A 113016-nucleotide genomic window follows, 5' to 3' on the forward strand; every position below is an offset into this window, starting at 1 on the left:
GGCGTGGGACGCCTATCGCGCCCGCACCGGGCGCTGGATCGGGCCGGTGTAAGGGGACGCTTATCGCGCGTGCTAAGGGCGTCCCCGCGAAAGCGGGGACCTTTCACAGCGCGCCCCGGCGCCGGCGCAATGCGCCTGAGACCCCCGCTTTCGCGGGGGCGCCCGAGCCTCTCACATCGCGCAAACGCGAAACGGCCCGGACGCATGGCCCGGGCCGGTGTGAGGGGACGCTTATCGCGTATGCTAAGGGCGTCCCCGCGAAAGCGGGGACCTTTCACAGCGCGCCCCGGCGCCGGCGCAATGCGCCTGAGACCCCCGCTTTCGCGGGGGCGCCCGAGCCTCTCACGTCGCGCAAACGCAAAACGGCCCGGACGCATGGCCCGGGCCGTCTCAAACCGTCTGTGACGGGCGTTACGCCTGGATCTGAACGTCGACGCCCTTGGTCTGGAGCATCTCCATCAGCTCGCCGGTCTCGAACATCTCGCGGATGATGTCGCAGCCGCCGACGAATTCGCCCTTCACGTAGAGCTGGGGAATGGTCGGCCAGCTGGAGAAATCCTTGATCCCCTGGCGGACCTGATCGTCTTCCAGCACGTTGATCCCCTTGAAGGGGACGTTCAGGTGGTTCAACACCTGCACGACGGCGGCGGAGAAGCCGCACTGCGGAAAGACGGGCGTGCCCTTCATGAACAGCACGACGTCGCTGGCGTCGACGTCGTTCTGGATGCGCTCGCGGACCTGATCGTCCATGGTCTCAACTCCTATCCCATTACGATCGGCGGGCTGCGCCGCCGTCGGTTTTGTCGATTGGGGCGACTTTAACAGAGCGCCGCGCCGCCGTCAGTCCCTTGGCGCGTCACTCCTCGGGGACGGCCGTCTGCAAGGCCAGCGCATGCAGTTCGCCGCCCATGCGGCCCTGCAGCGCCTGATAGACCATTTGATGCTGCTGCACCCGGCTCTTTCCCTTGAACTCGGCCGATTTGACATAGGCCGCATAGTGATCGCCGTCGCCGCGCAAGTCGTTGATCACGACCTCGGCGTCGGGCATCGCCTCCTTGATGAAGCGCTCAATCTCGCTCGAACTCATCGGCATAAAACCGCTCTCCCTCCCGGTGCAGGCGGCCCTCAGGCTTCGCCCTGCATATAGCTCGGCAGCCATTCCTCGTGTGCGGCCGCCAAATCCGACACCGATATGGCGCCGAGGCCGCCCAGCTTCAACGCGTCGCCGCCAGTCTCGCCGAGGCGCGTCAGGCTCACGCCCTCCCGCGCGCACAGACTCTCCACCTCCGCGCCGTTGCGCGGATCGACGGCCAGAAGATAGCGCGCCTGATCTTCGCCGAACAGAAAGGCGTGCACAGGGACGTCCCCGGCCGCGCTCTCGACCTCGACGACGGCGCCGACCCGGCCGGCCGTCGCCATCTCCGCCAGCGCGACCGCCAGGCCGCCGTCCGACAGATCGTGACAGGCGGCGACCCAGCCCCGCCTGATCATCTGGCGCACGGCCTGACCGTTGACGCGCTCGGCCTCAAGATCGACCGGCGGCGGCGCGCCGTCCTCGACGCCCTCGATCTCGCGACGATAGATCGACTGGCCGAGCCAGCCGCTCGTCTCGCCGATCAGATACAGCGTGAGGCCGGCGCCCGGCAGCGCCAGCCCGACCGCCTTCGAGGCGTCGTCCAACAGTCCGACGCCGCCGATCACGGGGGTCGGCAGGATCGCCTCGCCGTTGGTCTCGTTGTAAAGCGAGACGTTGCCCGAGACGACCGGGAAGTCGAGCGCCGAGGCGGCCGCGCCCATGCCTTTCACGCAGCCGACAAACTGCCCCATGATGCGGGGGCGCTCCGGATTGCCGAAATTCATGTTGTTGGTGAGCGCGAGCGGCGTCGCTCCGGTCGCCGTGAGATTGCGCCAGGCCTCCGCAACCGCCTGACGGCCGCCGGCCTCCGGATCGGCCAGGCAATAGCGCGGCGTGCAGTCCGTCGTCACCGCCAGCGCCTTGACCGGCCCGCGTTTGGCGATCGGCTGATTTTCCGGCGGCAGGCGCACGACGCCGGCGTCCGCGCCGCCAGGCGGCTGCAGCGTCTCGCCGCGGATCAGATGGTCGTACTGCTCCCAGATCCAGCGGCGCGAGGCGAGGTCGGGGCAGCTGACGAGCTGTTTGACGACGGCGGCGTAGTCCGCCGGCGGGTCGACCTCGCGCGGCTCGATCACCGGGCGCGGCGGGGTCGGCTCCCAGGGGCGCTCGTACATCGGGGAGGCGTCGACCAGCGGGGCGACGGGGATTTCGGCCGCCGGCTCGCCGTGCCAGTAGAGCTGCAACGCGCCGCTGTCGGTCACCTGGCCGATGACGGCGAAATCGAGCTCCCACTTCTCGAAGATGGCGCGCGCCTCGTCCTCGCGGCCGGGCTTGAGGACCATGAGCATACGCTCCTGGCTTTCCGAGAGCATCAGCTCGTAGGGCGTCATCGCCTCCTCGCGCATCGGCACGCGCTCAAGGTCGAGGCGGATGCCGACCCCGCCCTTGTCCGCCATCTCCACCGAGGAGGAGGTCAGGCCGGCCGCGCCCATGTCCTGGATCGCGACGATCGCGTCGGTCGCCATCAGCTCGAGGCAGGCCTCCAGCAGCAGCTTCTCGGTGAACGGGTCCCCGACCTGGACGGTGGGGCGCTTCTCCTCGCTGTCTTCGGTGAATTCGGCCGAGGCCATGGTGGCGCCGTGGATGCCGTCGCGGCCCGTCTTGGAGCCGACATAAACCACCGGATTGCCGACGCCGGCTGCGGCCGAATAGAAGATCTTGTCGGCCTTGGCGACGCCGACGGTCATCGCGTTGACCAGGATGTTGCCGTTGTAGGCCTTGTGGAAGTTGACCTCCCCGCCCACGGTCGGCACCCCGATGCAGTTGCCGTAGCCGCCGATTCCCGAGACGACGCCCGAGACCAGATGGCGGGTCTTGGGATGGTCCGGCGCGCCGAAGCGCAGCGCGTTCAGACTGGCGATCGGGCGCGCGCCCATCGTGAAGACGTCGCGCAGGATGCCGCCGACGCCGGTCGCGGCGCCCTGATAGGGCTCGATGAAGCTCGGGTGATTGTGGCTTTCGATCTTGAAGACCGCAGCTTCGCCGTCGCCGATGTCGATCACGCCGGCGTTCTCGCCCGGCCCTTGAATCACTTGCGGTCCGGTCGTGGGCAGGGTCTTCAGCCACACCCGGCTCGATTTGTACGAGCAATGCTCCGACCACATGACCGAGAATATGCCGAGTTCCGTCAGGTTCGGCGCCCGGCCCAGGATGTCGAGCACCGTGCGGTACTCGTCCTCGGTCAGCCCGTGTTCGGCGACCAGCGCGTCGGTGATTTCGACCGGCGGAACGGCGGGCGGCGGGGCGGTCTCGACGACGCGGCTCATGGGCGGGTTATCCATCCTGCAAAGGCGGCGGAAAATCGCGGCTGTCCTACTCCGACTCGACGCTGAGGTCAAAACCTCCCGGCGCGCTGAAAATCCGCTGCGCAGGCGAACGCCTTTCACGGTTTGTTAAAGGCTGCTGATGTACTGGTCTCCCCATGACGCAACAGGCTCGCCCGCATCGCCTTAAGGTTCTGACCGCTCTGATCGGCGTGTCGGTCGTCGCGCTCGTCGCGCCGCCGCTTGCGGCGTCCGCGGGCGTCGGGCCGGAGGATCGCCGCGCGGTTCTGGTCTATTCGCCGTTCGCGCCCGAGGACGCCGGGTGGCGCGCGACGCTGGCGGCGGGCGGGCGGCCGATTGCGGCGCGGTTTGGCGGACGGCTGGTGCTGGCGGCCTACGGGTCGCCGGACGCGCGGTCCCGCTTTCGCGAGAGCGGCGCTCTCCTTCTGTTGGATGCGGCGTTGCTGGAGAGATGCGGGGCCTTCTAGCCGGGGCGCCGATGTGACGATTCTTGGGACGGGCGGACGTCGGACCGGCCAACGAGCCGGTTGCGACAATCAGGAGAGCAAAAGGATGGAGAATATTCGCGCGCTGCAGCGCAAATCCGAGGCGTTTCTGCGCCTCTTCCTGTTGGCGCACGTTCCGGCGACGGCGTTGTTCTGCTGGGCGATGGGCGTCGGCGTCATGACGCCCACGATCAGCGCCGGCGCGGTCGCGCTCGCCGGGGCCGGCGCGAGTTTCGCGCTTAAGGAGACCGCCGCCGGCCGCATCGCGCTGGGCGTCGCGCTGATGGGGTTGATCGCGACCCTGGTCTACGCGCTTTCCGGCCATCCCTGGCAGATCGACCTGCATATGTATTTCTTCGCCGGGCTGGCGATTCTGGCCGCATTGATCGACTGGCGGGTGATCGTGGCCGCGACGGTCGCGGTCGCCGTCCATCATCTGGGGCTGAACTTCATCCTACCGGCCGCGATCTTTCCGGAGGGGGCGGACTTCTTCCGGGTCGTGCTGCATGCGGTGATCGTGGTGTGCGAGGCGGGCGTGCTGATCTGGCTTCTGGCCACTGTCGTCGCGGCGGCTCAGCGGTCCGACGACGCCTCCGCCGAAGCGCAGGCCGCCCAGGCTGCGCGTGAGGCGGAAGAGCGCACACGCATCGCCGCCGAGGCGCAGACGCGCGAAGAGACCGCGCGTCACGCCGAAGCGGCGCGCAAGGCGGCGCTCGCCGACCTCGCGCGGACCTTCGAGGAGAGCGTCGGGCGCGTTGTCGCGGGCGTCGCCGAGTCCGCGGCGGAGCTAGAGAAGACCGCGGCGGTCCTGGCCGAGGCGACGGACAGCGCGACGCGCTCCTCCGTCGACGTCTCGGGCGGGGTCGACGAGGCGGCTCAGTCGATCGCGGCTGTCGCGAGCGCGACCGAAGAGCTCGCGGCCGCGATCGACGAGATCAGCGCGCAGGTCCAGGACAGCAATGCGATGGCCCGCAGCGCCGCCGACGAGAGCGCCGGCGCCGGCAAGACCGTCGAAGGGGTCGCGTCCGCCGCCGCCGAAATCGAAACGGTCCTGAACCTGATCAACGACATCGCAGAGCAGACCAATCTGCTCGCGCTCAATGCGACCATCGAAGCCGCGCGGGCCGGCGAGGCGGGCAAGGGCTTCGCCGTCGTCGCCAACGAAGTGAAAAGCCTGGCCGAACAGACCGGCAAGGCGACCGAGGAGACGTCGGAAAAAATCAAGGCGATGCAGGCCCGCTCGCAGAAGGCGGTCGATGCGATGCGCAACATCGCCGGCACGATCGGCCGGCTGAACGAAATCGCGGGCAGCATCTCAGCCGCGGTGGAGCAGCAGTCGGCGGCGACGCGCGAGATCTCCTCCAACGTCTCGCGTACGGAGCGGAGCACGACGGCCGCGGCCGGCTCGATGCAGGCCGTCCGTTCCGGCGCGGAAGAGGCGGGCCGGGTCTCGGATACGGTGCGCGCCGCCGCCGACTCGCTGTCTCAGCGCACGAAGAGCCTGACCGACGAGGTCGCCCGCTTCGTCGCCAGCGTCCGCGCGGACGGCTGAGGGGCGTCGCTTGGCCTAGAGCCTCCGCGCCCTTAGAACAGGCGACGTGATCCCGGGCGGCCGCTAAGTCGACCCGGGATCGCGCGCGCCGCCGTTTGGGAAAATCCGCCTTCTTCGCTGGTTCGGGCTCGACCCGGGCCAACCGGTGTTTAGCGACGCTCTGGCTTCGGTTGTCCCGGCTCTTGCGGTCGGGACGACGGGATCCGCGGGTCGATAAGGCATAGCCTCGCATTCGATGACAGGCGGGAGGCCATGCCTGAGACCCGCGCGCGTCCTCACACCAGCCGCAATGACTGCGCCAGCAGGATCACCCCGCCTAGCGCGACCACGCCCCAGGCGGTTCCCATGCCGACGGCCCGCATCGCCGACGGCCCGGTGGTGCGCGAGAGCGCCTGCGCGTGGGCGATGCGCCCGATGATGAGCGGCGCGCCTAAGAGGTGCGTCCACATGCCGAGGCCGTTCGCCTCCGCAAGCGCCATGATCACAAGCGCGAGGGGCACATTTTCGCAGAAATTCCCGTGGACGCGCACGGCCGCCGCCAGCTTGGGGTCGCCGCCGTCGCCGATGCCCGCCTTGGCCTTATAGCGCAATGGCGGAATGCGCACCGCTAGGATCACGAACAGCAGGGCCGACAGGCCGGCGTAGAGCGCGGTGACGGGGAAGGGCAGGGCGTCCATCGGTTGAAATCCTCCTCTCGCAGCGGGGCGCGTGCGTGTCAGTCTAGCGGAGTCGCGAGGCGACGGAAGGCCCCGCAACGGGGACGCCAAACGTGATACACTTTCGTTGCATATCATCGAAAAATATGTATCATGAATGCGCAGGTCAGATGATGGAGGACCGTGACCATGGCGGATTTGACGGTGCATGCGGCGCAGGACGCCGGGCGCGAGGAGGCGTTCCAGGCCCGCGTTGATCGCGAGGAGCGGGTGGAGCCGAAGGATTGGATGCCTGACGGCTACCGCAAGACGCTGGTCCGTCAGATCTCCCAGCATGCGCACTCCGAGGTCGTCGGCATGCTGCCGGAGGGCAATTGGGTCACCCGCGCCCCCAGCCTGCGCCGCAAGGCCGTGCTGCTGGCCAAAATCCAGGACGAAGCGGGCCACGCCCTGTACCTCTACAGCGCGGCCGAGACGCTGGGCGCCAGCCGCGACGAGATGGTCGAGGCGCTGCATGACGGGCGCGCCAAATATTCCTCGATTTTCAATTATCCGACGCTGACCTGGGCGGATATCGGCGCGATCGGCTGGCTGGTCGACGGGGCTGCGATCGTCAATCAGGTCTCGCTCTGCCGCTGCTCCTACGGACCCTACGCCCGCGCGATGGAGCGCATCTGCAAGGAGGAGAGCTTCCACCAGCGCCAGGGTTACGAGATCATGACCGTGCTGGCGCAAGGAACGGCCGAGCAGAAGAAGATGGCGCAAGAGGCGTTGAATCGCTGGTGGCAGCCGGCGTTGATGATGTTCGGCCCGCACGATTCCGACTCCGTCCACGGCAGCCGCAACATGGCCTGGAAGATCAAGCGCAAGAGCAACGATCATCTGCGCCAGCAGTTCATCGACATGACCGTGCCCCAGGCGGAGTATCTGGGCCTCGCCATTCCCGATCCCGACCTGAAATGGAATGAGGAGCGCGGCTCTTATGATTTCGGCCCGATCGACTGGGGCGAGTTTGAGCGCGTGTTGAAAGGCGGCGGCCCGGTGGGGCGCGAGCGCATCCGCGCCCGCCGCAAGGCCTGGGACGACGGCGCCTGGGTTCGCGAGGCCGCCATGGCCCACGCCGAGAAGCGCCGCGCGCGTAAGATGCAGGCGGCCGCCGAATAACGCTCCGCATCGCCTTCCAAGATCGAGGAGACGCCCGAGATGTCTGACAGAAAGGCCGAATGGCCGCTTTGGGAAGTGTTCGTGCGCAGCCGCCAGGGCTTGGCGCACAAGCATGTCGGCTCGCTGCACGCGCCGGACGCCGAGATGGCGATCCAGAACGCGCGCGACGTCTACACCCGCCGGCAGGAGGGGCAGAGCCTGTGGGTCGTGCGCTCGACCGACATCGTCGCCTCCTCGCCCGACGATAAGGGCGAGCTGTTCGATCCGGCGAACGACAAGGTCTATCGCCACCCGACCTTCTACGACGTCCCCGACGCCGTCGAGAACATGTGAGGCGCGGCGCGATGGCGGAGACCCTGACCATGACAGGCGAGGAGACCGCCCCGGCGGCGGCGGGCTTGAGCGCGGCGGATCGGACGGCCTATGTCGACTATCTGCTGCATCTGGGCGACGCGGGTCTGATCCTCGGCCACCGGTTGAGCGAATGGTGCGGCCACGGGCCGATCCTGGAGGAGGACATCGCGCTCACCAACATCGCCCTCGACCTGATCGGCCAGGCGCGGATGCTGCTGACCTACGCCGGGCGGGTCGAAGGCGCGGGGCGGGACGAAGATGCGCTCGCCTACCGGCGCGACGTGACCGACTTCCGCAATCCGCTGATCTGCGAGCAGCCGAACGGCGATTTCGCCATGACCGTGGCGCGCCAGTTTTTGGTCAGCGCCTGGGCGTATGAGCTCTTCTCCGCGCTTGAGCGCTCGGCCGACCCCGACCTCGCCGGGATCGCCGCCAAGTCGCTGAAAGAGGTCTCCTATCATCGCCGCCACGCCGGCGAATGGCTGATCCGGCTGGGCGACGGGACCGACGAGAGCAAGCGCCGCGCGCAGGACGCGCTCGACGATCTGTGGATCTTCACCGACGAGCTGTTCGAGCCCGAGGACGCCGATCGCCCGCTGATCGACGCGGGCCTCGTCGTCGATCCCGCGACGCTGCGCGCGCCCTGGGAGGCGATGGTCGATCGCGTGCTCGGCGAAGCGACCCTGGACAAGCCGGAGGCCGAATATCCCCGCAGGGGCGGCCGGCGCGGCGCCCATTCGGAATATCTCGGCTACATCCTGGCGGACCTGCAATTCCTGCAGCGCGCCTATCCGGACGCCCGATGGTGAGCGCGACCCAAGCGAGCCCGCCGCAGGACCGGGAAGCCGTCCTGACCCTGCTGGAGGAGGTGACGGACCCGGAAATCCCGGTGCTGACGCTGGGCGATCTGGGGGTCATCCGCGACGCGGCCGTCGACCCCGAGGGCGCGGTGACGGTCACCATCACGCCGACCTATTCCGGCTGCCCGGCGATGACGACGATGGAGATCGACATCCGAGACCGGCTGATGCGCGCCGGCGCGCGCGCGGTCACGGTCAAGACCGTGCTGTCGCCCGCTTGGACCACCGATTGGATGACGCCGTCCGGGCGCGAGAAGTTGGAGGCGTACGGGATCGCCCCGCCTGTCGGCAAGGCGGGCGGCCGCGCCAGCCTGTTCGGCGAGGACCCGACGGTTCGCTGCCCGCAATGCAAGTCGGAGGAGACCCAGAAGGTCTCCGAGTTCGGCTCCACCGCCTGCAAGGCGCACTATCGCTGCAAGAGCTGCGGCGAGCCCTTCGATTACTTCAAGTGCATCTGACGGCCTGCTCGAGGACCCGCCCATGTCCCAGACCTTCCACCCGCTGAAAGTCGCCGAGGTGCGGCGCGAGACGGACGAGGCCGTCTCGATCCGCTTTGAGCCGCCGGCGGACCTGCGCGAGGCCTTCGCCTATCAGCCCGGCCAGTATCTGACGCTCAAGACCAAGATCGGCGGCGAGGAGATCCGGCGCAATTACTCGATCTGCTCCGGCCTGGACGAAGGCGAGTTGCGCGTCGCAGTCAAGAAGGTGCCGGACGGCCTGTTCTCGGGCTACGCCAATGAGACGCTGGCCGCCGGCGACGTGATTGAGGTCATGGCGCCGGAGGGGCGCTTCACCAGCCCGCTTAAGGCCGATCAAAAGAAGCGCTATCTCCTAATCGCCGCGGGCAGCGGGATCACGCCGATCCTGTCCATCGCGCGCTCGGTGCTGGCGACGGAGCCGGAAAGCGAGGTCGCGCTGATCTACGGCAACCGCACCGTCAGTTCGATCCTTTTCAAGGAGCCGCTGGACGCGCTGAAGGACCGCTATCCCAGCCGCTTCAGCCTGTTCCACGTGCTCTCGCGCCAGCCGCAGGACGTGCCGCTGTTCAACGGGCGCATCGACCGGGAGAAGGTCGAGCAGTTTTTCGAACGCCTGATCGACCCGACCGCCCAGGACGAGATCTTCATCTGCGGGCCCTACCGCATGACCGAGACGGTGCAGGAGGTGCTGGCTGAAAAGGGCGTGCCCGCGGCCCGCGTTCATGTCGAGCTGTTCCTGACCGACAACGCGGCCGAGATCGAGGAGGCGCGCGCCAAGCGCGCCGAGGAGCTGGGCGCCGCGGCGGGCGAGGCCAAGCACGTCACGGTCATATTCGACGGCGTCGACACGCAGCTTGAGATCGCCCCGGACGGGTCGTCCATCCTGGATGCGGCGTTGGAGAAGCGCGGCGACATGCCGTTCAGCTGCAAGGGCGGCATGTGCTGCACTTGCCGCGCCAAGGTGGTCGAGGGCGAGGTCGCGATGGACGTCAACTACGCGCTGACGGAGGAGGAGGTCGAGTCCGGCTTCGTCCTGACCTGCCAGTCGCATCCGCTCTCGGAGCGCGTGGTGATCGATTACGATCAGCGGTGAGGGGCTGCGGTTCGACGCCGCAGCGCTGAGACGGCCGCCTCAGGCCCGGCCATGACGGGGCTTCTTTCGAACGGGTGAAAAAGGTCGTCGCCCCCGGGCGCGACCCGGGGAGTTCATGCGGCCCCGAGCCTCACCCCTTCGTCAGGCTCTCCACCACATTCTCGATGATCCGCATGCCGGCGGCCTTGCCCAGCGACATGATGCTTTCCGGGTGGAACTGCACGGCCGCGATCGGAAGCGACCCATGCTCGATCGCCATGACGACGCCCTCCTCGGTGACGGCGGTCACCTGATAGTCGCCAGGCAGCGTCTCCGGCTTGACGTGAAGCGAGTGATAGCGCCCGACGGTGAGTTCGTTGGCGAGCGTCGCGAAGCAACGCCCCGTCTTTTTAACCTGGATCCGCGAGGGCTTGCCGTGCATCGGGACCGCCAGCCGGTCGAGCCGAGCGCCCGCCTGCTCCGCCAACGCCTGCAGGCCGAGGCAGACGCCGAACATCGGCAGCTTGCGCGCCATCGCGCCCTCGATCGTGGCCGCGCACTGGAAGTCGCTCGGCGAGCCCGGGCCGGGGGACAGCACCACCAGATCCGGCCGCACGCGGTCGTAGACGCCCTCGTCGACCGGCGTGCGGACGGTCACGACCTCCGCGCCGGTCTGGCGGAAATAGTTGGCCAGCGTGTGGACGAAGCTGTCCTCGTGATCGACCAGCAGGATGCGCTTGCCGGCGCCGACCTTGCGCACCTCGGCGGACAGATCCGCCCCGTCGGAATTCCCGGGGGGCTTGAGCGCCGCGCGCAGCGCGGAGGCCTTGAGTTCGGTCTCCTTCTCTTCCTCGTCGGGGATCGAATCGTAGAGCAACGTCGCGCCGGCGCGCACCCGGGCGTAGCCGTCCTTGATGTGGATCGTGCGCAGCGTCAGGCCGGTGTTCATGTCGCCGTTGAAATGGGCCATGCCGACGGCGCCGCCGTACCAGGCGCGCGGGCTCTTCTCATGCGCCTCGATAAAGCGCATGGCCCACAGCTTCGGCGCGCCGGTGACCGTCACCGCCCAGGCGTGCGACAGGAAGGCGTCGAAGCCGTCCATCCCTTCGCGCAGCCGGCCCTCGATATGGTCGACCGTGTGGATCAGGCGCGAATACATCTCGATCTGACGCCGGCCGATCAGGCGGACCGAGCCCGGCTCGCACACCCGGCTCTTGTCGTTGCGGTCGACGTCGGAGCACATGGTGAGCTCCGCCTCGTCCTTCTTGGAATTCAGGAGTTTGAGGATCTGCTCCGAATCCTCGATCGCGTCCTCGCCGCGGCGGATGGTGCCGCTGATCGGGCAGGTCTCGACCCGCCGGCCGGTGACGCGCACGAACATCTCCGGGCTCGCCCCCACCAGGTACTCGCCGCGGCCCAGATTCATGAAGAATCCGTAGGGCGAGGGGTTGATCGCGCGCAGCCGGCGGAAGGTCGCGGCCGGGGGCTGCAGGCATTTTTCGTAGAACACCTGACCCGGCACGACTTCGAACAGATCCCCGGCGCGGAAGCTCTCCTTCGCGACGTCGACCAGGGCCGCGTACTCGCCGGGGGCGTGATCGCCCGCGCCGGGCGTCTCGTCGGCGGCCTGGAAGGGCGTCTCGGCGACGTCGCCGTCCAGATCGCCGGTGCGCGCGCCATCGCGCTCGAAGCTGTAGTGATAGCGCTGCGCGCTGACCGTGTAATGGTCGACCACGACCAGCTGGTCGGGCAGGAACAGCGCCATGTCGCGCTGGTCGTCGGCGCGCGGCAGCGTCAGGTCGATGGGGTCGAACTGGAAGCACAGATCGTAACCGAAGGCGCCGTAGAGGCCGAGGGCGGGGTCCGCGTCCGTGCGGAAAAGATCGACGATGGCCCGCAGGACGGAGAAGACCGTCGGCGCCTTCGAGCGCTCCTCCTCCGTATAGATCCGCGTCGGCTCGGCGACCGTCAGGTCGACTGTTCCGTCGGCCGCCCGCGACAGGGCGGCGATGTGGGCGTGACCCTCCAGCGCGTCCGCGATCCAGCCGGCCAGCAACCGGCCGCGGTCGTTCAACGGCTCAAGGCGCATCGCCCGCCCGCGGGACGAGATCATCAGCGGCGGATCGACGACGGCCGCGTCCCAGCGCGTGTAGCGTCCGGGATATTCGTAGTTCGAGGAAAACAGCGCCCCCGGGCGGCCGTCGAACCGCTCAATCACCCCGTCGATCGCGGTTTCGTAGGAGGCGGGCTCCGCCGTGCGCCGGATCGTGATCCCGCCCGCCGTCTCAACCGTGAAATCGCTCATCGCGGCCCTGCCTCATGCGCTTTAACCCCCGAGGGTCAGTACGCATTCGATGCGCGCGTTGCAAGGGATATGCGCCGCGGAAAAGACGCCTCGGGGGCCTCGTCCTTTCCGTCGCACTCCGCTAGCATGCGCCGTCGCCATCTGGATCGAAGGGAGTGACGTTGCATGACCGCCCGCAAGGAGTTCGCCACCGTCGCGCTGTGGGCGACCAATATGGCGCAGCCGCTGAACGGCATCGGCGCCTGGCTCGCCAAGGTGGAGGAGAAGTTGGCCGAGGCGAGGGCCGGCGGCGCCGATGTGCTGGTGCTGCCCGAATACGCGTCGGAACAATGGCTGAGCTATGCGCCCGCCGGGCTGAAGCCCACCGAAGAGGTCGCCTGGATGGCGGAGGAGGGCCGAAAAGCCCTGGAGGCGCTGCCGGCGCTGGTCGAGCGGTCGGGCGTCGCGTTGCTGGCCGGCAGCTTTCCGGTAGAAGCGCCCGGCCGCGATCCGGACGGCCCGCCGCACGTCAATCGCGCGCACCTGATCCTCCCCGACGGGCGCACCATCGCGCAGGACAAGCTGTGCCTTACCCCTGGCGAGAAGAGCGCGGACGCCTGGAACCTCAACACCGGCTCCAAGGTCGAGCTTGTGGAGTGGAACGGGCTGCGGATCGCCTCGCTGATCTGCCTTGACGTGGAACTGCCGGCGCTCGCCGCGAAGATCGCGCGCTCGGAGCCGGATCTCGACCTCTTGCTAGTGCCCTCGATGACGGAGAAGCAGTCCGGCTATTCGCGCGTCTTCGACTGCGCCAAGGCCCGGGCGGTCGAGTTGCAGACGGCCGTCTGCGCGGTCGGATGCATCGGATCAGTCGCGCCGGACGGCTCGCGGCCCAACTACTCGGGGGCCGCCGTCTTCACCCCGTGCGAGGCGGAGTTGGGCTTCGACGGCCGCTTCGCCGCCGTTCCCGGCGCCGCCGAGACGCAGGGAGACGGCCCGATGCTGATCGCCCGGGACGTGCCGGTCGGTATGATCCGCCAGATCCGCGAGGGCGGGCGCGCGGAGGTCTGGCCGGGGTCGTGGGACGCCGACGGCGTCGCGGTCGGCGGCTGACCCGGTCTGCGGCGCGGACGATGGCCAAACGTGCGCCCGGCGACAGGCTGACGCCGCTGGAGGCGCGGCGCGTCGCGCTCAGCCATATGGGCCTGCATAAGCGCCGGTCCGACGGGCCCGTCAGCCGCGCGCAGGTGCGCAAAGAGGCCCGATCGCTGGGCGTGCTGCAGATCGACAGCGTCAATGTGCTGCAGCGCGCGCATTTCCTGCCGCTCTTCTCGCGGCTCGGCGCCTACGACTTGCGTCATCTGGAGCGCGAGGCCTATGGCGGTCGGCGGCGCAGCCTGTTCGAATATTGGGGGCATGAGGCGGCGCTGCTGCCCGTCGAGCTGCAGCCCTGTTTCCGCTGGCGCATGGAAGACGCGGCCCGCGGCGAGGGAATCTACAACGGTCTCGCCCGCTTCGGCCGGGAGCGGAAGGCGGCGCTGGCCCGCGTGCTGGACGAAATTCGCGCCCGCGGGCCGCTCGCCGCCTCGGAATTGAACGCGGTCGACACTAAGGCCGCCGGCGCCTGGTGGGGGTGGAGCGAGGCGAAGAAGGCGACCGAATATCTCTTCTGGACCGGGGAGCTCACCACCGCCGACAGGCGCGCCGCCGGCTTCACGCGCGTCTACGACCTGCCCGAGCGCGTGCTGCCGGCGGCCGTCCTCGATGCGCCGACGCCCTCCCGCGAGGAGGCGCAGCGCACGCTGCTCGCCCGCGCGATCAAACTGCTGGGCGTCGCGACGGAGCCGGATCTGCGCGACGTCTACCGCCTGCCCGCGGCCGAGAGCAAGGCGCGGGTCGCGGAGATGGCGGAGGAGGGGACGCTGATCCCCGTCACGGTGAAGGGCTGGAAGGACCAGGCCTATATCGCGCCCGACGCCACGCGCCGGAAGCTGGAGGGCTGTACGCTCCTCGCCCCCTTCGATCCGGTCTGCTGGCTCCGGCCGCGGGCGGAGCGTCTGTTCGGCTTCCATTATCGGCTGGAGATCTACACGCCCGCCCATCAGCGTCGTTTCGGCTATTACGTGCTGCCCATCGCGCTGGACGACCGGTTGGTCGGTCGGCTCGACCTGAAGGCCGACCGGTCGGGCGGGCGCCTGCAGGTCCTCGGCGCCTTCGCGGAGGCCGGGGAGCCGCACGGTCCCCTGTGCGAGCGTCTGGCGCCCGTGCTGCGGGAGATGGCTTACTGGCTGGGGCTTGAGGACGTGCGTGCGGCCCGAAACGGGGATCTGGCGCGGGGGTTGGGCGCGGCGGTCTAGGGGCGGCGATTTTTGCGACCAATATTGTTGCAAGCGCGCATTTGGTACTCGGCAATAGCGTTCTAAAGGGCGCAGCCAGTTCAGAAACTCCTCAGCTGGGCCACGAACGCTTTTAGCAATGCACTTTTTGTGTGGTGTATTTCACTTAGGCGCGCTTAGATTGCGCTTCTTGTAGGCAAAAAACAGTAAGGCCGCATATGAAGTTCAAGAGTATCCCGCTAGCCGCATTATCGGTAAACTCAGCAAACGACCGGCATGGAGAAGTTGCCAGCGAAGACGCGGCAATTGAGTGGTTGCTCACGCGCAGGGCCAATCACATGCGCAACCTCGCCCGAGATATTGTCTCGGAAGGCGGTATATATGAACCACCTTTGGTACACGATGACGACGGTAAGTATGTAGTCTACGACGGCAATCGTCGTGTAACTTGCCTTAAACTTCTTGCATCTCCTCACAAAGCCCCTTCCCAGGATTGGGCAGACTTCTTCTCAGCACAACGTGCGGCATGGATTGGGAAGTTTCCTGAAAAGATCCAATGCCAGATCGAGCCCGATCGAGAGAAACTAGACGAAATTCTTTATCGTCGGCACACTGGCGGTCAAAGTGGAGTTGGTCAAAGTCAATGGGATCCTGAGGCAAAGGCCAATTTTGTAAAGCGTACTGGAAAGAGAAATAGAATTAATGTCGCGGAAGAGATTGAGAGGAAGCTCCGCGAGGGAGGGTGCTTGGCACCGACCGCTCGGCTTCCTCGATCTAACTTAAATAGACTGCTCTCTGCTGAGAACTTCCGAAATCGCGTGGGGGTTTCAGTTGTTAAGAATCACCTTCAGTATACGCACGATGAAAATATTGTTCTAAAGGGGCTTGCTCGAATCGCGAATGACTTGATTACTAAAAAAATTGTTCTTGATGACATATGGAGCAACACGGATAAGCGAAGTTATCTGGATGCACTTGAAAAGGAAGGACTTCTTCCGTCAGCAACCGACGCCCTCCCCAAAGCCAAGGATTTTAAGGGGGCTAAGCCGCAACCCAAGCCGTCAACCGAGAAGGGGCCGCAAACTACGCCGACCAAGCCAGAAGCGCGCCGCACCCTTATTCGGAACATAGACTATGGTTTGGTTCCGCAGCCTCACATTCAGCGTGCATTCGATATCTGGAACGAACTCCAGCACAGATTGAAGTTCGGAGAACATGATAATGGCATCGCTGTGCTTTTCCGTGTGATTTTGGAATTTGCTATTGAGAATTATATCGACCGGAAGAATCTCTCAAACGTGCATGCGAATGATAAGTTAAGCCTGAAGTTTAGGAAAGTATTAAATGACTTAGAAATAAACAAAACACTAGATAAAAAATATGTTCAACAGTTAAAAAAATTTGAGAAACAAGAGGCTTTGTTTTCTGCAAATACATTGCACGGCTACGTTCACCATAAGAATTTTTTTCCGTCAGATCATCACCTGAAGTCGATGTGGGATATGTTGGCCGATTTTGTCGTTGTGTGCTTAAAAGCCTGATGCTAATTTCTTCATGGTAAAGTTTTTTAAATTTTCAATATTAGCGCATAGTTATAAGCGCCGTCATGGAGCTGCCGAGTCTAGTGGCAAAGATATTGGTTTTTGGGCGATGCCTATGAGGCCTCTTCCGTCTTGAGGGAAGCCCCGTCTTTCCACCCCCGCCCCCCGCGCCGTAGCATGACGATGCGGAGATCAAGAAAACGGGGGAGACGACCATGAGCGAAACACCGGACGTGCTTATCCTGGGCGGCGGTATCGCGGGCGCGTCGCTGGGGGCGGAACTGGCGGCCGACGGCGCGGCCGTGACCGTCCTGGAGGCGGAGGATCAGCCGGGCTACCACGCCACCGGCCGCTCGGCCGCGCATTTCATCGAATGCTACGGCCCGCCGGCCGTGCGCGCCTTCAACCGGGCCACGCGGCCGTTCCTGGAGAGTCCGCCGGCCGACTTCGCCGCGCACGGGTTCCTGAAAGGACGCCCGCTGGTCTGGTTCGCCTATGAGACCGGGCGCGCCGCGCTCGAGGCGCTCACGGCGGCGGAGAGCTGCCTCTCCCCGCTGCCGGTCGAGGAGGCGGTGCGCCGCTGTCCGATCCTGAAGCCGGACGGGATCGTCGCTTGCTCGGTCGAGGAGACGGCGGCGGACATCGACGTGGCCGGGTTGCATCAGTCGTATCTGGCGAAGCTGAAGCGTCTCGGCGGGCGGGTCGTCGTGAAGGCCCGCGCGCAGGCCGTGCGGCGCGAGGGCGGCTGCTGGCGGGTGGAGACGCCGGCCGGCGCGTACGCGGCGCCGATCCTGGTCAACGCCGCCGGCGCCTGGGCGGGGGAGGTCGGGCGGATGGCCGGTCTGCCGCCGATCGCGCTCAACCCGCTGCGCCGCTCGGCCGCTCTGCTGCCGGCGCCGGCTTATGAGGGGTTCGAGGCTTGGCCGCTGATGGGCGACATCGGCGAGCGCTTTTATTTTAAGCCGGAGGCGGGGAAGCTCCTCGTCTCTCCCGCGGACGAGGTTCCGGTGGCGCCGCACGACGCCTATGTGGACGACATGGCGTTGGCCGAAGGTCTGCACCGCTTCGAAGAGGGCACGACCGTGACGGTCGAGCGGGTGGAGAGCAGCTGGGCGGGCCTGCGCACCTTCGCGAACGACCGCCAGCCGCTGGTGGGCTTCGATGAGGCCGAGGGCGGCGAGGGCTTCTTCTGGTACGCCGGCCAGGGCGGCTACGGCATTCAGACCTCCGTCGGGATGGCGTGGAACGCGGCCGCCCAACTGCAGGGAAGGCCGGTTCCGGAGCCGCTGGCGGGCCTCGGCCTCGACCGCGCGGCGCTGGATCCGCGGCGGCCCATGCCGACGGCGTTGGGGCATTAGGCGGCGCGGCGCGGTCCTTCACACCTCTGCCTCGGGAGAGGTCGGCCGCGCAAGCGCCCGGATGAGGGGGCTCGGGCTCATGCGTCGCGCATGCGCCCGGCGCGGCCCCTCACCCCAACCCCTCTCCCCGCGGGAGAGGGGCTAGCGGATCACCCCTCCGGCGCGCCGCCGTAGGTCGCGGTGAGTTCCGCGACGCGGTCCTCGTCGATCACCTTGAAAAGCGGCGGCGGCGCGGTGAAGGGGCGGCCGGGCTCCAGAACCGTCAGCTCGCCCTCGACGTCTTGGCCGGGCCAGGTCGGGGTCTCCCCCTCGGCCGGTCTGCAGCCCACGGCGTCCAGCATCTTTTCCGCGCTGCCCGGGATGACGGGCCAGGCCAGCACGGCGAAAAGGCGCGTCAGGTTCAGGCCCGTGCGGATGATGCAGGCGGCGCGGTCGCGGTCCTGCTTGATCTCGGTCCAGGGGGCGGCCGAGGCGAGGTAGTTGTTCCCGAGCGACCAGATTGCGCGCAAGCTGGCGAGCGCCTTGCGGAACTCGATCGCCTCCAACTGCTGGGTGTAATCGGCGATCAGCCCTTCCAGCTCGGTCGCCATCGCGCGCTCGGCCTCGGTCCAGTCGCCGCCGGCGGGGACCTCCGCGCCGAAGTTCTTCTCGCAGAACTTCATGGTGCGGTTGACGAAGTTGCCCAGCGTGTGGGCGAGGTCCTTGTTGCACTGCTCGGCGAAGCGATCGACGGTGAAGACGCTGTCCCCCGATTCCGGCGCGTTCGCCATCAGCCAATAGCGCCAATAGTCCGCGGGCTCCTCCTCCAGCGCTTGGTCGGTGAAGATGCCGCGCTTGGAGGAGGTGGAGAACTTGCCTCCGTAGTAGGTGAGCCAGTTGAAGCCCTTCAGCCGGTCGACCAGCTTCCAGGGCTCGCGGCTTCCGATCTCGGTCGCGGGGAAGCTGATGGTGTGGAAAGGGATGTTGTCCTTCGCCATGAACTGGACGTAGGAGACGTCGTTCCCTTCGGTCCACCAGGCCTTCCAGTCGCGGTTTTCCGGATCCTCCTCGCCCCAGGTCTTGGTGGTGGAGATGTAGGCGATCGGCGCGTCGAACCACACGTAGAAGACCTTGCCCTCGAAACCCGGCCGGTCGACCGGCACGCCCCAGCTCAGATCGCGGGTGATGCAGCGGTCGCGCACGCCCTCCTTGATCCACTTCTTGGCGATCGAGGTGACGAGATGCGGCCAGTCCGGATGGCGGTCGATCCATTCCTCCACTTCGCCGATCAGGGCGGACTGGCGCAGGAAGAGGTGTTTGGTCGCGCGGATTTCTATGTTCGTGCCCCCGGAGACCGCGGAACGCGGATTGATCAGATCCGTCGGGTCGAGCAATTTGGTGCAGTTCTCGCACTGGTCGCCGCGCGCGCGCTCGTAGCCGCAGTTCGGGCATTCCCCTTCGACGTAGCGGTCGGGCAGAAAGCGGCCGTCGTCGTTCGAGAAGACCTGATTGATCTCGCGCTCCTCGATGAAGCCGTGTTCGTCGAGTTTCCGGGCGAAATGCTGGGTCAGCTCGTGATTGTCGGGCGACGAGCTGCGGCCGAAATAATCGAAGGCGATGTGGAAGCGCTCGTAGATCGAGCGCTGGACCTCATACTGCTCGCGGCAGAAGTCGGCGACGTCCTGGCCGGCCTCGAGCGCGGCGAGCTCCGCCGGCGTGCCGTGCTCGTCGGTCGCGCAGATATAAAGCACCTCGTCGCCTGTCTGGCGCTTGAAGCGGGCGTAGACGTCCGCCGGCAGGATGCTGCCGACCAGATTGCCGAGATGCTTCACCCCGTTGATGTAGGGCAGCGCGCTGGTGATCAGGATCTTCATCGGACGGACGCTCTCATGAAAAGCCGCGAGGGACGCCGGAAGGCGCGCCGTGCTTTAGCAGATGGGGGGCGGAGCGCAAAGGGGCGCGTCGGGCTTCGAGTGGGGCCCGCCTTCGTGGGGCTCTCCGGCGAGCTCAGGCCCCCGGCACGTCGCCTTTAGGCCGCACGAGCCCCTCGAACCGCTCCATGGTGAAGGGAACGGTCCGCCCGGTGTCCCAGTCGAACAGCGAGCGCTCGACGGTCGAGAGCTTACCCATATAGACGTGCAGCGCCTCGGACGGGCCGTCGCCGGCGGCCGTGGGCGCGTGAATCCCGTCGGGGCCGAGCGAGAGGAGCTCGCCCGCCGGCGTCTCCCGGACGATCGGCTCGCCGAGCCCGCCGCCCTCTTTCGGCCGGCGGTAGAGCAGATTGCGCTCCACCCCGCTGTAGACGGCGATGTGGACGCTCACCCCGTGGTCGTGCGGCGGCAGGACCTGGTGGGGCTGGAAGCGGGTCATCCAGAGGGAGAGCGTCTCGTCCTCGTAGAAGTTCTCTTCGTCCGCCTCGACGTGGGCGAAGGCGGCCTTGATCGGGGCGGGGTCGCGCACGGTCTCCGCCAGCAGCTCGCGCACGGCTCGCGTCGGGTCGTCCGAAGCTGCGGCGGCCTTGGCGGCGGCGATGAAGGATTCTTTGGCGAACGGCATGAGGGAAGGGTAGCGAAGTGCGGCGGAGAGAGGCAAGGCCTGACCGCCTCCAGGCCGCCGCGCCGAGCGTCCGCGCGGTTGATTCGCCCCCCGGACTCGTGTTCTTAACCGACGCAAGCCCGTCTGCGACGATCTGAGGAGGCCCGCGCCGCATGTCCGAGACCAAGCCCGTCTACAAGCGCGTGCTCCTGAAACTCTCCGGCCAGGCGCTGGCCGGCGCGACGCAGAACGCGCTCAACCCCGACGCCATCGGGCATATCGTGCGCGAGATCTTGTCGGTCCGCGACCTTGGGATCGAGATCGCCATCGTCGTCGGCGGCGGCAACATCTTCCGCGGCAACGTCTCCAAGGAATGGCATATCGAGCGCGCGGAAGCCGACAACATGGGCATGCTGGCGACCGTGATTAACGGCATCATGCTGCGTGCGGCGATCAAGACCTCCTCCGACTACGAGGTCAGGGTCATGTCGGCTCTGCACACGCCGGAGGTGGCCGAGCCCTTCATCCGCCTGCGCGCCGACCGGCATCTCGACAAGGGCTCGATCGTGGTGCTGACGGCGGGCATCGGCCAGCCCTATCTGACCACCGACTACGCCTCCGTCCAACGGGCGATCGAGTTGCGCTGCGACGCCGTGCTCGCGGCCAAGAACGGCGTTAGCGGCGTCTTCAACGCCGACCCCAAGCAGGATCCGGAGGCGAAGCTCTACCGCTCCATCGGCCTTGGCGATGCGATCCGCCAGCAACTGGCCTTCATGGATCTGCCGGCGCTGGTGATGGCGCGCGACTACGCCAAGCCGATCCACGTCTTCGACTTCGACGAGCCGGGCTGCATGCGCCGGATCTGCCTGGGCGAACCGGCGGGCACCTATCTGGCGAAGGGCGCGAAGACCAAGGTCTACGAGGCGGACGACGGCGCGTAGGCGCGTTAGGCGACGTCGGCGCCGGCGGCGAGGCGCCGTTCGGCCCGCCAGGCCTCGCGCCCGATCCAGCCCCCGGCGATGACGCCGGGAATGACGCCCAGCGCGAGACCGATCGTCCGCACCTCCTCCCCCAGGCCAAACTGATAGGCGAGCGCCCAGTCGAGCGCGCCGAAGACCGCGCCGGTCTCGACCCCGACCAGCAGGGCGGCGGAGACGGCGGCGATCGCGCAGGAAAGCTTCGAAGTCATCGGGTCAGTCCATTCATGCAAGGGACCGGAAGCGGTCGGTCCCGCATATTCTCCCTCTGCGCCGGTCTTGCAAGCGGTCGTTCGAGGCGCAGGCGTCAGCCCCTGAGCGTGGCGATTTCCTCGCGCGCGTCGTTCAACTGATCGGTGGTCAGGATCAGGCGCCGACCGAGATCGCGCGTCATCTCGAAGGCGAAGTAGGGATCTTGGCGGGCCATCTCTGAAAACACCTCGCGCGAGAGGCGCAGCGCCGTCGTCTTCTCGACCGCGCGCACCGTGGCCGAGCGTTTGGCGTCGTTGAGCAGGGCCAACTCGCCCACCAGCTTGTTCGGACCCAACGGGAACAACACCTTCTCCGTCGGACCGTCGCCGACCAGCACGTCGGCCAGCCCGTCCAGGATGACGTAGGCGGCGTCGCCATCCTCCCCCTCGCGCATCAGAACCTCGCCGGGCTGATAGATCTTGCGTTCGCTCGTGAAGGCAAGAAACTTCAGGCGGGTCGGATCGAGATTGGCGAAAAGCGGGACCTGCCGCAGGGTCTGCGCCTCTGCGCCCAGCGCTTCGTCGGCGCCGTCGAGCGAGCCCTCCGCCGGCGCCGTCGCTTGCGGTTCGTCTTCCTGCTCCGGTCGCTCCCCGGCTTCGACCAGCCGGCCGTTGCGGATATCGAACACGTGATCGGGGGACAGACCGGGCGGCGGCGCGCCGGCGATCCAGATCCAGGTCGCCTCCGGCGTCTCGGCGCGCAAGGCCGGCAGGATGCGCGCTTGCGACTCCGGATCGACGGCGTTCAGAGCGTCGCACAGCACCAGGACGTCAGGCCGTTTCAAGGCGTTGCGCACAAGGCTCAGCTTTTGGCGCTGGACCGTCGCGAGTCGCGCGCCGTTGACGCCGACCGGGAAATCGAAGGCGACGCGCACGATCGCGCGCCGGAGCTCCAACGCCTCGCACACCTCCGTGACCACGGCCTGCACCCGTTCCGTGGCGTCGGACCGGCCGTGCACGATCCGCCCGAACAGCATGTTGTCGAGGATCGAGAGGCCGCGGTTGAAGCGTGCGGGATCGAACGGCTCGACCGCGCCGGCGGGTTTGAAGTCCTCAGGATAGGTTTCGTGCAGCTCCTTGCGCAAGGCGACCAGCTCCGCCTGCATCGCCTCGTCGATCAGCCCCAGCCGATGGCGCTGGATCACCAGCTTGAAGGGCAGGCCGGCGAGCACCGCACGTTCTTCCGCCGTCAGGTCGCCGCCGCTCTTGGCCTTGCGGGCGATCAGCTTCAGTTCCGGCAACAGCTCTTCGTCGACGAAACTGTACTGCTCGAAAAAGGGATGGTTCGGCGGCAGATCCTTGAACAGCTCCACCATCAGCTCGGCGCATTTCAGCCCGATCTCGGTGAACCGCTCCGTCAGGCCGCGCTTGTCCATCAGCCGGCGCAGCTTCGGGTTCTCATGCAGCCGGTCGAAGGCCCACTCGTCGGTCGTCGGCCGGCCGAACAGGATGTTGCCGCCGACCGAAGAGTAGGTGTTGTAGCGGTCCATGTCGTAGGTCTGGACCAGATCGTCGAACCCGTGCGCGTCGAGCGCCTCGCGCAGCCGGCCGCGCGCCTCCATCACCTTGCCCGCGAGATCGGGCTCGGCCTCCGGATCGACGCTCTGGCGCAGGCCGATGTCGTACATGTCGGCCTCCATCTCGACCGCGCCGAGCAGATCGATCGCGCGCTCGGTCAATTCCGCGCGGTCGGCGACGCCGGCGAGCGCGTAGTCGGTCCAATCCTTCGCGGGATCGAACGGGCTGTTGCCGGACGCCTCGGCCTCTTCGATCTCGCGTCGGCGTTCGGCGTCGGCGTCCTCCTCCTGCTTGGGGTCCGGCGGCCGGCGCTGCAGCCCGAAGAACATGTTTGCGGCGATCGTCCCGTTGAAGAAGGCCGGCTCGACGCCGACATAGCCGATCCGCGCGCCGGTCACCCCTTCATGCAGGCGCGCCAAGTCCGTTTCGCCGATCTTCACCCGGCCGGATGTGGGGGTGAGCAGCCGGGCCAGAAGGCGCGCCAGAACTTCCTTCGCCAATCCGCTGCTGGACAGCACGCCCGTGACCCGGCCCCCCGGTATGGTGACGGAGGCTCCGTCGATCACCCGCACGCCGTCCTCGTCGGCCCAGGTGAGGTTGGCGGTCTCGATCGGCCCGTCGAGCCGCGGCTCCTCTTCCGGGCGGCCTTGCTGCAGGCGCTCGTCCAGCATCCCGTCAGGCTCGAACTGGCTGATCAGCTGCTCGTACTTGATGCGCGCGTCGGCCAGGCGTTGATAGTAGTTGAGAAGTTCCTTCCAGGGCGCCGCCAAGTCCTTGTAGGCGGCCAGCGCGGCGACCAGCGCGCCGAAGCTGAGCTCCCCCTGGATCACCAGATAGCCGCCGATCGCGTAGAACAGAAACGGCGTCATCTGATTGATGAAGTTGTTGACGAACTTCATGAAGAACTTGCGCTGGTAGATCTCGAACCGGATGTCGAAGATCTTGCCCAGCCGCCGGGAGACGTCCGCCATCACGTGTCCGGCATGGTCCTGGGCGCGCACTTCCGGCACGCCGCCCGCCACTTCGCCGACCCGATTGGACAGCGCGCGCACATGCTTCACGCGCTCCTTGCCAAGCGCGTTCACCTTCCGCTGCATCTTCGGGATGATGTAGCCCTGGACGGGGATCAGCGCGAAGGCGGCGAGGCCCAGCAGCGGGTCCTGCACGAACATGAAGACCATGATCGTCAGGAAGGTGCCGCCCTGGAAGGCGACCAGCGCGAAGGCGTCGCCGAAGAATCCGCCCAGCGGCTCCACCTCCGCCGTCACCATGGTGACGATTTCCCCTGAGGAGGTCTTTTGAAACTGCGGCAACGGGAAGCGCAGGGTGCGCGCCAGCAGAATGTAGCGCAGTCGGCGCAGCAGGCGCTCGGCCATGACGCCCTTGTAGGTGTTGATCTTCATCTTGAAGGCGCCGTTCACGATGACCAGCGCCAGGAAAACGCCGCACAGCACGAACAGGTATTGGATCTGCGTCAACTGGACGCCCAAAAGATCGACGGGCGTCCCGTCGCCGTTGATGGCGTCGTTGATGATCGTCTTGGGCAGATCGAAGGAATAGTAGAGGAACGGCAGCGACGCGGCCGTCAGCAGCAGGGTTAAGACCTGCTGCAGGCGGCTGTTGCGCCAGATGAACCGGAACATGCTGTGGTCCATGGCCGCGCTCGTCGCCTCCCCCCGAAAAGCCGCATCATAGACGCTCCGCCGGCCCGCGTCGCGTCCGCAAACGTCAGGCCGCGAACTGCTCCTTGAGGATGCGTTCTTCGAGATTGTGCTCGGGGTCGAACATGATGGTCGCGGCGACGCTGCGATCCTCGAAGATCGCGACATGGGCGACGTCGCGCACCTCCGTCGAATCGGCCACCGCGCTGACCGGGCGTTTGGCGGTGTTCCGGATTTCAAACTCGACCTGGGCCGATTGCGGCAGCAGCGCCCCGCGCCAGCGCCGCGGCCTAAAGGCGCTGATCGGCGTCAGGGCGAGCACGCCGGCTCCCAGCGGCACGATCGGCCCGTGGGCGGACAGGTTGTAGGCCGTGCTGCCGGCCGGCGTGGCCAGCAGCACCCCGTCGCAAACCAGCCCGTTGAGGCGCGCGACGCCGTCGACCCGAATGTCGATCTTGGCGGCCTGGCGCGTCTCGCGGAAGACCGAGACCTCGTTGATCGCGATCGCCTCCTCGACGCCGCCGTCGACGCGGGTCGCCTTCATCCGCAAAGGGTAGAGCTTCAGCGCCTCCGCCTTCATCAGCCGCTCGATCAGGTCGTCGGGGCTGTATTCGTTCATCAGAAAGCCGACGGTGCCGCGGTTCATGCCGTAGATCGGCTTGCCGCCGCCGATCAGCGCGCGCAGCGTGTGCAGCATGAAGCCGTCGCCGCCGAGCGCCACGACGACGTCAGCCTCCTCCGGCGTTTCGACCGAAGGGTAGTGCGCGGCCAGCGCCTTCAACGCGCTCTGCGCCTTTTCGGCCTCGGACGCGACGAAGGCGATTTTCAGGTCCGCGCCCTTGCCCTGAAGCGGGTTGCGCCTCGCGGGCGTGTCGCGCTGCTTCGGCGGGGGCGGCGAGGCGGTCTCGTCGGCGGCCATCGGGCTCGATCCTCATGCCTGCGACGCGGAGCGTCCGTGCGGGCGGTTCAACGCAGGGCGCGCGCCGGGCTGGACTGCGGCCCGCGCGCGCCCCACATAGGGTCGCGCGACTGTAGCCGCCGCGCCGCCGCCCGGAAAGAGGGGCGGCGCTAGCAAGAGGGCGTCGACGCGATGAGCCGCGAGGAAATCCTGTTCGCCAACGAGGCGTTCTACCAGGCCTTCGCCGACGGCGACGAGGCCGCGATGGACGCGCTGTGGGCGCGCGACCTGCCGGTGGCCTGTCTGCATCCGGGGTGGGAGCCGCTTTACGAGCGCGACCACGTGATGGCGAGCTGGCGGGCCGTCCTGCAGGACCCGCCGGGCGTCCAATGTCGCGCCCCGCGCGTCTTTTGCTACGGCGACGTCGCCTTCGTGATCTGCTTCGAGATGATCCGCGACAACGCCCTGATCGCCACGAATCACTTCGCCAAGGAGGAGGGGCGCTGGGTCATGACCCACCACCAGGCCGGCCCCACCCGCGCCGCCCCCGCCGCCGACGCCGACGCGCCGCCGACGATCAATTAGGGGCGGCCAAGCGACCCGCGCAAACGGCCGCGCCGCAGCCGCGCTGCTAGACCTCCGGCTCGGCGTCCGGTTGGCCGGCGGCCAGCGCGTTCATGTAGGCCAGGCACAGCTCGCACGACAGGTAGCGGCCGTGCGCCGCGCGCTCCTGACGCTCCACGATCGGGAAGGTCGAGTAGACGTAGCGCACGTCGTCGCGCTCCGTGATCCCGTAGAGATGGAAGAAGACCGCGTCCAGCTTCGCGCGCAGCCGAAGCCGCCGATCCTCGTCCCAGACGAAGGGCGGCTTCACCTCGCCGGCCTCGTCGACATAGCCCAGGTCGCGCGCGAAGGGCGCCATGTCGTGCGCCGTATAGGTCAGCTCCAACACCGCCGCCTTGACGATCTCCTCCGCCGTCCTGTCGCCGAAGCGCGTCTCGGCGAAGCGGTCGGGGGGGATGACGGGGAGTTGTTCCAGGATGAAAAAGGAGAAGTGGGTCGTATGAACTTTTTGACGGGCGACGAAATCGAACACCAGTGCGTTCAGGTTGGCGGTGATCAGGGCCGCTAAGGCCGGCGTCTCCGCAGACGCGGTGAGCATATTGAGCACCGGCAGCGTATGACCTGCGGCGCACTTGGGTATAAGCGCGGCGATCATCGTGCGCACGTTTGTTGAAGCGGTGATGTCCTTGAAGGCGACAACCCATTCAAACTCATGGTTTTTCCACGGGATGGCGATCTCGTGCATGAAATACCGCGGCACCGGATACCGTTTTGGGTCCTGCTTCTCGACTCCCGATATCGCCTCCTGCTGACCAGGCCGGAAAACATTCTGACTTTTGACAAGAATATCAGCGGCGCGGTGATCAAAGGCTTGCACGAGCTTGCCCTCATACAAAGGCAACCAAAGGCCGCTTTCGCTGCGCCAACGATTAAGCCCCTCAGGCCACGCTCCCTCATCTGTAGCCAGTTGGTCGGGGTCGCGGAAATTCTCGGAATCCGTCGCCATGTTGACCATCTGATCATATCGGATAGGCCACACCACTCGGCCTAAATGGGGGGCGCCGACAGTTGGAAGCCTCTCGTAGATCGCCGTCGTTAGGTCCGCGTCACGCCGCGACCGGAAGATTGGGGCCGTGCCTGTTTTTGGATTGACCCGGGCGAAGTCCTCCGCGCTCAGGGGGAAACGCCGATCCAAATCGTTAAGCTCCGCCACGCTATGAAGATAGAAGGCGCACTGCGCGGCACTCTTCGTAGGCCTCCGCCCCGCGACAAAGATACTGAACTTAAAGGAGGCGTGAACGTCGGGGAAGAAGACCTTTTTATTTTCAAAGTCATATAGGGCCTTTAGGCGGCCCTCCGTTGCGACGGATTTGAAGAACGGGGCCGCCGTCAAATCAGAGGCAATGCCGGATGGCACAAGCATGCCGACAATTCCCTCTGGTTTGACCAGCATCATCGCCCGTTCGACGAAAAGCTTGTAAAGGTTCAGTTTTCCTCTGTTCAATAGAGAGTAAAGACCGTGCTTTGCGCGAATGATCTTGGTTCCCGCCGCCATGCGTTCACTGGCGCGCGTGTATTCAACCCACAGCGGATCGGCGTTGTCCTTCAACTGTGCGATGAGTTTCTTTCGATCAGCATTGGAGCGCGCCAAGGCGACCGAGCGATCGCGTTGGGCGAACCAAGAGACATCTTCGAACTCATAAACATCCCACGGCGGATTGCCGACCACCGCGTCGAAGCCGCCGAAGCGCTCTGCGTCCTCCCAGCGGGACCAGACGCCGGGGTAGGCGACCTGCCAGTTGAAGAAATTCTCTTGCCCGATCAGCGTGCGCGCTTGCGCCAGCAGGGCGGCGAAGCGGCGGCCGTCCTCGCGGGCGTCGGAGGGCTCCTCCAGCCCTTGGGCGATGCGGATCGGGTCGCCGAACTGGCCGTCGAAGAAGGCGGGGATCAGCGCCTTGTCCGCCGCCGTCTTGAGGTCGAGCCAATCGATCGCATGGATCAGCTTGAGCAGCGCGTCGAGCGGGCCGGTGCGGTCCTTCACATCGTCGAACACGTCGGCGGAGCGGTGGGCCTCCGCGATCTCGACATCCGTCAGCCCTTCGATGATCTGCATCTGGGCGGCGCTGCGCAGGGCCTCGCTCACCGGGCGGTGCAGCAGCAGCGGGCTGCCGTAGTTTCGCACCTTCTCGATCCCCTGGCGCACCCAGACGCCGAACAGGCTGTCGCCGCAGCGCAGATGGTGGTCGAGGAAGCTGAGCGGCGCGCCGACCGTGAAGGTGTGCAGCCAGAGCGCGACCTTCGCCAGCTCGACCGCCATCAGGTTCTTGTCGACGCCGTAGAGGCAGCGCTTCAGCACCATGCGCCGGACGATGTGCCGGTCGTCGAGCTGGCGAAAGTCGACGGTCCAGCCGTTCTCGGTCGCATTGCGGTGGATGGTGGTGCGGATCTGCTCGATCCGCACGGCGAGCGGCGAGCGGTAGTCCCGCCACTCGACCGCCGCCTCGGCCTCGGCCATGGCGGCGATCACCTCGTCCGCCAGAAAATCGACGAGGCTGACCAGGAAGTGGCCGGACCCCATGGCGGGGTCGCAGATCTTCAGCTCCAACAGCTTTTCGGCCGGGTCCAGGCCCGACAGCTGGGCCAGCCGCCGCTCCTCCTGCGTCGTCCCGCCGGGCGGCGCCGCGGTCTCGGCCAGGAAGGCGTCGCGCCGCGCATCGATCAGCGGGCGCAGCGTCTCCTCCAAGATCAGCGAGACGAGGTCGTCCGGCGTGTAGTAGCTGCCCGAGCCCTTGCGCGCGAACGGCGTGGGGCGGACGTCGTAGCCGCCATCCGGCGCTGGCGTCAGCTCATATTCCAACAGACGCTCATAGATCGAGCCCAGCTGCTGGACGCTGAGGTCGCGGTAGTTGATGTAGCGACGGCCGGCCGGCGACTCCTCGAAGGCGAGGGCGTCGATCACGTCGGCGATGACCTGATCGCCCAGCGCCACCTCCTCCAGCAGCGGCGTCGCCTCCCGGCTGAAAAGACCGCCGTTGTAGGGCGGCAGGCCGATTTCGGCGTCGCCGTCATTGATCGCCGCGGACAGGTCGCGGATCGAGGACCAGTAGCGCGTGCGGCTGGCGGAGAAGACGTCGCCTTCATCTTTGCGCTTGCGCACGTCGTCGCGCACGTTGCGGCGCAGCGCATAGTCGTCGAACCGCCGGTCGCGCACCGGCAGAAGATCCCGATCCTCGGCGTAGAGGATGAACAGCAGGCGATAGAGCAGGATCAGCGCCGCCTGCCGGACCTCCTCCAGATCGGCGTCGGGCGCCGAGGCGGCGATCGCGCTCGCCAGGCTGGGGAAGACCTGGTTGAAGACGACGCCGGCCAGGCTTTCCGCCACCCGCTCTTCATAGAAGCGGCCTTCCGCGATGGCGCGTTGGTGGACGCTGGGCGCGTCGGCTGGGCCCGGCAGAAAGGCCGTGCGACTGAACAGCAGCAGGAACACCTTGAAGGCGTGGCGGCGTTCCTCCTCGCTCGGCGCGAAAAGGTCGTCCTCGTCCGGCTGGGCGAGGCCGAGCGCCGCGGCCAGATCGATCTCGAAGAACTGCTCGGAGACGGAGCGCGCGCCGGCGAAGTACAGCCGCCACCGCCCCCCGTTGGTCAGCACGCCCCACCGCAGCCCGCCGTTCGTCAGATCGTCCACGCGCCGCAGATAGCGCAGCATCTGGGTGGACGGGGTCGAATCCTCTCCGGCGCGGCTGGACCGCCGGTCGAGCAGCCGGTCCCAGCGCTTCGATTCCACCAGCGCCAAGCCAAAGGCGTAGCGTCGCGCCCCTTCGGGCTGACGTTGGGCTTGCGCCTTGGTTTCCGCGTCCTTGAACAGCAGCCCGTCCGGCACGTCCGCCCGCCCGGAGAGCGAGAGGTTCTGTTGGCGCAGGCTGTCCGTCCAGCCCAGCGCCTCAAGCACCGGCCAGATCAGATCCTGTTCGGTCGTGGATTCGTTCGGCGCGCCGGTCGTCGGGAAGGCCTCGAAAATCCCCTGGACGGCGCGGTGCGCCGCGTCGACGTCCTCCTCCGCCAGCGCGCGCCATTCGGGCAGCGAGGCGATGGAGTTCAACAGAAAATCGTGCGCGAACAGGCTGCCGGAAAACAATGCGCCGATGGCCAATGCTCGCTCTCCACCCTAACGCGGACGCCGCGCGCGCCCCGAATCCGGCACAGCATGCAAAAGCTTCCGGAGAAGGTCTAGCCCGTCGTCTTCGCGTATGCCGCGACGATCTCCGCCAGCGTCGCCGCGGTCGGGTCGTCCAGGGCTGCGACAGCGCGGCGCGCGCGCTCGAGATCGTCGGGCGTGTCGATCGCGACCGACAGGCCCTGGTAGCGCTCGTCGCCGGGGTGGACGTTCTCGATGCGGAAGTCGTGCGGGTGTTCGTAGGCCCAGGCGGTGACGTGCTCCCGCCAGGCGAGGTCGTCGCTCGCCTCGCAGATCCGCGCCATCGCCGGGCGGCTGACGGCTTCCGCGCTGGCGCCGACGGGGTAGCCGCGCGGGAAGACGTTGGTGGCGATGTCGACCGCCGGATCGCGCAAGAAGGTTTCGGCGACCGCGTCGACGAGGGCGGGGTCGGCGAAGGGGCTGTCGCCGCAGATGCGGATGAACCAGTCGAGGTCGAGCGCCCGCATCGCGGCGAGGCACCGCCCGGCCACGTCTGCGCCGTCGCCGCGAAAGCAGGCGACGCCTTCCTCCGCGGCGAGGTCTTCGAGCGCGTCGTCGACCGGCCGGTCCGAGGTGGCGAGGACGATGGCGTCGACCACGCCGCAGCGCCGCAGCCGATCGATCGTCCGCCCGATCACCGGCCGCCCGCCCAGATCCGCCAACTGTTTGCCAGGCAGCCGGCGGCTGTCGAGCCGGGCCAGCAGCAGCAGCGCGGCCGGGCCGCGGGGGGTGAGGGTGGGGGTGAAGGCGCTCATCGCACTCGTCTCTACCGTTGGGCGCCCCCGCGAAAGCGGGGGCCTCTGGCGGGCGGTCTCCTAGCGCCGGCTCCGGCGTCGGCGTGTGCGCGACCAAGGTCCCCGCTTTCGCGGGGACTCCCTGCCGATCGCGTCAATTGCGCTCCAACTGGCGCTTCGCGCGCTCCCACTCGGCGACGTACCATTCGCAGTAGCGCTTGTAGCCGACCTCGAGCGGCCAATCGGGGACGAAGCCGAGCTCCTTGTGCGCGCGCTCGATCGACAGGGTGCCGCGGATCGGCTTGTCGGCCGCGCGCGGGCGCTCCTCCAGGATCGCGTCGGGGACGACGTCCTTCACGATGCCGGCGAGCTCCGCGATCGTCCGGGCGTTGCCGTAGGTGATGTTGAAGGTCGACGATTTGTCCGGCCCGTCGTGCAGCGCCAGCGCCCGGACCATGCCCTGCACCAGATCCTCGATATAGGTGAAGTCGAGCTTGCCGTCGCCGCCGCCCTCCAGCAGCAGCGGCTTGCCGGTCAGCGCGTTCTCGATGAAGGCCTGACTGACGCGCCGCGAGATGCAGCGCTCGCCGTAAAGCGCGGAGGGGCGGATCACCGTCGTGCCCACGCCATACTGCGTGCGGTAGGTGCGCACCAGCCGCTCGCCCATGAACTTGGCGTTGGCGTAGATGCCTTCGGGCCGCGGGAAGGTGGTCTCGTCGACCTGATCCCCTTCGAAATCGCCGTAGACGGTGGAGGAGGAGAGGAACATCACCTGATTGATCGCGTCCGTGCGCGGACGCACCAGCTCCAACACGTTGCGCAGCGTGATCAGCTGCAGATCGAAGGTCAGTCCCGGCTCCTGCTTGGCGTCGACGGCGGATGCGATGGCCGCCAGATGGACGACCTTGGTTGGGCGCACGTCCTCGAACACCCGGCCGAGGTCGGCCAGCAGGCGCGCGTCGCAATTGATCAGCCGCACGCCGGCCTCGCGCAGCAGATCGAAGCGCGACAGCAGAAAATGCTGGTAGGCCTGACGCTGCACCGCGTCGCGCGGGCCTTCGAAGCTGTTCTCGATCAGGCTGTTGACCATGAGGTTGTCGGCGATCGCCACCTCCGCGCCCATCTCGGCGAGGCCGAGAGCGAGGTTGTGGCCGATGAAGCCGGCGCCGCCGATCAGCAGGATGCGCTGACCCGTCAGCTTGGGCTTCAGGCTGTCGAAGGGAATGTGGCTCATCTCAACCCTGGCTCCTTCTGGATCGGTCTAGCGAGCGTCGTCGTAGGCGGCCCTGAAGGCGTCGGCGATTCTGCCGGCGCCCTCCTCGCCCAGATGCGGGCCGACCGGCAGGGAGATCGTCTGATCCGCCAGCCACTCGGCCACAGGGAAGTCGCCGCGACGATAGCCGTATTTCTCTGAATAATAGGTAAAGAGCGGCACCGGCCCGGGATAATGGATCGAGCTGCCGATCCCGCGCGCCTTCAGCCCGTCGACGACCTTGTCGCGATCGACCGACCCGTCGCGCGGCAGCACGGCGTTCAGGCAATAGAAGCTGGACCGCGCGGGGCCGTGCTCCAACGGGAACGCCGTCACCCCGTCGATCTCGGACAGCGCGGCGTGCAGCGTCTCGGCGTTCTTGGCCCGCGCCGCCATGAAGCCGTCCAACTGGTCGAGTTGTTTCAGCCCGACCGCGGCCTCCACCTCGCTCATCCGGTAGTTGAAGCCGAGCGCGTCGACGTCGTAGATCCCGGGCCGCGCCCGCTCGCCCAGCATGCGGTTGTAGCCGAAGGCGCGGCGCTTCCTCAGCTGCGTCGCCAGCTCTTCGTCGTCGGTCGTCACCATGCCCCCTTCGATCGAGGTCATGTGCTTCACCGGATAGAAGGAGAAGGCGCCGGCGAGGCCCAGCGTCCCGGCCTTCTTCGTGCCGTAGACCGCGTCCACCGCCAGCGCGCAATCCTCCAGCACGAAGGCGCCCTTCGCGGCCGCCGCCTCGTTGATCGCGTCCATCGCGCAGGGCAGGCCCAGGTAATGCACCGGCATGACCGCCTTCAGCGGCCCGTCGACGGCGGCCAGCAGGTCTGCGTCCATATTGCCGGTCGCGGGGTCGACGTCGACGAAGACGGGCTCCGCCCCCTGCAGCTCCACCACATGGGCGGTGGCCACATGGGTCATGGCGGGGACCGCCACCCGATCGCCCGGCCCGACGCCGTTTACGAACAGCACCAGATGCAGGCCCGCCGTGCAGCTGGACACCGCCACCGCATGCTTCGCGCCGATGCGGGCTGCGAACGCCTCCTCGAAGGCGGGCGTCACTTGCCCATGCACCAGAATGCCGCTCTCCAGCACCTCGTTGACCGCGTCGAAGACGGGGCGGTCCAGCATGGGCTTGCCGAAGGGGATGGGGGCGTCGGTCATGAAGGAACCCGCATGATGATTATGGCTCTGCGGACCGTAGCAAGTTTCGCGCCGGTTGGAAGGGGGCGTCCGCGTCGTTCGGCGCTGCTCTGTCCCGGGGGGCCAGCGGCGCGCCGCCCCTAACGACGCCGCTTTCGCGGGCACGCGGGTCTTAAGAAACGGTCCAAGCGCCTGTCGTTCCGGCCGGAGAGCCGGGCCGACCGGAGCCTAAGGCGCGCTCGGACACCGGTTGGCCCGGCTCACAGGCCGGGCCGACGAAGGAGATCGTCATTGTTTGAGCCGCCGATAAGACGGTCCTCAGACCTGCACCGCTCGCCCGCTCTCCGCGCTCTCCCACGCCGCGAGGCAGATTTTCATGACCTGGATCACGTCGCGGCCGGTGACCAGCGGCTCGTGGTCGCCGCGGATGGCGCCGATGAAATCGGGCAGCAGGTCGCCTTTCTCCATCGCGGGGTAGGGGACGTCGAAGGGCTCCTCGTCCTCCGGCGCGTCGCCGCGGTAGAGGCGCGCGGGGCCGTCGGCGTTCTCGAAGCTGAGCTGGGCGCCGTAGAGGTTGAGGCTGTGGAACTTGCGGCGCTGCGGGCCGAACAGCGTCGTGGACTTGGCCAGCAGGTCGCTTTCGAAGCGCATCAGGACGCTCATCGTGTCCGGATATTTGAAGGCGCTCGATCGCGTCAGCTTCTTGGTCGCCATGGCCGTGACCTCCACCACCTCCTCGCCCGCGATCCAGCGCATCAGGTCGATCAGATGGATGCCGCCGCCGTAGGCGACGCAGTAGAAGTCCATCTTGCCCCGCCAGCCCTCCGTGATCTTCCACAGGATCTGGTGGATGTAGTCGCCTTCCATATAGAAGAGATCGCCGAACTCGCCCCGCCGCACCATGTCGTGAACGGCCCGGAAACGGGGACTCTGGCGCAGGATCAGGTTGGAGGAGAGCCGCTTGCCGGAGCGGGTCCAGGCGTCCTCCACCCGCTCCAACCCGACCCGGTCGAGGGCGATCGGCTTTTCGCAGAAGACGTGTTTGCCGGCCTCGAAGCAGGCGACCGCCTGCTCCACATGCGCGTCGTCGTAGGAGCAGATCGAGACCGCGTCGATCCCCGGATCGTCGGCGATCGCGCGCCAGTCGGTATGACGCTCGGCGACGCCCTGGCGGTCGGCGACGGCGGCGAGGCGGTCGGCGTCGACGTCGCAGACGGCCTTAACCGTGACGCCGGGGATCTGGCGATACCCGACGATATGGCGTTCGCCGACGCCCAGGCCGATGACGCCGACGGCGAGCGGTAGCGCGCTCATAAGGCCCTCCGAAGTCCGCGCGGCCCCGTCTTATCGAACCGCCGCCTCCAAGCTTTGCAGCATCTGATTGACGCTGTCGATCACCCGGGCGGAGGCTGCGTAGGAGTTCTGGAGCACCGTGAGCCGGGCCATTTCTTCGTCGATGCTGACGCCCACTTCGTCGCGCAGCGCCTGTTTGAGGTCGGAGCGCAGCGTTTCGCTCTCGCCGGCGAGCTGGTTGGCGCGCTCGGCCTGCTTGACCACGTCGACGATCACGCCGTTGGCGAGTCCGGTGTAGGTTTCGTTGGTGAGCCGCAGGGACGAGCCGTTCAGATCCCGCGTCGCGCCGTTGAGCGAGCGCAGGACCTCGGTGCCCGAGAGTTGCTTCACGGTCTCCGCTCCGGTGGTCAGCAGCGGGTTCACCTGCAGGTTTGTGCGCGAGACGCTGGTCGGATTCGTCCCGGTTTCGACCTGGAAGAAGGCGTCGGCCTCTCCCGTGCGGGCGTCGGCGTTGGCGAGGCCGAGGCCGGTCAGCGGCGTGCCGGCGGTGTTGGCCAGCGTCACCGCTTCGCCGTTGGTCGAGGTGATCTCGAGCTGTCCGTCCTCGCTGAGGCGGGCCTTAACGTTGGTGAGCGCGTTCAAGTTCACCAGCGCGGAGGCGACCGTATCGCCGGTGTTGATGGTCACCGCCTGCGCGCCGGAGCCGTCGTTGACGTTGATCGTGAAGGTTCCGGCCTGCGCCGCCGAGAAGGTCGACGTCGTGTCCGTGAAAGTGGACGTGCTGCGGGAGGTCGGGGAGGCGAACTGATAGGCGTTGGCGAAGGTCTGCGGCTCGCGCAAGCTGGCGCTGGAGAGGCCGAGGCCGCTGAGCGGCGTGCCCGCGACGTTGGCCAGCGTCAGCGGCGTGCCCGCGGTCGATGCGATTTCCAGCGTGCCGTAGCTGGTGAGGCGCGCCCGCGCGCCGGAGATCGCGTTGACCGCGGTGACGACGTCCTGAACGGTCGTCGCGCCGCCGATCACGACGTTGGTCGTCCCCGCCCCGACGTCGATCGAGAAGGTGCCCTGCTGCGCCGCCGTGAAGGTGGAGGTCAGCGCGGAGAAGGTGGAGGAGCTCTGATCCGCGGCCGTCGCGTCGTCGACCAGCGCGTAGGCGACCTCGTCCAGATGGTTGCGCAGCTTCTGTAACGCGCCCAGGCCGTTCGCGCTGCCGTCTTCGGCGGTCTGATCGGTGCGGACGAAGTTGATCAAGGCGCGCAATTCGCCGTCCGGCAGTTGCCCGCCGGTCACCAGATCGCTGCTGGGCGAGCCGGACTTGGTCAATTCCCGCGTCGCCGAGTTCCAGGTGAAGGTGCTGGCCGAGCGGTCGGTCAGGTCGAGGCCGCTGGTCGTGTAGACGGAGATCGAACCGTCCTCGCGCTCGAAGGTGCGGATGTCGATCAGGCCGGAGACGGTCTCCAGTTGCTGATCGCGCAGGTTCTCCAGCTGTGAGGTCGGCGTGCCGCGCGACTTGTCCCTGACGATGGCGTTGTTCAGCCGGTCGACCTCGCCGAGCGCCGTGTTCAGACGCGTGACGGTGTCGGCGATGTCGGTCAGCACCTGCGTTTCGATCAGGTCGAGCCCGTCGGAGACGCGCTGTAGTTCGTTCACGATGCTTTCGCCCGACAGGATGATCTGATCCGCGGCGGCGTCAGACTCCGGAGCGGCCTCGAACGCCTTCCAGGCGGTCTTGAACCGCTCGAAGGCGTCCCCGAGCGGGGTGTTGGAGTTGATCGTGCCGGTGAGCTGCTCGATCTCTTGATAGAGACGATTGCGCGTCGCGTTCGATTCCGCGTCCGCCGTCTGGCTGAACAGATCGCGTTGCAGGCCGTCGTTCGCGATGCGTCGGATGTCGGCGATCCGCACGCCCCCGGTCTGGAGATTCTCGAAATTCTCCTCACGGCGGTTGTAGTTCGGGTTGTTGGCGTTCGCGACATTGTCCGAGACGGTGCGAACGGCCGTATTCAGGGCGTTGATCGACGTGACCGCGACGCCAAGGGCTCCGAACAGCGACATGGCTTCTGCCTCCTTCCAAGGCCGGCCGTCGGCGCGCGGGGCTTCTGCCCAGAAGACGCGCGGACGGCCTGATCTCCCAAGCCGCCGTCAGCAGCTCCGATTGAGCGCGACGGGGGCGGACCGGGCGCCGGCGTCGCGGCTGGCGCCGCTCTGGCCGTAGCCCTCGACATGGCCGGCCGCCTTGCGGGCGGCGTCGGCGATATGGTCGACGATGCGCTGGCTCGCCTGGGCGGCCAGTTTCAGCTTGCGCTCGTTGATCTTGGCCAGATCCTCGAACCGGGTTCCGACCTCTTTCAGGCGCGCCTTCAACTCCGGCTCCAGCGCGGCGGCGAAGTCGTTGTCGTTCGCCAGCGCATGCACCTGCTCTTCGTAGAGCTTGAAGAGCGCCTGTTTCTCCTCGATCACCGGGCCAAGCTCGCGCGAGCGCGGGCGCTCCAGGAGGGCGTTCTCGCGCTCAAGCAGATCGACCAGATCCTCCATCAACCCGATCAGGTTGTGGGCGCGTACGGTGGGGTTCATTGCTGGCTCTCCTGCATTTTCAGGATTTCGCTCATGATCTTGTCGGCGAGTCCGACGCCGCCCGACCGGGCCAGCATCTGCCCGTACTCGTCGACCAGCATGTCGCGGTTGATCGCCTCCGCCTGACCGCCGCCGAAGGGGCCGTCGGCGTCGATCTCGTCGAACATCGGTTTCAGCATCTGGGTCAGGAACACAGCCTCGAAGTCGACCGCCGCCTCGCGCGCCTTGGCGACGAGCGTCGGGTCGGCGCCGTCGCGGGCCGCGCCCATCGTCATCGATCCGGGCGCGGCGGCGGCGGAGGCCGCCAGCCGGCTGGTCATCAGGGTGTCGGCTGCGTTCATCTCTTACATCACCTCGATTTCGGCCTGCAGGGCGCCGGACGCCTTAATCGCCTGGAGGATGGTGATCATGTCGCGCGGCCCGACGCCGAGCGCGTTGAGGCCGTTGACCAGCTCCTGAAGGCTGACGCCGGTCTCCAACACGCCGAGACGGCGATCCTCGTCTTCGTCGATCTCGATCTCGGTGCGCGGGACCTCAACCGTCTCGCCGGTGTTGGAGAAGGGTTGGGGTTGGCTGACCTGCGGGGTTTCGGTGATCCGGATCGTCAGGTTGCCCTGGGCGATCGCGACGCGGCTGATGCGCACATTCTCGCCCATCACGATGACGCCGGACTGCTCGTCGATCACCACCTTCGCCATCAGGTCCGGCTCGACCCGCAGCTGTTCGATGTCGGTCAGCATCTCGACCAGGCGGCCGCCGTAGCTTTCCGGGAGAGTGACTTGAACCGTGGTGGGATCGAGCACGCGGCTCGTCTCGACCCCGATGAAGGCGTTGATGGCGCGGCTGACCCGGCGGGCGGTCGTGAAGTCGGGATTGCGCAGCGCCAGCTTGACGCTGCGCATGCCCTCCAGCTCGAAGGGGATTTCACGCTCGATGATTGCGCCGTTGGCGATGCGCCCGGCGGTGGGCACGCCTTTGACCACCGTCTCGGCCGCGCCCTGCGCCTCGAAGCCGCCGACGGCCAGCGAGCCTTGCGCGACGGCGTAGACTTCGCCGTCCGCGCCCAATAGCGGCGTCACCAGCAGCAGCCCGCCCAGCAGGCTGTCCGCGTCGCCCAGCGCCGAGACGTTGACGTCGATCCGGCTGCCCTGGCGCGCGAAGGGGGGCAGGGTGGCGGTCACCATCACGGCGGCCACATTGTCGGCGTCCAGATTGTCGTCGCGGGCGTTGACGCCCAGACGCTCCAGCATGCCGATCAGGCTTTCCTGTGTGAACACCGCGCTGTCGAGAGAATCGCCCGTCCCGTTGAGGCCGACGACCAGCCCGTAGCCGATCAGCATGTTGTCTCGCACGCCTTCGACGTCGACGATGTCCTTGATGCGCGACTGCGCGGTCGCGTCGTCCGCGAAAAGCGGCGTCGCGATCAGCGCGGCGGCGGTCGCGACCGCCCCGAGCGCCCGCCGCGCCTGACCGATTCTCTCGAATAGGGTCCGTCTCAGCATCTCTCTCTCCCTCGGACGCATCCGTCCGGCGTTATCTATGCGAAGATCGTGCCAGCCCGGAAGGGGCTGTAATTTGCTGAAAAACGGCTATTTTCTTGAACGACGTCGTGCGACGGCGGCAGGATTTTCCCCGCCCGACGGCGCGCCCTGTTTCAAGCGCCCGGGAAAGCGCGTAGGATTTGACCCATGAAGATCGACGGTCCCAACAACGCCGGCAAAGCCGGCGCCGCCAAGAAAGCGAAGAAAAGCGGTCACGCCGGCGGTCCCGCTTTCGCCGACACGTTGCGCGGCGGCGGCGATCGCGCCGAGGGCGTCGACCGGGCGGCCGGCGCGCCGGGCGGCGGCGTCGGGGCGGTTTCCTCGATTGATTTGCTGTTGGCGGTGCAGGGCGTCGGCGACGCGACGGACGACCAGCCCAAGCGCCAACGCGCGACGGAGTGGGGGGCGAGCCTGCTCGACCGTCTCGACGACGTCCGCCTCGCGCTTCTTTCGGGCAGGTTGTCGCCGGATCGGCTGCAGGCCCTGCGCGACGCGCTGCAACGCGAGCGCGAACAGGCGCGTGATCCGAACCTTGCCGCCGTGCTCAAGGACATCGAGCTGCGCGCCCGCGTGGAGCTTGCGAAACTGTCGCAACGCTGAGCGCGCCGCAGGCGGCTAGGCGCCCGAAATCTTTACCGAAAAAACACGTTGTATCGCATGCGGCTTGGCCTTATAAGCGCCTCGCGCGGTGCAACCGACACGTTCGATCTTGCGATCTTGCTGGAGTGTCGAATGACGACGGACAAGGCTGCTCAGTCCCCCTCCCGGTCCGAGGCCGGCGCCACGCCGACCTCCACCCTCCTGCCCCCGGACTACAAACCGTCCGAGGAGGAGGAGTTCATGAATCCCCTTCAGGTCGAGTATTTTCGCCAGAAACTGTTGCGCTGGCGCCAGGAGCTCCTCAACGAGTCGAGCGAGACGCTGGAGAGCATGCAGGAAGAGAGTCTGGCGCAGCCGGATCTGACCGACCGCGCGTCGTTGGAGACCGATCGGGCCATCGAACTGCGCGCCCGCGACCGCGAGCGCAAGCTGATCGCCAAGATCGACGCGGCGCTGCAGCGCATCGCAGACGGGTCCTACGGCTATTGCGAGGTGACGGAAGAGCCGATCTCGCTGAAGCGCCTGGAGGCCCGGCCGATCGCGACGCTGAGCCTCGAAGCCCAGGAGGCGCACGAGCGCCAGGAACGTCTGCATCGCGACGACTGAGGCCGCCCGACGCGCTTGCACATTCGAGACAACCCGGCGGTCTCCGCCGGGTTTTTCCGTATTTTGGCCGAGGCTCTGAAAACGGGGCGCATCAAGGTCTTGCAAGCCCGCGGCGATGGTGATACTTCCCCGATCCGCCGGCGGGAAACCCCGGCTCCCGACAGGCCCCGCCCCGCTTCCGGGGCCTCGTCAATAGGGCGCGTAGCTCAGCGGGAGAGCACTGTGTTGACATCGCAGGGGTCGCTGGTTCAATCCCAGCCGCGCCCACCATCGAAACCCCCGGGGAAACCCGGGGGTTTCGCTTTTTGCGGCGCGCTGTCTTTCCTACGCGCCGATCAACGCGTCGTACCGGCGACGCGCCTCCCTTTGATAGGCCTCGACCCGCTCGGTCTTAGGCATTTCCCGGGCCGGCTTCTCGTTGATCGGGCGGGAGAAGTGGGTGCGCGCGAAGATCGGGCTGACGCCGCTTTCCGGGAAGGCGCCGTCGAGCAGCGCCGCGAGCGCGTCCGCCTCGCCGCGGAACAGCGCGTCGCTTTCGATCGCGATCTCAGCCCGTTCGGGAAAGGCGCCGCCGAGGCCGCTCCAGAGTTTTTCCGTAAACGCGAGATACCAGGCGACGTTGAAAGGCAGTTCCTCGTACAGCGCGCGGCTGAAAATGAGCCGCTGCGAACCCTTGGAGGGGTCCGCGGTCTCCGACGGTCCCGGGCCTTGCGGCGGGTCCGCGTAGGGCAGGGGAACCAGCTGGGCGCCGGCGAACTGGCGCTTGCGAATCATCGAATTGATGACGGCGTCGACGTCTCGCCGCAGGCTGAGGAACCGCGCGTCGGGGAAAAGCCCCGCCAGTATCGGCGCGAAGACCGCGTCCCAGTGGCTGACCAGAACCGGCGTGCGCCCCGCGCGATAGGCCGACAGCCACTCCGTCCCTCGGCACGTCAGGAAAAGGTCGGTCAAGCTGTCGAGCACCGCTTCGTTGAGGCTCGGCTCGCTCAACAGTCCGATCATCGCCCAGCGATGCCGAGGCGCCGTGATCCAGGCGTAGCTGTGAAAGGGCGTGTAGAGCTTGGAGGCGTCGAGCAGTTCGAACAACGCCGTCGTGCCTGCGCGGCCGGTCGATACGACCTGGACCGGGCCGCCGGCCTGGGGGGCGTAGCGTTCGCGTACGGCCGCCACCGCGGCCATGACGCCGTCCGTCGTCTGCGCCCGTGACCGGGCGGCCACGTGGGCGGCGATCTCCTTGATCCGGCGGGCGAGCCGCTCGGGCTCGATCTCGGTCGGCGCGCTCGGCCGATAGCGCGCGTATTCCTCCGGCAAGGCCACGCGCACCGCGCTCTCGGGCGGGATCGAGCCGATATGCTTGCCGCGCTGGATCATGCCGGCGTCGGGCGCCGGCAGGCTCATCGCGCGCTCCGTCGTCGGCCGGCGACGGAACAGGCCGTAGTCGATCCAACCGGGACTCTCTTTCGGGAAGGCCTGGCGCATGGCGCCGCGAAGCTGCTCGTCGCTCGCCTCTGGATAGGCGCGGCAAATCGCCTCGAAGGCGAAGCGCTGGTGGCCGGGATGCTGGCGCTCCGGATCGCGGCGGATCAGTCGGACGAAGAGGTCCATCGCCTGACGCGCGTCTCCCGCCTGCAGCAGGCAGGCGGCGGCGTAGCCGATGGTGTTCGGCCGGTCGCCGCCCGCCTGGACGGCGACGCGTCCGCCGGGCAGCTGCGCCCCGTTGCCGCTCTCATAGAGCGCGTAAAGCAGCATCGTTGCGCCGTCTTCAGGCAGCCGCGCGGTCAGGGGATTGTCGAGGGCGGTCTGCAACACTTCGTCGATGTCGCCGAGCAAACAGGCGCAATTGACGAAAAGATTGAGCGTCGCCGGGTCGAGCGTCTTGGGATCGGCGGAGGGGTCGCGCTCCGCCAACACGTCGTACATGCTCTGGGTCTGGAGCACTGTCAGCAGCTCAGCGTAGGGCTTCATGAGGAGCGTCGTCTCCGCGTTCGCCGGACTTGGAACGCATCGCCGGACTAGGGATGCGTCAGCACCCTAGCCGCTGCGCGCGGCGCCCGCCACCGTCGGGACGGCCGGCTATGAGTGATCCGGGGCGCGGCGGGGGCGCGTATTCGGACCATGACCTCGGCTGAAATCCTGACCGCCGGCAAGGCGGCGATCTGGTTCGCGCTCCCCTTGGCGCTTGCGATCTGGGAGCTGGTGCGGTTGCGCCGCTCGCAGCGCCGGGACTGGGAGCGGAAGCGGAACGGCGGCGCTAGGCCGCCTGAAAATGCTCCCACACGGTCCAGAGTCCGATCGCGATGAAGCCGATCCCGGCGATCAGCTTGAGGGGGACCGCCGAGAGATAGCGCTCCGCGCCGGTCCCGAGCGCGACCGCGAGCGCGGTGGAGGCGACCAGCGCGCCCGCGGCGGCCAGGAAGACCACGACCGGGTGATGCGCCCGATCGGCCGCGAACAGAACGGTGGCGAGCTGGGTCTTGTCCCCGAGCTCCGCCAGGAACACGGTGATGAAAATCGAGATCACGGCTTCCACGGGTACGGCCCTCCGTCTCTTGGCTGCGCAGTGGGATAGGGCCTAAGAGACGGCGACGCAACCGGCCTAAGGTCGGCGTCGACGTCGGATTTCGCCCTTTGCGCCGCCGGACGGCTCGGCTACCTTCAAGGCGATGATGCGACTAAGCGATTCTTTCTCCGCCGTTCGGCTGTTGGCGGCCGGCCTGTTGGCCGGCGCGGTCCTGATCGGCTGCGGAGTGGGCGGCGGCCCCGGACCGGAGGCCCGCAGCGCCGCTCAGAAGGTGGAGGAGACGATCGTCGCGATGCGCCGCGACGCGGGCGCGCCGCTTGGCGAAGCGCCGGACACCAGGTTGTTCGCCCAAGCCTTCGAATACATCCGCACCGCCTATGTCCGCCAGACCGAGGAGCAAGCCTTGGTCGAGGCCGCCCGGGCGGGCATGCGCGAAGAGATCGACGATCCCCGCGCCGCGCGCCCGGACGCCTTCGTCGAAGCGGCGACGCAGGCGATGCTGCATTCGCTCGACGACTATTCCGTCTATCTCGACCAGGCGAGTTTTCAGCGCCTTCAGGAGGAGACGCGCGGACGCTTCGGCGGCCTCGGGATCGAAATCAAGAAGGATCCGCTGGGGCTGGAGGTGATCTCGCCGATCGAGGGGACGCCGGCGGACGCCGCCGGCATTCGCCCCGGCGACAAGATCACCGCGGCCGACGGCCGGTCGCTCGCGCCCATGACCCTGCGCGAGGCGGTCGATCTCTTGCGCGGCGACGTCGGCACCAGCGTCACGTTGACGGTCGAGCGCGCGGAGCGCGCCCCCTTTGACGTGGCGATCACGCGCGACGTCATCCGCATCCGACCCGTCAAGGCGCGGCTCGAAGGCGATGTCGGCTATCTGCGGGTCAGCCACTTCACAAGCCGCACCGGCGAGGTCGTGCGCGAACAGATCGCCCGATTGGAGGATGAGGCGGGGCCGGAGGGCCTGCGCGGCTTCGTAATCGATCTGCGCAACAATCCAGGCGGCCTGCTCGACGAAGCGATCGGCGTCTCCGGCGCGTTTCTCGACGGCGGCGAAGTGGTCTCGGTCAAAAGCCGCACCGATGCGGAGTATTTCGAAGCGGACGGCGGCGACGACAGCGGCGGCAAGCCGATCGTCGTGCTGATCAACGAAGGCTCGGCGTCCGCGTCCGAGATCGTGGCCGGCGCGCTCAAGGACCGCAGTCGCGCCGTTCTGATAGGCAAGCGGACCTTCGGCAAGGGCTCGGTCCAGACGATTCTGCCGCTGGAAGGCCGGCGCGGCATCAAGTTGACCACGGCCCTTTACTTCACCCCGTCGGGGCGATCTGTCGAAGGCGGGATCCCGCCCGACATCGAGGCCGAGCGCGACCCCGACCAGGAGCGAGACGAGCCGCTGGAGCGTGCGCTGACCCTGGTCGTCGACATGGCCGGCGGCCATTCCGTCTATTGGAACGCGGGCTCGGTGCAGCGCTGAGCGCGGGTCGCGCGCCTTGCAGGCAAATCGATCGGCCGAGCGCGCCGGGGGCGGGCGCCGGTTCCTGGCGTCGGTTGGGGGTCGACAATGGGCGTCTTTTTTTAGAATAATTCTATCTTGCAATTGCGAGCCAGTCGCACTATCTCTGCGCTCAGAGCCAAAGGAGGCCTGCGCCATGAGCAAGATGATCGACGAGAAACTGCCCCTTGATCCCGACTCCAAGACGGCCGCGATGAAGACCGCGACCTATGCGCTCATGCATCTGGTGGTCGCGATGGCGGTCGCCTATGCGTTGAGCGGCAGTTGGAAGGTCGCGCTCGGCATCGGTCTGATCGAGCCGGCGGTGCAGACGCTCGCCTATATGGTGCATGAACGGGTCTGGAAACGGCGCCTCAATCGTCAGCGCGGGTCGGAGTCGGCCGAGGAGGGTCGCGGCGACCCTTTGTACGGCGGCGTGAGCGCGATCGTCCGCCCCGCTGGGGCTATCCGGCCGGCCGCTGGCTGCTGAGCTTCCTGCGGCTCGTTCGGATCCGCCTGAAGGGGCGGCGGCCGCCGGGATGAGCGGCGCCCGTGCGCTGCGGCTTGAAGCGTCCCGCCGGATCGGCGTAGCGTGAGCGCTCTGACGACAACCCTTGATCGCCGCTCATGCCCCGTACCGACATCACCATTCGCCCGGCGCTGCACCGGGACATTTCCGTGCTCACCGGCATGGCGCGCGCCCTGGCCGAGACGCTGGGGCGCCCGCCCGACGCCGTCGACAAGGACGCGATCGCCGCTCTGCTGTTCGGGCCGGACCGTTGGGCCGACGCCCTGATTGCGGTCGATCGCGACCACCGGGCGCTCGGCTACGTCACGCTCAGCCGGAGGTTCGAGCCTCACAACGGCGTGCGCTCTCTTTGGCTCGGGGACTTCTACGTGATGGCGAGCGCGCGCGACGGCGGCGTCGGGCGCCTTTTGGTGCAGGCGGCGGCGAAGCGCGCGTTGTCCTTGAAGTGCAGCGCGCTCACCTGGGACGTCGGTCGCGATAACGAGGCCGGGCGCGCGTTTTTCGCAAAGTCGCCCGGCGCCGCCGACCGGAGCGTCGAGCCCTGGCGCGCCGAAGGCGAGGAGCTGCGCCGGCTGGCGGAGGGAGGCTGAGGGCCTCGGGGCGCTTTTCGTGCGCCCGCGCATCCGTTACATCAGACGGCGTCCGCCGATTTCATCTTCTCACGCGGAGCTTCGATCCATGACCGCGACGATCTTCATCGACGGCGAGGCCGGCACGACCGGTCTTCAGATCCGCAGCCGGCTTCAGGGGCGGGACGATTTGCGCCTGATCAGCCTTGGCGACGCCGAACGCAAGGACGTCGAGCGTCGGCGCGCGCGCCTGAACGAGGCCGATATCGCGATCCTTTGCCTGCCCGACGACGCCTCGCGCGAGGCGGTCGCCATGATCGAGACCGATCATGTCCGCGTTATCGACGCCTCCAGCGCCCACCGAACCGCGGAGGGCTGGATCTACGGATTCCCCGAATTCGCGCCGCAACAGCGAGACGAGATCGCGCGCGCGCGCTTCGTCACCAACCCCGGCTGCTACGCCATCACCTCGGTCGCGATGCTGCATCCGCTGACGCAAGCGGGGCTGATCCCGTCGGATCATCCGGTGACGATCAACGCGGTTTCCGGCTATTCCGGCGGCGGCAAGGGGCTGATCGCCGCCTTTGAGGACGAGACGGCGGAGACATATACGACCGAAGCGTTCCGTCTTTACGGCCTCGGCCTGAACCATAAGCACGTCCCGGAGATCCGGCGTTGGGCCGGGCTCGATCGCGCGCCGCTTTTCGTCCCCTCGGTCGGGCGCTATCGCCAGGGGATGCTGGTCAGCCTGCCGCTGCAATTGGACGCGTTGCCCGGCGCGCCGACGCCGGATGCGCTCTATGATGCGCTGGCTGCGCGCTATGGCGATGAAGGCTATGTCGAGGTTCTCGGGCCGGCCGAGACGGCGGAGATCGCGACCCTGGACCCAGAAAGTCTCAACGGAACCAACAAGCTGCGGCTTCACGTCTTCGCCAATGAGGCGGCGCGCCAGGCCTTGGTCGTCGGGCTGATCGACAATCTGGGCAAGGGCGCGTCGGGCCAGGCGTTGCAGAACCTGAACATCATGCTGGGCGCGCCGGAAGGGCGCGGGCTCGACGCGCCGCTGCTGCTGTGATCGGGGTCTTCGACTCCGGCATCGGCGGGCTGACGATCCTGCGCGCCCTGCGGGAGCGCCTGCCGACCGAACGCTTCTGCTATCTCGGCGACAACGCCTACGCCCCGTACGGCGCGCGGCCGGCGGATGAGATCTACGCGCTGACCCGGCGCGGGATCGACCGTCTGTTTCGGGAGGGCTGCGGCCTTGTCGTGCTGGCCTGCAACACGGCCGCCGCGGTCGCGCTGCGCCGCCTGCAGCAGGAGTGGTTGCCCGCCGCTTGGCCGGACCGCAACGTGCTGGGCGTCTTCGCGCCGGTGGTCGAAAGCCTCTCCGGCCAGAGCTGGTCGGCGCCGGGGCCGACCCGCTACAGCACGCCCCGCAAGGCCCGCACCGTCGCCCTCTTCGCAACCCGCACGACGATCCAGTCCGACGCCTTCGGACGCGAGCTTCGCAGCCGGACGCGCGACCTGTCGCTGCTCAACCAAGCCTGTCCGCGCCTCGCCCAGGCGATTGAGGAGAGCTGGGCGGACGAGGATATCGATCGCGGCGTCGCGCGCTATGTCGGCGCGCTGATGGCCAAAGCGGGCGGCGCGCCGGTGGATCTGGCGGTCCTCGGCTGCACCCACTATCCTCTGGTGCAGGACGTCTTCGCGCGCCACCTGCCGCCCGGCGTCACAATCCTCGATCAGCCGCGGCTCTGCGCCGAGGGGCTCGCCGATTATTTGACCCGAAAGCCGCAGTTCGCAAGGTCGGAGGATGAGCCGGCGGGCGCGCTCTCCTTCCTCACATCCGGCGATCCGGACGCCATCGCCGCCAACGCCGCCCGCTTCTACGGCGAGGCCTGCGCCTTCGGGCATATCAGCGCGCCCCCGACGGCGCCGCCTCCCGCGCCGATCCCCCCGCAGGCCGAAGCGGAGGCGCCGCCCCCGCACTCGTCCCCGACCGCGCCCCCGGCCGCGGCCCCGGGGGAGGGGTCTTCGTCCGCATCGTCCGACGACGGGTGACCCGCGGTGCGCCGCGTGCTATCCCCTGCGTCCGACGGGAAGAGGAAGGCCGATGAGCAAGACCTACATCCGCGGCGGCGTGCTGCCCTTCAAATCGAACCGCCCGCGCCTGGGCGAGCGCGTCTTCGTCGCGCCGGGCGCGCATGTGATCGGCGACGTCGAGATCGGCGCCGACAGCGGGATCTGGTACGGCTGCGTGCTGCGCGGCGACGTGAACGAGATCCGCATCGGCGCGCGCGTCAACCTCCAGGACGGAACCGTGATCCACGTCGCCACCCACGGCCAGGGCTGCTATATCGGCGACGACGTCTCGGTCGGGCACATGGCGTTGTTGCACGCCTGCACGGTCGAGGCCGGCGGCTTCGTCGGCATGAAGGCGGTCGTGATGGACGGCGCCAAGGTGGAAAGCGGCGCGATGGTGGCCGCCGGGGCGCTGATCACGCCGGGCAAGGTGGTGAAGAGCGGCGAGCTCTGGGCCGGTTGGCCCGCGAAATACAAGCGCGACCTGACGGACGAGGATCGCGAGATGATGCGCTGGACGGCGAGCCACTACGCCGATCTGGCGACGGAGCATGTGGAGAGCCTGTCATGAGCAAGCAGCGCAAACGCGCGGCGCCCCCGAAGCGCCGCAGCGCAGAGGCCGTCGCCGCTTGGGCGAGGGGGAGGGCGGTGGAGCCCTCCGCCAAGGCCTACAAACGCCGCCCCAAACATCAAAAGCCCCGCTCCGAGAGCGGGGCTTTCGACGTTTACGGGCTGAGGCCCGAAGCCGTCAGGCGCGCATCTTGACGTAAGAGCCAGGCGCCGGCTCGATCGCCTTCAGCTTGCCGTCGCCCGGCTGGCGGGCGGGGACTTGGGGGCCGGCCTTTTTGGCGAGCCATTCCTTCCATTCCGGCCACCAGCTGCCTTCCTTGAACTCGGCGTTCTTCAGCCAGGTCTCCGGCGTCTTCGCCTTCTTGGCGTTGGTCCAGTAGCCGTACTTCTTCTTGTCCGGGTTGGGCGGGTTGATCACGCCCGCGATATGGCCCGAGCCGGCGAGGCAGAATTTAACCGGCCCCGAATAGGTGTTCACCGCCGCGAACGTCGGCTTCCAGGGCGCGATGTGGTCCTCGCGCGTCGAGAGCACGAAGGTCGGCGTCTTGATCTTGGTGAGGTCGATCGGCACGCCGTCGAGCTCGATCCCGCCCGGTTCGATCAGCTTGTTCTCCAGATACATCTTGCGCAGATAGAAGCTGTGCATCGTCGCCGGCATGCGGGTCGAATCGCTGTTCCAGTAGAGCAGATCGAAGGGGAACGGGTCCTTGCCGAGGAGATAGTTGTTCACCACGAACGACCAGATCAGATCGTTGGCGCGCAGCATGTTGAAGGTGGTCGCCATCTCCGACCCCTCCAGATAGCCGCGCTTCTCCATCTTCTGATCGAGCGCCGCCAGTTGCTCTTCGTCGATAAAGACGGAGAGCTCGCCGGCCTCCTCGAAGTCGATCATGGTGGTGAAGTAGGTCACCGCCTTCACCCGGTCGGCTTCGCCCTTGGCCGTCAAATAGGCCATGGCGGCGGCCGTCAGCGTGCCGCCCAGGCAATAGCCGATCAGGTTGAGCTCCCGCTCGCCGGTCGCCTTCTCGATCGCGTCCATGGCGGCCAGAGGCCCTTCGGCCATGTAGTTCTCGAAGCTCTTGTGACTCAGCGTTTCGTCTGGATTGACCCAGGAGACCACGAAGACCGTCAGCCCCTGCTCAACCGCCCATTTGATGAAGCTGTTCTTCGGGCGCAGGTCCAGGATGTAGAACTTGTTGATCCAGGGCGGGACTATCAGCAGCGGGCGCTTGTGCACCGTCTCGGTCTTGGGCGCGTACTGGATCAACTGCATGAGGTCGTTCTGATAGACGACCTGGCCTTCGGTGCAGGCGATGTTTTCGCCGACCTCGAAGGCGTCGCGATCGGTCATCGCGATCTTCAGCTTGCCTTTGCCGCGCTCAAGATCCTCAAGCATGTTTTCCAGGCCGTGGACCAGGTTCTCGCCCTTGCTGTCCAGCGTCGCCTTGAGGACCTCCGGGTTGGTCATCAGGAAATTCGTGGGGGCGAGCGCGTCCGCGAATTGCTTGGTGTAGAAGTCGACCTTGCGGGCGGTCTTGTCATCCAGCCCGTCGACGTCCTTCACCGTGTTCTGCATCCAGCGCGCGGTCAGGAGATAGGACTGCTTGATGTAGTCGAAGATCGCGTTCTCCGACCAGCTTTCATCCTTGAAACGGCGATCCTCGCGCTCCGGTTCGATCACCGGATCGATCTCCTGACCCATCATGCGCCGGGTCGTCGCCTGCCAGAGGTTCATGTAATCGGTCCAGAGGTTGATCTGGGCCTGCATGACGGCGCTGGGATTGTTCATCATCGCGCGCGTCATCTCGAAGAACGCGCCGCCGATGTTGAGCGGATCGCCGTGGCCGAGCGGGTTCTCGTCGCTTCCCGCCTGGCGGGAGAGGAAGTCGCTCACCAGCCGCTGGCTGCGCTCGGCGATCTCGGCCATGTTGCGCGACCACTCGACCGGATCGACGCTTGCGGCGACGTCGGTCTCGGTTTCACTCACGCGCTGCGCATTATCGCTCATGCTGCGTCCTTTCGCCCCCGTTTGGAATCGACGCGCCGTCCGTGTCGCGCCCTTCGCCTCTTAGCTTTGGCTTCGCGCGTAAAAATCAACGTCTCGGCCTTATAGCGCAGCGTCCGTCCCCTTCCAAGCGCAGGCGGCGCGGGCCGCGTATCGCGGTTGCTCCGTTCGGCGCCGATCCATAGACTTGGAAGCCGCGCCCGGACAGGCCGCGGACGCCGCCTGCCGCGCGCCGGCCCCGACCTTCTTATTTTGCGAGAGACGATGTCGCCGAGAGTTTCGCCCGCCGCCCCCGAAGCCCAGGCCGCGCCGCGGCCGCGCCGTCGCGCGCTTGCCGGCCTGTTGCTCGCGCTGTTGCTGGCCGCGCCGTCAGCCGCCTGCGACACCACCCGCGACGTCGTCGACGCCGCCAACCCGGTCGGTTGGTTCGAGGGCGACGACGAGGACGCGAACGCTGGGGCCGAAACCGCAAAGGCGCCGCCCGGCGCGGACGAGGACTTCCCGGCGCTCGGCACGACGCCGGATCGGCCTGCGGAGCCGGAGATCAAAAGCCGGTTCGAGGAACTGCGCTCCGGTCTCGTCGCCGATCGGGAGAACGCGCAGTATTCGGACGAGGTGATCCGCCGAACCCCGCCGCCGGACCGCGCGCGCGCGGACGCGGCCATGGCGGCGCTGCAGGCGCCGCCGAGCGAGCCGCCGACCGCCGAGGGCGTCGCCTCGCAGCCCGGCGAGGGCGATGCGATCGACACGCCGATCGTCGCGCCGGAGCCCGCTCCGAGCCAGACGGCGACGGCCGGCGCCGCACCCGCCGTGCCGGCGGACGCCCCGAGCGAAACCCCTCAGGCGGCGCCCGCACCGGAGCCCTTGACCCGCGCGCAGGCGGCCGAGGCCCCGCAGCAGCCGGCGGAACCGCCCGCCTCGGCGGCCCCGATGGCGGCCGAGACCCCCAGCGCGCCCGTGGAGCGAGACGCACCGGCCGCGAACAGCGAGCGGCTGATCGCCACGATCTATTTCCCGAACGGCGGCGCCGGCCTGGCCGAGCGCGATCGGGACATTCTGCGCCAAGTAGCCGATATCTACAGCCGCGGCGGCGCGTCGGTGCGGGTGGTCGGCCATTCTTCCCAAGACGGGGCGGAAGCCGGCACTCAGAAAGCGCTGGTCAACTATAAGACCTCGTTGGATCGGGCGAGCGCGGTCGCCGGGGCGCTGGCGGAGTACGGCGTGCCCCGCGACGCCATTTCGATCGACGCCCGCGGCGCCAGCGAATTGCGGTATGCGGAAAGCACGGCGGCCGGCGTCGCAGGGAACCGTCGCGCCGAAGTCTACGTCACCTTCTGACGGCGGGGCCCGTCGCGGCGACTTACTGGCCGAGGCTGGCCTCGGGCTCTGAGATTTCGGTCCCGAAAAGCTTCATCTTCTGACGCTCGAAGGCCGCTTGCGGATCGTAAAGCGGGACCTCCAGGCCGAGCTCCCCCGCCGTCAAACGGCCCAGATCCCGGGCGACCGTGTAGGCGAAGACGACGCGGTCGCGTTCCGCGGAGATCAGGTTGACGCGGGCGTTCAGGAACTCCTGCTCCTGATCCAGCAGGTCCAGCACGCTCCGCCGGCCGACCTCCAATTCCGCCTGCACGCTGGCGAGCGCGACCTGCGCGGCCTCGACCTGCGCCTCAAGCGCCTGGATCTTCACCTCCGCCGCGCGGTGGTTCTCGTAGCTGGCGTAAAGCTCTTCGATGGCGGTGCGATAGGCCTGATCCAAGTCGAGGCGCCGTTGGCCGGCGGTGTATTTCGACGCGCGGATGCGGCTGAAGCTCTGGCCCTTCTGATAGATCGGTACGGTCAGCGTCACCGTCGCGACCGCGCTTCGATCGACGCTGCTGACGGTGTCGTTGCGCGTGCCCGCGCGCGATCGGGTGAAGGAGCCTTCCAGCGACAGGCGCGGCAAGAGCTCCCCCTCGGCGATCTCGACGTCCGTCCGCGCGGACTCGAGGTCGAAGATCTGACGGCGCACCGTAGGATTCGCCTCGACCGCCTCATGCGGCTTCGCCTCCGGCGGAGCGGGGACGGGAGGGGCCGTCGGCGGAATAAGCGCGCCCGGCGCCGCGCCCACCAGCCGCTCGAAGCGCTCCTGGCTGGCGGTTAGACGCGCCTCCGCCTCCGCGGTTTCCGCTTCGGCCGCGAACAGCCGTGATCGCGCCTGCGCCAAATCGGCCTGGGTGCGTCGGCGCAAGTCGAACTGCACCTGGGTGGCCGCCAGATGCTCGCCCAACACCTCGACATTGTTGCGTCGGATGACGACGATCTCGCGATCGCGCAACACGTCCATATAGGCGGTGATCGCGTCGAGCAGGACGGTCTGCTCGGTCTCGCGCAGCCGTTCGCGCGCCGAGGCGATGTCCTGTTCGGCCTTGCGCAGGCCGGCGAAGTTGCGGCCGCCGCGATAGAGGGTCTGGGAGAGGGTCAGCGCCTCGCTCTGCGTGTAGGAGACGGCCGTGCCGTTAGCGGCCGCCTCCTGACGGTTGGCCGTTCGCGAGTAGGATCCCGACAGTTCCACCGTGGGCAGCCAGGCCCCGACGGCCTGAGGGTACTGCTCGTTCGTGACGCGAAGCTGGGCGCGCTGCGCGTTCAGCACCGGGCTTTCCTGGTAGACGCGCGCCAGCGTCTCCTGCAAGGTTTGCGCAAGCGACAGGGTCGGCGCAAAGGCCGTAGCCAGCGCCAGGCAGAGGGTCGAGGCCGCCGTCGCAAACCGCATTTTCACGCCGCTCCCAGTCCGTTAAGAGCTACCATCCGCCCGCACCGGAGTCCACAGACGGGGGAGTCCACAGACGGGCGGCCCGAGCGGCCGGTCCGCGCCCGCGCAAGGAAACGCACGCCCATGGCTGATGTGACAATCGACGCCCGCCGATTTTCGCTGACCGATTTGGTCGGTCTGCTGATGCTTGAGGAAGATCAGGACGTCGCCGCCCTCGCGCGGCGGGTCGTCGCGTTGGAGAGACTCTGCGACGCGCGCGGGTTGACGGTGGACGCCGACGAACGCCGTGCGCAGCTGAACGACTGGCGCGCCGAGTCCGGGTTCGAAAGCGCCGCCGACATGCGAAGTTGGATGCGCGAATACGGCGTCGGCGACGGCGCGTTGAAACTGTTCGCCGCCATCCTTGCGATGGAGAGCGCGCTGCTCGACAGCGTCACCGACGCGGAGCTGGCCGCCGCTCGATCCGAGGCGCAGGAGACCCCGACCCGCGACGTGTACGCGATTCTGTGCGAGGACCGGTCCGCGGCGGAGGCGACGGCGGCCGAACTGCGCGGCGCGCCGGAGCGCTTCTTCGCCCTGGCGCATGCGCGTTCGATCGAACCGGCGAGCCGTGCGGCCTGCGGCTATCTCGGCCGAATGACCAAGGATGAATTGCCCGAAGGGCTGGGCGAAGCCCTCTTCGCCATTGATCCGGGCGAGATCGTCGGGCCGGTATCGCTGACGGATCTTTGGGCGGTCTGCACCGCCCATCCGCCGGTCTCGGAGGCGCCGGACGAAGAGGCGGACGCCCTGCGCGAGGAGATCGTCGAGACCCTGCTGGACGACGCGTCCACCTATGCGGTCGTCCAGCGCGGCTACCTCGACTGAAACTGACCGGCGGTCCGTCATCACCCGCTCTCCCGGTCTCAAGCCGCCGCCATCTGGCGGGCGCTGAGGTGATAGTAGAAGCCGCGCGCTTCGATCAGCTCCTCGTGCGTGCCTTGCTCGACGATCAGCCCGTCGTTCAGCACGACGATCAGATCGGCCTTGCGGACGGTTGAGAGCCGGTGGGCGATCATCAGCACCGTCCGATCGGCGTATACGTCGAGAATGGTCTCCATCACGACGCGTTCGGTCTCCACATCCAGCGCGGAGGTGGCCTCGTCCAGCACCAGGACGGGCGCATCGCGCAAGAAGGCGCGGGCGAGATTGATGCGCTGCTTCTGGCCGCCGCTCAGATTGGCGCCCTGTTCGACCAGTTCGGCCTCGTAGCCCCCGGGCATTTTCGTGATGAAGTCGTGCGCCTCGGCCTTCTTGGCGGCGACGACGACCTCCTCCAGCGTCGCGCCGGCCCGCGCCATCGCGATGTTGTCCCGCACGCTTCCCCGGAAGATCAGACTTTCCTGCGGAACCATCGCAATCTGCCGGCGCAGGCTGGGCAAAGCGATGTCGGCGTAGTCGAAGCCGTCGGCCAGCACAGTCCCTTCCTTCGGCTTGTAGAAGCCGAAAAGCAACTTGATGATGGTCGACTTGCCGCAGCCGGAGGGGCCGACGAAGGCGACCTTCTGACCGGGCTCTATCGTCAGCGACAGCCCCTGGACGACGTTGTCGGGATCGTCGTCCTCATAGCGGAAGGTGACGTTGCGGAACTGAAAGTGCCCCTGCAGCGAGGGGAGGTGGACCTTGTTCTCGCGATCGAAATCGGGATCGTACTCCGGCTCCTTCTCGCGCACGTCGTTCAGCCGTTCGACCGCGACCAGCACTTCCTGAATCTCGTCCCACTTGCCGATCAAGGCGTTGATGGGGTCCTGCACCCCGTTCGCCAGCACGGTGAAGGCGACGAGACCGCCGATCGTCAGCTCGCCCGCCATCACGAACAGGCCGCCGATGAAGAGCACGATGATGTCGCTCAAGCTGTCCACCAGCCCGGCCAGGATCTCGGCGCCCTGGCTCAGCTTCGCTTCCTTGAACTGCAGGTTCGTGACGCCGGCGAAGTGCTCCTCGTATTTCCAGCGGGCCTGATGGTCGGCGCCCAAGGTCTTGAGGGTCATGGCCCCGCGCATGGACTCGATCGTGTGGCTTTCGAAGGCGGCCTCTTTTACAAAACTCTCGCGATCGAGCTGGCGCACGCGCGGCGAGATGAAGCGCACGATGCCGATATTCAGGAACAGAATGGCGATCGCGCCCGCCGCAAGCCAGGCGTTCAGGTAAAACATCACGGCTGTGAAGGCGACCGCCGTCAGCAAGTTGATGAACGTGTCGAGGCCGTCCTCGGTGATGAATTGGGTGATTTCCTCGTGCTGCTCCAGGCGGTTCGTAACGTCTCCGATCTGGCGCACCTCGAAATAGGACAATGGCAGGCGCAAGAGGCGTCGATAGACGTCCGAGATCATTTCGTAGTTGATTCCGAGCGTCATGTTCAGCGCGATAATGTCCGTGATGTAGTCCATCACCATGTTCAGCAGCAGCACCACGATCATCACCATCAGCGCGATGGTGAGCCACTGCGCGTCCGCCTTCAGGATGACCTCGTCGACCACGAACTTGCCGAACAGCGGCCCGAACAACGCCAGCACCTGCAGGAAGACGGCGCCGGCGAACAGCTCCCAGATCGTGCGCTTGTGCGGCCGGAAGTAGGGGAAGAAGGCGGCGATGGAGGGCTTCGATTCCGGGAACGCGGCGAATTTCTCCGTCGGCTCCAGGAAGATGGTGTAGCGCGACCAATTCTCGACGAAGTGATCGATCGGATGCCGGACCAGCCCCTCGGCCGGATCGGCGACGCTCACATGGCTGTCCGTCACCTCGTAGACGACGATCCAGTGATACCCTTTCCAGTTCGCGATGCAGGGCAGCTTCTTTTCGCGCAATTGCGTGATCGAACTGATGAAAGCCTCGGTTTTGAAGCCCATCTCATGAGCGGCGCGCATGACGTTGGTCATCGACGCGCCGTCCTGGCGCACGCGCGCCATCTCGCGCGCGACGTTGAGGCTGACGGTCTTGCCGTAATATTTGGCGACGGTGACGAGGCAGGCGGCCGAGCAATCCATCTGACTATGCTGCCGGATCGCCGGATAGGCCGGCAGCGACAGCGCCGCGCGCAGGATCTTCACCGCCGTCGACCGCTTCGGCCCCTCGATCACCTTGGGCGCCTCGCGCTTGGCGCGACGCTCGCTCGGCGCGGCCTCCGCCGCCGCCTGGGGCTGCGGGCCCGCGACGGGCGCGTCGGGCGCCGTCTCCTGATCGGCGGCGGCGCGGACCGCCTCCTCTTCGACGTTGCGCAGGCGCCCGGCCATCAGATCGCGCAGCCCGCTCATAAAGGCGGCCTGCCGGTCCATTACGGCGCGGAACACGCCGCCTTGGATGCGGTAGGCGCGCACGGCCTCCAGCGCGTCGACGTTGGCGGTGCGCGGCTCGCCGCTCAACACGGCCATCTCGCCGACGATGTCGCCGGTCTTCATGACGGTCAGGCGGACCGACGGGGCCTCCTCGCGCGCTACGGCGAGGCGCCCTTCGCGCACGATGAAGACCCAATCCTCTTGAGCGCCTTGCCGGATCAGCCGTTCGCCCGGCGCCAGCGCGATCTCTTCCGCCTCTCGCGCGATGGCCCAAAGCTCTTCCTTCGGCGCGGCGCTCAGCACCTCCGAGGAGCGCAGGAATCCGACGATGTCCGACAGCCGCTCGGCCTCGGCCATGCGCGCGGCCGCGCTCGGGTTCGAGGCGAGGTAGGCGGCGAAGCGCTGGGCGTCGATCAACTCGAGCGTCGCGGCCGTCTCAGCGGCTTGAAGCCGGACCTTGGAGGCGCGATCCGCAGACGCTCCGAGCCGGCCCTGGACCGCCCCGGGATGAAGGCTGTCCACGCCGACCCAGTCGCCGCCGGGGGCCGGCTTGACGATGTCGAGACGCCCGGCCGCGACGTAGACCAAGCCCGGCGCCGGCGCGTCGACATCCACCAGCACGTCCCCGGGGGCGAGCTGGATCACCGTCGCCAGTCCGGCCACTTCGTCGCGCGCGCCGTCGTCCAGGAGGCGCAGCGCGTCCTGCTCGTCCAGCCGTTGGCGCAGGGTGACGCTCATCAGTTCGACTTCTTCAGCAACAAGGTCAGGATCCGCTGCTTCTTGGTCAGCAGATCGGCGGTGACGGACAGGCCGGTCTCAAGCGTTCGCTCCTCGCCGTCGACCCGAATGGTCTGTTTCTCAAGCGCCAGATGCACCACGAACTCCGGCTTGTCGGGCAGGGGGAAGACCCGCTCGACCACCGCCGGGACCGTGCCGTATTGCCGGAAGGGATAGGCGTCGACCTTGATGCGCGCCGGCGTCCCGGGCTCGACCTTCGAGACGTCCTTGTTGGGAAGGGTCGCGATCACGATCGGGCGGACGTCCTCCGGCACCACGACGGCGACGCGCGCGCCGCGTCCGACCGACTGACCCGGCGTGTTGAAGGCGAGGTCGGTGACCTCGCCGGCCCGGGGCGCGGTGACGATCAGCCGCGCGGCCTCGCCCTCCTTGAGCCGCAGATTGTTCTGCAGGTCGACCAGCGAGGCGCGCAGTTGCTGGCGGCCGTCGCGCATCTCCTGCAGGCTGTTGCCGATGGTCGCCAGCGCCTGCTCGTAATCGGTCTCAGCCTTCTGAACCGCTTGGTCGAGCTCCCGGATCGCGCGCTCGTAGCGCGCCTGCAGATCGACCATCCGCGAGTCCAGCTGCGCGATCTCAAGCCGCGCCTCGCCGATCGTCTTGCGTTGCTGATTGACTTGGCCCTGGGCGGTGATCAGCGCGTTTCGGCCTTCGACCACCTGGCTTTGCGGCACGATGCGCCGCTCCTCCAGATCCTCAAGCTGGGTCAGCTCCTGCTGCTTGATCGCCAGCATCTCGCGCCGCGCCGCGAGCGTGTCGCGCGCGACGGCGAGGCTGTTGCGCTGTTCGCGCAGCGTCTCCTCGATGATGGCGAGTTGGTTGTCGAGCGCCCGGCGCTCGCGGGCGGCGTCGGTCTCGCGATCGGCTTCGGCCTTGGCCAGATCCTCGGCGGCGGAGCGCAGTCGACTGATGAAGCCGAGCGCGGGGCCGGCGTCGACGAAGGCGCTCGCAGGCTCGTCGAGCACGCGCTGCGGATCGGCGTAGACCTCGGCCGTCACGTCGATCGCGCGCTCCAGCGCGGCGAGCTTTTCGCTCTCCAACGCCAGTTTGCTTTGCAGCGCGGTCAAGTCCGCCCCGATGCTGACCTGGGCGAGCTCCAGGATCGGATCGCCGGCGGAGACGCGCTCGCCCTGGCGCACGAAGACCTCCGTCACCACGCCGGCGGATTGCGCCTCGACGGAGAGGTTTTCGCCCTCCGGCGCGATCCGGCCTGAGACCGGCACGACCACGTGCACCTTCGCGAAATAGGCGATTGCGATGAGAACGATGATGACCGCGATGAAAAGATAGATCGCGCCGCGCATGAAGCGGTTCGGGATAGCCTCGATCACCTCGGACTTGGCGTCGAGGGCGCGTTTGTCCTGCGCATGCCGATCGAGCGATTCGAACTGCCCGGCGTCGTCGATCGCGGCCGCTTCTTCCGTCGCGCTCATCGCCCTAGCCCCCCGATTGATTGACCATGTAGGAGTAAAGCCCGCCGGCCGCGACGAGATCGTCGTGCGCCCCCGTCTCGGCGATCTTGCCGTCGCTCAGCACGACGATCAGGTCGGCGTTGCGGATGGTCGAGAGCCGGTGCGCCACCACCAGAGTGGTGCGCCCCTCCATCACCTGATCCAGGCGTTTCTGGATCGCGCGCTCGGATTCGCTGTCGAGCGCGGAGGTCGCCTCGTCGAGAATTAGGATCGCCGGATCCGCCGACAGCGCGCGGGCGATGATCAGGCGTTGCGCCTGCCCGCCGGACAGGCTGCGCCCGCCCTCGCCGACCCGGGTGTCGTAGCCCATCGGCAGCGCTTCTATGAAATCGGCCGCGCCGGCCAGCCGCGCCGCCGCCATCACCCGGTCGAGCGGCAGCTTGGGATCGGCCTTCGCGATGTTCTCGCGAATCGTCCCGGAGAAAACGAACGGATCCTGCTCGACGACGCCGATCTGCTGGCGCAACGAGCGCAGATCGAGCTTTGCGACGTCCAATCCGTCGATCAGCACCCGTCCGCCGGTCGGGCTCGCCATCCGGTTGACCAGATTGACCAGGGTCGATTTGCCGGAGCCGCTGCGACCGACGAAGGCGACCTTCTGGCCGGCCTTGATTTCCAGGTCGACGCCGTCCAGCACCGGCGTCCCATCCGCCCCCTCATAGCTGAAGCGCACATGCTCGAACCGAATGCGACCCTTCAGCGGCGGGCATTCGGCGACCGCGCCGCCGCTCGTCTCGCGGGGCTCGCGCAGAATGTCGTTCAACCGGTCGAGCGCGACGCGAAACTCGAGGAACTCGTCGTAGAAATTGGCGAGAGCCTCCGCCGGCCCCATTACGGACGCCACGATCGCGGTGAAGGCGATCAACTGACCGGGCGAGAGCGACCCGTCGAGCACGAAGGTGGCGCCGATCCCAAGCACCGCGACGTTCGAGCCCTGCTGCAGGAAGTCGGTGACGAACTCCATCTTCTGGTCGAAGCGCTCGCTCTCGCGTTCGATGAAGAGCGCGCGGCGAAAGAAGCCGCGGCCGCGTTCGATGAAGCTTTCCTCCTGCGCCATCGCCTTAACGGTGGCGACCCCCTTCACCACTTCGATCAGGTGCGATTCCTGGGCCGCGCCGATTTCGAAAGAGCGCTCGTCAAAGGCGCGCAGCTTGGGCGCGCAGTAGATGATCGTGGCGACGATCCCCAGGATGAAAACAAGGGCCACGAGGGCGAGCCTCGGCTCCATCACGAACAGGATCGGCGTGTAGATCAGGATCGCCAGCGAATTGACGATGATCGACAGGGCGCCGCTGGAGGCCATGTCGAGGATCTTCTCGTTCTCCTCGAACCGCGCGGTGAGCGATCCCGTGTCCCAGCGCCTGAGCGCGGCCATCGGCATCGACATGATGTGCCCGAAAAAACGGGTGAACATGACGCCGGAGACCCGACGCGTCAGATGCAGCATCAGGAATTCGCGCAGAGCGTCCGCGACAAGGCCGATGAAGGTCGCCAGCACCATGCCGACCAGCAGCAACACGAGCAGATCCTTGTCGCCGACGACCAGCACGTTGTCGATCAGGATCTGGGTGAAGAACGGCGGGATCAGGCCGAAGGCCTGCAGCAGCAATGTGATGCCCAATATCCGCATGATGACGCCGGCGAAGGGCTTCAAAAGCGGCAGGAACTGCTTGGGCAGGCTGAAGACGTTGGCGCCGATCGCGCCGAAGTCCGGCGCGTTCTGGACGATCAGCGCTTCGCCGTCCCAGCTGTCGAGAAACGCCTGACGGGAGATCCGGGCCAGTCCGTGCAGCGGATCGGCGATCACCGCCCCCTTGGCGTCCAGCTTGTAGAGCACGACGGGCGTCCCGCGGCGGAAGACGACAGCCGGACACATCAGCCTGTCGGCCTCGGCGTCCGGCAAGGTCACGAGCCGCGTCATCAGCCCGGCGCCTTCGGCCTGTCGGGCGATGGGGATCAGGCTGGTCGGCGGCTCGGCGTCCGCCCTCGGCTCTAGCGCCGCGAAGGCCTCGTCCGGCAGTCTGAACTGGCGGGCGGCCATGCGCAGACAGCAGACGCCGGCCTGGGCGGCGTCCGCGCATTGCGAGACCGGGAGCGAGAACCACCCCCCTTTGGGGCGCAAGACGCCTTCGCGCAGGGGCGGGCGGCCGTCGTCGTCGAAGGCCTCGCCCGCGTCGCTCGCCTCCGCAAAGGCGCGATGCTGGAGTCGGCGATTGTCGGCCAGCGCCTGGAGCGCGGCGACCGTCTCGGCCTTATCGCCGGCGATCTCCAGGAAATCTTCGCGGGACAGGCGCAGCACTTCGCAATCTTCGGCGCACTCCGCGGTGAAGAGCTGCGCGGAGCCGTCGATCAGCGTCGTCTCGCCGAACCCGTCGCCCGGCCGAAGCACCGCGGCGACGCGCCGGGTCGGCCGCTCGACGAACAGCCGCATGCGACCGCGCCGCAGCACGTAGAACCCGGGGGAGGGGTCGTCGGCGCCGACCAGCTGCGCGCCGGCCGCGGGGGTCAGCGTCTCCAGGCGGTCGATCAGGCTCTGAACCGCCTTGTCCGGGAGGGTCGTGAAGATGCGCTGGGTCTTCAGGAAATTGAACAGGTCCTGGCGGGCCAGCGCGGCCGCGACGCTCTCACGCAGCGCCGGGTTGCGCGCGACGAGCTCGAGAAAGCGATCCCGCCCGATCTTGATCGCCGTCGTCTTGCCGGCGGAGCGGATGGTGGCGGACACCGGCTGATCGAACAGCAACGAGCGCTCGCCGAACGCCGCGCCGGTCTTCAAGACGGCGAGCGTGACCTGCTTGCCGTCGTCGGCGTCGCGCAGCACGCGCACCTTGCCGCTCTGCAGGACGAAGAAGCCGGAGCCCTCGTCGCCCGCGCGCAGAATCGTCTCGCCCAGCTTAAAGCTGACGACTTCCGCCGAGCCCGCAATCGCGCGCAAATCCGTCTCGGGCGTCGCCGAGAACAGAGGCGTCGATTGCAGGACCTGGGTAATGTCTTGCAGGTCCATGGGCGCCCTACCGCCGACGCGGCCGGACCGGGGCGCCGCGGCGCCCCGGTCCGGCCGGCTCTTAAAGGGTTTAGGCGACCTCGGCTTCTTCCTCGTCGTCCTCGTCGGCCGCTTCGTCGTCGCTCGGCGCATCCTGGCGGGCGCCGGTGATCTTGTTGTCGAAGGCGGCGGCGGCGACGAAGCTCTCCAGCAACTCTTCGAAGGCTTCGTCGCGCATGGTCTCCTTGACGTCGTCGAAGCCGGGCTTCACGACGCGGCGCACGAGATAGAGAGTGTAGTCCTCGCCTTCCTTGATCGGCCCGATCAACGCGCCGTCGGCGGCGCCGAAGATCGCCGCTTCGGCCTCGCCGCGCACCATCTCGCGGGTGACCTCGCCCATGAAGCCGCCCTGGCGGAAGGTCGCGCCGTCGACCGAATGTTCGACCGCGAGGTTGTAGAAGCTGTCTTCCTCCTCTTCGATCTGGGCGCGCAGCTCCTGCGCCAGATCCTCGTCCTCGACGGTCAGGCCGTAGAGCTCCGCATACTCCATCGCCGCCTGGGATTCGGTGAAGGCCGGCTGCAGGTCGGCGTCGGTGATGCTCTCGCGAATCTTGTTCTGCAGGACGCCGATCTCCGCCGTCTCGCGCAGCGCCTGCTCGGTGACGCCTTCGCGGGCCATCCAGGCCCGCAGATCCTCCGCCTTCTCCAGGTCCATCGCATACCGCATTTCGCGGATCTGCTCTTCGATCTCCTCGCGGCTGGCGCTCAGCCCATGCTCCTTGGCGTATTGCATCACGCCGACGGCGCGCGCCGTCTCGTCCATCAGCGACGTGTCCGACAGCGCCGCCCGCCAACCGAGCGCGCGCTCCAAGGAAATCTCCACCCCGTTAATCTCTGCAAAGGCCGTCATGGCTCCCCCTCCTGTTTTCTCTATCCGCGCGCCGTGTAAAGGCCGCCGCCGGCGCGGCGCCCCGCGCGCCCGCTCCGTTGGGGACAGCGTACCTTGAGGAAAAAATTATGGGGAGCAAAAACGGTGGTTTTAGAAAAATTCAAGAGATCGTCGCGTGGCGACGAACGCGCCGGCCTGCGCGCACGAAAACGGCGGGGAATCGAACGATTCCCCGCCGCGTTCGGAGCTCCTCAGTCCGCGCGTCAGGCGGAGTGAGCCATCCGGCGGAACCGCGCGGCCATCCGGCTGTGGAAGGCGGCGCGCGCCATGAACTGCTTCCGACGGCTGCGGCGCGCCGGATTCTGGCGCCGCTTCGACATTTTCTTGCGGCGCATCATTTTCTTGCGGCGCATCATCAAGGCGCGTTTGCGCAGCATCGCGCGGCGCTTCATCATCATGCGACGACGGCGCATCGCGGCCGCCCGGCCAAAGCCGCCCAGCACGTCGCTGGCCGCGTCGTCGTCGAGCGACTGCGCGCGGACCGGCAGATCGGCGATCTCAAGGTCGAATTCGGTGAAATCGAGCGTGGACATTTCTTCGGTTCCTTTCACAAACATATCGTTTTGGTTGGTCGTTCGTTCTTCATTGTTATTGGCCTTGATCGGCGGTTTGTGAGGCCGAGGACGATGAATCGCCCCTCCGCTTCATCCCGAACAGCGTGACCGGGCGAGCCGGTCGGCGCTGTGACGGTGCGCACACTGTACAGCACTTTATCGGATTTTGAGGAATATTTTATCTCGCCCTGAATTCCGGCATAGAGGCGGCGATCGATGCGCAGCAGCGTCTCGCGCCCGACGCCGCCTTCCTTTACGGCGCCGGCGAACGCTCCGCCCGGCCGGGAAAAGGGGGAGGGCGGCTTCAGTCATCCTCCCGGAATCCGGGGAGGGACGCTCGTCTCGGCGCGCGGCGGCGGCCCCCCAAGGCGCAGCCACCCCCTACAGTTCCGAGATCGCAAGATCCATGGCGGCGATCAACTCGTCGGCGTGCTCGACGCCGAACACCAAGGGCGGCCGGATCTTGAAGACATTGCCGTGACGCCCTTCCTTGCCGACCAGCACGCCCAGCTCGCGCATACGCTCGCGAACCCTCGCGAGTTCCTCCCCCGCCGGCGTCTTGCTGCGACGGTCCGTGACCAGTTCGACGCCGGTGATCAGGCCGTGACCGCGCACGTCGCCAATCAGCGCGTGTTTCCGCATCAGCCTCCTTAGACCCTTCTGCAAGCGCTCGCCGGTAAGCCGGGCGTTCTCCATCAGGTTCTCGCGCTCGATCACGTCTAGGACGGCGACGCCCGCCGCGCACGCCACGGGATTGCCGCCGAACGTCGAGAAAAGACCCGTGCGACGGAAGAACTCGTCCTGGATCTCAGCCGTCGTCACGACGACGCCGAGCGGGAAGCCGTCGCCCGCCGGCTTGCCCATGGTCACGATGTCGGCGGGCATGCCGTGGAAGTCGAAGCCCCACATGTGCGTGCCCGGCCGGCCGAAGCCGTACTGAACTTCGTCGGCGATCACCAGACCGCCGGCGTTGCGAATTATCCGCGCGACTTCTTGGAGATAGTCCGAGGGTACGTCGGGGATGCCGTTCGAACAGAACGAGGTGTCGATCATGAAGCAGGCCGCGCCAAAGCCGGCCTCGTCGAGCTCCGCGACGGCGCGGTCCGCGTCGGCGGCGTACTTCCGGCCGGCGTCCTCGCACTTCGGGCCGTACGGGCCGCGGTAGGTGTCCGGTTCCTGCAGCAGGCGGACGTGGGGCTGCAGGCCCAGTCCGTCCTGAGGCGACAGCGCCGCGATCGCCTCGGTGATGCCGTGATAGGCTTCCTCCATGATGATCGCACCGCGCCTGCCGGTCAGCATGGTCGCCATGCGCCAGGCGACGTCGTTGGCCTCGCTGCCGGAGTTCACCAGAATAACGCGATCGAGCCCGCTGTCCTTCGGCATCGTCGCGACCAGCTTCTCCGCGTAATCCATGATGACCGAGTAGACGTAGCGCGTGTTCGTGGCGAGCTGACGGGCCTGCCGCGAGACGGCGTTCACGACATAGGGGTGACAGTGCCCGACGCTGGGCACGTTGTTGTAAGCGTCGATGAAGGCGCGCCCGTTGGCGTCGAAGAGTATCGCGCCGCGCCCCCGTTCGACGTGAATCGGCTTCTTGTAAAAGGTGCTCAGTCGCTTTCCGAGGAGGTCGTGGCGCCGTCTGATCTGGTCGTCCAGATCCTCTGACTCCGGCGTATCGCGCTCGCCCGTCGGACACCAGACCGGAAAGCGCAACTCCTTGCGCAGTCGCGTCCGCGCCGCCTTTGCGCCGATCGTCAGCATCCGATCGATCGTCGCCCAGCACGGTTCTTCATGATCGAGGAGATAGGCGGGCGAGTCGGTGCGCGCGACCTTGCGTCTGGCGATTATGATCGAGGCCATCGCGTGGCGCGCCAGGACGTGATCGAACAGCAGGTCGATCTCGTCGTCCTCGAGCGGGTTGATCTGGTCGTAGCCGCGCGCAATCTCGGCGATCGTCTCGATCGGGTCGTCGGCGCCGACCGTAAAGGCCTCCGCCGACATGGCGATCTCGCACAAGAGCGGGGCGTGCACCATGTCGCCGAAGTCGATGACGCCGCCGACGCGACGCGCGTCGTCCGTTCTCGTGACGACGTTGGATGAATTGGCGTCATTGTGGATCACCTGGCTTCGCAAGACGTCCCAACGCGGCAGGATCGTGCGGACGAAATGGTCGGTGACGGCCTCGACGTTTCTCCGTGCGCCCGTGTCCGCGATGTCGGCGACGTGAGCCTGCAGCGCGGGCGTCTGGCGCAGGTCCCAGACCAGGGTATGTCGGGCGCTTGGATGAAAGAAACCGCGCAGCGCCAGATCGAGGCGGGCCAGCGTAGACCCCAGATCATGGAGCAATTCAGGGGCCGGCGAGACCTCGCCGAGCACCGCGCCCGGAAGCCATGTCAGCAGGCGCACGATGCTGGTGCGGCCGTCCGGCGCGGTGACGCGCGCCATGGAGTCGCCCCGCCGAGTGCGACGGACATGCGGCACCGGGAGATCCGGGGCGTGCCTCTGGATATGGAGCAGAGCCTCTGTCTGAAAATCGATGACCGCGGGATCTTCGTCCGGGTGGAAAAACTTCAGGATGAAGTCGCCCTGGTCGCTCGCGAGCTTGTAATTGGCGTCGCGATCGGACGGAAGGGCCTTGAGCGTCCCCTCCAACCCAAAGATCTCCCTGGCGGCCTTGGCGGCGAACGCGCGCGGCGCTTCCGGCACGTCGCTGGTCAGGAATTTGATGTCCCCGGCGCTCTCGTCCATCGTCTTCCCCCTTGGCCCGAACCGATCGGATACTGCCTGGGCGCCGCCTTAGAGGAAAGGTCGCCGTCCGCCGCCCGAGGCGTCGGCGGTTAAATCGCCTGTCGGTGACCGCTGAGGGGGCCGTGCGTTCTTTGTGAGGGAGGGGTCGGAGCCGCCAGCTTTGCAGGGCGTCGGCCGCATCCGCCAAGCGATCCGGCTCGATCCTCTGTGAAGGCGTCCTCATTCATAATGGGCGACCGACGGCGCGGGTGAACGCCTGGCGCGCCGGCGAGGGGCTGACGCTCGCTGCGCCCTCGGCGCTCGCGCTCAATCTGCGCCGGCCGTCGGCGCCGGCGCAGCGATCCGGGGCGGGTTCTATTTCCTGGCCCTAGCAGGACGACGCGGCTGCGGGACGGCGCATAGGGCTGGTGTCCGCCCTTTCCTGCTTGCGCCTACCGACCGTTCGTTTCGGAGCCGAAAAGGGCGTTTCGTCCAAGATAAGGTCGCAGCAGCTTTTCGCCGATCGGAACAGCGCGCGCCCCGTCGCCGGAGACGCCGCGGCATAGGCCGGATCCGCCCGGCGGCGTCGGGAAGATGTCGCGGCGCCGTCCTGAAGCGACCCGCCCAGGCTCGTACGACGTCGCTTAACCCTTGGAAATTTAGGAGAGAATCAAAAAAACCGCGGCGCAGGGCTGGGGGAGTAGGACGCAACCCGGTCTCCCGAAACCGCAGGAATCTCCCGTTTTCTCGACGCCGGCGACGGCCTCGCAACAGAAGCATGTCGCATCGGAATCACCCAGTCCAGCGGGTCGTATGGGGCAGGGAGTGCTGTGCGAAACCGGAGATAAGAGGGAGAGAATCATCGGGAGCCCGTGTAGCGACAGGGCGCGTCAGTCGGGCTCGTCATGTGCAGGTCCGATTGTCCGAAATGACCCATCTTGCAGACGATTGTCTGCTCAGGACAGCACGCCCGGTCGTGACCCGAACGCGACGGATCAGCCCTTACGCGGCTGCCGGATTCGCGCCCCCGTTTGCATCGTTGGCCTTCCGAGCCGGCTCGCGCATGATGCGGGAATGACAAGAGCGCTCACCGGTCTCAATCGCGCCTCGATCCGTCAGCTGCGTTTGCTCGTCGCGGTAGCCGAGACCGGCAGCATGGTGCGCGCCGGCGAAGCCCTCGGCCTGTCCCAGCCCGCCGTGACGAAGTCGATCCGTGATCTGGAAGCCGATCTGGGCGTATCGCTCTTCGAGCGGGGCAACCGCGGCGTGAAGCCAACCGTCTATGGCGAGACGCTGGTGCGCCACGCGCAAGCGGCGCTCGCCCAATTGGCCCATGCGGCCGAGGCGCTGGAGGACCTGGCGACCGGCGCGGGCGGCCGCGTGGTCGTGGGCACGCTGCTCGCCGCCTCGGCCTGGCTGCTGCCGGGCGCGATCGCCGAGCTGCGGGCCGAGCGGCCGCGCGTGATTGTGGAGGTGGTCGAGGGCGCCAACGACCGTTTGCAGCCAATGCTCTCCCGCGGCGCGCTGGACATGGTGGTGGGGCGGCTCAGCGAATTCCGCCATCGCGCCGGCGTGATCCAACGCCCGCTTTATGATGAGGAGATCGTCATCCTCGCCCGACCGGGCCATCCGCTGTCCGCGCGCACGGCGCTGACCCTCGGCGACCTGACCGCCGTCGACTGGATTCTGCCGCCGGGCGAGACGACCCTGCGCCGCCAATTGGAGAAAGCCTTCTTCGACGCGGGTCTGGCGCCGCCGCGCTGCGCGGTCGAATCGGTCTCGCTGCCGACCAACCGTCGCCTGTTGCGCGAAAGCGACCTGGTCGGCGCCTGGCCGCAAGGCGTCGCGGCGGACGAACTGGAGACCGGGCGATTGATCGCCCTGCCCGTGCGCCTGACCGAGATTCTGGGGCCGGTCGGCGTCACCCTGCGCAGCGACAGCCCCCTCTCACCCTCGGCGGACGCGTTCTTGCAGGCGCTTGAGCGGGTCGGGGCGCGCGGGCGCGGGCTTTAGATATTCTCATCTGTTATATCCAATTGCGTTCTGTTCATTTGCAGGGATAGCACGCCGCGGTCACACTGACTCTCATCACTCTGTCATCCGGCGTGGACCCGTGGAGACGATGGGCGTCTTTTCCCTGATCAAGCGCAGCTTCGCGCGCAAGGATCCCGAGCCGATCCCGGCCCCGGCTTCACCGACGCCGGTCGCGCCGCCGGCTGGACGCGCCCCTGCGCCCTGGACGGACCCGGTGGGCCGTGCGCTGCCGCGGCGCGAAGATTGGCGCGCGCTGACCGGAACCGGGCGCTATGTCGGCGATCTGAAGCCGGCCGGTCGCCTCTACGCCGCCTTTCTTCGAAGCCCTGTCGCGCGCGGGCGCATCGCGGCGCTGGACGTCGAGGCGGCGGGCGCGGCGGCGGGCGTTCGGCTGGTGCTCACCGGCGCGGATCTGAAGGACGACGGCGAGGGCCTGCCCGTCAATTCCGTGATCGACGGCGAGAGCGCGCCGCGCGCGCCGTTGCTGGCGGACGGCGGGGTGCGCGCGCTGGGTCAGCCGGTCGCTCTCGTGGTCGCGGATACGCCCGACGCCGCGCAGGACGCGGTCGACGCGATCACGCTGGAGGTCGAGCCCGAACGGCCGATCCTCGACCCCGAAACCGCGGAGACCGGCCCGCCCGTCGACCCGTCGCGCGCCGACAATCTGGCCGGCCGGCGCGTCTGGACGACCGGCGACGTCGAGGCGGCGCTGCAATCGGCGCATCGCGTGGTGACGGTCGCGCTGCGGCATCCGCGCCTCGCGCCCTCGCCGATGGAAGGCCGGGCGAGCCTGGCTGAGTGGTCGGAAGGACGCCTGACGCTGTGGAGCGGCCAGCAGGCCCCGCATCGGGCGCGCGACCATCTGGCCGCACTGCTCGATCTGCCGGCGGACTCCGTCCGGGTGATCGCGCCCGACGTCGGCGGCGCCTTTGGTATGAAGGCCTCGCTTTATCCCGAAGACGTGCTGATCGCCGAGGCCGCGCGGCGCCTCGAACGGCCGGTCAAATGGATCGCCAGCCGAGGAGAGGATCTGCTGTCCGCCGGCCACGGCCGCGGCGCGCATGCGCGCGGCCGGATGGGGTTCGACGCCGACGGGCGGATCGTCGCGATGGCGGCGCAGTTCGACTTCCCGCTCGGCTATTGGACGCCGTTCAGCGGCTTGATCCCGGCCTGGAACGCAAGCCGTATCCTACCCGGCCCCTATCGCATCGACGCGCTCACGGTGGAGGCGCGCGCCTTCGCGACCAACACCGGGCCCGTCGGCATCTATCGCGGCGCGGGCCGCCCTGAAGCGGCCATGCTGCTCGAGCGGCTGATCGAGGCGGGCTCGCGGGCGCTCGGCTGCGATCCGGCCGAGTTGCGGCGGTGCAACCTGCTGCAGCCGACGGACTTGCCGTACGAACATGGCGGCGGGGCGCGCCTTGATTCCGGGGACTATCCTGCGCTCCTCAAACAGACGCTCGACGCGGCGGATTATGCGGAGCGGCGGCGTGTGATCGCCGAGCGGCGCGCCGCAGGGGAGTGCGTCGGCCTTGGCCTCGCCCTTTATGTCGAGCCTTGCGGGCAGGGCTGGGAGAGCGCTCGACTGACCTTGGGGGCTCATGGCGACGTGACGCTCGCCTTCGGCGGATCGGCGCAAGGACAGGGGCGCGAAACCGCGGCGGCGCAGATAGCCGGCCATGCGCTGAAGCTGGACGCGGACCGCATCGACGTGGTCGCAGGCGATACGCAAAGCGCGCCCGCCGGGGTCGGCGCGCTGGCCAGCCGCAGCACGGCGATCGGCGGCGGGGCGATCCTGAAGGCGGCGGACGCCTTCCTCGCCCGCGCTCGGGCGGCGGCGGCGGAAATTCTGGAAGTCCCAACCGACGCCCTGCGCCATGATCCGGACGGTTTCGCGGCCGCCGACAATCCAGGCGCGCGCGTCACCTGGTCGACCCTCGCGGCCCGCGCGCCGGAGCTGTCGGTCGAAGAACGCTACACCGCCGACGGGGAAGCCTGGGGCGCCGGTTGCTGCCTGGCGCAGGTCGCGGTGGACGTCGAGACGGGCGTGCTGACCGTCGAGGATCTGGTCTATCACGACGACGCCGGCGTCATCGTCAATCCGGCGTTGGCCGAGGGGCAATTGATCGGCGGCGTCGCGCAGGGCCTGGGCGAGGCGATGATGGAGGCGGTGCGGTACGATGAAGATGGGCAGCTGCTGACCGGCTCGCTGATGGACTACGCCCTGCCGCGCGCGGCCGACATGCCGCCGATCGCGACCGGCCGACGGGAGACGCCCTCGCCGGCGAACAGCCTGGGCGCCAAGGGTGTGGGCGAGGCCGGGACGATCGGCGCGCCCCCGGCGGTGGTGAATGCAGCCCTCGACGCGCTGGCGCCTTTCGGCGTCGCGCATCTGGACATGCCGCTGACGGCGGAGCGGATCTGGTCCGCCCTCAAGGCGGCGCAGAAGAATAAGGATTGTGGGTGATGGAGTACACGAAGGCCGAAGCCAAAGAGTGGGCGCGCGAGAATATGAAGGGGATCTGGGCCGCCGCCCTGCAGCCCTTCCGCGAAGGCGATCTGGCGCTCGACGAGGCGGGCATGCGCGCGAACATCCGCCATTGGGTCGAAGATCTGGGGATCGACGGCCTGTTCATCGCCGGCAAGCAGGGCGAGTTCTTCTCGATGACGCTGGAGGAGCGCAAGCGCGCCTTCGAGATCGCCGCCGACGCCGTGCGCGGAACCGGCGCGCGCACGATCATGAGCGCCTCCGACCAGAACATGGACGTGGTCCTCGACCTCGCCCGATACGCCCAGGCGGTGGGGGCGGATTCGATCGTCGTGCACGCGCCGGTGCTGCATTTCGTGAAGGATCCCGATCAGATCCTGCGCGAGTACTACAAGCGCATCTCGGACGAGGTCGATATCGCGATCGCGCTGTGGAGCCATCCGGACAGCGGCTATCTGATGAGCCCGGAGCTCTGCGCGGAGCTCGCCGACCTGCCCAACGTGGTCGCGATCAAATACAGCGTCCCGCGCGAGATGTACGCGCGCCTGACCCAACTCGCCGGCGACAAGCTGCTGGTCAGCACGGCCTCCGAGGAGGAGTGGCTCGACAATGTGCTGGAGCTGGGCTGGCGGCTCTATCTCTGCTCCTCGCCGCCCTATCTGCTGCAGACGGCGGCCGACCGGCGGATGCGCGACTACACCGACCTCGCCTTCGCGGGCGAGGCGGAGAAGGCGCGCGCGATTAGCGCGAGCCTGGAGCCGGTGCGCCACGCGTTGAAATCCACCCGCCCGGCCGACAAGCCTCAGGCGCACCAGAAATACTGGCAGGAACTGCTGGGTCAGGTCGGCGGGCCGGTGCGCGCGCCGATGCTGGAGCTGACCGAGGCCGAGAAAGCCGCGACCCGCGTCGCCTTCGAGGCCTGCGGCCTGAAGACCGCGCGCGACGCGGCCGAATGAGAGAGGGCTTTCCGATGACGCAGCACGTATCGCATCCGCGCTTCAAGCCGTTCGACTTCCAGGCCTGGATCGACAAGCACCGGGATCTCTTGAAGCCGCCGGTCGGCAACAAGCTGGTCTTCGAGGAGGCCGGCATGGTGGTCATGGTGGTCGGCGGGCCGAACCAGCGGGTCGACTTCCACGACGATCCGGTGGAGGAGTTCTTCTATCAGCTCCAAGGCGACATGCTGCTGAAGATCGCGGAAGGCGGACGGATCTACGACGTGCCGATCCGCGAGGGCGAGGTCTTCATGTTGCCGCCGCATGTCCGCCATTCGCCGCAGCGACCGGTCCCCGGATCGGTCGGGCTGGTGGTGGAGAGCCCGCGCATGCAGGGCATGAAGGACGGGTTTGAGTGGTTCTGTTTCGACTGCGGCGCCCTGGTGCACCGGGTCGAGGTTCCCGTCGGCAACATCGTCGACGATCTGCCCCCGCTGTTCGACGCCTTCTATTCCGACGAGGCGGCGCGGACCTGCGGGGCCTGCGGGGCGGTCCATCCGGGTCGCCAGCCGCCGGAAGGTTGGGCGGTCGTCTAAGAGGCGGCGATCGCTGTTCCCAACGACGAACAAGACTGAACGACAGGAGGTTTGAGACGATGAAACGCAAGCTTGGATGGATCGCCGCCGCGGCGGTCGCGCTCGCCGGGATCGGCGGGCTCGGCGGTCAGCAGGTCGAGGCGAAGGAATTTCGGCTGGGTTTGATCACGCCCCCGCCGCACATCTGGACCAAGGCGGCCGAGGCCTTCGGCGAAGAGCTGTCGACGGAGACCGACGGCGCGCATTCGCTCGCCGTCTTCCCCTCGCGCCAGCTCGGCAACGAGGCGGAGATGATGCAGTTGCTGCAGTCGGGCTCGCTCGACATGGCGTTCCTGACGATCGCCGAGGTGTCGAACCGCGTACCGAACTTCGGCGCGTTCTACGCGCCCTACATGGTCGACGACATCGCCCAGGCCGGCGCGCTGTTGAAGAGCGACGTCGCCCTCGATCTCTTGAAGCCGCTGCCGCGGGAGATCGGCGTGGTCGGCGTCGGCTACGGCATGGCGGGTCTGCGCCAGATCGTCAGCCGCGACCCGGTTGAGACGGCGGCCGATCTCGAGGGCAAGAAGTTGCGCATCACCCCGTTCGAGCCGATCCGCGACTTCTACAACGCGCTCGGCGCGGCGCCGACGCCGATGCCGCTGCCGGAGGTCTATGACGCGCTGGCCAACGGCCAGGTCGACGCCATCGACATGGATCTGGAGCTGATCTGGAAGCTCAAATACTACGAGCACGCGGAGACGATCCTGATCTCCGATCACATGATGTTCCCGATGGTCGGGCTGGTCTCGGCCCGCGTCTGGGCCGGCCTGTCCGAAGAGGAGCGGGCGACGATCAGCCGCCTTATGAAGAAGCACCTCGACAGCGTCATCGACAGCTACGTGAAGCTGGAGGGCGAGTTCCTGGCCGAGGTCGAGAAGACCGGCAAGCCCGTCAAGAAGGTCGGCCCCGAATTCTTCGGCGACGCCGCCGCCGAGTGGGAGAAGATCTGGAGCGAGAAGGCCCCCGTGCTCGACGACATGCGCGCGGCCGCCGCCGAGCTCTAGGCCGGCCTTAAGGGCTGACGGGCTGGCCGGGTTGACGCGGGGCGGGCTAAGCTCCCGCCCGCGCCGGCCCCCGCCGGCGCCCGGCGAGGATCGGCCGGGGGACGCCGCGCCCCCGGCCGAGCCGCGTCTGTCGGGCTGAGCGCTTGGGGAGAAGCCGTTGAAAGTCTTGACCACCGCCTCCGAGGCCGTCGCCGCCGTCGAACGCTGGGCCGTGATCGCGCTGGCGGTCGCGCTGGTCGGCCTGATCCTGTTGAACGTGGTCACGCGCTCGCTGGCGATGGCCATCTATTGGGTCGATGAGATGGCGGTTTATTGCATGATCTGGCTGGTCTTCATCGGGGCGAGCCTGGCGCTGCGCCGGCGCCGCCACGTCCGGGTGACGGCGGTGATCGTCGCGCTGCCGCGCGGCGCGGCGCAGGCGGTTGAAGCCGTGCTGGACGCGATCGTCTTCGCCTTCTGCGCCTTCATGATCTGGATGGCGTGGATCTGGTACGATCCCGTGACGCTGGCCGGTTACGGCTTCGATCTCGACGCCTTCGCCGGCGCGACCTTCAACTTCATCTATGACGAGCCGACGACGACCATCGGCGCGCCGAAATACTGGGTCTGGCTGGTGATGCCGCTGTTCGCGCTCACGACGACGCTGCATGCGGCCGCCAATCTCGCCGATCGTCTGGCCGGGCGCGCGCCGATCGAACGCGCGCCGGCGCCGCCGCCCGAGAAGGAAACGGCGAAAGGGGCGGCCAAAGGAGCGATGAAATGACCGGCGGCGTCTTCCTGACCCTGCTGCTGATCGGGCTGCCGATCAGCTTCGTGCTGATGGTGACGGCGGCGGTCTATGTCTGGCTGACCGGCAACACCGCGCTCTACTCCTCCTTCATGCAGCAGCTCTTCGCCGGGCTTCAATCCTACGGTCTGCTGGCGATTCCGCTTTTCATGCTGACGGGGGAGTTGATGAACGCCGGCGGCCTGACGCGGCGTCTCGTCGCGATGGCGAGCGTGCTGGTCGGCGGCCTGCGCGGCGGCCTCGCCTACGTCAATCTGATCGCCAACATGATGATGGCCTCGATCATGGGCTCTGCGGTCGCCCAGATCGCGGTGATGAGCCGCGTGATGACGCCGGAGATGGAGCGCCAGGGCTACGACCGCGCCTTCGCCGCCGCGCTCACCTCCGCGGGCGGGTTGTTGTCGCCGATCATTCCGCCCTCGATGCTGTTCGTGATCTTCGGCGTGCTGGCGCAGATCGCGATCGGCGACCTGTTCATCGCCGGGATCATCCCCGGTCTGATCCTGGCCGGGGCCTTTTTCCTGGTGATCGCGGTCCTGGGCTTCTTTCACGAGTTCCCGCGCGTCGCCCGCCCGGCGCGGGCGGAGGCGCTGGCCGGCGGTCTGCCGGCCTTGTCGATCCCCGTTGTGATCATCGGCGGCATCCTTCTGGGCTGGGCGACGCCGACGGAGTCGGCGGCGCTGGCGGTGCTCGCCGCCTTCGTGATCGGGCGCTTCGTCTATGGCGAATTGACGCTGCCGGCGCTGCCGAAGGTGTTCGTCGAGACGGGGGTGAACGCCGCCGCCGTCACCTTCCTGATCGCGGCGGCCAACGTCTTCGGCTGGGTGCTGCTTTACGAGCAGGTGCCGCAGACGGTCGCGCGCTGGTCCGGCGGGCTGACCGACGACCCCTTCGTCTTCATGCTGCTGGTCAACCTGATGCTGCTGCTGGTCGGCATGGTGATCGACGGGATCGCCGCCCTTATCATGGTGGTGCCGATCCTGATGCCGATCGCGACCGACGTCTTCGGCATCGACCCCTATCACTTCGGCGTTGTGGTCTGCATTAATCTGATCCTGGGCCTGCTGACCCCGCCGGTGGGCGCCGGGCTCTACGTCGCCTCCAGCATGGCGGACGCCCGGCCGACGGCGGTCTTCAAGGCGCTGGTCCCGTTCCTGGGTTCGACGCTCGCGGTTCTCGTCCTGCTCAGCTGGCAGCCCGATCTGGTCACGGTGCTGATCCGGGATTGACGGCGACCCGGCCCCGTTTTCGTCGAAAGGACTTTCTCGGCCATGCTGCGCCTACTGCTGATCGGATACGGCCCCATCGCCGCCTATGCGGCGGAAAAGCTGGCGCAGGAGGATCGCGTCACCCTCGCCGGCGTGATGGCGCGGCCGGGGCGCGAAGATGCGGCGCGCGCCCTGCTGGGCGGCCGCGGGGAGGTGTGGACGTCGGTCGAAGGCGTGCCCCACGGCGCCGTCGACCTGGCCGCCGATTGCGCGGGTCATGCGGGCCTGCAGGCGCACGGCCCGGCCTTGCTGGCGCGCGGCGTCGATCTCGTCTCCTTGTCGGTCGGCGCGCTCGCCGACGACGGGCTGGCCAAGGCGCTGGAGGAGGCGGCGCGGGAAGGGGGCGCGCAGATTGAGCTCGCACCCGGCGCGATCGGCGGGTTGGACGCGCTGACGGCCGCGGCGGTAGGCGGGCTGGACAGCGTCGCCTACACCGCGCGCAAGCCCCCCGCCGGCTGGCGGGGCACGCCGGCGGAGGAGGACCTCGACCTAGACGCGTTGCGCGAGCCGCGCGCGCATTTCCGCGGCCCCGCCCGGGAGGCCGCCCGGCGCTATCCGAAGAACGCCAATGTCGCCGCCGCCGTCGCGCTCGCCGGCCTTGGACTCGACCGGACCGAGGCGGTGCTGATCGCCGACCCGACGCTTGACGGCAATCGGCATGAGGTGACGGCGGAGGGGGCGTTCGGACGCCTGTCGCTCACCCTCGACGGGCGCACCCTGCCGGACAATCCGAAGTCCTCGGCGCTGGCGGCCATGAGCCTGGTGCGAACCCTCCGACGCCGTGTCGCGCCCGTCACGCTTTGACGTCTCAGGTCCAAAGACGTCGACTGCGCGGACGCCTTGGGCGTGAAGCCGCGCGCCGCGTCCGCTCTTGGCTGAGGGCGTCCTTTACGGGGCCACGGCCGCTTGGAACTAAGGCGACCCGAATCAGGCGTCTTCGAAACGCCTGCAATACCGTATGCGTCAAGCGTGGGCCGTTATGATGAGCCCGAAATAAGGTCCGCCGCCTTTTCAGCGAGCATAAAGCCAGCGGCGTTAATGTTGGCGCTAGGAACGGCCGGCATGGCCGACGCATCGACGACCCTTAGTCGGTCGACGCCCTTCACCCGTAGCATCGGATCAAGGGGAGCTAGATCGTCCGTCGCCCCGCCCATTCGCACCGTGCCGCAGGGGTGATAGGCGCTCGCGGCGTTGAGGCGGATGAAGCGGTCTAGATCCTCCGTCGCCTTCAGATCCGAACCAGGCGACGCTTCCCGTCCGCGAAAGGTCGCGAAGGCCGGCTGCCCCAAGATCTCTCGGCCCAACTCCAATGCGCGGCGCATCGCCAGCCGATCCGATTCGGCCGACAGGTAGGCCGGATCGATCGCCGGCGCGTCAGCTGGATCGTCGGACTGAAGAAAGACCCGCCCTCGGCTCGCCGGACGCATCGTCCCGCAGCCGAGCCGCCAGCCGTTGCGCTTGGGGTCGGGCAGCCAGTCGGGTCCGAAGAAGATCGGGAAGAAATGCATCTGGACGTCCGGCCAGGCCTCGAACGCCGGCGCGCTCGCGAGGAAGGCGCCGACGTGACACTGGTTGACCGCCGCCGGGCCTGTCTTGGCGACGAGCCATTGCAGCCCGGCCCAGGCCGTCAGATGAGGGCGCATATAGCGGTTGAGGGAGATGGGCAGATCGGTCTCCACCTGAATATGCGCTTCCAGATGATCGTGCAGATTTTCGCCGACCCCTGGCGCCGCTATGCGCGGACGCAGGCCGACGGCGCGGAGCGCCGCTTCCGGCCCCACGCCGGAGAGCATCAGGATCTGCGGCGTGGCGAACACGCCTGCGGCGAGGATCACCTCCCGTCCGGCGTAGATCGTTTCGAGCCCGCCGCTCTCGTCTACGGCCGAGACCCCTACGGCTCGGTCTCTCTCGAAGACGAGACGAACGATCCGCCGTCCAGTCACTACTTGCAGACCTTCGGGTCGCGGCGCTCGGTGCAGATAGGCGCGCGACGCGCTCGATCGCCGTCCGTCCGCGACGCTCATGTCGAAGCGTCCAACCCCAGCCACCGGGGCGGCGTTGAAGTCCTCCACCAGGTCGAACCCGGCCTGTCTCCCGGCCTCGAGAAAGGCGGCCGACAGCGGCGCCAGCGCCTCGACGCGGGTGACGGAGACGGGCCCGGCCGCGCCGCGCGCCGGTGATGGCGGGCCGCGTCGACCTTCCAATCGACGGAAATAGGGCTCAACCTCCGCCCATCGCCAGCCGATGCAGCCGTGCTCGTCCGCCCAGGCGTCGTAGTCCTTGGGATGCCCGCGCAGAAAGGTCATGCCGTTGATCGAGCTTGAGCCGCCCAGAACCCGCCCGCGCGGCTGGTCGATCCTGCGGCCGTCCAGATGCGGCTGCGGCTCGGTTCGATACCAACTGTTGAAACCGCTCGACGGCTTGAAGATGCTGCGCAGCCCCGCCGGCATGGTCAGCATCAACTGCGTCAGCGTCGGCGAGAGGTCGGAGCCGCCGGCCTCGAGTAAGATCACCTCGGCGCCCGCTTCCGCCAGCCGTCGGGCGACCGTGCAGCCGGCGGTGCCGGCGCCGACGATCAGGTAATCCGCGCCGCGCGCCGGCGGCTTTCTGTTGCTCATGACCCGTCCGTCTCGACTGTCTGAGCCGTCAGTTGAGCGGGCGGATCCGCGCGCGGTCAAGCGGCGCCTGTGCGCGGACCGTAGACGGTCTCGTTGACCTGAGGGTCGCCGATGACGCCGGGTTCTGTCTCATAGACGAAGACGCCCATGATGCGCATGCGCGCCCCTTCGACCGGCGAGACCCGGTGCAGCGAATTGCAGCCCCGGAACAGGCAGAGCGCGCCCGGCTCACGGGCGATCCGTCGAATCCCCAATTCGGCCTCGCCCCGCAACACGCGTGCGACCTGGTCGTAGCGCTGGTCGTCGTCGCGGCGGGTGTTGGGCCAGATCTCGAAGTGACCGCCGGCCTCGGGCGCCTGCAGCATCAAGGTCATGGTGAAGGCGTTCACTGAATCGAAGTGCCAGGCGGATCGGTCGCCTTCCCGGTAGCATAGCGTGTTGACCGGCTGCAGCGGGTCCTCATTGACGAAAAGCGCCTCCTCGCCGACCACGGCGGCGATCATCCGGCGCGTCGCCTCCCAATAATACAGGGTCTTGAGCGGGGAATCGTCCGGCAGCAGATCGGCCGCCAGCATGCGCGTGCTGGCCGTCAGCATCATGTTGCGGGGATGATCCTCCGGCAGGGCGGGGTCTCCGCTGCGCTGCAGATAGCAGTTGCGCTCGGCATTGTTGTCGTGCCCGCGCGGTAAGGCGGCCTCGGCGTCCGCGACGGCGCGCAGACGGGCGGCTTCCGTGAGGAACCCGGGAAATTCGCAAACCTGGTCGCGGGCGAGATCGGCGCGCTTCGCGGCGACCAGTTCGGCGAGGCGAGGCTCGTCCGGGCGATCCAGCGGATAGCGGTCGAGGTCGATCACCGCCGCAGGATTCGTGAAGTCTATGTCGGCCATCTGATCCTCTTCCGCTTGCTCATCCTGAAATCGGGCCGCATCGCCCTGATTGACTGTGCCAGAAAATATTTTGAACAAACAATATATTTTTTGTTATCGTCGGGTCATCGAACGTCGACGACCAGCGTCGACGGCGGGCATGGGAGGAAGAAAGATGCGGGAGAGCGATGGGATGCGGGGACGGTTCATAGGACGGCCGAGCCGGCGCGCGGTGATCGGCGGGGCGGCGGCTGCAGCGGCCGGCCTTTATGCTGGGCCGGCGCTGCTGGGCCGGCCCCAGGCGCGCGCGGCCGGGCCGACGGCCGGCGGTCATCTGACCTTCGGGATCAGCGCCGGGGCGACGACCGACAGCTTCGATCCGGGCAAGGTCGGCAACGCCTTCCAATCGGTGCTGCAATATACGGTCGGCTCAATGCTGACCGAGATCGACGCGAACGGCGCGGTGCAGCCCAAGCTGGCCTCCGGCTGGGAGTCCTCGAAGGACGCGACCCGCTGGACCTTCATGCTGCGTCGGGACGCGACCTTCCATGACGGCCGGAAGGTGGTCGCGGAGGACGTCGTCGCCTCGCTCAACCATCACCGGGGGGAGAAGTCGGAATCCTCCGCCAAGCCCATCATGGCGGCGGTGGAGGAGATCCGCGCCGACGGCACCCATGCGGTGGTCGTTCAGTTGTCGGCGCCGGACGCGGATTTTCCCTTCAAGGTCAGCAGCTTCAACTTTCCGATCTATCCGGCCAAGACCGACGGGACGATGGACTTCGCCAGCCGCAACGGCTGCGGTCCCTATCGCGTCACTGCGTTCGAAGCCGGCGTGCAGGCGGAGTTCGAGCGGCATCCGGATTATTTCGCACGCGGACCCCGCGCGCATCTCGACAGCGCGACGATGCTCTGCCTGCCGGACACGGCCGCGCGTCAGAACGCGCTGATGTCAGGCCAGGTGGATGCGATCGACCGCGTCGATCTGGCGACCTTCGATCTTCTGGCGAAGGCCCCCGGCGTGCGGGTGGAGGAGGTGGCGAACAAGACCCACTACACCTTCCCGATGCGCACCGACGCCGCGCCCTTCACCGATCCGGACGTACGCCTCGCGCTCAAGCACGCGGTGGATCGGGAGGCGCTGTTGGCGACGATTCTGCGCGGACACGGGGCTCTCGGCAACGACACGCCCATCAATCCCACCTACCGCTATTACAGCGATGCCGTTCCGCAGCGGGCCTACGATCCCGAGCGCGCACGCTTCCATCTCAAGCGCGCCGGGGCGGAGGGGCTGAAGCTGACCCTCCACGCTTCCGACGCCGCCTTCACCCGCGCGGTCGACGCCTCCGTCCTGTTCGCCGAGCAGGCGAAGGCCGCCGGCTTAGACGTGACGGTCAGGCGCGCGCCGCAGGACGGCTATTGGAACGACGTGTGGATGAAGGAGGCCTGGTCCGCCTGCTATTGGTACGGCACGCCGACCGAGGATGAGATCTTCACCACCGCCTATTCGGCCGGCGCGGACTGGAACGACACCTATTGGGACAACGCGCGCTTCAACGAGTTGCTGGTCCAAGCCCGGGGCGAGTTGGACGAACCGCTGCGCGCCGAGATGTATCACGAGATGCAGACGATCCTGAATCAGGACGGCGGCCTGATCGCCCCCGTCTTCGCCAACGACGTCTTCGCGGTGCGCGATAAGGTTCGCTATGGCGAGCTGGCGAACAATTTCGAGGTCGACGGACGTCTGTTCTTCGAGCGCTGGTGGCTCGAGACCGCCTGACGCACCCGCGCCCGGTCGGGACAAGGGGGAAGCGCCGGCGCGCCTTGGCGGGGCGGCGGCGCTTCCCTTATAGTCGGCGAACGTTCCGTTCAGCTGTTGGAGCCGGTCCGCCGTGCCGCCTTCCCGATCCACACCCCCGCCGAACGCCGCGCTCTCGACCAAGCGACCGCGCACCCACGCGGAGATCAACGAGTTCCGCCGGCGCGCGCTGTTGGAAGGCGCGATCCGCTCTTTTGCGGAGCATGGCGTAGCCGGCACCACCAATCGCACTATCTGTCAGGCGGCCGGCGCGTCGAGCGGCCTTATCCAGCATTATTTCGAGAGCAAGGATAAGCTGGTCGCCGCGGCTTTCGCCTATCTGCTGAACCGCACAGCAGACGCGGTGCGCGAGGCGGTCCAGCAGGCGGGACCTAGCGCGCTCGACCGGCTGCACGCGATGCCGCTGGCGGTGCTCTCCACCGCGATCGCGACCGAGGAGACCAAGAACGCCTTTCTCTCATTCTGGCATGAGATCCGGTTCAACGCGTTGGTGCGCGCGGAGAACAAGGAGTTCTACCGCGACTATGCGCAGCGCACGGAAGCGCTTTTTGCGGCGGCTGCCTCCGAATTGGAGAGGGACATTGACACTCGCCGTTCAGCGCGCGGGCTGATTTGCCTGCTCGACGGACTTTGGCTCAATCTCAGCATGGAGCGGCCCGTACTGTCGGCCCACGATGCAGATTCAATCTGCCGCCGCTATATCGACGGCGAGCTCGGCGCGCGATAGCGGCCAAACGAATTGAATAACGTCTGAGTTTGGCTAGAAGTAAGCGTTCTGTGGCGACGGCCGGTTAGACCGAAGTTGACCCAACTCGGACGAAGCGCCGATCGCGTTGCGGCGAAGAACGGGGCTGATCGCGCGGCCGCTTAGGCCGAGGCGCGCCCTTCTACGGGGGCGGTGCGCGCGGTCTCTCACAACCGTTCGGCCGCGCGCGCGTAAGCCGCTTCCGTGGCCGTCAGATCCGCCTCGCTGAGCGCGAGGCAGGGATAGGTCTTGCCTGGCGACTTGAGCAATCCGCCAGCCCGCAGCGCGCGATTGAAGGCGCTCTGGCGGTCCGCATCGGCGTGCAGGACGGCGCGGTAGTCGCGCACGCGGGTCTCGGTAAAGACGACCTCGAACAGGCTGGGCGCGCCGACGACCTGATGCGCGATCCCGCGCGCCGACAGCGCGTTGGAGGCTGAGGCCATGAGCCGCGCGCCGATCGCGGTCAGACGGTCGTACTGGCCGGGTCGCCGCAGCACCTCCATCGTCTTCAGGCCCGCAACCGCCGCGACCGGATTGCCGGAGAGCGTGCCGAGCTGCATCAGCCACTTGTCCGCGCCGACGGCCGCCTTGTCGAAATGCGCCATGATGTCGGCCCGGCCGGCGATCGCCGCCAGCGGAAAGCCGCCGCCGATGATCTTGCCCAGCGTGCAGAGATCCGGCGTGACGCCGTAGGCCTCCTGCGCGCCGCCATAGGCGAGGCGAAAGCCGGTCACGATCTCGTCGAAGATCAGGACGACGCCGTAACGGTCCGCCAGATCGCGCAACGCCTGCAGGAAGCCCGGCTCGGGCGGGACGATCCGCTGCAGCGGCTCGACGATGATGGCGGCGACTTCTTCGCCGCGTTCGGCCAGCAGGGATTGCAGGAACTCGACATCGTTGAAGGGGGCGATCAGCATCTCCGCGCGGACGCTCTCCGGGATGCCGGCGCTGTCGGGTACGGCCTCGGGAAAGTTCGCCAGACGCGTGGGCGCGAGGCTCATCTGCGCCTCCGCGCTCATGCCGTGATAGCCGCCCTCGAACTTCAGGATCTTGATCCGGCCGGTGAAGGCGCGGGCGAGGCGGATGGCGTACATGTCCGCCTCCCCGCCGGAGGAGACGTAGCGCACCTGCTCGGCGCAGGCGACGGCCTCGCAGATCGCCTCGGCCAGTTCGATCCCGGCGGCGTTGCTGGCGAAGAAGGTCATGCCCTTGGGCAACTGGCCCAGGATCGCCTCCATCACCTCCGGATGACCATGGCCCAGCAGCATCGGGCCGGAGCCGATCAGATAGTCGATATACTCCCGCCCGTCCTCGTCCCAGACATGCGCGCCGCGCCCCTCGCGGATGACGATCCCCGGATCGAAATTGCCGAAGCCGCCGCCCGGCAGCACGCGGCGCGCGCGGTCGATCCAGCGTTGTTGCGAGGCGATGGGATGCATCGGGCCTTCCTTCTAGGCGAGAACGAGATCGGGCGCGCCCAGCAGGGCCGGGTCCGGTTCGACGCCCAGGCCCGGCCCCTCCGGAGGCGCGATCCGGCCGTCGCGCCGCGTCGGGCCGTCGGGGGCGAGGCGCGGGCTTACATAGCCGGAAAGGTCGCAGACGTTGAGCAGAAAGCGCTGGTCGCACGACGCGCCGAGCGCCAGCGCCGCCGCGGTCGCGACATCTGAGCCCCAGGTGTCTTCGACGCACATCTTGACGCCCAGCTGCTGGCACAGATCGCGCGCCTGCCGGGCCGCCGACAGGCCGCCGAACTTTGAGAGCTTGATCGCGGCCGCGTCCAGGCACCCGGCCCGGTGCGCGGCGATCAGGCTGGCGGTATCGTGCACCCCTTCATCCAGCTTCATCGGCAGGCCCGCGGCGGCGCGCACGCGCGCGCACTCCTCCAGCGTCCGGCAGGGCTGCTCCAGCATCACGTCGAGATGGGCGACCGCCCGCGCGACCCGGCTGGCGTCGAGGGAGGTCGCGCCGCAGTTCCAGTCGCCATAGACCAGCGGGCCGGGGCCGAGCGCTTCACGCACCAGGGTGAGGCGGGCTGCGTCCGCAGCCCAGTCGTCGTCCGCGCCCAACTTGACCTGGAACTGGGTCACGCCTTGCGCCTGCGCCTCCTGGGCGATGCGGGCCATCTCGTGCGGGTCGATGCAGGTGATCGAATGATAGACCGGCAGCGCCGCCGCCCGCCGGCCGCCGAGCAGCGCCGAAAGCGGCTGCCCGGCGATCTTCCCCAGCAGATCCCAGAGCGCGATGTCGATCGGGGAATGGACGAAAGGATGGCCGGGCAGCACGCGCATGCAGGCGGCGATCGCCGCCTCCGGTCCGGTCGCGTCGGCGCCCAGCAGCGCCGGCGCGACCTCGGCGACGCCCGGCGCGACGCCGCGCGCGTAGGCCGGCAGATAGTGCGGGATGGGGCAGACCTCCCCCCATCCGACAAGACCGCTGTCGGTGGTGAGCGACAGCACCACGGTTTCGACCGCAGCGCAGCGCTTTCCGGCCGCCATCTCGTAGGCGACGTGGCTGGTGAGCGTCGTCGTCCAGACCCGGATTTCGGCGATACGATGCGCCGGCGCGCGGGTGGAGGCCGGGATCGGCGAGGCGAGGACGGCCATCACTCGGCCGCCTCGCTGGCGCGGGGCGCATCCTGGCGCGGACGCAGGCTGTCGGGATCGACGGCCGGCGCGTCCAGCAGACGGGCGGCGCGGGGCTCCCCATGGATCACGACCTCAAGCGCGCCGTCGGCTTGCGCCGCCGCGGGCTTGAGGTAGGCGAAGGCCAATATCTCCCCGACCGTATGGCCGAAGGCGACGGAGGCGGTGGTTCCGACCACCTCGCCGTCCAGCAGCACCGCCTCGCCGCCATGGCCGTCGACGACGCCGTCCGGCTCGATCGCCAGATAGGCGCAGACCCAGGGCAGGGGGGCCTCCAGGCTCTTCAGCGTCGCGCCCTTGCCCAGGAAATCCTTGTCCAGCCTGGCGAAGCGCATGACGTCGGCTTCTGGGAGCGTCACTTCGTTGGTCAGTTCGCCCGCGCCCTTGAAGCCCTTTTCCATCCGCAGGGCGTTCATCGCGAAGCTGCCGTAATCCCGCAGGCCGAGCGGCGCGCCCGCCGCCCACAGCGCGTCATAGACGGCCAGCGCGTCGGCGCGCGGGATATGCAGCTCCCACCCCAGCTCGCCCGCGTAGGACATCCGCATCGCCCAGAGATCGCACCCGGCGACGTGGATTGTCCGGGCGGTGAGCCACCGGAAGCCGGCGTTGGAGAGGTCCGCGTCGGTGCAGGCCCCGAGGATCTCGCGCGCCCGCGGGCCGTTCAGCGCCAGCGCCGCCCAATCCTCCGACAGACAGCGGATGTCGACCGCCGTATCACCCCGATGCGCGGCCAGATGATCCAGCAGCCGCTGTTCGAAGAAGGCGGCGCAGACAAGATAGAAGCGATCGTCGGCGAGGCGCACGACGGTCGTCTCAAGCTCGATCCGCCCGCGCCCGTTCAGCATGTGGGTCAGCGCGATCCCGCCGATCTTCTTGGGCAGGCGGTTGGCGACCAGGCGGTCCAGCAGGCGTTCGGCGTCGGCGCCCGCGACCTCCACCTTCGTGAAGGCGGAGATGTCCATGATCCCGGCCGCCTCGCGCACCGCCCGGCACTCCGCGCCGACCAGATCGTGCACGGCCGTGCGGCGGAAGCTGTAGTGGTCGCGCTGGTCGACGCCGTCGGCCGCGAACCAGCGCGGGCGCTCGTGGCCGTAGACCTCCTCGAAGACGGCGCCCTTGGCCTTGAGGCGGTCATAGAGCGGCGAGGGCTTGATCGGCCGACCGGCGAGACGGTTGAAATTGGGGAAGGGGATCTCGTGGCGCAGCACGTAATCCTCCTTCGCTTTGACGATCTGCCAGTCCTTGGTCGCGTAGGAGCCGAAGCGGCGCGGGTCGAACTCGCGCATCGACAGATCGGCCGCGCCGTGCACCATCCAGCGCGCCAGTTCGCGCGTCAGCCCCGGCCCCCAGCCGATGCCGATCTGCGTGCCGCAGCAGCACCAATAGTTCGGCGCGCCCGGCGCCGGACCGATCAGCGGCTGACCGTCGGGCGGGTGGGAGATCGCGCCGTGGACGTCGCGCTTGATCCCCAGCTCCGCGAAGATCGGCATGCGCTCCAACGCCGCCTCAAGCCAGGGCATGATCCGCTCGTAGTCGGGGGCGAACAGCTCGTTCTCCGCCTCCCACGGGCAGTGGTCCTCCCAGACGGTGTTGGGATTCTCCTTCTCGTATATGCCGATCAGGCCCGACTTCTGCTCCATCCGGATGTAGCCGGAGACCTTGCGGTCGTCGCGGATCACCGGCAGCTCGCGCTCCAGATCCTGGAATTCCGGGACGGCGTCCGTGACGAAATAGTGGTGCGTCATGGAGGTCATGGGCAGCTGCAGCCCCGACCATTCCCCCATCTGGCGGGCGTAGGTCCCGCCGGCGTTGACCACATGCTCGCAGCGGATCGCGCCCTGTTCAGTCTCCACCAGCCATTCGCCGGAGGCGAGGCGCGTGATGTTCGTCGCCCGACAGCGCCGGATGATCCGGGCTTCGAGCCGTCGCGCGCCCGTCGCCATGGCTTGCGTGACGCCGGACGGGTCGACATGGCCGTCGTCCGGGGTATGCAGCGCGGCCAGCACGCCGTCGAGATTGTAGAAGGGGTGATGACGGCGCACCTCCTCCGGCCCGACCAGCGCCATGGTGAAGCCGAGCGCCCGGCCGACCGACAGCGTGTGGCGCAGCCAGTCGACCTCATCCTCGGTATAGGCGAGGCGGAAGGAGCCGCAGCCGTGCCAGGTGACGGACTGGCCCGTCTCCGCCTCCAAGGCGCCGGAATAGAGATGAATGTTGTAATCGACGCACTTTCCCAGCGAGAACGAGCTGGTGGAGCGCGTGATCTGGCCGGCCGCATGCCAGGTGGAGCCGGAGGTGAGCTCCGCCTTCTCCAGCAGGACGACGTCCGTCCACCCCTCATGCGCCAGATGATAGGCGAGCCCGCAGCCCATCACCCCGCCGCCCACGATCACGACCCGCGCCGTGCTGGGAAAGGCCGCTTCCGCCATCCGTCTCTCCGCTTCCAAGGGGTTAAATTTCGTTGGACAAGGGTGTCGTACAAAAATACCATAGTCAATCATGAATGATACAAATGTCTCATCAGAGGTTCTGGAGCGGCTGACCGCCGAATGGGAGTCGCTGACGCCCGAGGCGCAGAAGGCCGCGCGCTACGTCCTGGAGAATCCGCGCGAAGTGGGCGTCTCCACCGTGCGCGAGATCGCGGAAGCCGCGAAGGTGAAGCCGAACACGCTGGTGCGCATGGCGCGCCAGATCGGCTTCGAAGGCTATGAGGATTTCCGCGCGCCGTTTCGCGAGGCGATCCGCAACGGGGCGGTCGCGCTGCAGGACCGCGCGCGCTGGCTGCAGGAGATCCGCAAGTCCGGCGATCTGGGCGGCCTCTACGCCGATATGGCGGAGGCCGCGCTGCGCAACGTCGAGGAGACGTTTCAGGCGATCGACGCCCGGCGCATGCAGGCGGCGGCGGAGGCCGTCTGGGCGGCGCGCAGCGTCTTCACGCTGGGCGTCGGCGTGAACAACGCGAACGCCCGCAACTTCACCTATCTCGCCTCCACCGGCATGGTGCAGTTCCACGCGATCCCGCGCGCGGGCTCGGTCGCGGCCGACGATCTGGCCTGGGCGGACGGGCGCGACGTGCTGATCGCGATCACCTGCAAGCCCTACCGGGCGGAGGTCGTGGAGGCCGTGCGTCTGGCGAAAGAGCAGGGCGTTCAGGTGATCGCGCTGTCCGACAGCCCGGCCAGCCCCATCGTCCGGGCGGCCGACCACGGTTTCGTGCTGGCGACCGATACGCCGCAGTTCTTCCCCTCGTCCGTCGCCACGATCGCGGTGTTGGAGACGCTGCTCTCCTTCGTCATCGCCATCGCCAGCGACGAGGTGGCGGAGCGGGTGGAGACCTTCCACGCCCGACGGCGCCGCCTCGGGCTCTATCTCGAAGACGGGGAGTGACGGGCATGGCGGACGCCGCGCTCGAGGATCCGATGCGGCCGCTGGCCGCGCGCTATTACATCGACCCGGCCCATTACGAGCGCGAGCGCACGGGCCTTCTGTCGCGCACCTGGCAGTTCGCGGGGCATGTCGCGGAGGTCCCGAAGCCGGGAGACTACTTCACCTTCGAGATCGCGGGCGAACGGCTGTTCTGCATCCGCGGGCGCGACGGCCTGCTGCGCAGCTTCTACAACGTCTGTCAGCATCGGGCGCATCAGCTGCTGGAAGGGGCGGGGGCGACGCGCAGCATCACCTGCCCCTATCACGCCTGGACCTATGAGCTGACGGGCCGGCTGCGCTCCGGCCCGAACCTGCGCAAGGTCAAGGGCTTCGAGCGGGACAAGGTCTGTCTGACCGAGGTGAAGACGGAGATCTTCAACGGCTTCATCTTCGTCAATCTGGACCCGGCCGCCGCGCCGATGGACGTCTGGTATCCCGGCGTGCGCGAGCAGCTGCGCGCCTATGTCCCCCAGATCGACGATCTGGCGCCGTTGGAGTGGGTCGAGATCAATGAGGCCTGCAACTGGAAGGTCTCGGTCGAGAACTATTCCGAATGCTATCACTGCGCCCGCAACCACCCGACCTTCACCACCGGCGTGATCAAGCCCGAGACGTACAATATCCGGCGCGCGGACGGCTATGTGCTGCTGCACACGACGGAGTGCTCGGCCCTGGAGGCCATGAGCTACGACATCGACCTGTCGGCGAACGAGCATGCGGGCGAGTATCGAAGCTGGTTCCTCTGGCCGCTGTTCTCCTTCCAGGTCTATCCCGGCAATGTGCTGAACACCTACCATTGGCGCCCGGACGGCCCGGATCGGGTCGCGGTCTGGCGCGGCTGGTACACCGAAGGCGGCTACGATTCCGAGGCCGTGCGGCGGCTCGCCCAGCAGGACCGCGCCACGACGGTTGAAGAGGACATCCGGCTCGTCCAATCGGTGCATCAGGGCCTCAAAAGCCGGGGCTACAGCCCCGCGCCGCTGGTGCTCGACCCGGACGAGGGGGTGAATTCCGAGCATTCGCTGGCCGTGTTGCACGGCTGGATGCGCGAGACGCTGGACGAGATTTAGGCGAGAGAGGAGGGCGAGGCCGATGGGACCATTCGACGAGGATCTGTTCGAGAAGGGCCTCGCCCAACGCAAGGCGACGTTGGGGGCGGAGTATGTCGAGCGCAACCTGGCCGCCGCCGACGACTTCACCCGGCCCTTCCAGGAGGCGATGACCGCCTGGTGCTGGGGCTTCGGCTGGGGGGACGAGACGATCGACCTCAAGACCCGCAGCATGATGAACCTCGCCATGATCGGGGCCTTGGGCAAGATGCAGGAATGGGAGACCCATTGCCGCGGCGCGCTGAACAACGGCGTCAGCCCTGAGGAGATCCGCGCGATCATCCACATCGTCGGCATTTACTGCGGCGTGCCCCAGGCGCTTGAGTGCTTTCGCGTGGCGCGGCGCGTGCTGGCGGAAACACCCGCCTCAGAACTGTGAGCGAGGAAACGGGTGGCGACGCGCGCGGCGCGGTGCGCCGCGGAAAGCCCTTGCGGCTGTGTTGAAACATGTGTTTCATGATTGCTGGGATAGCGGAGCAATTGTTTCGGGTGCTGCATGGCGGAGGCGCAAACGATCGAAGAGCGGATCAAGCAGCGCTATGCGGAGCTCAGTCCGAGCCTTCGTCGCGCGGCGGATCTTGTGATGCAGCAGCCCTTTGACGTTGCAACCCGCTCGCTCAGACAGATGGCAAGCGACTCGTCCGTCGCGCCGCCGACCTTCTCCCGTCTGGCGCGGGCGCTGGGCTACAAGAACTACGCGGTCCTGCGCGAGCAGTGCCGGCGCGAAGCCTCAAGCCGCGAGACGAGCTTCGCCAAAAAAGCCGACGCGCTCTTCGCGGTGGATGAAGAGAAAAGCGCCGGGCGCGGGGCCTTCATGGTGGCGCAGGCGAGATCGTCGATCACCAACATCACCGCGCTGGTCGAATCGATGGATCTGGACCGCCTCGCCGATGCGGCCGACAGTCTGGCGAGTGCACGATCCGTCTATCTGCTCGGCGCGATGAGCGGTGCGGCCTTCATGACCTACGCCGCTTATGTCGCGTCGATCACCGCCGACAATTGGCGGATGCTGGATCTGAGCCGATCGACGAACAGCTCGGCGCTTCTGTCGCTTGAACCGGGGGACGCCGTTCTGGCGCTGTCCCACCATCCCTATTCCCGGCAGACGGTGAACGCGGTTCGGATCGCCCACGACGCCGGCGCGCGCGTCACCGCGATAACCGACAGTCCCGCATCGCCGTTGCTGGCGAATGCGACGCACAGTTTCATCGTGCGGGTCGAAAGCCCGCAATTCTTTCCGTCCCATGCAGCCACGCTTGTGCTGCTGGAATCCTTGCTGGGCATGGTCGTCAGACGCCAGGGGAAGCACGTCCAGGCCCGCATGGCGGCGGTCGAGAGCCTCAACCGCGCGCTGGGTGAGTACTATGAGGCATGACGTTCAACAGGAAGAACAAGGGAGCAAGAAAATGTTGAAGCGAATGATGATGTCCGGCGTCGTGGGTCTGGGTCTCGCCGCCGCGGCGGCTGCGCCCGCCCTTGCGGACACCCTTCAAGACGTGATCGACGAGGGCAAGCTGACCGTCGGCGTGAAGCCCGACTACGCCCCGTGGGGCATGCGCGACGCGAGCGGCCAGCTCGTCGGGCTGGAAATCGACCTGATGAAGGATCTGGCCAAGCGCATCAGCGAGAAGGCCGGCAAGGAGATCGAGCTGGAGCTCGTCGCCGTCGTCGCCTCCAACCGCATGGAGTTCCTGGAGCAGGGCAAGATCGACGTGATGATGGCGACGATGTCCGACAAGCCGGAGCGTCGCGAAGTCGTCGGCATCGTGCAGCCGAACTACTACTCCTCCGGCGTCGCCATCCTGGCCCACAAGGATTCGGGCATCGACGGCTGGGACACGATCGAGGGCAAGAAGATCTGCGGCATTCAGGGCGCCTGGTACAACAAGGATCATGGCCTGAAGAACGGGGCCGAGATGATCGTCTTCAAAGGCGTGCCTGAAGTCGAAGCCGCGGTGCTGGATCAGCGCTGCGTCGGCTGGCTCTACGACGACTCGGCCTTCATTCCCCGCAAGGTGAACGAGCCCGAGAAGTGGGCCGACTACGCCATCGCCACGCCCGTTGTGGCCGACGTCCCCTGGGGCGCGGCCGTCCGGAAGGACGAGATCAACGACCCGATCGGGCAGGAGCTGTCGGCCGCGATCATCGATTGGCACAAGTCCGGCATGATCGCCGAACTCGAGGAGAAGTGGGGCATCCCGCAGACCCAGTGGGTGCTGTCCATGCAGCAGAAGTGCCTGGCCGGCGACAAGATCTGCGACGCCGTGCGCGACGCGGACGAGTGATCCGAGGGCGATAAGAGCGTGCGGCCCCCGTCCGGACGGGGGCCGCACCGATCGCGCGTTCTTTTCGGGTGCGACCGCCGGAGGGTGATGGTTTGGAGTCGGTTTGGGAATGGTTTCGGTGGCTGAACGAAGCCTACGGAATCAAACTGACGATCTTTTACGACGAATGGGATCGGGGTCGTTTTTTCAGCGGCATCTGGACCACGATCCATCTGTCGATCGTCTGCATCATTCTCTCGATCTTGATCGGCATGGCGGGCGCCTGGTTCCAGATGTCGCGCTTCATGTGGGCGCGCCGCATCGTCCAAGGCTACATTCAGTTCTTTCGCAATACGCCGCCGCTGGTGCAGCTCTATTTCTTCTATTTCGCCGTCGATTCCGCGCTCACCGATCTGCTCGGAATCCAGGGAGGGCTGCTCGGCAGTTACGGCTGGGCGGTGATCTCGCTTTCCTTCTTCGCCGGCGCCTTCAACACGGAAATCTTCCGCGCCGGCGTCGAGGCGGTTCCGGAATCGACGATCGAAGCGGCCGAGTCCCTCGGCTACACCAAGCTTCAGGTCTATCGCTACGTCACGCTGCCGCTCGCCTATCGCGTCTGCTTGCCGGCGCTCAACAACAATCTCATCAACCTCGTCAAGACGACGACCGTCGCCTACGCGATCGCGGTGCCGGAGACGCTCTACATTTCGAACCAGATCTGGTCGGACGAATTCAACGTGCCGGAGATGATGAACGTCGTCTGGCTGGTGTACATCCTGCTGGTGGGTCTGCTGGTCTGGCTGATGCATCGCTGGGAGAAGACGATCCGGGTGCCCGGTTTCGGACAGGGGGCGGGCCGATGAGGCGTGATCCGATCTCCACCCGCCGACCGCCGCCTCTCGAAGGCGCGACCGATCTGCCGGTCATGAAGCCGTTCCACCTGCCGCACGGCGGGCGCGGCGCAGCCGATCTTTGGGTCGGCGCGGCGACCGACCGCCGGCTCGGTCTGGCGCTGGGATTGACGCTGTTGTGCTGGGTCCTGATCGACAGCGCGCACGCGCAGGTCCAGGCCGACGCCGATCAGACGGTCTTCCAGACGCTCGTCAAATGGACGCCGCTCATGCTCTTCGGTCCCGAAGGCGAGTTCGGCGGCTTCACGCTCAACATTCTGGTCAGCTTCCTGGCCATGGCGATCGGCACGTTTCTCGGGCTTTGGCTCGGCATCGGGCAGGTCTCGCCGATCCCTTGGCTGCGGCGCGTCTCCTGGCTCGTCACCCAGGTGTTCAGGAACTCGCCCTGGCTGGTGCTGCTGTTCTACGTGATGCTCCTGATCCCCTTCCAGGTGGAGATTTTCGGCGAGGACTACGACATCCCCGGCTGGACGAAGGCGACGTTCGCCCTGTCGTTGCCGATCATGGCGAACGTCTCGGAGATCGTCCGCGGCGCCATCGCCTCTATCCCAACAGGGCAATGGGAATCCGCCGAAAGCCTGGCCTTTTCGCGTCGTCAGACGCTGTGGAGCATCATCCTTCCGCAATGCGTCAAGCGCATGCTGCCGCCCTGGATGAACTGGTACTGCATCCTGACCATGTCGACGCCGCTGATGTCGATCCTGGGCGTCAACGACGGCATGACCCTGACGCAGAATGCGCTGGCCGCGGAGGGGCGGAGCGAGTTCCTGATCCCCCTCTATCTTTGGCTGATGTCGTGGTTCTTCCTCTACAGCTATCCGATCGCCGTCTACACGCGCCGCCTTGAGCGTCGCTTCGTCGTCAAGCAGTAGGAGCGCCTTATGGCTTCATCATCCTGGACGCCCGACCAGCCGATCGTCGCCCTCACGGACGTCCATAAGTCCTTCGGCGATCTTGAGGTCCTGAAAGGGGTGTCGTTGAGCGTCATGAAGGGCGAAGTGATCTGCATCATCGGCCCGTCGGGTTCCGGCAAATCGACCCTGATCCGCTGCATCAATGCCCTGAACGACATCCAGTCCGGCTCCATCACCGTGGAGGGTTTGGAGGTGCACGACCCGGATCTCGACAAGCTGGCGCTGCGCAAGAAGGTCGGGATGGTCTTTCAGCAGTACAATCTCTTCCCGCACAAGACGGCGCTTCAGAACATCATGATGGCCCCGATCAAGGTCTTGAAGGAACCGGCCGATCAGGTTCGGGAGCGCGCGCGCGCCCTGCTCAAGAAGGTTCGGTTGGAGGGCAAGGAGGACGCCTATCCCGGCGAGTTGTCCGGCGGGCAGCAGCAGCGGGTCGCGATCGCCCGCGCCCTCGCCATGACCCCCGACGTCATGCTGTTCGACGAGGTGACGGCCGCGCTTGATCCCGAGACGGTGAAAGAGGTGCTGGTGACGATCAAGGATCTCGCGGCCGACGGCATGACCTGCATTCTCGTCACGCATGAGATGGGGTTCGCGCGCGAGGTCGCGGACCACATCTATTTCACCGACCGCGGCGTCATCGTCGAGCACGGTCCGCCGGACACCTTCTTCAAGGAGGCCAAAGACCCGCGGACCAAAGAGTTCCTCTCGCAGATTCTCTAGGGTCAGCATCTTCTGGAAGACTACGCTGCAGGGTAGGCGAGAGCTCATTCCCTCTTCTCTGCCGGCGAGTCGTGTCCCGTAGAGCGCCTGGGCCGGAACATGGGTCAGCCACGCCTTGGTTTCATCTAGGATTTATCCGCATTTGGCTAGGAGTACGCATTCGCTCGACCGCGGCCTGACGCCCGGACCTGACCCGAAGCGGGCCTCGGGCGTTACCGCGGGTCGCCTGCGGCGCCTGAGGCTCGCCTTCAGCGCTCGGTGACGCGTCAGGCCGACGGTCTCATCAAAAAAATATTGCAATTGCGAGTCACTCGCAGTAAATCCCCTCCAGCCCAGCCAGCCGGCGCCCATTCGAACGGGCCCCGCCAGCCAGGCGTCGATCCACGGAAGCGCTCGACGCAATTACATGCTGGAGGGGAGTAATGAGCATCTCGCGAACCGCCGCCGCCGGTCTGATCGGCCTTACAGGCGCCGTTTTCCTCGGACAGTCGGCCTCGGCTCAAGATGACGCCGCGTCGCCGGTCACCGCGCTGGACGCTGTCAGCGTGACGGCGACCCGGACCGAAAAGTCGGCGCTTGAGGCGCCGGCCTCCGTCTCGGTCGTGGGGCGCGAGGAGATCGAGCGCGCCCAGCCGCAGGCGCTCGACGACGTCCTGAAAGGCGTGCCGGGCGTGCAGATGACGGGCGGCCCGCGCAATTCCGCCGAACAGCCGTCGATCCGCGGCTTCAGCGACGAACGGGTCGTGATCCGCACCGACGGGGTGCGCAAAAACTTCCAATCCGGGCACCGCGGCCGCACCTTCCTGGAGCCGACGTTGCTCAAGCAGGTGGACGTGCTGCGCGGGCCGAGTTCGATGCTCTACGGCTCCGGCGCGCTCGGCGGCGTCATCAATATGGAGACGATCGACGCGGCCGATCTGCTGGCGCCGGGCGAAACCGTGGGCGCGCGCACGACGACGGGCTATCAGACCAACAACGACATGCGCCGAGGCGGCCTGACAATCTACGGGCGGCCGGCCGACGGCGTCGATCTGCTGGTCAACGGCGTGCGCAGCAGCTCCGGGAACTACACCGACGGCTCGGGCGACGAGATCCTGTTTTCCGGCGACAGCGTGAAGTCCGGCTTGGCGAAGGCCGAGTTCACCCGGGAAGGTCACAGCCTTGATCTGTCGCTGCAGACCTACCGGAACGAGCACGACATCCCGACCGCCGCCAACACCGACGGCGACACGATCGCGGAGCGCGTGACGCGGGAAGACAGCGGCAGTGTGCGCTACGGCTTCGAAGGGGCCGACGGGCTCCTCGATCTGAACGCCGCCGCCTATGTCAGCGACACCGACATCCGGGAGATCGTGAAGACCTCCGGCCGGCACGACGTCACCGCGCTGGAGACTGTCGGCGTCGACGCCGCCAACACGGCCGACTTCGTCTTGTCAGACACGGTCGATCTGGCCTTCACCGCCGGGCTGGAGCTCTATCGCGACACCCAGGTCGGTCAGCGCAACGATGCGCCGCGCGATCAGTTCCCGAACGCCGAACAGGTCAAGCAGGGCTATTTCGCGCAGGCCGAGTTCACCCTATGGGACGAGGTGGCGATCACCCCGGGCCTGCGCTTCGACGCCTATGATCAGGAGGCGACCGGCCAGGCGGACGCCGGCGACGAGCGTCTGTCGAAGAAACTCGCCGCCAGTTGGCAGGTCAGCGACGCGCTCATGCTCTTCGGCTCCTATTCGGAGGCGTTCCGAGCGCCCTCTCTCACCGAGCTCTACGTCAGCGGCACGCACTTCAGGAACAACCGCTTCGTCCCCAACCCGGACCTCAAGCCCGAGTTCGCGGAGAACAAGGAGTTCGGCGCGGCGCTCTCCTTCGACTCGGTCGTGCAGGATCGCGACGCGCTGCGCATCAAGGGCGCGGTCTTCCGCAACGACGTCGAGAACCTGATCGAAACGGTTGTAGAGGGCGGCCCCTTCGGCACGACGGAAACCCAAAACGTGCCGGAAGGTCGGATCACCGGCGCGGAGCTGGAGGCCGCCTACGAGGCGCGCCGCTTCTTCGCGGGCCTCGCCGCCACCCGGCTTCGCGGCGACGACCTGACGGACAATGAGCCGCTGGCCGACATTCCCGAGGACGTCGTGAGCCTTGACGGCGGCCTGCGTTGGCCGGGCCTCGGCCTCGTCGCTGGGTGGCGCGCCTCGCTCTACTTCGGTCAGGACCGGGTTCCGGACGACGCCGAGCCGCTGCGCGGACGCAAGATGATCCACGACCTCTTCGTCTCCTACGAGCCGAACGATCCGGATCTGGACGGCCTGCGCGTCGACTTCGGCGTCGACAACGTCTTCGACAAGGATTTCCAGCGCTTCGGCTCCGCTCTTCGTGAGACGGGACGGAACGTGAAGCTCTCCGCCGGCTTCAAATTCTGAGGGCCGGGGCGGAGCGGGCGGCGCACAGCGATGAGCGCCGAGGACGACGCGCGACAGGAGGATGAGATGACCCACGCCTTGCGATCCACGGCCCCGCGGGCCGAGGGGGAGGGCGCCGCCGGCGGCGGCACCTCTCGCGGCCCCGGGGTGCTGAGCAGCGCCGCTCTGTTGCAGGACCGGGCGGAGGTGCTGATCGAGCACCGCGGCGAAACCTACCGGCTTCGTCAAACCCGGCAGGGCAAGTTGATCCTGACCAAGTGAGGGGAGGGCGCCGATGATCGGCGAAGCGCCCAGCTTGAGAGCCCAAGCGGCGGCGGTCCGCTCGCCGGGCGCGGCGGAGCGTCTGGGCGCGGCCGCCGCGCTCGCCGTCGGCGCGGCCGTGCTGGGGGCCGCGCTCTCTCTCGCCGAGCCGCTGCGCGTCGCAATGGATATGGGCGGGCGCGCGGGCGACGCCCGTCTCGCGCCCGTTTCGCTGACCGTCATGCGCCCGGCCGCGCCGGCGCCCGCGCCGGCTTCTTCGCCGCCCGCCGATACGTCGCGCGCCGCGCCCGCGCCGCCCGCCGCCTTGCCGGATCCGCCGACGCCGCAGCCCGCGCCGTCTCCCGCGCCGGCCGCCGCGCCGACGGTGCAATCAGCGCCGACGCCTGAGCCGATCGCGCCGCCTGTCCGGCCCGCCGCGGCGCCGGTTGAAAGGTCCGCGGTAGAGCCGCAACAGCAGGCTCGGGCGACGCCGCCTGCGCCCGAGCCGACGCCGGAGGTGCAGGGCGCCGAGCTCAAGCAGCCGCCTGCGCCCGCGCCCGATCTCGCGGCCGCGCGTCAGGCGGCCCGGATGAAGCCGACGCCGCCCGCGCACGACCCCGCCGCGCAGGAACCCGCCGAGGCCGAGCCGCCGTCCCCCAAGCCGCCGCCCGTCGCCGAGCTGCGCGAGGGCGCAGCCGCGCAGGCCCCGACGCAGACGCGGTCGGTCGAGACGTCCGACGAACAAAGCGCCGAGCCCGCGACGGCGCGCGCCGCCGCCGCCGAAGACGCCCCCGCCGACCCGGCGCAGGTCGCGAGCGCGCCCGTGCTGGTCACCGAGCCGCGCTTCCGAAGTGCGCCGACGCCGCCGGTCTATCCGCCGACCTCGCGTCGGCGCCATGAGGAGGGGGTCGTCGTCCTGCGGGCGCTGGTCTCGCCCTCCGGCCGGACGGAGGAGGTCGCGGTGCATCGCTCTTCCGGCTTCCATCGCCTGGATGAAGCCGCCCGTCTGGCCGTCCTCGACTGGCGGTTCGAGCCGGCGCGCCGCGCCGCCGTGCCGGTCGCCTCCTGGGTCGAGGTGCCGGTGCGCTTCCACCTGAACTGACCCCCGTCTCATCAACCCGACGTCGTCTGGAGATCGATCATGGCCGCTACTCTCTCTCATTCCGACCGGATCGCCGAGGCCGAGGCCCTGCGCGCCCGGCGCCGCGCGCTCGCCGCCGAACGACCGGAGCTTCGGGTGCGCGACGCCGCCGCCGCGCTGGGCGTCAGCGAGGCCGCGTTGGTCGCCGCCGAAGTCGGCGAAAGCGTCGTACGCCTGGCGCCCGACATGCGCGAACTGGTTCGGGGCCTGCCGAGCCTCGGCCGCGTCATGGTGCTGACCCGCAATGAGACGGCTGTGCATGAGCGCAAGGGCGTCTTCGGCAACATCAAGACGGGCGGCCATGTCGGTCTGGTGCTGAACGAGACCATCGATCTGCGCCTGTTCTTCGCCCATTGGCGCACCGCTTTCGCGGTGACAGAGGAGGTGCGCAGCGGACGCCGGCGCAGCCTGCAGGTTTTCGACGCAGACGGCGTCGCCGTTCACAAGATTTATCTGCTGGCGGAGAGCGACGCGGCCGCCTTCGACGCGCTGGTCGCGCGCTGGCGGGCCGAGGATCAGGCGCCGGGGCTGGATCGACGCGCCGCGCGCGCACGGCGCGAGCGGGCGGACCCGGTCGCGGAGGGGGCGGTCGATGTCGAGGGCTTCCGGGACGCCTGGCGCGCCATGCAGGACGTGCACGAGTTTCACGGCATGCTGCGCCGCCACAAGCTGAGCCGGCGCCGCGCGATGGATCTGGCGGAGCCCGAATTCGTGAGCCCGGCGCCGGCAGGCGCGCTCGCCCGGGCGCTGGAAATGGCGGCCGCGCGCGAAACCCCGATCATGGTCTTCGTCAACAACCGCGGCTGCATCCAGATCCACAGCGGCCCGATCCGCACCGTTCGCCCCGCCGGCGATTGGGACAACGTGCTGGATCCGGATTTCAACTTGCACGTCCGCCGCGATCGCGTGCGCGAGGCCTTCGTGGTACGCAAGCCGACGGCGGACGGGATCGTCACCGCGCTGGAGCTCTACGACGCCGACGGGGCGCACGTCCTGCAGATGTTCGGGGTGCGCAAGCCCGGGATCGAAGAATCGACGTCCTGGCGCAAGCTGACCGAGGATATCCTGTCCGCGCCGGCGGAGGCGCCGGCATGATCCCCGCGCTGGAGGAACTCGGCGATCTGATCGCGCGCTTGGGGCCGGTCGGCCCGACCTTGGCGGCGGCGGCGGCGTTGACGCTGTTCCTGACGGTGGAGCGCGCGGTGGTCTTCGCCGCCGCCGGGCGCACGCCGCGCCGCGCGGTGCGCCGCGCGCTGGCGCGCGCCTCGCAGGCGACGCCCGCGCAACTGCCCGACGCCTTGGCCGGCGCGCCGCGGCTGGTGCGCCAAGGCGCGGACGTGCTGCTGCACGCGCGGCCGGCCGACAAGACCGGGCGGGAGGAGGCGGCGAGCCTGTGGCTCGAAGGCGTGCGCGGCGGCCTGACGCGCGGCCTGGGGCTGTTGCAGTTGGTCGCGGCGCTGGCCCCGATGTTGGGGCTGCTCGGCACCGTGCTGGGCATGGTCGTCGCCTTCCAGGCGATCGCCGACCAGGAGGGGCCGGTGCATCCCGCCCTGTTGGCCGACGGGTTGTGGCAGGCCATGCTGACGACCGTGGTCGGCCTCGCGGTCGCCCTGCCGGCGACGGCGGCGCGGTGGGCGTTCGACGCATTGGCGGAGGCGCGCGTCGGACTGCTGGCCGGCGCGCTCTCCGAATTGTCCTTGCGGATCGAAGCGGAGCGCGACGCGCCGGGCGGATCCGCGCGTCCAAAGCCGCACGCAGAGCCGAACGCCGCCCCCGCGCGGGAGCGCGCGGCATGATCGGGGCGCGTCGGGCGGGCGCGGCGGGCCGATCCTCCCTCGGCCTGGTCGGCGATCTGACGCCGCTGATCGACGTCCTGTTCATGCTGATCGTCTTCATGGTGCTGACGGCGAACGCGGCCGAACGGGCGCTCGACGCCGGCTTCGCCTCGAGCGAGGAAAGTCTGGCCGCGCCGAGCGCGGGCGACCGGCCGCTCGCCGTGGAAATCGGCGCCGCCGACGCCCCGGCCGCCTTCCGGATCGAGGATCGCGCCTATGCGGACTGGCCGGCGGCCAAGACCGCGCTCGCAGCGCAGCTGCAAGAGGGCGCCGGCGCCGCGCCGTCGCTGCGCGTCGCCGTCGCCGCCGACGCGCCCGCCCAACGCATGATCGACCTGATGAGCTTCCTCCAAGTCCGCGGCGTCACGGACGCCCAGATCGTGGTGCGCAGCCGATGACCGACCTGCGCGCCTCGCCCCCTTCGAAGGAGATCCGACGATGACCTCGCTCAGCCGTCCCACGCGCCGCACGGCCGTTCTGTCCGCCTTCGCCGCCCTGGCCGCGGGGCCGCTCCTCTCCACGCGCGTCCAGGCCGACGCGCGGCGTCGCCTCATCGCCTTGGGCGGGGCGATTACCGAGACGCTCTATTTCCTCGACCGCGGCGACTGGCTGGTGGGGGCCGACACGACGTCGAGCTATCCGAGCGCGGCGCAAGACTTGCCGAAGGTCGGCTATCTGCGCGCCGTCTCCGCCGAGGGGACGCTGTCGCTCGCCCCCGATCTGGTGATCGCGGAGGAGAGCGCCGGCCCGCCGGATGCATTGGAGGCGATCGCCCGCGCCGGGGCGGAAGTGGCCTATGTGCCGGAGGCGCGATCGATCGACGGCGTCGTCGCCAAGATCGATCGGATCGCCGGCCTCGTCGCCGCCGAGGAGGCGGCCGCTCGTCTGAGCGCGACGATCCGCGAACGCGCCGCGCACCTGGCCGACGCCGTCGCCGGCGTCGAGCGCCGGCCGCGCGTCCTGTTCCTGATGGACCTGCGCGAGGGGGCGCTGTTGTCGGCCGGCGAGGGGACGGCGGCGAAGGCGATCATCGAGCTCGCCGGCGGCCGGAACGCGCTTGACGGGTTCGAGGGCTACAAGCCGGTTTCGGCCGAGAGCATTCTCGCCCGCGCCCCGGACGCGATCCTGATGATGAGCCATGCGGCGGAGCGCCACGGCGGCGTCGGCGCATTGGCGCGCGACCCGCGGCTCGCCGGCCTTCAGGCCGTCCAGGACGGGCGTCTGATCGCGATGGAGGGGCTCAAGCTCCTCGGCTTCGGGCCGCGCACGCCGGACGCGGCGCGCGAGTTGGCCGCCGCGCTGCACGGACCGGCGATCGCGCCGCCGTTGGGCGCGCCGTTGGAGGCGTCGTGAGCGGCGTGGACGGCGCGCTGGGCGACGACGCGGCGGCGCGGGGCGCACGCCCCGCCGTCGACCGACGGGCGCGCCGGCGGCTTCTCTTGCTGGCGCTGTTCGCGCTGGCGGCGCTCGTCGCCGGCGTGGGCGCCTTCACGGTCGGCGCCTATCCGATCCCCGCGGGACAGGTCCTGGGCGCGCTGGTCCGCGCGATCGCGCCTTGGGGGGCGGAAGCGCTGTCGCTGGGCGATGCGGAGGCGGCGCAGCGCGACCTCGTGCTGCTGGAGATCCGCGCCCCGCGGATCCTGTTCGGCCTCCTGGTGGGCGCGGCGCTGGCGGTGAGCGGCGCGGCGATGCAGGCGCTATTCCGAAATCCGCTGGCGGACCCGGGTTTGGTCGGCGTGTCGACCGGCGCAGCGCTTGGCGCGGTTGCGATGATCGTCTTCGCGGGCGCGCTGACGCCGACCTTCGGCGCGCTGGCCGGCGCGGCTGTGCCGGCGGCGGCCTTTCTGGGGGCGGCCGTGGTGACCGTCCTGATCTTCCTGATCGGCGTGCGCGGCGGCGGGGGCGTGGACGTCGCGCTGATGCTGTTGGCCGGTGTCGCGATCAACGCGATCGCGGGTGCGGGCGTCGGCGCGATGACCTATCTGGCGGACGATCAGGCGCTGCGCAGCCTTACCTTCTGGACGATGGGCAGCCTGGCGGTCTCCGGCTGGGACGCGTTGGGGATCACCTTCGCGATGATCGCGCCGGCCGCGCTTTGGCTTATGCTCCAGGGCGGCGCGCTCAACCGCTATCTGCTGGGCGAGGCCGAGGCCGGTCATCTCGGCGTCGACGTCCGGCGCCTCAAGACCGGCGTCATTCTGGCGGTCGCCTTGTCGGTGGGGGCGGCGGTCGCGGTCGCCGGCGCGATCGGCTTCGTCGGCCTGGTGACGCCGCATCTGGTGCGGATGATGGGCGGGCCGGACAATCGCTTCGTGCTGCCCGGCGCGGCGCTCCTGGGCGCGGCGCTGACGGTCACGGCGGACGCCTTCGCGCGCGGCGTGGCGGCGCCGGCGGAGATCCCGGTCGGTCTCGTGCTGAGCGCGGTGGGCGGCCCGTTCTTCCTCTGGTTCCTGATGAGCCGACGCGCGGGAGGCGCCGCATGGCGGAATTGATCGAGGTTTCGGCCGCGCGGGGCGGGCGGCGGGTGCTGCATGAGGTCACGTTGGCCGCGCCGGCCGGCTGCGTCACCGTGATCGCCGGACCCAACGGGTCCGGCAAGACCACCGCGCTCGCGCTGATGGCGGGCGACCTAAGGCCGTCGACGGGGCGCGTGCTGCTCGGCGACGCGCCGATCGAGGGGTTGAGCGCGGCCGTCCGCGCGCTCCGGCGCGCCGTGATGCCGCAGCATTTCAACCTGGTCTTCGCCTTCACCGTGCGGGAGGTGGTGGAGATGGGATTGCTGCCGGCCTTGCCCGCCCGCCGGCGCGCGCCCGTCGTCGAGGAGGCGCTGGCGCTGGCCGACGTGGCGGCGATGGCCGAACGGCCGGTGACGCAGCTCTCCGGCGGCGAACGCCAGCGCGTCTCCTTCGCCCGCGCGACCGCGCAGGTGTTGAGCGCCCAGGCGGTCGCCCCCGACGCGCCGGCGACCCTGTTCCTGGACGAGCCGACGGCGAGCCTCGATCTCGCGCACCAGGCGGCGGTGGTGCGCGCCGCGCACCGGCTGGCCGCCGACGGGGTGCGGGTCGTCATGGTGATGCACGACCTGACCTTGATCGACGCCGCCGCCGACCACCTGGTGCTCCTGAAGGAGGGGCAGGTCGCCGCGGCCGGCGCGCCGCGCGCGGTGCTCGACGAGCCGACCATCCGGTCCGTCTACGCCGCATCCGTCGCCGTGATCGAGGACGCGGACGCCCGCGCGGTGGCGCTGACGGCGCTGCGTCCTTGATCGGCGCCTCAGGGTGAGCGCAAAGCGCTCTAGTCCTGCCGAAAGTACATTTTCTCCCGGTTCAACGCGTAGCTCCACGGCAGCCCGGCGTTCTTCCAGCCGTTCTTCAGCCGCCAGGGCCCGTTCGGGCGGTCCTTCACGCTCGCGCCCTCGAAACCGTCGACCACCACATAGACTCGCTCGAAGCCGCGACCCTCCAGCGCACGAGCCGACGGCGCGCCGCGGCTGCCGCCCGACCGGCACATCAGGATGACGGGGGCGGACTTGTCGAGACCTTGCGCGGCCAGCGCCCGCTCCACCCCGTCGGCGAAGTCGGGATTGGGCGCCATCTTGAAGACGGGCTTCTTGTCATGCCAGCGGCTCGGGTCGGAGAGCAGAAAGGGCACGTTGCGGTCGACCACGTCGGTGAAGCCCGTGAACATGATCTCGATCGGATCGCGGACGTCGACGAACAGGGCCTGCTCGCCCTTCTCCTGCTTGAGGGCGTAGGCCTCCTCCGCCGTCAGATAGAGACCCCAGGGGGTTCGCTTGGCGGGGTCCTCCGGCTCCGGGGCCGCCCAGGCGCCCGGCGCGGCCAGGGCCAAGCCGGCCGCGAGGGCGAGAAGCGCCAGCGCCGCGGCGAGGCGCGATCTGCAAAGAATGACGGTGTGCATCGGATTTATCTCCTTGGGGGCTCTGCGGATCAGAAGCTGAGCACGCGGGTGCGCGGCGCCATCAGCGCTTCGGCCATCGGACCCGGTTTGGCGACGCCGACGCCGTCGATCAGGGCCGAGGCGTCGGCCGGCTTGTTCGGCAGATAGATGGCGCAGACCTCGACGGTCGCGCCGCCCTGGATCAGGCGGGTCAGCAGGCCTTGCGGGCTGGCGCCGCGGGGCGCCTGCGCGGCCGTCGCGCTTTCCGGGGCCTCCTTCAACGCGATGTCCCCGCCGGGGCCGCACAGCAGCATCTGCGCCTGCGCCCCCTGATTGACCGCCTGCAGCGTCAGCACCATCGCCATGAGCTGGGTCTGGGCGTCGCCCGCCGTGACGACGGTGACGAGCCTTTCCGGTCCGGCCCGGCTTTGGTCCTGGGCGCCGGCCGGTCCGAGGCCGAGGGAAAGCGTAAGGGCGAGGCCGGCGACGGCGGCGGCGAGCGAGCGGCGCGCAGGGCGGCGAAAGAGCGAAGGCATCAGGTCAGTTCCCCTTTAGATGAAACGGCGGCCGGGTGCGGCGCGTCGCCTATTGGGCGAGAGACTAGGCGCGGCCCCGCCCGCGCTTCGGTGACTATGTCACCGGCGGGCCGCGGCAGGGCGTCGCAGCAGCGGCTGGAGGGGTTCAGCCCGCCTGCAGGTCGTGGAGGATCTCGCCGCCGCGCTTCCCGAGCGCAACACCACCGGTCGCCGCCCGCGCCATGGCGGTTCGCAGGCGGCTCAGCGCGCTCATTCGGGCGTCGTCGTCTTAGCGAACGGATCGGACGCCAATTGCCCGCCCGCACGCTGCAATCAGGCTGGCTGCGGGTTGCGGTTCAGGATCGAGAGATTAAGCGCCAGCGCAAAGCTGCCCCAGGCGAGATAGGGCGTCATCAGGACCGCCGCGAGCCGGTCATGGGCCAGAAAGGCGGCCGTCGTCGCGGCGACCGCGAGCCACAGAACGATAATGATCGCCGCGCCCGCCTTGATCCGGTGCTGGCCGAAGAAGACCGCCGACCAGAGCGTGCTGACCGTGATCTGCAGCGACCAGAGCCCCAGGGCGACGTCGTTGTCCGGCTGCATCGCCACCCGCGCCGCCGCCCAGGACATCAACAGGTACAGCGCCGCCCAGACGATCGGAAACACCCAATCGGGCGGCGTCCAGGACGGTTTTTCCAGATCCCGGTACCACCGGCCCGGCTTGAAGAACAGTCCGGCGGCGGCCGGAACGGCGCAGATCGCCAGAAACAGGATGAACATCACTAGCATGGGCTTGGCGGACCTCCTTGCGAGTCGGCGCCGGCGTGGGGTTCGAGCTGTGCAACGGTGCGTCGGTTCCGGCCCCGTTGTCCAGGCGGACGGGAGCTGTTGTCAGTATTTCTTGACAACGAATAATGGTTTTATTGAGAATGCGAATCAAATCCATTCGCAACAACCCTCTGCGGGGCGTTGCGGGAAGACGAACGGGCGGTCGGACGGCGAGCGAATGACGGAGGACGGGATCGACGGCGGCGCCGCGCTGCCGCTCGCCATGGCGCGTGAAGGGGACTGGGTCCGCGTGACCCGCGTCAGCGGCGGGCCGCGGATGGAGAAGCGGCTGACGGATCTCGGCCTCAATGTCGGCGCGGAGGTGATGGTCTCCCAGCGCCAAGGCGGCGGGCTGATCGTCGTGCGCGGCGATCTGCGGCTCGCCGTCGGCGCCGGGGCCGCTCAGAAGATCCTGGTCGCGCCGACCGGGCGTGGGGAAGGGGAGTGATCCAGCGATGAGCGTGACCTTGCGCGACGTGGCGGTCGGCGAAAGCGGCCGGGTCGCCGGCTTCACGCCCGGGGCGAAGGCCTATCGCAAACGGCTGCTGTCGATGGGGCTGACGCGCGGCGTCAGCGTCGAGGTGACCCGCTGCGCGCCGATGGGGGATCCGATCGAAGTGCGCGTGCGCGGCTACAGCCTGAGCCTGCGCAAGGAGGAGGCGGCGTCGCTGATCGTGGAGCCGGGGGCGTGATGAGCGAGACCTACGTCGTCGGCGTCGTCGGCAATCCCAACTGCGGCAAGACCACCCTGTTCAATGCGCTGACCGGCGCCAAGCAGCGGGTCGGCAACTGGCCCGGCGTGACGGTGGAGCGCAAGGTCGGCCGCTTCGAGGTCGACGGCGTCGCCTTCGACCTGGTCGATCTGCCCGGGACCTATTCGCTCGACGCGTCGGACGACGACGTCTCGCTCGACGAGGCGATCGCGCGCGACTACGTCGCCGGGCGCGAGGCCGATCTGATCGTCAACATCGTCGACGCCTCCAATCTGGAGCGGAACCTCTATCTGACGACGCAGCTTCTGGAGATGCGGGTTCCGACGGTCGTCGCCCTCAACATGGTCGACGTGGCGGCGGAGAACGGGATCGAACTGGACGCGCAGGCGCTGACCGGTCGGCTGGACGTCGCGGTCTGTCCGATCGTCGCGTCGACCGGACAGGGCGTGCCCGACTTGAAGGCGGCGATCCTGGACGCCGCGCGCGCGGGCCGCGCGCCGCGCGGCGGAATCCCCTATCCGCGCGAGGTGGAGAGCGCGGTCGCCGCGCTCACCCCCGCGGTCGAGGCGGCCGCGTCCGAGGGCGCGGTGGACGCCCGATGGTTGGCGGTGCGCCTGCTGGAGGGCGACTCGCTGGCGGTCTCGCGCGTCGGGCCGGATGCGGCCGGGCAGGCGGATCTGCAACGCGCGGTGGTCGAGGAAGCGCTCGGCGACGATATCGACATCGCGCTCGCCGACGCCCGCTACGGCTATGTCGGCGGGCTGCTGGACGGCGTGATGAGCCGCAAGCGCCGGGTCTCGCGCAGCCTGTCCGATCGGATCGACCGGGTGGTTCTGAACCGCGCGCTCGGCATTCCGATTTTCCTGATCGCGATGCATCTGATGTTCATGTTCACGATCAATATCGGCGGCGCCTTCATCGACGCCTTCGACATCGTGGCGGGCGCGATCGCCGTCGACGGTCTGGCCGCGGTGCTGGGCGCGCTCGGCGCGCCGGAATGGTCGATCGTGCTGCTGGCCAACGGCCTCGGCGGCGGGGTTCAGGTGGTGGCGACGTTCATCCCGATCGTGGGCTTCCTGTTCCTGTTCCTGTCGATCCTGGAGGACTCCGGCTACATGGCCCGCGCGGCCTTCGTGATGGACCGGTTTCTGCGCGCGATCGGCCTGCCGGGGAAATCCTTCGTGCCGCTGATTGTCGGCTTCGGCTGCACGGTGCCGGCGGTGATGGCGACCCGCACGCTGGAGCATGAGCGCGACCGCTACATGACGATCGCCATGGCGCCCTTCATGTCTTGCGGCGCGCGGCTGCCGGTCTATGCGCTGTTCGCCGCCGCCTTCTTCGCGGCGTATGGGCAGTATATCGTCTTCCTGCTCTATCTGATCGGTCTTGCGGCGGCGGTGCTGACGGGCCTCGTCTTGAAGCACACGCTGCTGCGCGGCCCGGTGACGCCCTTCGTGATGGAGTTGCCGCCCTATCACGTCCCCACCGTGAAGGGCGTGCTGATCCGCACCTGGGAGCGCACGCGCAGCTTCATGATCCGCGCCGGCCGGGTGATCGTGCCGATGGTGCTGGTCCTCAACGTCCTCAACAACATCGGAACGGACGGCAGCTTCGGGAACGAGGATTCGGACAAATCGGTGTTGAGCGAGGTCGGGCGCACCATCACGCCGCTCTTCACGTCCTTCGGGGTTGAGGAGGACAACTGGCCCGCCGCGGTCGGGGTCTTCACCGGCGTGCTGGCGAAGGAGGCGGTCGTCGGTACGCTCGATTCCCTTTACGGCGCACTGGGCGAGGAGGCGGGCCGCCCGCCGGAGCTGCGCCATCAGCAGAACATTCGCCCGCTCACCTGGCGCGCCGACAAGACGGAGGAGGAACTGCCGCCCCCGCCTGAGGCGACGGAGGAGGCCGGCTTCGACTTCACCGGCACGGTGGTCGAAGGGGTCGCCACGATCCCCGACAATCTGGTCGCGGCGGTGGAGAGTTGGACGGACCCGCTCGGCCTTAATATCGGCGAGACGGAGGATCAGGAGCAGGCGGCGGCCCTGCAGGAGGTCGGCGTCGGCACCTTCGGCGCGATGGCGGAGCGGTTCGACGGCGCCGCCGGGGCCTTCGCCTATTGCCTGTTCATCCTGCTCTACTTCCCCTGTGCGGCGGCGATGGCGGCCGTGCGGCGGGAGACGACGCTGCGCTGGATGGCGTTCGTCGGCGCCTGGACGACCGGGCTCGCCTATGTCGCCTCGACGCTCTTCTACCAGATCGCCGTCTTCGCGCGGGAGCCTGTGACGGCCTCGATCTGGATCGCGATCGCGCTCGCCATCTCGGCGGCGTCCGTCGTCGCCATGCGGCTCTATGGAAACCGGGAGGCGCGCGGCGGCGCCGGATCGTTCGGCGCCGCGGCGCGCTCGGCGTAGGGCGGGGCGCGGTCGATGATCCTGTCCGAGTTGCGCGACTATCTCCGCACCCATCGCCGGGCGACCCTCGACGATATGGCGGCGCGGTTTGACAAGCATCCTGACGCGTTGCGCGGTATGCTCCGCAAATGGGTTGCAAAGGGAAAGGTCGCCAAAGTCTCCGACGCGGGCGCCTGCCGGCGCGCGTGCGGCGGCTGTTCGGTCGGGGGGCCGGAGATCTATGAGTGGAGCGAGTGAGCGTGCGCCGCCGGGAGCAGCCGACTCTACGAGCCGGGACGCGATTCTGGTGATCGGGGTGCATCGCGAGGAACTGGCCTTCGGCGACGCCGTGGCCGCCGGGCTGGAGGGCGAGGCCCCGGAGATCCTGCGCATCCCCGAAGGCGTGCCGCGCGCCTGTTCGGCCCCCAACCGCCGCTTCTATTCCGAGACGGCGCATCACGAAATCTATCGGCAGCTGCGCCAGGAGACCCGCCGTCGGGCGTCGATTCTGATCGACCTGCATTGCGGTCGCGACGCCGAGGGCGCCGCCGCCGACCTCTATTGCCATGACGCCGCCTTCCTGCGCGCGGCGGGGGCGCGGCTGGCCGCGCGGGGTCTGAAGGAGCGGGTGCGCCTGATCAAGATCGTCGACGAGGCCGACGGTCCGTTGGAGGCCCGCCCGCCGGACCTGGACGGGATCGCGCACACTTGGGTTCCGCGCGATCTGTGGGCCGCGGCGCCGCCGCTTTATGTCGGGCTTGAGATCTACACCGCCGGCGACGCCGCCGCCCTGCCTGAGGACGCCGCTTTCGCCCGCGCCGTCATCGCCGCGCTGACGGCCGAGGGTTGAGGGCGCAGGGAGGAGGAAACCATCCGTGACCGCGACGCCTGATCTGACCCCCTTCCTGGCGCTGCGCCGGCATGTGAGCGTCGCGCATCATGTGCCGGGCCGCATTCGGGTGCGCCTGGCGGCCTCCGCGCTGAAGGAGGCGAAGGCTGTCGACCGGGCGGCTTTCGATCGCATCCTGGCGGCGCTCGACGGGGTTAAGGACGTGCGGGTCAACGCTGCCGCCGGCTCCGCAGTGATCGCCTACGATCCGGCCCGGCTGCCGCCCAAGGAGTGGGATCGGCTGCTGACCGCCGACGAGGAGACGGCGCGCGCGTTGCTGGGCGGCTGGCTCGGCGGCGCGGTGGAGACTTGATAAGGCCGGCGCAAAGATGCGCCTGAGGGAAGAGGAGAGCCATGACCGAACATGATCCCACCGGCGGCGCAGGCGGGCCGGGCGGCCCGGGTCCCGGATGGGGCGGCCCGCCCCCAGGCTGGGGGGCGCCGCCCTACGCGCAGGTTCCGCCCTGGGGCGCCGGCTGGCATCCGCCGCCCCCTCATCCCGGCGTCCATCCGGCTTACCCGCCCGGACCGCCGCCGGGATGGCCGCCCCCCGGCTATCCGCCCCCCGGCTATGCCCCCTATGGCCAGCAGCAGGGTGCGCCGGGACCCGATCCCTTCATGGCGGCGATGGAGCAGGCCGCCGAGCAGAACGGCCTCGGCGGCTTGAAGCAGTTCCTGAATGTCAGCGACGGGGAGTTCTGGAAGGGCGCGCTGGTCGGCGCGGCCGTCGTGCTGCTGATGACCAACGAGGATCTGCGCGACAGCCTGATGACGGGCGCGGCCAAGGCGGCCGGCGCGATGAAGGCGGGCCTCGGCGGCGAGGAAGCGCCCGACGACGCAGAGAGCGGCGGCGCCGCGGCCGATGACGAGGATGCAAGCGAGGAGGAACGTCCGGCATGACCCAGCACTACAACGCCCTGACGGGCTGGGGCGCGCGCGCCCCGCATGACGCCCGCGGCCAGGAAATGCGCGAGTTGCTGCACGCCGCCCAGACCGGCGCGCTGATCGGGGCGGCCGGCGCCGCGGCCGTCCATCTGCACCGGATGCGCGACGGCGGCACGACGATGCGCGCCGCCGCCGCCGACATGGCCAAGGCCGGCGCCACGGTCGCCGCCGCCAACACGGCCGCGACCGCCGTGGCCCGGACGTTGGGCGGCGGCCCTGTGGTCTCGCTGCTCACGGCGTTGGCGACGGGCGCGGCCGTCACCTACGCCCTGACCGAGACGCCCAAGGCCGAGGAGGGGCGCTGACATGCATCACGGGCATTTTCCGCCGCCGCCCTACGGCTACGGATACGGCTACGGGCCGTACGCGTGGCCCGCCCCCTACGCGTACGGCGGCTACGCGCAAGCGCCTTACGCCTACGGCGCGCCGCAGACGGCGCAAGGGGCTGCGCCGCGGCCGGTGCTGAACCAGCGCTTCGTCACCGGCGCGCTGGTCGGCGCGGCGGCGGCCTACATGCTGAGCAATCCCGCCGTTCAGGACGCCGCCATCAAGGGCGCGGTGAAGGTCTGGACCGTCGTCCAAGGCGGCGTCGAGGAGATGAAGGAGCGGTTCCGCGACGCCGAGGCCGAACTGCACGCCGCCCAGGTCTACGGCGACGTCGACGACGGGGCGGAGTGAGGCCGGCCTGAGGGTCGCCCTGGAACGCGATGGACGCGAGCGCAGGCGCCTTTTTGGACGATGTCGCCCGGCCGGTGCACGAGACGCCCGACCGGCTGCGGTTCCGTGAGCGGTTCCTGGGCGACCCGCTGGTCGACTTCTCCTGGCTGGAGACCTGGCTGGAGCAGATCCGCGGCGTCGAGAGCCTGCGCATCAACCGCCGGGCGCGCTCGGTGGTGCTGCACTATGACGGCGACCCGCAGACGCGCGCGCGCATCTGCGCCGCCATCGCCGCCTTGCGCCGGCGCCGTCTGCCGGTCGGCGAGTCCGAGCCGTCGGCGAGCGGCGATCTGGGGCCGGTCCTGACCACGGCGGCCCTGATCGCGGCCTCGCCCTTCCTGCCGGTCTGGGCGCTGCGGGCGCTGACCTTCGTGAACCTCTTCCGCACCGTCGCGGCCGGCGGCGAGGCCCTGATCAACCGCGGCGTGAAGATCGAGGTGCTGGACGCGATCGCCGTCGGCCTGACGGCCGCGCGCGGGGAGTACGTCACCGCCAACATCACCGAACTGCTGATGCAGCTCGGCGCCTATCTGGAGACGCGCACCGAGCGTCAGTCGAACCGCATGCTGCGCCGGCTGATCCGCCCGGAGCCGGTCATGGCCTGGGTCGAGCGCGAGGGGCGCCTGATCCAGATCCCCGACGACGAGATCCAGGCCGGCGAGCGGGTCGAGACCGGCGTCGGCGAGCGCATCGCCGTCGACGGGCTGGTCATCGACGGGACGGCGCTGGTCAACCAATCCTCGATCACCGGGGAGCCGATGCCGGTGCGCAAGGAGGTGATGGACCGCGTCATCGCCGGCACCGTAGTTGAGGACGGCCGCCTGCGCATCGAGGCCCGCCACGTCGGCGAGGACACCACGACGGCGCGCATCGCGCGGTTCATAGACGAATCGCTGGAGCGCTCCTCCCCCACCCAGCGGATGGCGGAGCGGCTGGCCGACCAGCGGGTGCTTCTGACGCTCGGCGCCGGCGGGCTGATTTATCTGCTGACCGGCGACCAGCGCCGGCTGAGTTCGGTCTTTCTGGTGGATTACTCCTGTGCGCTGAAGCTCGGCACGCCGCTCGCCTTCAAGTCGGGCATGTACCATGCGGCCGCCGCCGGGATCCTGCTGAAGGGCGGGGAGGCGATCGAGCGGCTGGCGGAGATCGACACCGTCGTCTTCGACAAGACGGGGACGCTGACGAACAGCAGCCTGGAGGTCAGCGACGTCGTCGTGCTGGACGAGGCGCGCTGGCCGCGCGACCGGCTGCTGGCGATGACCGCCTCGATCGAGGAGCACGCCAGCCACCCGGTCGCCGAGGCCGTCGTGCGCAAGGCGAAGCAGGAGCGGCTCAACCATGTCGACCACGGCGAGGTCGAGTATCTGGTCGCCCACGGCATGAGCTGCCCGATGGGCGGCGACCGGCTGCTGATCGGCAGCCGACATTTCCTGGAAGACCATGAAGGCCTGTCCTTCGCTCCTTTCGAATCGCGCATCGAGGCGCTGCAGAGCGAAGGCAAGACGATCCTTTACGTCGGCACGCCCGCGGAGCCGATCGGCATGATCGCCTTGAGCGACAGCGTGCGGGCGGAGACGCCGGCGGTCCTCGCCGCGCTGCGGGAAAGGGGCGTCAATCATCTTGTGATGCTGACCGGCGACAGCGCGGTGCGGGCCGAGGCGCTGGCCGCGCAGCTCGGCCTCGACGAAGTGTTCGCCGAGCAGGCGCCGGAGGACAAGGCCGGCGTGATCGAGCAACTGCGCGCCGAGGGGCGCCGCGTCGCCTTCGTCGGCGACGGGGTCAATGACGGACCGGCGCTGATCGCCGCCGACGTCGGCGTCGCCATGGCGCGCGGCGCGGATCTGGCCCGCGCGACGGCGGACGCCATGCTGTTGGAGGATCGGCTCGACCTGCTGGTGGAGGCGCTTGAGACCGCGCGCCGGACGATGGGCCTCGTCGCCACCAACTACAAGGCGGCGATCGGGATCAACACCGGCGTCATGCTGGGCGCGGCCTTGGGCGCGTTGTCGCCGGTGACGACGGCGGTTCTGCATAATGGGACGACCGTGGGGCTGCTCCTGCGCGCCCTGCGCGGGCTGTCCGGCCCCGCCGAGAAAGTCTGAAGAAAGGAGAGACCATGCCGATACCCCTCATTCCCTTCGTCGCCGGCGCCGTGCTCGGCGGCTTGGGCGTCGCGCTTTACCGGGATCAGAAGCTGCGCGCCGCGGTGAAGCGCACGGCGCAGGACCTGCCGGACAGGGCGCGACAGGCGGCCGACGACGTCTCCTCAAGCGTCAGTGGCGCCTTCCGCGATCTGCGCGGCGGCGGGGCGTCGTCGACCCAAACGGCGGCCAAGAAGACGGCGGCGAAGAAATCGACGGCCAAGAAAGGCGCGGCCAAGAAAGCCGCCGTCAAGAAGGCGGGGGTCAAGAAGTCCGGCTCTAAGAAGGCGTCGGCGAAGAAGGCGTCGGCGAAGAAGGCCGCCGCCCAGCAGCCGGCCGCCAAGGAAGGGCCGCCGCCTGGCGGCGAGAGCTGATTGGTGAGAGCTGATTGGCGAGAGTTGATCGGCGAAGGCGGATCGGCTCAGCGCACCAGCGTGCGCTGATAGCGGACCATGTGCGCGCCGGCCAGCGCCACGAAGACCGTGCCGAAGGCGATGTGCTCCTTCTTCCGGCCGAGGAAGCCGTAGGTCAGCGACGTGGCGAGCGAGGCCATCATGCCGACCTTCGTCGCCTGGTTCAGGCGCCGGGACAGGGGCGAGCGGCCCGCGCGCACCGCCTCCGCCCGCTCGGTGCAGATCGCCTCCAGCTGGTCCTCCAACGCCTCCGTCTCCACCGTTTGCGGGTCGTAGCTGACGATCAGGCAGCCGGCGCCGCGGTTGTGCCGGGCCTCCAGAACGCCATCCAGAGCGGCGGCCGCCTCGACGGCTTCGCGCCCGAACCGGGCGGACTTCAGACGCGGGGCGCGCACGCGAATGCGACCCTGGACGGTGCTGACGATCATGGAAAGGCGTCGCTCCAACCGGTGGATTGAGGTTGCGAATGATATCCACTCGCAATATGCTGTCAATCGTCGAAAGAGCGCGGACGCCGCCGTTTGTCGCCCTGATCTGGGGCTAGGGTGATCGGCCGTCCGCCTGAGCGGAGCGCCGTCGATGACCGACTACCACCATCACGTCCCGGGCCGTCTGCGCGTTCGCCGCGCCGGCTTCCGTCATGAGGGCGCGGCGCGGCGTTTCGTGCTGCGCCGGCTGCGTGCGCTGCACGGCGTGCGCGACGTGCGGCTGAACCCCAAGGCCGCCAGCGTCACCGTCGCCTATGATGCGGAGCAGACGGACGCAGCCCACATCCTCGCCTTCATCGACCGGGAGTTCGCGTTGAAGCCGGCCCCGGCCGGTCCCGGCGCCGCGCCGGTTCCCGCGGTCCGCCGCGCGCGCCCGCGCCGCGCCCCCGCGCTCGGCGCCGACCCGCTGATCGGTCAGATCGGCAAGATGGCGCTCAGCGTGTTGGTCAACAAAGGCGTCAGCTACTCGATCTCCTCCCTGCTCGGCGCGCGCTCCTGATTCGTCCGGCGTCGGACGGCGGTCTGGATGCCGAGAGCGCAAAGCGCTCTAGTAGGCGCCCTTCGCTTGCGATGAGGTCGGGCTGGCGCCCGTCGCGCGGGTCGCCGTAGACGTCGCCTCGTCTCACGAGCCGCCGCCGCATGGATTCCTTCTGCTGGGCTGCTACAGGAAGACGTCACAGCGCCTTGTTACAGCAGCCCGTTCAGCTTCGGGCGCCGTCGCCTAAATCATTGAATTTTGGGAGAGAATCAAAAAACCGGCGGCGCAGGGCTGGGGGACTAGGACGCAACCTGATCTCCCGAAACCGCAGGAATCTCCCGTTTTCTCGACGCCGGCGACGGCCTCGTCACAAGAGTATGTCGCATCGGAAGCACGCAGTCCAGCGGGTCATATGGGGCAGGGAGTGCTGTGCGAAACCGGAGAAAAGAGGGAGAGAATCATCGGGAACCCGTGTAGCGACAGGGCGCGTCAGTCGGGCTTGTCGTATGCAGGTCCGATTGTCCGAAATGACCCATCTTGCAGACGATTGTCGGCTCAGGACAGCACGCCCGGTCGTGACGCCTTTCGGAAGAA

The 113016-nt window shown here is 68.1% G+C and carries 101 protein-coding genes and 1 tRNA gene (1 of these 102 cut by a window edge); 64 read left to right on the forward strand and 38 right to left on the reverse strand.

Annotation, left to right across the window (positions count from 1 at the left end; translation table 11 throughout):
• Nucleotides 1-52, forward strand: partial view of a methyltransferase family protein gene (locus RIB45_RS01705; protein WP_350048113.1) — the 3' end only. It extends 422 nt beyond the left edge of the window; only the last 52 of its 474 coding nucleotides appear in the window; its start codon lies off the left edge, out of view; the stop codon is at nt 50-52.
• A gap of 359 nt (nt 53-411) precedes the next feature.
• Here the strand turns inward: RIB45_RS01705 and grxD are convergent, their stop codons facing one another.
• From grxD to purL, 3 genes are all read right to left on the reverse strand, one after another.
• Entirely contained in the window at nt 412-750 is a 339-nt protein-coding gene (gene grxD, locus RIB45_RS01710; protein ID WP_350048115.1) for a Grx4 family monothiol glutaredoxin, read from the reverse strand.
• Between the two features lie 106 nt (nt 751-856).
• A complete protein-coding gene (locus RIB45_RS01715; protein WP_350048117.1) occupies nt 857-1093 on the reverse strand; it encodes a BolA family protein in 237 nt (78 codons plus the stop codon).
• 32 nt (nt 1094-1125) lie between these two features.
• Nucleotides 1126-3402, reverse strand: coding sequence for a phosphoribosylformylglycinamidine synthase subunit PurL (purL, locus tag RIB45_RS01720; protein ID WP_350048119.1), 2277 nt, complete (start codon nt 3400-3402; stop codon nt 1126-1128).
• Nucleotides 3403-3557: 155 nt separating this feature from the next.
• Between purL and RIB45_RS01725 the strand changes: the two genes are divergently transcribed.
• Both RIB45_RS01725 and RIB45_RS01730 read left to right on the forward strand, forming a co-directional pair.
• A complete protein-coding gene (locus RIB45_RS01725) occupies nt 3558-3887 on the forward strand; it encodes a hypothetical protein (protein WP_350048121.1) in 330 nt (109 codons plus the stop codon).
• 85 nt (nt 3888-3972) lie between these two features.
• Nucleotides 3973-5457, forward strand: coding sequence for a methyl-accepting chemotaxis protein (locus RIB45_RS01730; protein ID WP_350048123.1), 1485 nt, complete (start codon nt 3973-3975; stop codon nt 5455-5457).
• A gap of 275 nt (nt 5458-5732) precedes the next feature.
• Here the strand turns inward: RIB45_RS01730 and RIB45_RS01735 are convergent, their stop codons facing one another.
• Nucleotides 5733-6134: an MAPEG family protein gene (locus RIB45_RS01735; RefSeq protein ID WP_350048125.1), complete on the reverse strand. Its 402-nt coding sequence runs from the start codon at nt 6132-6134 to the stop codon at nt 5733-5735.
• Nucleotides 6135-6302: 168 nt separating this feature from the next.
• Here RIB45_RS01735 and paaA point away from each other — a divergent pair, with 168 nt between their 5' ends.
• Genes paaA through paaE form a run of 5 tightly spaced genes read left to right on the forward strand, consistent with a single transcriptional unit; the run spans nt 6303 to nt 10063 of the window.
• Nucleotides 6303-7277, forward strand: coding sequence for a 1,2-phenylacetyl-CoA epoxidase subunit PaaA (paaA, locus tag RIB45_RS01740; protein ID WP_350048127.1), 975 nt, complete (start codon nt 6303-6305; stop codon nt 7275-7277).
• A 39-nt stretch (nt 7278-7316) separates the two neighbouring features.
• Nucleotides 7317-7610 (forward strand): 1,2-phenylacetyl-CoA epoxidase subunit PaaB, encoded by a 294-nt coding sequence (gene paaB / locus RIB45_RS01745; protein ID WP_350048129.1) that lies wholly within the window; start codon nt 7317-7319, stop codon nt 7608-7610.
• Between the two features lie 11 nt (nt 7611-7621).
• Nucleotides 7622-8440 (forward strand): 1,2-phenylacetyl-CoA epoxidase subunit PaaC, encoded by an 819-nt coding sequence (gene paaC, locus RIB45_RS01750; RefSeq protein ID WP_350048131.1) that lies wholly within the window; start codon nt 7622-7624, stop codon nt 8438-8440.
• Nucleotides 8434-8949 (forward strand): 1,2-phenylacetyl-CoA epoxidase subunit PaaD, encoded by a 516-nt coding sequence (gene paaD, locus RIB45_RS01755; protein WP_350048133.1) that lies wholly within the window; start codon nt 8434-8436, stop codon nt 8947-8949. Before paaC ends, paaD begins: the two co-directional genes overlap by 7 nt.
• Nucleotides 8950-8971: 22 nt before the next feature.
• Nucleotides 8972-10063, forward strand: a complete 1092-nt coding sequence (paaE, locus tag RIB45_RS01760) for a 1,2-phenylacetyl-CoA epoxidase subunit PaaE (RefSeq protein ID WP_350048135.1) — start codon at nt 8972-8974, stop codon at nt 10061-10063.
• A gap of 130 nt (nt 10064-10193) precedes the next feature.
• Here the strand turns inward: paaE and RIB45_RS01765 are convergent, their stop codons facing one another.
• The gene (locus RIB45_RS01765; RefSeq protein ID WP_350048137.1) at nt 10194-12347 is read right to left on the reverse strand and encodes an anthranilate synthase; all 2154 of its coding nucleotides are present in this window, start codon (nt 12345-12347) and stop codon (nt 10194-10196) included.
• Nucleotides 12348-12512: 165 nt separating this feature from the next.
• On the opposite strand from RIB45_RS01765, the gene RIB45_RS01770 reads away from it, so the two are divergent.
• From RIB45_RS01770 to RIB45_RS01785, 4 genes are all read left to right on the forward strand, one after another.
• On the forward strand, nt 12513-13439 hold the full coding sequence (locus RIB45_RS01770) for a nitrilase-related carbon-nitrogen hydrolase (protein ID WP_350048139.1): 927 nt from the start codon (nt 12513-12515) through the stop codon (nt 13437-13439).
• A 20-nt stretch (nt 13440-13459) separates the two neighbouring features.
• On the forward strand, nt 13460-14683 hold the full coding sequence (locus RIB45_RS01775; RefSeq protein ID WP_350048141.1) for a winged helix-turn-helix domain-containing protein: 1224 nt from the start codon (nt 13460-13462) through the stop codon (nt 14681-14683).
• 197 nt (nt 14684-14880) lie between these two features.
• On the forward strand, nt 14881-16203 hold the full coding sequence (locus RIB45_RS01780; protein WP_350048143.1) for a ParB/RepB/Spo0J family partition protein: 1323 nt from the start codon (nt 14881-14883) through the stop codon (nt 16201-16203).
• Nucleotides 16204-16418: 215 nt separating this feature from the next.
• Nucleotides 16419-17561: an NAD(P)/FAD-dependent oxidoreductase gene (locus RIB45_RS01785; RefSeq protein ID WP_350048145.1), complete on the forward strand. Its 1143-nt coding sequence runs from the start codon at nt 16419-16421 to the stop codon at nt 17559-17561.
• 149 nt (nt 17562-17710) lie between these two features.
• On the opposite strand, the gene metG is transcribed toward RIB45_RS01785, so the two are convergent.
• Nucleotides 17711-19414, reverse strand: a complete 1704-nt coding sequence (metG, locus tag RIB45_RS01790; RefSeq protein ID WP_350048147.1) for a methionine--tRNA ligase — start codon at nt 19412-19414, stop codon at nt 17711-17713.
• A gap of 133 nt (nt 19415-19547) precedes the next feature.
• On the reverse strand, nt 19548-20096 hold the full coding sequence (locus RIB45_RS01795; RefSeq protein WP_350048149.1) for a hypothetical protein: 549 nt from the start codon (nt 20094-20096) through the stop codon (nt 19548-19550).
• Between the two features lie 152 nt (nt 20097-20248).
• On the opposite strand from RIB45_RS01795, the gene pyrH reads away from it, so the two are divergent.
• Nucleotides 20249-21016 carry a UMP kinase gene (gene pyrH, locus RIB45_RS01800; protein WP_350048151.1) on the forward strand — a complete coding sequence of 256 codons (768 nt, stop codon included), beginning with the start codon at nt 20249-20251 and terminating at the stop codon, nt 21014-21016.
• A 5-nt stretch (nt 21017-21021) separates the two neighbouring features.
• Here pyrH and RIB45_RS01805 read toward each other — a convergent pair whose 3' ends face one another.
• The 3 genes from RIB45_RS01805 to RIB45_RS01815 all read right to left on the reverse strand — a co-directional run bounded on the left by RIB45_RS01805 (nt 21022) and on the right by RIB45_RS01815 (nt 25401).
• Nucleotides 21022-21264: a hypothetical protein gene (locus tag RIB45_RS01805; protein WP_350048153.1), complete on the reverse strand. Its 243-nt coding sequence runs from the start codon at nt 21262-21264 to the stop codon at nt 21022-21024.
• A 95-nt stretch (nt 21265-21359) separates the two neighbouring features.
• Nucleotides 21360-24476, reverse strand: coding sequence for an ABC transporter transmembrane domain-containing protein (locus tag RIB45_RS01810; RefSeq protein ID WP_350048155.1), 3117 nt, complete (start codon nt 24474-24476; stop codon nt 21360-21362).
• Nucleotides 24477-24549: 73 nt separating this feature from the next.
• Nucleotides 24550-25401, reverse strand: coding sequence for an NAD kinase (locus RIB45_RS01815; protein WP_350048157.1), 852 nt, complete (start codon nt 25399-25401; stop codon nt 24550-24552).
• Nucleotides 25402-25572: 171 nt separating this feature from the next.
• Between RIB45_RS01815 and RIB45_RS01820 the strand changes: the two genes are divergently transcribed.
• Nucleotides 25573-25965, forward strand: a complete 393-nt coding sequence (locus RIB45_RS01820; protein ID WP_350048159.1) for a nuclear transport factor 2 family protein — start codon at nt 25573-25575, stop codon at nt 25963-25965.
• Nucleotides 25966-26011: 46 nt separating this feature from the next.
• Here the strand turns inward: RIB45_RS01820 and RIB45_RS01825 are convergent, their stop codons facing one another.
• The 9 genes from RIB45_RS01825 to RIB45_RS01865 form a co-directional block, all read right to left on the reverse strand.
• Nucleotides 26012-30094 carry an Eco57I restriction-modification methylase domain-containing protein gene (locus RIB45_RS01825; protein ID WP_350048161.1) on the reverse strand — a complete coding sequence of 1361 codons (4083 nt, stop codon included), beginning with the start codon at nt 30092-30094 and terminating at the stop codon, nt 26012-26014.
• Nucleotides 30095-30171: 77 nt separating this feature from the next.
• Complete coding sequence (locus RIB45_RS01830) at nt 30172-30894, reverse strand: cytidylyltransferase domain-containing protein (RefSeq protein ID WP_350048163.1); 723 nt, start codon at nt 30892-30894, stop codon at nt 30172-30174.
• Nucleotides 30895-31027: 133 nt separating this feature from the next.
• Nucleotides 31028-32107: an NAD-dependent epimerase/dehydratase family protein gene (locus RIB45_RS01835; RefSeq protein ID WP_350048165.1), complete on the reverse strand. Its 1080-nt coding sequence runs from the start codon at nt 32105-32107 to the stop codon at nt 31028-31030.
• Nucleotides 32108-32134: 27 nt separating this feature from the next.
• Nucleotides 32135-33283, reverse strand: a complete 1149-nt coding sequence (locus RIB45_RS01840; protein ID WP_350048167.1) for a DegT/DnrJ/EryC1/StrS family aminotransferase — start codon at nt 33281-33283, stop codon at nt 32135-32137.
• 297 nt (nt 33284-33580) lie between these two features.
• Nucleotides 33581-34576: a Gfo/Idh/MocA family protein gene (locus RIB45_RS01845; protein ID WP_350048170.1), complete on the reverse strand. Its 996-nt coding sequence runs from the start codon at nt 34574-34576 to the stop codon at nt 33581-33583.
• Between the two features lie 30 nt (nt 34577-34606).
• Complete coding sequence (gene flgK / locus RIB45_RS01850) at nt 34607-36607, reverse strand: flagellar hook-associated protein FlgK (protein ID WP_350048172.1); 2001 nt, start codon at nt 36605-36607, stop codon at nt 34607-34609.
• A gap of 87 nt (nt 36608-36694) precedes the next feature.
• A complete protein-coding gene (locus RIB45_RS01855) occupies nt 36695-37126 on the reverse strand; it encodes a hypothetical protein (protein WP_350048174.1) in 432 nt (143 codons plus the stop codon).
• A complete protein-coding gene (locus RIB45_RS01860) occupies nt 37123-37467 on the reverse strand; it encodes a rod-binding protein (RefSeq protein ID WP_350048176.1) in 345 nt (114 codons plus the stop codon). Before RIB45_RS01860 ends, RIB45_RS01855 begins: the two co-directional genes overlap by 4 nt.
• A 3-nt stretch (nt 37468-37470) precedes the next feature.
• Nucleotides 37471-38628: a flagellar basal body P-ring protein FlgI gene (locus RIB45_RS01865; protein WP_350048178.1), complete on the reverse strand. Its 1158-nt coding sequence runs from the start codon at nt 38626-38628 to the stop codon at nt 37471-37473.
• Nucleotides 38629-38814: 186 nt separating this feature from the next.
• Between RIB45_RS01865 and RIB45_RS01870 the strand changes: the two genes are divergently transcribed.
• The 3 genes from RIB45_RS01870 to RIB45_RS01880 all read left to right on the forward strand — a co-directional run bounded on the left by RIB45_RS01870 (nt 38815) and on the right by RIB45_RS01880 (nt 40143).
• Entirely contained in the window at nt 38815-39267 is a 453-nt protein-coding gene (locus RIB45_RS01870) for a flagellar assembly protein FliX (protein WP_350048180.1), read from the forward strand.
• 240 nt (nt 39268-39507) lie between these two features.
• Nucleotides 39508-39873 carry an RNA polymerase-binding protein DksA gene (gene dksA / locus RIB45_RS01875; protein ID WP_350048359.1) on the forward strand — a complete coding sequence of 122 codons (366 nt, stop codon included), beginning with the start codon at nt 39508-39510 and terminating at the stop codon, nt 39871-39873.
• 195 nt (nt 39874-40068) lie between these two features.
• Nucleotides 40069-40143, forward strand: a tRNA-Val gene (locus RIB45_RS01880).
• Between the two features lie 54 nt (nt 40144-40197).
• On the opposite strand, the gene RIB45_RS01885 is transcribed toward RIB45_RS01880, so the two are convergent.
• Both RIB45_RS01885 and RIB45_RS01890 read right to left on the reverse strand, forming a co-directional pair.
• Nucleotides 40198-41838, reverse strand: coding sequence for a sulfotransferase family protein (locus RIB45_RS01885; RefSeq protein WP_350048182.1), 1641 nt, complete (start codon nt 41836-41838; stop codon nt 40198-40200).
• 286 nt (nt 41839-42124) lie between these two features.
• The gene (locus RIB45_RS01890; RefSeq protein ID WP_350048184.1) at nt 42125-42403 is read right to left on the reverse strand and encodes a TMEM165/GDT1 family protein; all 279 of its coding nucleotides are present in this window, start codon (nt 42401-42403) and stop codon (nt 42125-42127) included.
• Between the two features lie 136 nt (nt 42404-42539).
• Between RIB45_RS01890 and RIB45_RS01895 the strand changes: the two genes are divergently transcribed.
• The 6 genes from RIB45_RS01895 to RIB45_RS01920 all read left to right on the forward strand — a co-directional run bounded on the left by RIB45_RS01895 (nt 42540) and on the right by RIB45_RS01920 (nt 47640).
• Complete coding sequence (locus RIB45_RS01895; protein ID WP_350048186.1) at nt 42540-43871, forward strand: S41 family peptidase; 1332 nt, start codon at nt 42540-42542, stop codon at nt 43869-43871.
• A 175-nt stretch (nt 43872-44046) separates the two neighbouring features.
• Entirely contained in the window at nt 44047-44379 is a 333-nt protein-coding gene (locus tag RIB45_RS01900; RefSeq protein ID WP_350048188.1) for a DUF2061 domain-containing protein, read from the forward strand.
• A 137-nt stretch (nt 44380-44516) separates the two neighbouring features.
• Nucleotides 44517-45008 (forward strand): GNAT family N-acetyltransferase, encoded by a 492-nt coding sequence (locus tag RIB45_RS01905; RefSeq protein WP_350048190.1) that lies wholly within the window; start codon nt 44517-44519, stop codon nt 45006-45008.
• Between the two features lie 88 nt (nt 45009-45096).
• A complete protein-coding gene (gene argC, locus RIB45_RS01910) occupies nt 45097-46062 on the forward strand; it encodes an N-acetyl-gamma-glutamyl-phosphate reductase (RefSeq protein WP_350048192.1) in 966 nt (321 codons plus the stop codon).
• Nucleotides 46059-47048, forward strand: coding sequence for a glutamate racemase (locus tag RIB45_RS01915; RefSeq protein ID WP_350048194.1), 990 nt, complete (start codon nt 46059-46061; stop codon nt 47046-47048). Before argC ends, RIB45_RS01915 begins: the two co-directional genes overlap by 4 nt.
• 52 nt (nt 47049-47100) lie before the next feature.
• On the forward strand, nt 47101-47640 hold the full coding sequence (locus tag RIB45_RS01920; RefSeq protein WP_350048196.1) for a gamma carbonic anhydrase family protein: 540 nt from the start codon (nt 47101-47103) through the stop codon (nt 47638-47640).
• Between the two features lie 177 nt (nt 47641-47817).
• On the opposite strand, the gene RIB45_RS01925 is transcribed toward RIB45_RS01920, so the two are convergent.
• Complete coding sequence (locus tag RIB45_RS01925; protein ID WP_350048198.1) at nt 47818-49647, reverse strand: PHA/PHB synthase family protein; 1830 nt, start codon at nt 49645-49647, stop codon at nt 47818-47820.
• Nucleotides 49648-49908: 261 nt separating this feature from the next.
• Between RIB45_RS01925 and RIB45_RS01930 the strand changes: the two genes are divergently transcribed.
• Entirely contained in the window at nt 49909-50982 is a 1074-nt protein-coding gene (locus tag RIB45_RS01930; protein WP_350048200.1) for an OmpA family protein, read from the forward strand.
• A gap of 22 nt (nt 50983-51004) precedes the next feature.
• On the opposite strand, the gene RIB45_RS01935 is transcribed toward RIB45_RS01930, so the two are convergent.
• On the reverse strand, nt 51005-52393 hold the full coding sequence (locus RIB45_RS01935; RefSeq protein WP_350048202.1) for a TolC family outer membrane protein: 1389 nt from the start codon (nt 52391-52393) through the stop codon (nt 51005-51007).
• 123 nt (nt 52394-52516) lie between these two features.
• On the opposite strand from RIB45_RS01935, the gene RIB45_RS01940 reads away from it, so the two are divergent.
• Nucleotides 52517-53260, forward strand: a complete 744-nt coding sequence (locus RIB45_RS01940) for a peptidylprolyl isomerase (RefSeq protein WP_350048204.1) — start codon at nt 52517-52519, stop codon at nt 53258-53260.
• A gap of 38 nt (nt 53261-53298) precedes the next feature.
• Here the strand turns inward: RIB45_RS01940 and RIB45_RS01945 are convergent, their stop codons facing one another.
• From RIB45_RS01945 to RIB45_RS01970, 6 genes are all read right to left on the reverse strand, one after another.
• A complete protein-coding gene (locus RIB45_RS01945; RefSeq protein WP_350048206.1) occupies nt 53299-56445 on the reverse strand; it encodes a peptidase domain-containing ABC transporter in 3147 nt (1048 codons plus the stop codon).
• Nucleotides 56445-57935, reverse strand: a complete 1491-nt coding sequence (locus RIB45_RS01950) for a beta-barrel domain-containing protein (RefSeq protein ID WP_350048208.1) — start codon at nt 57933-57935, stop codon at nt 56445-56447. The genes RIB45_RS01945 and RIB45_RS01950 overlap by 1 nt, the downstream gene beginning before the upstream one ends.
• A 4-nt stretch (nt 57936-57939) precedes the next feature.
• On the reverse strand, nt 57940-60975 hold the full coding sequence (locus RIB45_RS01955; protein ID WP_350048210.1) for a peptidase domain-containing ABC transporter: 3036 nt from the start codon (nt 60973-60975) through the stop codon (nt 57940-57942).
• A gap of 70 nt (nt 60976-61045) precedes the next feature.
• On the reverse strand, nt 61046-61864 hold the full coding sequence (locus RIB45_RS01960; protein ID WP_350048212.1) for a peptidylprolyl isomerase: 819 nt from the start codon (nt 61862-61864) through the stop codon (nt 61046-61048).
• Between the two features lie 242 nt (nt 61865-62106).
• A complete protein-coding gene (locus RIB45_RS01965; RefSeq protein WP_350048214.1) occupies nt 62107-62436 on the reverse strand; it encodes a hypothetical protein in 330 nt (109 codons plus the stop codon).
• A gap of 402 nt (nt 62437-62838) precedes the next feature.
• Nucleotides 62839-65205, reverse strand: a complete 2367-nt coding sequence (locus RIB45_RS01970) for an aminotransferase class III-fold pyridoxal phosphate-dependent enzyme (RefSeq protein WP_350048216.1) — start codon at nt 65203-65205, stop codon at nt 62839-62841.
• A gap of 1053 nt (nt 65206-66258) precedes the next feature.
• Here RIB45_RS01970 and RIB45_RS01975 point away from each other — a divergent pair.
• The 8 genes from RIB45_RS01975 to RIB45_RS02010 all read left to right on the forward strand — a co-directional run bounded on the left by RIB45_RS01975 (nt 66259) and on the right by RIB45_RS02010 (nt 75142).
• Nucleotides 66259-67197, forward strand: a complete 939-nt coding sequence (locus tag RIB45_RS01975; protein ID WP_350048218.1) for a LysR substrate-binding domain-containing protein — start codon at nt 66259-66261, stop codon at nt 67195-67197.
• 109 nt (nt 67198-67306) lie between these two features.
• A complete protein-coding gene (locus RIB45_RS01980) occupies nt 67307-69685 on the forward strand; it encodes a xanthine dehydrogenase family protein molybdopterin-binding subunit (RefSeq protein WP_350048220.1) in 2379 nt (792 codons plus the stop codon).
• A complete protein-coding gene (locus tag RIB45_RS01985) occupies nt 69685-70662 on the forward strand; it encodes a dihydrodipicolinate synthase family protein (protein ID WP_350048222.1) in 978 nt (325 codons plus the stop codon). Before RIB45_RS01980 ends, RIB45_RS01985 begins: the two co-directional genes overlap by 1 nt.
• 14 nt (nt 70663-70676) lie before the next feature.
• Nucleotides 70677-71237, forward strand: coding sequence for a 3-hydroxyanthranilate 3,4-dioxygenase (locus RIB45_RS01990; RefSeq protein ID WP_350048224.1), 561 nt, complete (start codon nt 70677-70679; stop codon nt 71235-71237).
• A gap of 59 nt (nt 71238-71296) precedes the next feature.
• Entirely contained in the window at nt 71297-72283 is a 987-nt protein-coding gene (locus RIB45_RS01995) for a TRAP transporter substrate-binding protein (RefSeq protein ID WP_350048226.1), read from the forward strand.
• Between the two features lie 157 nt (nt 72284-72440).
• On the forward strand, nt 72441-73046 hold the full coding sequence (locus RIB45_RS02000; protein WP_350048228.1) for a TRAP transporter small permease: 606 nt from the start codon (nt 72441-72443) through the stop codon (nt 73044-73046).
• The gene (locus RIB45_RS02005; protein WP_350048230.1) at nt 73043-74299 is read left to right on the forward strand and encodes a TRAP transporter large permease; all 1257 of its coding nucleotides are present in this window, start codon (nt 73043-73045) and stop codon (nt 74297-74299) included. The genes RIB45_RS02000 and RIB45_RS02005 overlap by 4 nt, the downstream gene beginning before the upstream one ends.
• Nucleotides 74300-74341: 42 nt before the next feature.
• Complete coding sequence (locus RIB45_RS02010; protein WP_350048232.1) at nt 74342-75142, forward strand: aspartate dehydrogenase; 801 nt, start codon at nt 74342-74344, stop codon at nt 75140-75142.
• Between the two features lie 173 nt (nt 75143-75315).
• On the opposite strand, the gene RIB45_RS02015 is transcribed toward RIB45_RS02010, so the two are convergent.
• Entirely contained in the window at nt 75316-76956 is a 1641-nt protein-coding gene (locus RIB45_RS02015) for a GMC family oxidoreductase N-terminal domain-containing protein (RefSeq protein ID WP_350048234.1), read from the reverse strand.
• Nucleotides 76957-77012: 56 nt separating this feature from the next.
• Nucleotides 77013-77843: a HalD/BesD family halogenase gene (locus RIB45_RS02020; RefSeq protein WP_350048236.1), complete on the reverse strand. Its 831-nt coding sequence runs from the start codon at nt 77841-77843 to the stop codon at nt 77013-77015.
• Between the two features lie 154 nt (nt 77844-77997).
• On the opposite strand from RIB45_RS02020, the gene RIB45_RS02025 reads away from it, so the two are divergent.
• Both RIB45_RS02025 and RIB45_RS02030 read left to right on the forward strand, forming a co-directional pair.
• Nucleotides 77998-79599 (forward strand): ABC transporter substrate-binding protein, encoded by a 1602-nt coding sequence (locus RIB45_RS02025; RefSeq protein WP_350048238.1) that lies wholly within the window; start codon nt 77998-78000, stop codon nt 79597-79599.
• 112 nt (nt 79600-79711) lie between these two features.
• Nucleotides 79712-80365 carry a TetR family transcriptional regulator C-terminal domain-containing protein gene (locus RIB45_RS02030; protein WP_350048240.1) on the forward strand — a complete coding sequence of 218 codons (654 nt, stop codon included), beginning with the start codon at nt 79712-79714 and terminating at the stop codon, nt 80363-80365.
• 185 nt (nt 80366-80550) lie between these two features.
• Here the strand turns inward: RIB45_RS02030 and RIB45_RS02035 are convergent, their stop codons facing one another.
• From RIB45_RS02035 to RIB45_RS02045, 3 genes are read right to left on the reverse strand one after another with little or no spacing between them, the layout of a single operon-like run.
• Nucleotides 80551-81822, reverse strand: a complete 1272-nt coding sequence (locus tag RIB45_RS02035; RefSeq protein WP_350048242.1) for an aspartate aminotransferase family protein — start codon at nt 81820-81822, stop codon at nt 80551-80553.
• 12 nt (nt 81823-81834) lie between these two features.
• Nucleotides 81835-82986, reverse strand: a complete 1152-nt coding sequence (locus tag RIB45_RS02040; RefSeq protein ID WP_350048244.1) for a mandelate racemase/muconate lactonizing enzyme family protein — start codon at nt 82984-82986, stop codon at nt 81835-81837.
• Nucleotides 82986-85454, reverse strand: a complete 2469-nt coding sequence (locus RIB45_RS02045; RefSeq protein ID WP_350048247.1) for an FAD-dependent oxidoreductase — start codon at nt 85452-85454, stop codon at nt 82986-82988. The genes RIB45_RS02040 and RIB45_RS02045 overlap by 1 nt, the downstream gene beginning before the upstream one ends.
• A gap of 70 nt (nt 85455-85524) precedes the next feature.
• Between RIB45_RS02045 and RIB45_RS02050 the strand changes: the two genes are divergently transcribed.
• The 17 genes from RIB45_RS02050 (at nt 85525) to RIB45_RS02130 (ending at nt 101273) form a co-directional block, all read left to right on the forward strand.
• On the forward strand, nt 85525-86412 hold the full coding sequence (locus RIB45_RS02050; protein ID WP_350048249.1) for a MurR/RpiR family transcriptional regulator: 888 nt from the start codon (nt 85525-85527) through the stop codon (nt 86410-86412).
• 5 nt (nt 86413-86417) lie between these two features.
• Complete coding sequence (locus tag RIB45_RS02055; protein ID WP_350048251.1) at nt 86418-87521, forward strand: aromatic ring-hydroxylating oxygenase subunit alpha; 1104 nt, start codon at nt 86418-86420, stop codon at nt 87519-87521.
• A 22-nt stretch (nt 87522-87543) separates the two neighbouring features.
• Nucleotides 87544-87939, forward strand: coding sequence for a carboxymuconolactone decarboxylase family protein (locus tag RIB45_RS02060; RefSeq protein WP_350048253.1), 396 nt, complete (start codon nt 87544-87546; stop codon nt 87937-87939).
• A gap of 117 nt (nt 87940-88056) precedes the next feature.
• Nucleotides 88057-88935 (forward strand): MurR/RpiR family transcriptional regulator, encoded by an 879-nt coding sequence (locus tag RIB45_RS02065; protein ID WP_350048255.1) that lies wholly within the window; start codon nt 88057-88059, stop codon nt 88933-88935.
• A gap of 31 nt (nt 88936-88966) precedes the next feature.
• Entirely contained in the window at nt 88967-89845 is an 879-nt protein-coding gene (locus RIB45_RS02070; RefSeq protein ID WP_350048257.1) for a transporter substrate-binding domain-containing protein, read from the forward strand.
• Nucleotides 89846-89937: 92 nt separating this feature from the next.
• Nucleotides 89938-90687: an amino acid ABC transporter permease gene (locus tag RIB45_RS02075; protein ID WP_350048259.1), complete on the forward strand. Its 750-nt coding sequence runs from the start codon at nt 89938-89940 to the stop codon at nt 90685-90687.
• Nucleotides 90684-91607 carry an amino acid ABC transporter permease gene (locus tag RIB45_RS02080; protein WP_350048261.1) on the forward strand — a complete coding sequence of 308 codons (924 nt, stop codon included), beginning with the start codon at nt 90684-90686 and terminating at the stop codon, nt 91605-91607. The genes RIB45_RS02075 and RIB45_RS02080 overlap by 4 nt, the downstream gene beginning before the upstream one ends.
• A 9-nt stretch (nt 91608-91616) precedes the next feature.
• On the forward strand, nt 91617-92372 hold the full coding sequence (locus RIB45_RS02085) for an amino acid ABC transporter ATP-binding protein (protein ID WP_350048264.1): 756 nt from the start codon (nt 91617-91619) through the stop codon (nt 92370-92372).
• Nucleotides 92373-92794: 422 nt separating this feature from the next.
• Complete coding sequence (locus RIB45_RS02090; protein ID WP_350048266.1) at nt 92795-94792, forward strand: TonB-dependent hemoglobin/transferrin/lactoferrin family receptor; 1998 nt, start codon at nt 92795-92797, stop codon at nt 94790-94792.
• Nucleotides 94793-94822: 30 nt separating this feature from the next.
• Nucleotides 94823-95053, forward strand: a complete 231-nt coding sequence (hemP, locus tag RIB45_RS02095) for a hemin uptake protein HemP (protein ID WP_350048268.1) — start codon at nt 94823-94825, stop codon at nt 95051-95053.
• A gap of 13 nt (nt 95054-95066) precedes the next feature.
• The gene (locus RIB45_RS02100; protein ID WP_350048270.1) at nt 95067-96134 is read left to right on the forward strand and encodes an energy transducer TonB; all 1068 of its coding nucleotides are present in this window, start codon (nt 95067-95069) and stop codon (nt 96132-96134) included.
• A gap of 39 nt (nt 96135-96173) precedes the next feature.
• Entirely contained in the window at nt 96174-97268 is a 1095-nt protein-coding gene (locus tag RIB45_RS02105) for a hemin-degrading factor (RefSeq protein WP_350048272.1), read from the forward strand.
• Nucleotides 97265-97969 (forward strand): MotA/TolQ/ExbB proton channel family protein, encoded by a 705-nt coding sequence (locus RIB45_RS02110; protein ID WP_350048274.1) that lies wholly within the window; start codon nt 97265-97267, stop codon nt 97967-97969. Before RIB45_RS02105 ends, RIB45_RS02110 begins: the two co-directional genes overlap by 4 nt.
• On the forward strand, nt 97966-98406 hold the full coding sequence (locus RIB45_RS02115; protein ID WP_350048276.1) for an ExbD/TolR family protein: 441 nt from the start codon (nt 97966-97968) through the stop codon (nt 98404-98406). Before RIB45_RS02110 ends, RIB45_RS02115 begins: the two co-directional genes overlap by 4 nt.
• Nucleotides 98407-98446: 40 nt before the next feature.
• Complete coding sequence (locus tag RIB45_RS02120; RefSeq protein WP_350048278.1) at nt 98447-99361, forward strand: heme/hemin ABC transporter substrate-binding protein; 915 nt, start codon at nt 98447-98449, stop codon at nt 99359-99361.
• Complete coding sequence (locus RIB45_RS02125) at nt 99358-100500, forward strand: FecCD family ABC transporter permease (protein WP_350048280.1); 1143 nt, start codon at nt 99358-99360, stop codon at nt 100498-100500. The genes RIB45_RS02120 and RIB45_RS02125 overlap by 4 nt, the downstream gene beginning before the upstream one ends.
• Nucleotides 100488-101273, forward strand: a complete 786-nt coding sequence (locus RIB45_RS02130) for an ATP-binding cassette domain-containing protein (protein ID WP_350048282.1) — start codon at nt 100488-100490, stop codon at nt 101271-101273. Before RIB45_RS02125 ends, RIB45_RS02130 begins: the two co-directional genes overlap by 13 nt.
• A 29-nt stretch (nt 101274-101302) precedes the next feature.
• Here the strand turns inward: RIB45_RS02130 and RIB45_RS02135 are convergent, their stop codons facing one another.
• The 3 genes from RIB45_RS02135 to tspO all read right to left on the reverse strand — a co-directional run bounded on the left by RIB45_RS02135 (nt 101303) and on the right by tspO (nt 103209).
• Nucleotides 101303-101926, reverse strand: a complete 624-nt coding sequence (locus RIB45_RS02135) for a rhodanese-like domain-containing protein (RefSeq protein ID WP_350048284.1) — start codon at nt 101924-101926, stop codon at nt 101303-101305.
• 29 nt (nt 101927-101955) lie between these two features.
• Nucleotides 101956-102441, reverse strand: a complete 486-nt coding sequence (locus RIB45_RS02140) for a DsrE family protein (protein WP_350048286.1) — start codon at nt 102439-102441, stop codon at nt 101956-101958.
• Nucleotides 102442-102753: 312 nt separating this feature from the next.
• A complete protein-coding gene (gene tspO, locus RIB45_RS02145; protein ID WP_350048288.1) occupies nt 102754-103209 on the reverse strand; it encodes a tryptophan-rich sensory protein TspO in 456 nt (151 codons plus the stop codon).
• 217 nt (nt 103210-103426) lie between these two features.
• On the opposite strand from tspO, the gene RIB45_RS02150 reads away from it, so the two are divergent.
• The 11 genes from RIB45_RS02150 to RIB45_RS02200 are packed head-to-tail and all read left to right on the forward strand — an operon-like array spanning nt 103427 to nt 111417.
• Nucleotides 103427-103696 (forward strand): FeoA family protein, encoded by a 270-nt coding sequence (locus RIB45_RS02150; protein WP_350048290.1) that lies wholly within the window; start codon nt 103427-103429, stop codon nt 103694-103696.
• A 7-nt stretch (nt 103697-103703) separates the two neighbouring features.
• A complete protein-coding gene (locus RIB45_RS02155) occupies nt 103704-103940 on the forward strand; it encodes a FeoA family protein (RefSeq protein ID WP_350048292.1) in 237 nt (78 codons plus the stop codon).
• Entirely contained in the window at nt 103940-106372 is a 2433-nt protein-coding gene (gene feoB, locus RIB45_RS02160; RefSeq protein WP_350048294.1) for a Fe(2+) transporter permease subunit FeoB, read from the forward strand. The genes RIB45_RS02155 and feoB overlap by 1 nt, the downstream gene beginning before the upstream one ends.
• A 15-nt stretch (nt 106373-106387) precedes the next feature.
• Complete coding sequence (locus RIB45_RS02165; protein ID WP_350048296.1) at nt 106388-106609, forward strand: FeoC-like transcriptional regulator; 222 nt, start codon at nt 106388-106390, stop codon at nt 106607-106609.
• Nucleotides 106593-107201, forward strand: coding sequence for a hypothetical protein (locus RIB45_RS02170; RefSeq protein WP_350048298.1), 609 nt, complete (start codon nt 106593-106595; stop codon nt 107199-107201). The genes RIB45_RS02165 and RIB45_RS02170 overlap by 17 nt, the downstream gene beginning before the upstream one ends.
• A 25-nt stretch (nt 107202-107226) precedes the next feature.
• Nucleotides 107227-107553, forward strand: coding sequence for an HMA2 domain-containing protein (locus RIB45_RS02175; RefSeq protein WP_350048300.1), 327 nt, complete (start codon nt 107227-107229; stop codon nt 107551-107553).
• A gap of 41 nt (nt 107554-107594) precedes the next feature.
• On the forward strand, nt 107595-108140 hold the full coding sequence (locus RIB45_RS02180) for a hypothetical protein (RefSeq protein WP_350048302.1): 546 nt from the start codon (nt 107595-107597) through the stop codon (nt 108138-108140).
• The gene (locus RIB45_RS02185; RefSeq protein WP_350048304.1) at nt 108137-108490 is read left to right on the forward strand and encodes a magnetosome protein MamC family protein; all 354 of its coding nucleotides are present in this window, start codon (nt 108137-108139) and stop codon (nt 108488-108490) included. The genes RIB45_RS02180 and RIB45_RS02185 overlap by 4 nt, the downstream gene beginning before the upstream one ends.
• A 1-nt stretch (nt 108491) precedes the next feature.
• Nucleotides 108492-108863: a hypothetical protein gene (locus RIB45_RS02190; RefSeq protein ID WP_350048306.1), complete on the forward strand. Its 372-nt coding sequence runs from the start codon at nt 108492-108494 to the stop codon at nt 108861-108863.
• 29 nt (nt 108864-108892) lie between these two features.
• Entirely contained in the window at nt 108893-111004 is a 2112-nt protein-coding gene (locus RIB45_RS02195; RefSeq protein ID WP_350048308.1) for a heavy metal translocating P-type ATPase, read from the forward strand.
• 14 nt (nt 111005-111018) lie between these two features.
• Nucleotides 111019-111417 carry a hypothetical protein gene (locus tag RIB45_RS02200; protein ID WP_350048310.1) on the forward strand — a complete coding sequence of 133 codons (399 nt, stop codon included), beginning with the start codon at nt 111019-111021 and terminating at the stop codon, nt 111415-111417.
• Nucleotides 111418-111464: 47 nt separating this feature from the next.
• Here RIB45_RS02200 and RIB45_RS02205 read toward each other — a convergent pair whose 3' ends face one another.
• Nucleotides 111465-111884 carry a hypothetical protein gene (locus tag RIB45_RS02205; RefSeq protein ID WP_350048312.1) on the reverse strand — a complete coding sequence of 140 codons (420 nt, stop codon included), beginning with the start codon at nt 111882-111884 and terminating at the stop codon, nt 111465-111467.
• Nucleotides 111885-112035: 151 nt separating this feature from the next.
• Here RIB45_RS02205 and RIB45_RS02210 point away from each other — a divergent pair, with 151 nt between their 5' ends.
• Nucleotides 112036-112443 (forward strand): HMA2 domain-containing protein, encoded by a 408-nt coding sequence (locus tag RIB45_RS02210; RefSeq protein WP_350048314.1) that lies wholly within the window; start codon nt 112036-112038, stop codon nt 112441-112443.
• Nucleotides 112444-113016: the final 573 nt, after the last annotated feature.

It is taken from the genome of Marivibrio sp. (assembly GCF_040218065.1).
GTDB lineage: Bacteria > Pseudomonadota > Alphaproteobacteria > UBA8366 > Aestuariispiraceae > Marivibrio.

Excerpts from the sequence above, each read along its gene's own strand:
- grxD (WP_350048115.1), bottom strand. The coding sequence starts at position 750 with ATGGACGATCAGGTCCGCGAGCGCATCCAGAACGACGTCGACGCCAGC.
- RIB45_RS01715 (WP_350048117.1), bottom strand. The coding sequence starts at position 1,093 with ATGCCGATGAGTTCGAGCGAGATTGAGCGCTTCATCAAGGAGGCGATG.
- purL (WP_350048119.1), bottom strand. The coding sequence starts at position 3,402 with ATGAGCCGCGTCGTCGAGACCGCCCCGCCGCCCGCCGTTCCGCCGGTC.
- RIB45_RS01725 (WP_350048121.1), top strand. The coding sequence starts at position 3,558 with ATGACGCAACAGGCTCGCCCGCATCGCCTTAAGGTTCTGACCGCTCTG.
- RIB45_RS01730 (WP_350048123.1), top strand. The coding sequence starts at position 3,973 with ATGGAGAATATTCGCGCGCTGCAGCGCAAATCCGAGGCGTTTCTGCGC.
- RIB45_RS01735 (WP_350048125.1), bottom strand. The coding sequence starts at position 6,134 with ATGGACGCCCTGCCCTTCCCCGTCACCGCGCTCTACGCCGGCCTGTCG.
- paaA (WP_350048127.1), top strand. The coding sequence starts at position 6,303 with ATGGCGGATTTGACGGTGCATGCGGCGCAGGACGCCGGGCGCGAGGAG.
- paaB (WP_350048129.1), top strand. The coding sequence starts at position 7,317 with ATGTCTGACAGAAAGGCCGAATGGCCGCTTTGGGAAGTGTTCGTGCGC.
- paaC (WP_350048131.1), top strand. The coding sequence starts at position 7,622 with ATGGCGGAGACCCTGACCATGACAGGCGAGGAGACCGCCCCGGCGGCG.
- paaD (WP_350048133.1), top strand. The coding sequence starts at position 8,434 with ATGGTGAGCGCGACCCAAGCGAGCCCGCCGCAGGACCGGGAAGCCGTC.
- paaE (WP_350048135.1), top strand. The coding sequence starts at position 8,972 with ATGTCCCAGACCTTCCACCCGCTGAAAGTCGCCGAGGTGCGGCGCGAG.
- RIB45_RS01765 (WP_350048137.1), bottom strand. The coding sequence starts at position 12,347 with ATGAGCGATTTCACGGTTGAGACGGCGGGCGGGATCACGATCCGGCGC.
- RIB45_RS01770 (WP_350048139.1), top strand. The coding sequence starts at position 12,513 with ATGACCGCCCGCAAGGAGTTCGCCACCGTCGCGCTGTGGGCGACCAAT.
- RIB45_RS01775 (WP_350048141.1), top strand. The coding sequence starts at position 13,460 with ATGGCCAAACGTGCGCCCGGCGACAGGCTGACGCCGCTGGAGGCGCGG.
- RIB45_RS01780 (WP_350048143.1), top strand. The coding sequence starts at position 14,881 with ATGAAGTTCAAGAGTATCCCGCTAGCCGCATTATCGGTAAACTCAGCA.
- RIB45_RS01785 (WP_350048145.1), top strand. The coding sequence starts at position 16,419 with ATGAGCGAAACACCGGACGTGCTTATCCTGGGCGGCGGTATCGCGGGC.
- metG (WP_350048147.1), bottom strand. The coding sequence starts at position 19,414 with ATGAAGATCCTGATCACCAGCGCGCTGCCCTACATCAACGGGGTGAAG.
- RIB45_RS01795 (WP_350048149.1), bottom strand. The coding sequence starts at position 20,096 with ATGCCGTTCGCCAAAGAATCCTTCATCGCCGCCGCCAAGGCCGCCGCA.
- pyrH (WP_350048151.1), top strand. The coding sequence starts at position 20,249 with ATGTCCGAGACCAAGCCCGTCTACAAGCGCGTGCTCCTGAAACTCTCC.
- RIB45_RS01805 (WP_350048153.1), bottom strand. The coding sequence starts at position 21,264 with ATGACTTCGAAGCTTTCCTGCGCGATCGCCGCCGTCTCCGCCGCCCTG.
- RIB45_RS01810 (WP_350048155.1), bottom strand. The coding sequence starts at position 24,476 with ATGGACCACAGCATGTTCCGGTTCATCTGGCGCAACAGCCGCCTGCAG.
- RIB45_RS01815 (WP_350048157.1), bottom strand. The coding sequence starts at position 25,401 with ATGGCCGCCGACGAGACCGCCTCGCCGCCCCCGCCGAAGCAGCGCGAC.
- RIB45_RS01820 (WP_350048159.1), top strand. The coding sequence starts at position 25,573 with ATGAGCCGCGAGGAAATCCTGTTCGCCAACGAGGCGTTCTACCAGGCC.
- RIB45_RS01830 (WP_350048163.1), bottom strand. The coding sequence starts at position 30,894 with ATGAGCGCCTTCACCCCCACCCTCACCCCCCGCGGCCCGGCCGCGCTG.
- RIB45_RS01835 (WP_350048165.1), bottom strand. The coding sequence starts at position 32,107 with ATGAGCCACATTCCCTTCGACAGCCTGAAGCCCAAGCTGACGGGTCAG.
- RIB45_RS01840 (WP_350048167.1), bottom strand. The coding sequence starts at position 33,283 with ATGACCGACGCCCCCATCCCCTTCGGCAAGCCCATGCTGGACCGCCCC.
- RIB45_RS01845 (WP_350048170.1), bottom strand. The coding sequence starts at position 34,576 with ATGAGCGCGCTACCGCTCGCCGTCGGCGTCATCGGCCTGGGCGTCGGC.
- flgK (WP_350048172.1), bottom strand. The coding sequence starts at position 36,607 with ATGTCGCTGTTCGGAGCCCTTGGCGTCGCGGTCACGTCGATCAACGCC.
- RIB45_RS01855 (WP_350048174.1), bottom strand. The coding sequence starts at position 37,126 with ATGAACCCCACCGTACGCGCCCACAACCTGATCGGGTTGATGGAGGAT.
- RIB45_RS01860 (WP_350048176.1), bottom strand. The coding sequence starts at position 37,467 with ATGAACGCAGCCGACACCCTGATGACCAGCCGGCTGGCGGCCTCCGCC.
- RIB45_RS01865 (WP_350048178.1), bottom strand. The coding sequence starts at position 38,628 with ATGCTGAGACGGACCCTATTCGAGAGAATCGGTCAGGCGCGGCGGGCG.
- RIB45_RS01870 (WP_350048180.1), top strand. The coding sequence starts at position 38,815 with ATGAAGATCGACGGTCCCAACAACGCCGGCAAAGCCGGCGCCGCCAAG.
- dksA (WP_350048359.1), top strand. The coding sequence starts at position 39,508 with ATGAATCCCCTTCAGGTCGAGTATTTTCGCCAGAAACTGTTGCGCTGG.
- RIB45_RS01885 (WP_350048182.1), bottom strand. The coding sequence starts at position 41,838 with ATGAAGCCCTACGCTGAGCTGCTGACAGTGCTCCAGACCCAGAGCATG.
- RIB45_RS01895 (WP_350048186.1), top strand. The coding sequence starts at position 42,540 with ATGCGACTAAGCGATTCTTTCTCCGCCGTTCGGCTGTTGGCGGCCGGC.
- RIB45_RS01900 (WP_350048188.1), top strand. The coding sequence starts at position 44,047 with ATGAGCAAGATGATCGACGAGAAACTGCCCCTTGATCCCGACTCCAAG.
- RIB45_RS01905 (WP_350048190.1), top strand. The coding sequence starts at position 44,517 with ATGCCCCGTACCGACATCACCATTCGCCCGGCGCTGCACCGGGACATT.
- argC (WP_350048192.1), top strand. The coding sequence starts at position 45,097 with ATGACCGCGACGATCTTCATCGACGGCGAGGCCGGCACGACCGGTCTT.
- RIB45_RS01920 (WP_350048196.1), top strand. The coding sequence starts at position 47,101 with ATGAGCAAGACCTACATCCGCGGCGGCGTGCTGCCCTTCAAATCGAAC.
- RIB45_RS01925 (WP_350048198.1), bottom strand. The coding sequence starts at position 49,647 with ATGAGCGATAATGCGCAGCGCGTGAGTGAAACCGAGACCGACGTCGCC.
- RIB45_RS01930 (WP_350048200.1), top strand. The coding sequence starts at position 49,909 with ATGTCGCCGAGAGTTTCGCCCGCCGCCCCCGAAGCCCAGGCCGCGCCG.
- RIB45_RS01935 (WP_350048202.1), bottom strand. The coding sequence starts at position 52,393 with ATGCGGTTTGCGACGGCGGCCTCGACCCTCTGCCTGGCGCTGGCTACG.
- RIB45_RS01940 (WP_350048204.1), top strand. The coding sequence starts at position 52,517 with ATGGCTGATGTGACAATCGACGCCCGCCGATTTTCGCTGACCGATTTG.
- RIB45_RS01945 (WP_350048206.1), bottom strand. The coding sequence starts at position 56,445 with ATGAGCGTCACCCTGCGCCAACGGCTGGACGAGCAGGACGCGCTGCGC.
- RIB45_RS01950 (WP_350048208.1), bottom strand. The coding sequence starts at position 57,935 with ATGAGCGCGACGGAAGAAGCGGCCGCGATCGACGACGCCGGGCAGTTC.
- RIB45_RS01955 (WP_350048210.1), bottom strand. The coding sequence starts at position 60,975 with ATGGACCTGCAAGACATTACCCAGGTCCTGCAATCGACGCCTCTGTTC.
- RIB45_RS01960 (WP_350048212.1), bottom strand. The coding sequence starts at position 61,864 with ATGACGGCCTTTGCAGAGATTAACGGGGTGGAGATTTCCTTGGAGCGC.
- RIB45_RS01965 (WP_350048214.1), bottom strand. The coding sequence starts at position 62,436 with ATGTCCACGCTCGATTTCACCGAATTCGACCTTGAGATCGCCGATCTG.
- RIB45_RS01970 (WP_350048216.1), bottom strand. The coding sequence starts at position 65,205 with ATGGACGAGAGCGCCGGGGACATCAAATTCCTGACCAGCGACGTGCCG.
- RIB45_RS01975 (WP_350048218.1), top strand. The coding sequence starts at position 66,259 with ATGACAAGAGCGCTCACCGGTCTCAATCGCGCCTCGATCCGTCAGCTG.
- RIB45_RS01980 (WP_350048220.1), top strand. The coding sequence starts at position 67,307 with ATGGGCGTCTTTTCCCTGATCAAGCGCAGCTTCGCGCGCAAGGATCCC.
- RIB45_RS01985 (WP_350048222.1), top strand. The coding sequence starts at position 69,685 with ATGGAGTACACGAAGGCCGAAGCCAAAGAGTGGGCGCGCGAGAATATG.
- RIB45_RS01990 (WP_350048224.1), top strand. The coding sequence starts at position 70,677 with ATGACGCAGCACGTATCGCATCCGCGCTTCAAGCCGTTCGACTTCCAG.
- RIB45_RS01995 (WP_350048226.1), top strand. The coding sequence starts at position 71,297 with ATGAAACGCAAGCTTGGATGGATCGCCGCCGCGGCGGTCGCGCTCGCC.
- RIB45_RS02005 (WP_350048230.1), top strand. The coding sequence starts at position 73,043 with ATGACCGGCGGCGTCTTCCTGACCCTGCTGCTGATCGGGCTGCCGATC.
- RIB45_RS02010 (WP_350048232.1), top strand. The coding sequence starts at position 74,342 with ATGCTGCGCCTACTGCTGATCGGATACGGCCCCATCGCCGCCTATGCG.
- RIB45_RS02015 (WP_350048234.1), bottom strand. The coding sequence starts at position 76,956 with ATGAGCAACAGAAAGCCGCCGGCGCGCGGCGCGGATTACCTGATCGTC.
- RIB45_RS02020 (WP_350048236.1), bottom strand. The coding sequence starts at position 77,843 with ATGGCCGACATAGACTTCACGAATCCTGCGGCGGTGATCGACCTCGAC.
- RIB45_RS02025 (WP_350048238.1), top strand. The coding sequence starts at position 77,998 with ATGCGGGAGAGCGATGGGATGCGGGGACGGTTCATAGGACGGCCGAGC.
- RIB45_RS02035 (WP_350048242.1), bottom strand. The coding sequence starts at position 81,822 with ATGCATCCCATCGCCTCGCAACAACGCTGGATCGACCGCGCGCGCCGC.
- RIB45_RS02040 (WP_350048244.1), bottom strand. The coding sequence starts at position 82,986 with ATGGCCGTCCTCGCCTCGCCGATCCCGGCCTCCACCCGCGCGCCGGCG.
- RIB45_RS02045 (WP_350048247.1), bottom strand. The coding sequence starts at position 85,454 with ATGGCGGAAGCGGCCTTTCCCAGCACGGCGCGGGTCGTGATCGTGGGC.
- RIB45_RS02050 (WP_350048249.1), top strand. The coding sequence starts at position 85,525 with ATGAATGATACAAATGTCTCATCAGAGGTTCTGGAGCGGCTGACCGCC.
- RIB45_RS02055 (WP_350048251.1), top strand. The coding sequence starts at position 86,418 with ATGGCGGACGCCGCGCTCGAGGATCCGATGCGGCCGCTGGCCGCGCGC.
- RIB45_RS02060 (WP_350048253.1), top strand. The coding sequence starts at position 87,544 with ATGGGACCATTCGACGAGGATCTGTTCGAGAAGGGCCTCGCCCAACGC.
- RIB45_RS02065 (WP_350048255.1), top strand. The coding sequence starts at position 88,057 with ATGGCGGAGGCGCAAACGATCGAAGAGCGGATCAAGCAGCGCTATGCG.
- RIB45_RS02070 (WP_350048257.1), top strand. The coding sequence starts at position 88,967 with ATGTTGAAGCGAATGATGATGTCCGGCGTCGTGGGTCTGGGTCTCGCC.
- RIB45_RS02080 (WP_350048261.1), top strand. The coding sequence starts at position 90,684 with ATGAGGCGTGATCCGATCTCCACCCGCCGACCGCCGCCTCTCGAAGGC.
- RIB45_RS02085 (WP_350048264.1), top strand. The coding sequence starts at position 91,617 with ATGGCTTCATCATCCTGGACGCCCGACCAGCCGATCGTCGCCCTCACG.
- RIB45_RS02090 (WP_350048266.1), top strand. The coding sequence starts at position 92,795 with ATGAGCATCTCGCGAACCGCCGCCGCCGGTCTGATCGGCCTTACAGGC.
- hemP (WP_350048268.1), top strand. The coding sequence starts at position 94,823 with ATGAGCGCCGAGGACGACGCGCGACAGGAGGATGAGATGACCCACGCC.
- RIB45_RS02100 (WP_350048270.1), top strand. The coding sequence starts at position 95,067 with ATGATCGGCGAAGCGCCCAGCTTGAGAGCCCAAGCGGCGGCGGTCCGC.
- RIB45_RS02105 (WP_350048272.1), top strand. The coding sequence starts at position 96,174 with ATGGCCGCTACTCTCTCTCATTCCGACCGGATCGCCGAGGCCGAGGCC.
- RIB45_RS02110 (WP_350048274.1), top strand. The coding sequence starts at position 97,265 with ATGATCCCCGCGCTGGAGGAACTCGGCGATCTGATCGCGCGCTTGGGG.
- RIB45_RS02115 (WP_350048276.1), top strand. The coding sequence starts at position 97,966 with ATGATCGGGGCGCGTCGGGCGGGCGCGGCGGGCCGATCCTCCCTCGGC.
- RIB45_RS02120 (WP_350048278.1), top strand. The coding sequence starts at position 98,447 with ATGACCTCGCTCAGCCGTCCCACGCGCCGCACGGCCGTTCTGTCCGCC.
- RIB45_RS02130 (WP_350048282.1), top strand. The coding sequence starts at position 100,488 with ATGGCGGAATTGATCGAGGTTTCGGCCGCGCGGGGCGGGCGGCGGGTG.
- RIB45_RS02135 (WP_350048284.1), bottom strand. The coding sequence starts at position 101,926 with ATGCACACCGTCATTCTTTGCAGATCGCGCCTCGCCGCGGCGCTGGCG.
- RIB45_RS02140 (WP_350048286.1), bottom strand. The coding sequence starts at position 102,441 with ATGCCTTCGCTCTTTCGCCGCCCTGCGCGCCGCTCGCTCGCCGCCGCC.
- tspO (WP_350048288.1), bottom strand. The coding sequence starts at position 103,209 with ATGCTAGTGATGTTCATCCTGTTTCTGGCGATCTGCGCCGTTCCGGCC.
- RIB45_RS02150 (WP_350048290.1), top strand. The coding sequence starts at position 103,427 with ATGACGGAGGACGGGATCGACGGCGGCGCCGCGCTGCCGCTCGCCATG.
- RIB45_RS02155 (WP_350048292.1), top strand. The coding sequence starts at position 103,704 with ATGAGCGTGACCTTGCGCGACGTGGCGGTCGGCGAAAGCGGCCGGGTC.
- feoB (WP_350048294.1), top strand. The coding sequence starts at position 103,940 with ATGAGCGAGACCTACGTCGTCGGCGTCGTCGGCAATCCCAACTGCGGC.
- RIB45_RS02165 (WP_350048296.1), top strand. The coding sequence starts at position 106,388 with ATGATCCTGTCCGAGTTGCGCGACTATCTCCGCACCCATCGCCGGGCG.
- RIB45_RS02170 (WP_350048298.1), top strand. The coding sequence starts at position 106,593 with ATGAGTGGAGCGAGTGAGCGTGCGCCGCCGGGAGCAGCCGACTCTACG.
- RIB45_RS02180 (WP_350048302.1), top strand. The coding sequence starts at position 107,595 with ATGACCGAACATGATCCCACCGGCGGCGCAGGCGGGCCGGGCGGCCCG.
- RIB45_RS02185 (WP_350048304.1), top strand. The coding sequence starts at position 108,137 with ATGACCCAGCACTACAACGCCCTGACGGGCTGGGGCGCGCGCGCCCCG.
- RIB45_RS02190 (WP_350048306.1), top strand. The coding sequence starts at position 108,492 with ATGCATCACGGGCATTTTCCGCCGCCGCCCTACGGCTACGGATACGGC.
- RIB45_RS02195 (WP_350048308.1), top strand. The coding sequence starts at position 108,893 with ATGGACGCGAGCGCAGGCGCCTTTTTGGACGATGTCGCCCGGCCGGTG.
- RIB45_RS02200 (WP_350048310.1), top strand. The coding sequence starts at position 111,019 with ATGCCGATACCCCTCATTCCCTTCGTCGCCGGCGCCGTGCTCGGCGGC.
- RIB45_RS02205 (WP_350048312.1), bottom strand. The coding sequence starts at position 111,884 with ATGATCGTCAGCACCGTCCAGGGTCGCATTCGCGTGCGCGCCCCGCGT.
- RIB45_RS02210 (WP_350048314.1), top strand. The coding sequence starts at position 112,036 with ATGACCGACTACCACCATCACGTCCCGGGCCGTCTGCGCGTTCGCCGC.